The organism is Micromonospora sp. ALFpr18c (assembly GCF_008868155.1).
In the GTDB taxonomy this organism is placed as follows: domain Bacteria; phylum Actinomycetota; class Actinomycetes; order Mycobacteriales; family Micromonosporaceae; genus Micromonospora.
In genome coordinates this window covers 1-96,702 of record NZ_WBKR01000003.1, presented here as the reverse complement: position 1 = coordinate 96,702, position 96,702 = coordinate 1, and the positions used below count along the sequence as shown (strand labels likewise).

General features: G+C 72.1%; 96 protein-coding genes and 1 riboswitch. Of the genes, 79 read left to right on the top strand and 17 right to left on the bottom strand.

Annotation, left to right across the window (positions count from 1 at the left end; translation table 11 throughout):
- Window positions 1-154: 154 nt before the first annotated feature.
- The 6 genes from F8271_RS01725 (at window position 155) to mltG (ending at window position 6,201) form a co-directional block, all read left to right on the top strand.
- Window positions 155-832 carry a hypothetical protein gene (locus tag F8271_RS01725; RefSeq protein WP_151487822.1) on the top strand — a complete coding sequence of 226 codons (678 nt, stop codon included), beginning with the start codon at window positions 155-157 and terminating at the stop codon, window positions 830-832.
- 151 nt (window positions 833-983) lie between these two features.
- Window positions 984-1,448, top strand: coding sequence for a DUF948 domain-containing protein (locus F8271_RS01720; protein WP_192580099.1), 465 nt, complete (start codon window positions 984-986; stop codon window positions 1,446-1,448).
- A 30-nt stretch (window positions 1,449-1,478) separates the two neighbouring features.
- Entirely contained in the window at window positions 1,479-1,784 is a 306-nt protein-coding gene (locus F8271_RS01715) for a hypothetical protein (protein WP_151487808.1), read from the top strand.
- Window positions 1,781-4,459: an alanine--tRNA ligase gene (alaS, locus tag F8271_RS01710; RefSeq protein WP_151487807.1), complete on the top strand. Its 2,679-nt coding sequence runs from the start codon at window positions 1,781-1,783 to the stop codon at window positions 4,457-4,459. The genes F8271_RS01715 and alaS overlap by 4 nt, the downstream gene beginning before the upstream one ends.
- Window positions 4,460-4,531: 72 nt before the next feature.
- Window positions 4,532-4,993 carry a Holliday junction resolvase RuvX gene (gene ruvX / locus F8271_RS01705; protein WP_151487806.1) on the top strand — a complete coding sequence of 154 codons (462 nt, stop codon included), beginning with the start codon at window positions 4,532-4,534 and terminating at the stop codon, window positions 4,991-4,993.
- Window positions 4,990-6,201 (top strand): endolytic transglycosylase MltG, encoded by a 1,212-nt coding sequence (mltG, locus tag F8271_RS01700; RefSeq protein ID WP_151487805.1) that lies wholly within the window; start codon window positions 4,990-4,992, stop codon window positions 6,199-6,201. Before ruvX ends, mltG begins: the two co-directional genes overlap by 4 nt.
- 88 nt (window positions 6,202-6,289) lie before the next feature.
- On the opposite strand, the gene F8271_RS01695 is transcribed toward mltG, so the two are convergent.
- Window positions 6,290-6,847: a peptidoglycan-binding protein gene (locus F8271_RS01695; protein ID WP_151487804.1), complete on the bottom strand. Its 558-nt coding sequence runs from the start codon at window positions 6,845-6,847 to the stop codon at window positions 6,290-6,292.
- 135 nt (window positions 6,848-6,982) lie between these two features.
- On the opposite strand from F8271_RS01695, the gene F8271_RS01690 reads away from it, so the two are divergent.
- The 15 genes from F8271_RS01690 (at window position 6,983) to F8271_RS01620 (ending at window position 24,635) form a co-directional block, all read left to right on the top strand.
- Complete coding sequence (locus F8271_RS01690) at window positions 6,983-7,807, top strand: shikimate dehydrogenase (RefSeq protein WP_151487820.1); 825 nt, start codon at window positions 6,983-6,985, stop codon at window positions 7,805-7,807.
- A gap of 101 nt (window positions 7,808-7,908) precedes the next feature.
- Window positions 7,909-9,609 carry a glycosyl hydrolase gene (locus F8271_RS01685; protein WP_151487803.1) on the top strand — a complete coding sequence of 567 codons (1,701 nt, stop codon included), beginning with the start codon at window positions 7,909-7,911 and terminating at the stop codon, window positions 9,607-9,609.
- Between the two features lie 373 nt (window positions 9,610-9,982).
- Entirely contained in the window at window positions 9,983-10,813 is an 831-nt protein-coding gene (locus F8271_RS01680; RefSeq protein WP_151487802.1) for a phosphatase PAP2 family protein, read from the top strand.
- A gap of 241 nt (window positions 10,814-11,054) precedes the next feature.
- Window positions 11,055-12,983 (top strand): hypothetical protein, encoded by a 1,929-nt coding sequence (locus F8271_RS01675; protein ID WP_225854099.1) that lies wholly within the window; start codon window positions 11,055-11,057, stop codon window positions 12,981-12,983.
- Window positions 12,984-13,131: 148 nt separating this feature from the next.
- Window positions 13,132-14,742, top strand: coding sequence for a CpsD/CapB family tyrosine-protein kinase (locus F8271_RS01670; protein ID WP_151487801.1), 1,611 nt, complete (start codon window positions 13,132-13,134; stop codon window positions 14,740-14,742).
- A gap of 3 nt (window positions 14,743-14,745) precedes the next feature.
- Window positions 14,746-16,104 carry an O-antigen ligase family protein gene (locus F8271_RS01665; RefSeq protein ID WP_370461841.1) on the top strand — a complete coding sequence of 453 codons (1,359 nt, stop codon included), beginning with the start codon at window positions 14,746-14,748 and terminating at the stop codon, window positions 16,102-16,104.
- The gene (locus F8271_RS01660) at window positions 16,101-17,699 is read left to right on the top strand and encodes a lipopolysaccharide biosynthesis protein (RefSeq protein ID WP_225854094.1); all 1,599 of its coding nucleotides are present in this window, start codon (window positions 16,101-16,103) and stop codon (window positions 17,697-17,699) included. The genes F8271_RS01665 and F8271_RS01660 overlap by 4 nt, the downstream gene beginning before the upstream one ends.
- Before the next feature lie 7 nt (window positions 17,700-17,706).
- Window positions 17,707-18,609 (top strand): sulfotransferase domain-containing protein, encoded by a 903-nt coding sequence (locus tag F8271_RS01655; RefSeq protein ID WP_151487800.1) that lies wholly within the window; start codon window positions 17,707-17,709, stop codon window positions 18,607-18,609.
- Complete coding sequence (locus F8271_RS01650) at window positions 18,606-19,868, top strand: hypothetical protein (protein WP_151487799.1); 1,263 nt, start codon at window positions 18,606-18,608, stop codon at window positions 19,866-19,868. Before F8271_RS01655 ends, F8271_RS01650 begins: the two co-directional genes overlap by 4 nt.
- 222 nt (window positions 19,869-20,090) lie before the next feature.
- Window positions 20,091-20,570, top strand: a complete 480-nt coding sequence (locus tag F8271_RS01645) for a UDP-N-acetylglucosamine--LPS N-acetylglucosamine transferase (protein ID WP_151487798.1) — start codon at window positions 20,091-20,093, stop codon at window positions 20,568-20,570.
- Entirely contained in the window at window positions 20,567-21,217 is a 651-nt protein-coding gene (locus F8271_RS01640) for a glycosyltransferase (RefSeq protein WP_225854093.1), read from the top strand. Before F8271_RS01645 ends, F8271_RS01640 begins: the two co-directional genes overlap by 4 nt.
- Entirely contained in the window at window positions 21,214-22,134 is a 921-nt protein-coding gene (locus tag F8271_RS01635; RefSeq protein ID WP_151487797.1) for a glycosyltransferase family 2 protein, read from the top strand. Before F8271_RS01640 ends, F8271_RS01635 begins: the two co-directional genes overlap by 4 nt.
- A gap of 62 nt (window positions 22,135-22,196) precedes the next feature.
- A complete protein-coding gene (locus F8271_RS01630; protein WP_151487796.1) occupies window positions 22,197-22,853 on the top strand; it encodes a class I SAM-dependent methyltransferase in 657 nt (218 codons plus the stop codon).
- 100 nt (window positions 22,854-22,953) lie between these two features.
- Window positions 22,954-24,132: a chorismate synthase gene (gene aroC / locus F8271_RS01625; protein ID WP_151487795.1), complete on the top strand. Its 1,179-nt coding sequence runs from the start codon at window positions 22,954-22,956 to the stop codon at window positions 24,130-24,132.
- Complete coding sequence (locus tag F8271_RS01620; protein ID WP_151487794.1) at window positions 24,132-24,635, top strand: shikimate kinase; 504 nt, start codon at window positions 24,132-24,134, stop codon at window positions 24,633-24,635. The genes aroC and F8271_RS01620 overlap by 1 nt, the downstream gene beginning before the upstream one ends.
- Window positions 24,636-24,739: 104 nt before the next feature.
- Here the strand turns inward: F8271_RS01620 and F8271_RS01615 are convergent, their stop codons facing one another.
- Window positions 24,740-25,468: an alpha/beta fold hydrolase gene (locus tag F8271_RS01615; protein WP_151487793.1), complete on the bottom strand. Its 729-nt coding sequence runs from the start codon at window positions 25,466-25,468 to the stop codon at window positions 24,740-24,742.
- Window positions 25,469-25,547: 79 nt separating this feature from the next.
- Between F8271_RS01615 and F8271_RS01610 the strand changes: the two genes are divergently transcribed.
- The 5 genes from F8271_RS01610 (at window position 25,548) to nusB (ending at window position 29,136) form a co-directional block, all read left to right on the top strand.
- Window positions 25,548-26,546: a YafY family protein gene (locus tag F8271_RS01610; RefSeq protein ID WP_151487792.1), complete on the top strand. Its 999-nt coding sequence runs from the start codon at window positions 25,548-25,550 to the stop codon at window positions 26,544-26,546.
- 10 nt (window positions 26,547-26,556) lie between these two features.
- Window positions 26,557-27,636, top strand: a complete 1,080-nt coding sequence (aroB, locus tag F8271_RS01605; protein ID WP_151487791.1) for a 3-dehydroquinate synthase — start codon at window positions 26,557-26,559, stop codon at window positions 27,634-27,636.
- Window positions 27,633-28,058 carry a type II 3-dehydroquinate dehydratase gene (gene aroQ, locus F8271_RS01600; RefSeq protein WP_151487790.1) on the top strand — a complete coding sequence of 142 codons (426 nt, stop codon included), beginning with the start codon at window positions 27,633-27,635 and terminating at the stop codon, window positions 28,056-28,058. The genes aroB and aroQ overlap by 4 nt, the downstream gene beginning before the upstream one ends.
- 86 nt (window positions 28,059-28,144) lie before the next feature.
- On the top strand, window positions 28,145-28,702 hold the full coding sequence (gene efp, locus F8271_RS01595; RefSeq protein ID WP_007458344.1) for an elongation factor P: 558 nt from the start codon (window positions 28,145-28,147) through the stop codon (window positions 28,700-28,702).
- Window positions 28,703-28,725: 23 nt separating this feature from the next.
- Entirely contained in the window at window positions 28,726-29,136 is a 411-nt protein-coding gene (nusB, locus tag F8271_RS01590; protein WP_184188983.1) for a transcription antitermination factor NusB, read from the top strand.
- A gap of 69 nt (window positions 29,137-29,205) precedes the next feature.
- Here the strand turns inward: nusB and F8271_RS01585 are convergent, their stop codons facing one another.
- A complete protein-coding gene (locus tag F8271_RS01585; RefSeq protein ID WP_007458348.1) occupies window positions 29,206-29,694 on the bottom strand; it encodes a transcriptional regulator in 489 nt (162 codons plus the stop codon).
- A 287-nt stretch (window positions 29,695-29,981) separates the two neighbouring features.
- On the opposite strand from F8271_RS01585, the gene pyrR reads away from it, so the two are divergent.
- The 19 genes from pyrR (at window position 29,982) to F8271_RS01490 (ending at window position 52,358) form a co-directional block, all read left to right on the top strand.
- Window positions 29,982-30,563 (top strand): bifunctional pyr operon transcriptional regulator/uracil phosphoribosyltransferase PyrR, encoded by a 582-nt coding sequence (gene pyrR / locus F8271_RS01580; RefSeq protein ID WP_151487789.1) that lies wholly within the window; start codon window positions 29,982-29,984, stop codon window positions 30,561-30,563.
- 61 nt (window positions 30,564-30,624) lie between these two features.
- Window positions 30,625-31,551 carry an aspartate carbamoyltransferase catalytic subunit gene (locus F8271_RS01575; RefSeq protein ID WP_151487788.1) on the top strand — a complete coding sequence of 309 codons (927 nt, stop codon included), beginning with the start codon at window positions 30,625-30,627 and terminating at the stop codon, window positions 31,549-31,551.
- Window positions 31,548-32,825: a dihydroorotase gene (locus tag F8271_RS01570; RefSeq protein ID WP_151487787.1), complete on the top strand. Its 1,278-nt coding sequence runs from the start codon at window positions 31,548-31,550 to the stop codon at window positions 32,823-32,825. The genes F8271_RS01575 and F8271_RS01570 overlap by 4 nt, the downstream gene beginning before the upstream one ends.
- Window positions 32,825-33,964, top strand: coding sequence for a glutamine-hydrolyzing carbamoyl-phosphate synthase small subunit (gene carA, locus F8271_RS01565; RefSeq protein ID WP_151487786.1), 1,140 nt, complete (start codon window positions 32,825-32,827; stop codon window positions 33,962-33,964). Before F8271_RS01570 ends, carA begins: the two co-directional genes overlap by 1 nt.
- Entirely contained in the window at window positions 33,964-37,311 is a 3,348-nt protein-coding gene (gene carB / locus F8271_RS01560; RefSeq protein WP_151487785.1) for a carbamoyl-phosphate synthase large subunit, read from the top strand. The genes carA and carB overlap by 1 nt, the downstream gene beginning before the upstream one ends.
- Window positions 37,308-38,354: a quinone-dependent dihydroorotate dehydrogenase gene (locus F8271_RS01555; RefSeq protein ID WP_192580098.1), complete on the top strand. Its 1,047-nt coding sequence runs from the start codon at window positions 37,308-37,310 to the stop codon at window positions 38,352-38,354. Before carB ends, F8271_RS01555 begins: the two co-directional genes overlap by 4 nt.
- A 229-nt stretch (window positions 38,355-38,583) precedes the next feature.
- The gene (locus F8271_RS01550) at window positions 38,584-39,858 is read left to right on the top strand and encodes an adenosylmethionine--8-amino-7-oxononanoate transaminase (protein WP_151487784.1); all 1,275 of its coding nucleotides are present in this window, start codon (window positions 38,584-38,586) and stop codon (window positions 39,856-39,858) included.
- Between the two features lie 71 nt (window positions 39,859-39,929).
- The gene (gene pyrF / locus F8271_RS01545; protein ID WP_151487783.1) at window positions 39,930-40,766 is read left to right on the top strand and encodes an orotidine-5'-phosphate decarboxylase; all 837 of its coding nucleotides are present in this window, start codon (window positions 39,930-39,932) and stop codon (window positions 40,764-40,766) included.
- A gap of 178 nt (window positions 40,767-40,944) precedes the next feature.
- Window positions 40,945-41,262, top strand: a complete 318-nt coding sequence (gene mihF / locus F8271_RS01540) for an integration host factor, actinobacterial type (protein WP_007458370.1) — start codon at window positions 40,945-40,947, stop codon at window positions 41,260-41,262.
- Between the two features lie 25 nt (window positions 41,263-41,287).
- The gene (locus F8271_RS01535) at window positions 41,288-41,821 is read left to right on the top strand and encodes a guanylate kinase (protein ID WP_151487782.1); all 534 of its coding nucleotides are present in this window, start codon (window positions 41,288-41,290) and stop codon (window positions 41,819-41,821) included.
- Window positions 41,822-41,885: 64 nt separating this feature from the next.
- The gene (gene rpoZ, locus F8271_RS01530) at window positions 41,886-42,149 is read left to right on the top strand and encodes a DNA-directed RNA polymerase subunit omega (RefSeq protein WP_007075826.1); all 264 of its coding nucleotides are present in this window, start codon (window positions 41,886-41,888) and stop codon (window positions 42,147-42,149) included.
- Window positions 42,150-42,163: 14 nt separating this feature from the next.
- Window positions 42,164-43,372, top strand: coding sequence for a bifunctional phosphopantothenoylcysteine decarboxylase/phosphopantothenate--cysteine ligase CoaBC (gene coaBC, locus F8271_RS01525; protein WP_151487781.1), 1,209 nt, complete (start codon window positions 42,164-42,166; stop codon window positions 43,370-43,372).
- Window positions 43,373-43,459: 87 nt separating this feature from the next.
- Complete coding sequence (metK, locus tag F8271_RS01520; protein ID WP_151487780.1) at window positions 43,460-44,653, top strand: methionine adenosyltransferase; 1,194 nt, start codon at window positions 43,460-43,462, stop codon at window positions 44,651-44,653.
- 59 nt (window positions 44,654-44,712) lie between these two features.
- Window positions 44,713-46,731 carry a primosomal protein N' gene (locus F8271_RS01515; protein ID WP_151487779.1) on the top strand — a complete coding sequence of 673 codons (2,019 nt, stop codon included), beginning with the start codon at window positions 44,713-44,715 and terminating at the stop codon, window positions 46,729-46,731.
- Window positions 46,732-46,988: 257 nt separating this feature from the next.
- Window positions 46,989-47,972, top strand: a complete 984-nt coding sequence (locus F8271_RS01510) for an AAA family ATPase (RefSeq protein ID WP_151487778.1) — start codon at window positions 46,989-46,991, stop codon at window positions 47,970-47,972.
- A 146-nt stretch (window positions 47,973-48,118) separates the two neighbouring features.
- Window positions 48,119-49,387: a cytochrome P450 gene (locus F8271_RS01505; protein ID WP_151487777.1), complete on the top strand. Its 1,269-nt coding sequence runs from the start codon at window positions 48,119-48,121 to the stop codon at window positions 49,385-49,387.
- A 45-nt stretch (window positions 49,388-49,432) separates the two neighbouring features.
- Complete coding sequence (def, locus tag F8271_RS01500) at window positions 49,433-49,993, top strand: peptide deformylase (protein WP_151487776.1); 561 nt, start codon at window positions 49,433-49,435, stop codon at window positions 49,991-49,993.
- Between the two features lie 5 nt (window positions 49,994-49,998).
- Complete coding sequence (fmt, locus tag F8271_RS01495; RefSeq protein WP_151487775.1) at window positions 49,999-50,925, top strand: methionyl-tRNA formyltransferase; 927 nt, start codon at window positions 49,999-50,001, stop codon at window positions 50,923-50,925.
- Window positions 50,880-52,358 (top strand): RsmB/NOP family class I SAM-dependent RNA methyltransferase, encoded by a 1,479-nt coding sequence (locus tag F8271_RS01490; protein WP_225854097.1) that lies wholly within the window; start codon window positions 50,880-50,882, stop codon window positions 52,356-52,358. The genes fmt and F8271_RS01490 overlap by 46 nt, the downstream gene beginning before the upstream one ends.
- Window positions 52,359-52,442: 84 nt before the next feature.
- Here the strand turns inward: F8271_RS01490 and F8271_RS01485 are convergent, their stop codons facing one another.
- Complete coding sequence (locus F8271_RS01485) at window positions 52,443-53,333, bottom strand: septum formation family protein (protein WP_151487773.1); 891 nt, start codon at window positions 53,331-53,333, stop codon at window positions 52,443-52,445.
- Window positions 53,334-53,417: 84 nt separating this feature from the next.
- The gene (locus F8271_RS01480) at window positions 53,418-54,308 is read right to left on the bottom strand and encodes a septum formation family protein (protein WP_151487772.1); all 891 of its coding nucleotides are present in this window, start codon (window positions 54,306-54,308) and stop codon (window positions 53,418-53,420) included.
- A 253-nt stretch (window positions 54,309-54,561) separates the two neighbouring features.
- On the opposite strand from F8271_RS01480, the gene rpe reads away from it, so the two are divergent.
- The 7 genes from rpe to ribH all read left to right on the top strand — a co-directional run bounded on the left by rpe (window position 54,562) and on the right by ribH (window position 60,811).
- Window positions 54,562-55,242, top strand: a complete 681-nt coding sequence (gene rpe / locus F8271_RS01475) for a ribulose-phosphate 3-epimerase (protein WP_151487771.1) — start codon at window positions 54,562-54,564, stop codon at window positions 55,240-55,242.
- A 1-nt stretch (window position 55,243) separates the two neighbouring features.
- Entirely contained in the window at window positions 55,244-56,200 is a 957-nt protein-coding gene (locus F8271_RS01470; protein WP_151487770.1) for a response regulator, read from the top strand.
- Between the two features lie 80 nt (window positions 56,201-56,280).
- Window positions 56,281-56,451, top strand: a riboswitch (FMN riboswitch).
- A gap of 160 nt (window positions 56,452-56,611) precedes the next feature.
- On the top strand, window positions 56,612-57,673 hold the full coding sequence (gene ribD / locus F8271_RS01465) for a bifunctional diaminohydroxyphosphoribosylaminopyrimidine deaminase/5-amino-6-(5-phosphoribosylamino)uracil reductase RibD (RefSeq protein ID WP_151487769.1): 1,062 nt from the start codon (window positions 56,612-56,614) through the stop codon (window positions 57,671-57,673).
- Window position 57,674: 1 nt separating this feature from the next.
- Window positions 57,675-58,292, top strand: coding sequence for a riboflavin synthase (locus tag F8271_RS01460; protein ID WP_151487768.1), 618 nt, complete (start codon window positions 57,675-57,677; stop codon window positions 58,290-58,292).
- On the top strand, window positions 58,292-58,981 hold the full coding sequence (pnuC, locus tag F8271_RS01455; protein WP_151487767.1) for a nicotinamide riboside transporter PnuC: 690 nt from the start codon (window positions 58,292-58,294) through the stop codon (window positions 58,979-58,981). The genes F8271_RS01460 and pnuC overlap by 1 nt, the downstream gene beginning before the upstream one ends.
- Before the next feature lie 61 nt (window positions 58,982-59,042).
- On the top strand, window positions 59,043-60,308 hold the full coding sequence (locus F8271_RS01450) for a bifunctional 3,4-dihydroxy-2-butanone-4-phosphate synthase/GTP cyclohydrolase II (RefSeq protein ID WP_151487766.1): 1,266 nt from the start codon (window positions 59,043-59,045) through the stop codon (window positions 60,306-60,308).
- Window positions 60,309-60,310: 2 nt separating this feature from the next.
- Window positions 60,311-60,811, top strand: a complete 501-nt coding sequence (gene ribH, locus F8271_RS01445) for a 6,7-dimethyl-8-ribityllumazine synthase (protein WP_151487814.1) — start codon at window positions 60,311-60,313, stop codon at window positions 60,809-60,811.
- Window positions 60,812-60,900: 89 nt separating this feature from the next.
- Here the strand turns inward: ribH and F8271_RS01440 are convergent, their stop codons facing one another.
- The 3 genes from F8271_RS01440 to F8271_RS01430 are packed head-to-tail and all read right to left on the bottom strand — an operon-like array spanning window position 60,901 to window position 63,352.
- Entirely contained in the window at window positions 60,901-61,644 is a 744-nt protein-coding gene (locus tag F8271_RS01440; RefSeq protein WP_151487765.1) for an amino acid ABC transporter ATP-binding protein, read from the bottom strand.
- Between the two features lie 2 nt (window positions 61,645-61,646).
- Window positions 61,647-62,492, bottom strand: a complete 846-nt coding sequence (locus F8271_RS01435; protein ID WP_151487764.1) for an amino acid ABC transporter permease — start codon at window positions 62,490-62,492, stop codon at window positions 61,647-61,649.
- A complete protein-coding gene (locus tag F8271_RS01430) occupies window positions 62,489-63,352 on the bottom strand; it encodes a transporter substrate-binding domain-containing protein (RefSeq protein ID WP_151487763.1) in 864 nt (287 codons plus the stop codon). The genes F8271_RS01435 and F8271_RS01430 overlap by 4 nt, the downstream gene beginning before the upstream one ends.
- Window positions 63,353-63,486: 134 nt before the next feature.
- Here F8271_RS01430 and F8271_RS01425 point away from each other — a divergent pair, with 134 nt between their 5' ends.
- The 9 genes from F8271_RS01425 (at window position 63,487) to pheT (ending at window position 71,991) form a co-directional block, all read left to right on the top strand.
- Window positions 63,487-63,750 carry a phosphoribosyl-ATP diphosphatase gene (locus tag F8271_RS01425; protein ID WP_030335709.1) on the top strand — a complete coding sequence of 88 codons (264 nt, stop codon included), beginning with the start codon at window positions 63,487-63,489 and terminating at the stop codon, window positions 63,748-63,750.
- A gap of 45 nt (window positions 63,751-63,795) precedes the next feature.
- Window positions 63,796-64,641, top strand: a complete 846-nt coding sequence (gene hisG, locus F8271_RS01420; protein WP_151487762.1) for an ATP phosphoribosyltransferase — start codon at window positions 63,796-63,798, stop codon at window positions 64,639-64,641.
- 191 nt (window positions 64,642-64,832) lie between these two features.
- Entirely contained in the window at window positions 64,833-65,306 is a 474-nt protein-coding gene (locus tag F8271_RS01415) for a PH domain-containing protein (protein ID WP_192580097.1), read from the top strand.
- A gap of 608 nt (window positions 65,307-65,914) precedes the next feature.
- On the top strand, window positions 65,915-66,562 hold the full coding sequence (gene infC / locus F8271_RS01405) for a translation initiation factor IF-3 (RefSeq protein ID WP_151487760.1): 648 nt from the start codon (window positions 65,915-65,917) through the stop codon (window positions 66,560-66,562).
- A 20-nt stretch (window positions 66,563-66,582) separates the two neighbouring features.
- Entirely contained in the window at window positions 66,583-66,777 is a 195-nt protein-coding gene (gene rpmI, locus F8271_RS01400) for a 50S ribosomal protein L35 (protein WP_110566082.1), read from the top strand.
- Between the two features lie 32 nt (window positions 66,778-66,809).
- Window positions 66,810-67,202 carry a 50S ribosomal protein L20 gene (gene rplT, locus F8271_RS01395; protein WP_030335718.1) on the top strand — a complete coding sequence of 131 codons (393 nt, stop codon included), beginning with the start codon at window positions 66,810-66,812 and terminating at the stop codon, window positions 67,200-67,202.
- Window positions 67,203-67,285: 83 nt separating this feature from the next.
- Window positions 67,286-68,083: an RNA methyltransferase gene (locus tag F8271_RS01390; RefSeq protein ID WP_151487759.1), complete on the top strand. Its 798-nt coding sequence runs from the start codon at window positions 67,286-67,288 to the stop codon at window positions 68,081-68,083.
- 219 nt (window positions 68,084-68,302) lie between these two features.
- Window positions 68,303-69,370: a phenylalanine--tRNA ligase subunit alpha gene (pheS, locus tag F8271_RS01385; protein ID WP_151487758.1), complete on the top strand. Its 1,068-nt coding sequence runs from the start codon at window positions 68,303-68,305 to the stop codon at window positions 69,368-69,370.
- Between the two features lie 41 nt (window positions 69,371-69,411).
- Window positions 69,412-71,991 carry a phenylalanine--tRNA ligase subunit beta gene (gene pheT / locus F8271_RS01380; protein WP_151487757.1) on the top strand — a complete coding sequence of 860 codons (2,580 nt, stop codon included), beginning with the start codon at window positions 69,412-69,414 and terminating at the stop codon, window positions 71,989-71,991.
- 347 nt (window positions 71,992-72,338) lie between these two features.
- Here the strand turns inward: pheT and F8271_RS01375 are convergent, their stop codons facing one another.
- From F8271_RS01375 to F8271_RS01360, 4 genes are all read right to left on the bottom strand, one after another.
- On the bottom strand, window positions 72,339-72,845 hold the full coding sequence (locus tag F8271_RS01375) for a DUF523 domain-containing protein (protein ID WP_151487756.1): 507 nt from the start codon (window positions 72,843-72,845) through the stop codon (window positions 72,339-72,341).
- Window positions 72,839-73,510: an HAD family hydrolase gene (locus F8271_RS01370; protein WP_151487755.1), complete on the bottom strand. Its 672-nt coding sequence runs from the start codon at window positions 73,508-73,510 to the stop codon at window positions 72,839-72,841. The genes F8271_RS01375 and F8271_RS01370 overlap by 7 nt, the downstream gene beginning before the upstream one ends.
- A gap of 100 nt (window positions 73,511-73,610) precedes the next feature.
- The gene (locus F8271_RS01365; RefSeq protein WP_151487754.1) at window positions 73,611-74,321 is read right to left on the bottom strand and encodes a 5-formyltetrahydrofolate cyclo-ligase; all 711 of its coding nucleotides are present in this window, start codon (window positions 74,319-74,321) and stop codon (window positions 73,611-73,613) included.
- 10 nt (window positions 74,322-74,331) lie between these two features.
- On the bottom strand, window positions 74,332-75,528 hold the full coding sequence (locus F8271_RS01360) for a helix-turn-helix transcriptional regulator (protein WP_225854092.1): 1,197 nt from the start codon (window positions 75,526-75,528) through the stop codon (window positions 74,332-74,334).
- Between the two features lie 338 nt (window positions 75,529-75,866).
- Here F8271_RS01360 and F8271_RS01355 point away from each other — a divergent pair, with 338 nt between their 5' ends.
- From F8271_RS01355 to argH, 9 genes are all read left to right on the top strand, one after another.
- Complete coding sequence (locus F8271_RS01355) at window positions 75,867-76,148, top strand: hypothetical protein (protein ID WP_151487811.1); 282 nt, start codon at window positions 75,867-75,869, stop codon at window positions 76,146-76,148.
- 124 nt (window positions 76,149-76,272) lie between these two features.
- Window positions 76,273-77,274, top strand: coding sequence for an N-acetyl-gamma-glutamyl-phosphate reductase (argC, locus tag F8271_RS01350; RefSeq protein WP_151487753.1), 1,002 nt, complete (start codon window positions 76,273-76,275; stop codon window positions 77,272-77,274).
- Window positions 77,271-78,443: a bifunctional glutamate N-acetyltransferase/amino-acid acetyltransferase ArgJ gene (gene argJ / locus F8271_RS01345; protein WP_151487752.1), complete on the top strand. Its 1,173-nt coding sequence runs from the start codon at window positions 77,271-77,273 to the stop codon at window positions 78,441-78,443. Before argC ends, argJ begins: the two co-directional genes overlap by 4 nt.
- The gene (gene argB / locus F8271_RS01340) at window positions 78,440-79,327 is read left to right on the top strand and encodes an acetylglutamate kinase (RefSeq protein ID WP_151487751.1); all 888 of its coding nucleotides are present in this window, start codon (window positions 78,440-78,442) and stop codon (window positions 79,325-79,327) included. The genes argJ and argB overlap by 4 nt, the downstream gene beginning before the upstream one ends.
- Window positions 79,324-80,649, top strand: a complete 1,326-nt coding sequence (locus F8271_RS01335; RefSeq protein ID WP_225854091.1) for an acetylornithine transaminase — start codon at window positions 79,324-79,326, stop codon at window positions 80,647-80,649. Before argB ends, F8271_RS01335 begins: the two co-directional genes overlap by 4 nt.
- A complete protein-coding gene (argF, locus tag F8271_RS01330; RefSeq protein ID WP_151487750.1) occupies window positions 80,646-81,581 on the top strand; it encodes an ornithine carbamoyltransferase in 936 nt (311 codons plus the stop codon). Before F8271_RS01335 ends, argF begins: the two co-directional genes overlap by 4 nt.
- Window positions 81,578-82,093 carry an arginine repressor gene (locus F8271_RS01325; RefSeq protein ID WP_151487749.1) on the top strand — a complete coding sequence of 172 codons (516 nt, stop codon included), beginning with the start codon at window positions 81,578-81,580 and terminating at the stop codon, window positions 82,091-82,093. The genes argF and F8271_RS01325 overlap by 4 nt, the downstream gene beginning before the upstream one ends.
- The gene (locus F8271_RS01320; RefSeq protein ID WP_151487748.1) at window positions 82,090-83,301 is read left to right on the top strand and encodes an argininosuccinate synthase; all 1,212 of its coding nucleotides are present in this window, start codon (window positions 82,090-82,092) and stop codon (window positions 83,299-83,301) included. Before F8271_RS01325 ends, F8271_RS01320 begins: the two co-directional genes overlap by 4 nt.
- Before the next feature lie 76 nt (window positions 83,302-83,377).
- A complete protein-coding gene (gene argH, locus F8271_RS01315; RefSeq protein WP_151487747.1) occupies window positions 83,378-84,841 on the top strand; it encodes an argininosuccinate lyase in 1,464 nt (487 codons plus the stop codon).
- A gap of 43 nt (window positions 84,842-84,884) precedes the next feature.
- On the opposite strand, the gene F8271_RS01310 is transcribed toward argH, so the two are convergent.
- The 3 genes from F8271_RS01310 to F8271_RS01300 all read right to left on the bottom strand — a co-directional run bounded on the left by F8271_RS01310 (window position 84,885) and on the right by F8271_RS01300 (window position 86,438).
- Window positions 84,885-85,238 (bottom strand): MmcQ/YjbR family DNA-binding protein, encoded by a 354-nt coding sequence (locus F8271_RS01310; RefSeq protein ID WP_151487746.1) that lies wholly within the window; start codon window positions 85,236-85,238, stop codon window positions 84,885-84,887.
- A 232-nt stretch (window positions 85,239-85,470) separates the two neighbouring features.
- Complete coding sequence (locus F8271_RS01305) at window positions 85,471-85,896, bottom strand: DNA-binding protein (protein ID WP_151487745.1); 426 nt, start codon at window positions 85,894-85,896, stop codon at window positions 85,471-85,473.
- A gap of 86 nt (window positions 85,897-85,982) precedes the next feature.
- Window positions 85,983-86,438, bottom strand: coding sequence for a hypothetical protein (locus F8271_RS01300; RefSeq protein WP_151487744.1), 456 nt, complete (start codon window positions 86,436-86,438; stop codon window positions 85,983-85,985).
- Window positions 86,439-86,613: 175 nt separating this feature from the next.
- Between F8271_RS01300 and F8271_RS01295 the strand changes: the two genes are divergently transcribed.
- The 5 genes from F8271_RS01295 (at window position 86,614) to F8271_RS01275 (ending at window position 90,642) form a co-directional block, all read left to right on the top strand.
- Complete coding sequence (locus tag F8271_RS01295; protein ID WP_151487743.1) at window positions 86,614-87,255, top strand: DNA-3-methyladenine glycosylase; 642 nt, start codon at window positions 86,614-86,616, stop codon at window positions 87,253-87,255.
- Between the two features lie 88 nt (window positions 87,256-87,343).
- Window positions 87,344-88,429, top strand: coding sequence for an exo-alpha-sialidase (locus F8271_RS01290; RefSeq protein WP_151487742.1), 1,086 nt, complete (start codon window positions 87,344-87,346; stop codon window positions 88,427-88,429).
- Window position 88,430: 1 nt separating this feature from the next.
- Complete coding sequence (locus F8271_RS01285; RefSeq protein WP_151487741.1) at window positions 88,431-88,706, top strand: MoaD/ThiS family protein; 276 nt, start codon at window positions 88,431-88,433, stop codon at window positions 88,704-88,706.
- Window positions 88,707-88,867: 161 nt separating this feature from the next.
- Window positions 88,868-90,010: an LLM class flavin-dependent oxidoreductase gene (locus F8271_RS01280; protein ID WP_151487740.1), complete on the top strand. Its 1,143-nt coding sequence runs from the start codon at window positions 88,868-88,870 to the stop codon at window positions 90,008-90,010.
- A complete protein-coding gene (locus F8271_RS01275) occupies window positions 90,007-90,642 on the top strand; it encodes an FMN reductase (protein WP_151487739.1) in 636 nt (211 codons plus the stop codon). Before F8271_RS01280 ends, F8271_RS01275 begins: the two co-directional genes overlap by 4 nt.
- On the opposite strand, the gene F8271_RS01270 is transcribed toward F8271_RS01275, so the two are convergent.
- Complete coding sequence (locus F8271_RS01270) at window positions 90,635-91,513, bottom strand: universal stress protein (protein ID WP_192580095.1); 879 nt, start codon at window positions 91,511-91,513, stop codon at window positions 90,635-90,637. The two genes, F8271_RS01275 and F8271_RS01270, sit on opposite strands and share 8 nt — an antisense overlap.
- 193 nt (window positions 91,514-91,706) lie before the next feature.
- Here F8271_RS01270 and F8271_RS01265 point away from each other — a divergent pair, with 193 nt between their 5' ends.
- From F8271_RS01265 to F8271_RS01255, 3 genes are all read left to right on the top strand, one after another.
- Window positions 91,707-92,207, top strand: a complete 501-nt coding sequence (locus F8271_RS01265) for a GNAT family N-acetyltransferase (protein ID WP_151487737.1) — start codon at window positions 91,707-91,709, stop codon at window positions 92,205-92,207.
- Between the two features lie 9 nt (window positions 92,208-92,216).
- Entirely contained in the window at window positions 92,217-92,858 is a 642-nt protein-coding gene (locus tag F8271_RS01260; protein ID WP_151487736.1) for a YgjV family protein, read from the top strand.
- A 127-nt stretch (window positions 92,859-92,985) separates the two neighbouring features.
- Complete coding sequence (locus F8271_RS01255; RefSeq protein WP_151487735.1) at window positions 92,986-94,311, top strand: hemolysin family protein; 1,326 nt, start codon at window positions 92,986-92,988, stop codon at window positions 94,309-94,311.
- 18 nt (window positions 94,312-94,329) lie between these two features.
- Here F8271_RS01255 and F8271_RS01250 read toward each other — a convergent pair whose 3' ends face one another.
- Window positions 94,330-94,713, bottom strand: coding sequence for a PaaI family thioesterase (locus F8271_RS01250; protein ID WP_192580100.1), 384 nt, complete (start codon window positions 94,711-94,713; stop codon window positions 94,330-94,332).
- 106 nt (window positions 94,714-94,819) lie between these two features.
- Between F8271_RS01250 and tyrS the strand changes: the two genes are divergently transcribed.
- Entirely contained in the window at window positions 94,820-96,112 is a 1,293-nt protein-coding gene (gene tyrS, locus F8271_RS01245; RefSeq protein WP_151487809.1) for a tyrosine--tRNA ligase, read from the top strand.
- Window positions 96,113-96,702: the final 590 nt, after the last annotated feature.

Sequence of the window (96,702 nt, the reverse complement as noted above, 5' to 3'; positions counted from 1 at the left end):
GGCCGGAGTCGCGCCCGTCCCACCGCCCGGCCGCCCCGGAGAGCCGGTCGGCGTGGCCCGGGCCGCCGCCGCGGTGCCCGCCCCGACCGGGCCGGTGGACCGCCCGGGACCCGAGCCGGCCGCCGGACCCGCACTGCGGCAGGCCGCCGAGGACATCCGCGACGACGACGGCCCCGCCACCGGTGCCCGGTCCGAGCAGCGTCGGCAGTCGCGCGAGCGACGGCGGTTGCGGGCGGTGGCGCTGGCGCTGGTCAGCATCGTGCTGCTCGGTGCGGTACCGCTCTTCTTCGGCATTCGCACGCTGAGCCGCGACCCGGTCTTCGACAACCTGGACCAGCTCAACGTGCCGGCCTGGGCTGCCGCGAAGACCGACGACGACGTCAGCGGCAGCCGCTGGTGCCTGCTCGACTGCCGGCTTCGCGAGCGCACCGTCACCTCGGAGAAGTCGCCGGCGGAGACCACGAAGGTGTACGAGGACGCGCTGCGCCAGGACGGTTGGCAGCCGTGGAAGGTGGCCCGCTGCCCGGAGCAGGAGACGAAGGGCAGTTACACGTGCTGGCGCCGTGACGAGCTGACCCTCGACCTGTGGGTGCGCGAGCCGACCTGCGTCCCGCCGCCGGTCGACGGAGAACCGGCGATCGTGCCGTCTCCCGAAGCGTCGGCCGCTGCGGCGGAGTGCGCCGGCTCGTTGGTGTCGGTGAAGGTGCGCAACGCGATCGACGACGAACGGACCAGGCCCCAGCCGACCACCGATCCGTCACTGACCGGAGAGGATCCGTTCCCGACAGTCAGTGGTGACCCGCTGGGCGACCTGACACCCTCACCGTCCTGAGCCGGTTTCCATCACGGACGGTAGGGTCTGGGGCTGGCGGGCACGCCCGCTGCCGCTGGCCGGCGACGGCCGGCGTGTCTGTTGTGGGTAGCACCGTTGTGCGTTCCGGGGACGTCGGGTCCTGCGGGAACTCTGCTTGAGGAGGACAGGCGTGGGCGACATTTTGGCGATCGCGGCGCTGATCGCGGCGAGCGCGTTCGCGGTGTTGGTGCTCATCCTGACGCTGCCCATCCTGCGGCTGCGGCACACGGTGGACGCCACCACGCGGATGATCAACGACCTCAACGATCGGACCGCGCCGCTGCTCGGCGACGTGAACACCACGGTGAAGAACGTCAACGTCGCGCTGGAGCAGGTGCAGACCTCGCTCGACGGTGTGAACCTCCAGCTGGCGAAGGTCGACACGATGACCAGCCACGCGCAGAACGTCACCGCGAACGTCGCGAACCTGGCCACCGTGGTCTCCGCCGCCGCCGCGAACCCGCTGGTGAAGGTGGCCGCGTTCGGCTACGGCGTGCGGAAGGCCGCCGCGGGTCGCCGGCACGCCGAGACCGAGCGCGAGGTGCGCGACACGATCAAGCAGCAGCGGCGGGCCGCCCGGCGCGGCAACCGCTGACCGGCCGGCGCACCAGGAAGGTAACGAGACATGAGGCGGTTGTTCTGGCTGGGCATCGGGCTGGCCGTCGGCGTGGTGGTGGTCCGCAAGGCCACCCGGACCGCGCAGGCGTACACCCCGGCCGGCGTCGCCAGCACGTTGTCGGAATCCGCTAGCGGGCTGGTCGAGTCGCTGCGTAGCTTCGTGGAGGACGTTCGCATCGGGATGGCCGAGCGCGAGCAGGAGATCCACCAGGCGTTCGCGCAGGGCGAGGCGTTCGACGACCAGTTCGCCGAGCTGCGGGAGTCCCCGCGGATCGACGATCGAGACATCTTTCCGGAGGAACACCAGCGATGAAGACGGCGGAGATCAAGCGGCGGTACCTCGCCCACTTCGAGGCGAATGGGCACACCGTGGTGCCGTCCGCTCCGCTGCCCGCCATCAGCGACCCGAACCTGCTGTTCGTCAACGCCGGTATGGTGCAGTTCGTCCCCTATTTCCTGGGTCAGCAGGCCCCGGCGTACCGGCGGGCGGTCAGCGTGCAGAAGTGCATCCGCACGCCGGACATCGACGAGGTCGGCAAGACCAGCCGGCATGGCACGTTCTTCCAGATGAACGGCAACTTCTCCTTCGGTGACTACTTCAAGGACGGCGCGATCCCCCTCGCGTGGGACCTGGTCACCAAGTCGCAGGCCGACGGCGGGTTCGGTCTGGACCCGGAGCGCATCTGGCCGACGGTCTACCTCGACGACGACGAGGCGTACGAGATCTGGCGGTCGGTCGGCGTGCCGGCGGACCGCATCGTCCGTCGGGGCAAGGCCGACAACTTCTGGTCGATGGGCATCCCCGGGCCGTGCGGCCCGTGCTCCGAGCTGTTCTACGACCGGGGCCCGGAGTACGGCCGCGAGGGCGGCCCGGCGGTCGACGAGGACCGCTACATGGAGTTCTGGAACCTCGTCTTCATGCAGTTCGAGCGGGGCCCGGGCACGACCAAGGACGACTACCCGATCCTGGGTGACCTGCCGGCGAAGAACATCGACACCGGCATGGGCCTGGAGCGGATGGCCTCGATCCTGCAGGGCGTCGACAACCTCTACGAGATCGACGAGGTCCGGCCGATCCTGGACCGCGCGGCCGAGCTGACCGGCAAGCGCTACGGCGCGCACTCCGGCCACGTGGCCAGCGAGTCGCACCCGGACGACGTGCGGCTGCGCGTGATCGCGGACCACGTGCGGACCGCGCTGATGCTGATCGGCGACGGTGTGACCCCGAGCAACGAGGGTCGCGGCTACGTGCTGCGCCGGATCATGCGCCGGGCGATCCGGTCGGTCCGGCTGCTCGGCTGGCAGGATCGGGCGCTGCCCGAGCTGCTGCCGGTGGCCCGGGACTGCATGGCGCCGTCGTACCCGGAGCTGGCGACCGACTTCGACCGCATCTCGCAGTACGCGTACGCGGAGGAGGAGGCGTTCCTGTCCACCCTGCGTGCCGGCACCACGATCCTGGACACGGCGATCGCCGAGACCCGCACCGCGGGTGGCACGGCGCTGTCCGGCGCGAAGGCGTTCCAGTTGCACGACACGTACGGCTTCCCGATCGACCTGACCCTGGAGATCGCCGCGGAGCAGGGGCTCAAGGTCGACGACGAGGGCTTCCGCCGGCTGATGGCCGACCAGCGGACCCGGGCGAAGGCGGACGCGCAGGCGCGTAAGACCGGGCACACCGACGTGTCGGCGTACCGGTCGGTGCTCGACTCGGGTGGTCCGGTGACGTTCACCGGGTACGGCGAGGTGGCGCGCGAGTCGACGGTGCGGGCGCTGCTCGGCGCGGATGGCCCCCGCCAGGCGGCGACCGAGGGCGAGACGATCGAGCTGGTGCTCGACACGACCCCGTTCTACGCCGAGGGCGGTGGGCAGCAGCCCGACCAGGGCATGATCACCGTTGGTGGCGGTCAGGTCGAGGTGCTCGACGTGCAGCAGCCGGTGCCCGGCCTGATCGTGCACCGGGCCCGGGTGATCCGCGGCGAGGTGCGCGCGGGCGAGGCCGGCTACGCGGAGATCGACACCACTCGCCGGCGGGCGATCTCGCGGTCGCACACGGCCACCCACCTGGTGCACCAGACCATGCGCAACTTCCTCGGTGAGTCGGCCACCCAGGCGGGTTCGCTGAATGCGCCCGGCCGGCTGCGGTTCGACTTCAACACCCCGACCGGGGTGTCGCCGAGCGTCCTGCGCGACGTGGAGCAGCAGGTCAACGAGGTGCTCCTGGCTGACCTGGAGGTGCACGCCTTCATCACCTCGCTGGAGGAGGCGCGGCGGATCGGGGCGATGGCGCTGTTCGGCGAGAAGTACGGCGACGAGGTGCGGGTCGTCGAGGTGGGTGACTACGCGCGGGAGCTGTGCGGTGGTACGCACGTGGCCCGCTCGGCCCAGCTCGGCCTCGTGAAGATCCTCTCGGAGTCGTCGATCGGCTCCGGTGTGCGGCGGGTCGAGGCGCTGGTCGGCATGGACGCCTTCAGCTTCCTGGCCCGTGAGCACCTGCTGGTGTCCCGGTTGGCCGAGCTGTACCGGGTGCCCAGCGAGCAGGTCGCCGACCGGGTGGAGCAGACGGTCACCCAGCTGCGCGACGCGGAGAAGGAACTGGAGAAGCTGCGCGCCCAGTTGGTGCTGGGTGGGGCGTCGGCGCTCGCGGCGCAGGCCAAGGACGTTGGCGGGGTGGCGTACGTGGGCACCGAGGCGCCGGAGGGCGCGGCCGGCAACGATGTGCGGACCCTCGCCCAGGAGATCCGCGGCAAGATCGATCCGGCGCGGCCGGCGGTGGTCGCGGTGGCGGCGCGGGCGAACGGCAAGGCGTCGCTGGTGGTGGCGGTCAACCAGGCTGCCCGGGGTCGGGGCCTGGCCGCCTCGGACCTGGTGAAGGCGGCGTTCTCCGGGCGTGGCGGTGGCAGTCCCGACCTTGCCCAGGGTGGCGGTCTGCCCGCGGCCGAGGCGCCCAGGTTGCTGCTCACCGTAGAGAAGGCGATCACCGAGGCGTGATGGATGATCACTGTCAGCCAGGGCGGGCCGTTTGGTCCGCCCTGGCTCGTCGGGCCTTGGTGGTGACCGTCGGTGGCTGAACTGACGCGGGGTGTGCGCATCGGCGTGGATGTCGGTCAGGTGCGGGTGGGTGTCTCCCGTTCGGATCCGGACGGGATCCTGGCTACCCCGCTGGTCACGCTTGCCCGCGATCTCTCGGCGGCACCGGACGCGGTGCCGAGTGACGTCGCCGAGGTGGCCGCTCTGGTGGCCGAGCATGAGGCGGTCGAGGTTGTCGTCGGTCTTCCGGTCAATCTCGCGGGCAAGCACGGTCCGGCGGCTGTCCATGTGAAGGCGTACGCTGACCGACTGGTCGATGTGATAGCGCCCGTCCCGGTAACGCTCACTGACGAGAGGATGTCGACCGTGGTCGCTTCTCGTAGGCTTGCCGAGCGTGGCGTCCGAGGTAAACGTCAACGTGCGGTTGTCGACCAGGCGGCCGCGGTGGAGATCCTGCAGAGCTGGCTGGACGCGCAGCGGAGGCGGACGCAATGATCGACGATCTGGACCTGGGGTTCGACGAGCCGGAGCGAGGTGAGAAGGGCAGGCACCGGCGAGGATTCGTCCGCAAGCGCAAGCGCAACGGCAAGGGCGGGTCCGGCGGCGGCCGGGGTAAGACCTTCCTGGCGTTGCTGCTGGCCCTGTTCCTGCTGGGCGGCATCGGCGGCGGGGCCTTCTACGGCTTCGACCGGATCCAGAACTACTTCGTCACGCCTGACTACGACGGTGCCGGCTCCGGCGAGATCACCGTCGAGATCAAGAACGGCGCGCTGCTGGCCGACATGGCCGACGCGCTGGTCGCCGCCGATGTGGTGAAGAGCCGGAAGGCGTTCATCGAGGCCGCCGAGGCCAACTCGCGCAGCAAGAACATCCAGCCGGGCACCTACAAGCTGCGCAGGCAGATGAGCGGCGCGAGCGCCGTCACCGCGATGCTCGACCTGAAGAACAAGATCGTCAACGGGCTGACCATCCCCGAGGGGCGCACCAGCAAGAACGTCTACAAGCTGCTCTCCGACAAGACCAAGATCCCGGTCAAGGAGTTCGAGACCGCGGCGAAGGACCCCGAGGCGCTCGGCGTGCCGGACTGGTGGTTCACCCGCGAGGACGGCAAGAAGGTCGCCAAGTCCGTCGAGGGGTTCCTCTACCCGGACACGTACGAGATCCCGCCGAAGGCCACCGCGGAGAGCATCCTCAAGCTGATGGTGGACAACTTCCTCTCGGTGACCGGTGAGATGAAGTTCGCCGACCGGGTGCAGAAGGAACGGGGCGGCGTCAGCCCGTACGAGGCGTTGATCGTGGCCTCGCTGGCCCAGGCCGAGGCCGGCAACAAGGACGACCTGGGCAAGGTCGCCCGGGTGGCCTACAACCGGGTGTACGGCGAGTTCAACTGCAACTGCCTGGAGATGGACGTCACGGTCAACTACTACCTGGAGTCGATCGGCAAGCCGACCAAGTCGTCGAAGCAGATGACGGCGTCCGAGTTGGACGACCCGAAGAACCCGTACAACCGAAAGCTCAAGGGTCTGGTGCCCACCCCGATCAACAACCCCGGTAAGCCGGCCCTGGAAGGGGCGATGAACCCACCGGTGGGCAAGTGGCTCTATTTCGTGGCGATCGACAAGCAGGGCCACTCCGCGTTCGCCGATAATTACGAACAGCACCAGCGTAACGAGGCCAAGGCCCGGGAGGCCGGCATTATCTGACGCATCGCGGGCCACCAAAAGGGCTCCCTTCCCGGCCGGGAAGGGAGCCCTTTTCGGCAGCCCCGAAACACCATTTACGGTGTCATTGTCAGTGGCTTGTGCCGGTCCATGTGCCGGTGCGGGGATTCAGGAAAGTCCAGACCCCGTTGCTGTTCTGTCTGCGCAACGCGAACGTGCGGTTGTAGCCGTAGTAGAAGTACCCGGTCTGGGTGCTCGTGTCGTAGCCGGTGTTGCGGTTGACCGCACCGTACGCCTTGCCCCAGGTCTGCGGCCCGACCGAACCGTCGATGCCGATGTTCATCACGTCCTGCCAGGTCCTGGTCTTCGCGGCGGTGTTGGAGCCGAACTCCCCGTCGATGAAGCTGGTGCCGACGGTGCCGCTCAGGTCGTCCGCCCAGATGATGGACTGCCAGAGCCGCACGATGTTGCCGCCCCGCACGCAGGAACTGGACGTGCACAGCTGGTGGTTGTCGGACCAGCTGCCGGCCGCGCTGTCCGCTCGTGCGGGCGCGGCGACCATCAGCGAAATACTGAAGGCTGCGGCAATCGCGATGAGGGCGCGGAGAATGCGTTTGTTCAAGGTTTCCCCTTTTTCGATCGGCCGTACCGTCGCAGGAATGCTTTCACTCACGTCGATGGCCGTCAAGCGATCGACGATCGCCGCAGCCCCGGTTTCGGTGGTGCGGTGGCGGGCGTGCTGGGTAGGGTCGACCCGACACGTGCGGGAGGGTGGGACACATGATGCGGACCAGGGCGGAGCACTCGGACGCGCCCGGCGGTGATCGTGTCGACCCGTAGGGCCGCGGTGTTGGGCAAGCCCATCGCGCACTCGCTCTCCCCGGTGATCCACACCGCCGGCTACGCCGCCGCCGGGTTGACCGGCTGGTCGTACACCCGGATCGAGTGCGCGGCGGCGGAGCTACCGGATCTCGTCGCCGGCCTGGGCCCGGAGTGGGCAGGCCTGTCGGTGACCATGCCGGGCAAGGAGGCGGCGCTCGCGGTCGCCGACGCCGCGTCGCCGGTCGCCGCCGCCGTCGGCGCGGCCAACACGTTGGTACGTCGTCCGGACGGCTCCTGGTATGCGGACAACACCGACGTCGCCGGCATGGTGCACGTGCTCACCGAGGCCGGGGTGGTGTCCGGTGCCGCCCTGACGGTGCTCGGCGCGGGCGGCACGGCACGCGCCGCGCTGGCCGCCGCCGCGCAGCTGGCCTGCTCCTCGGTGACGGTGGTGGCCCGTCGGCCGGAGGCGGTCGACGAGCTGCGGCCGGTGGCGGCCACGGTGGGTGTGGCGCTGACCTCGGCCGACTGGGCCGACGCGCACCGGTGCCTCGCCGCTGCGGACGTGGTCGTCTCCACCGTGCCGAAGGGGGTCGCCGATCCGCTGGCCGGCACGGCGACCTGGCGGACGGGGGCGGTGTTCTTCGACGCGCTCTACGATCCGTGGCCGACGCCGCTGGCCGAGTCCGCTCTCGCCGCGGGCCTGCGGGTGGTGTCCGGACTGGACCTGTTGTTGGCCCAGGCGGTCGGTCAGTTCGAGCAGTTCACCGGCGTGCGCGCCCCCGTCGAGGCCATGCGAGCCGCCCTGGACCAGCGGCTTTCTTAGCTGACAGTTAAGACGCGCTTACGGGAAACTGTCGTCCGTACGACATGCCCTGGTCGTGGATACGCTGCTCAGCGTTACGGCAGCAGACACAGGGAGTTTCCTTGACCAGGCACGGACTGCACCGCATCACCCGGTTCCGCTCCGGACCCCGGCGCAAGGCGATCGCCATCGGCGTGGTCGGCGGCTCGGTGGTGGCCGGCATCGTCGCCACGATGATGCCCCTGTTGGCCAGCGACGACCTGTCGATCCGGGCGGTGGCGGACACCACCGCCACGGTGGTGTCGCAGGACGGTGACAACGCCGCCAAGGCGACCCTGGCGACCTGCCCGACGCGCTGCGACGGCAACCCGCGTGGCGGCCGCGAGGCGGTCATCGAGTTCACGGTGACCACGGTGCCGGCCGCGGCGGTGAACGTCCGGGCGACGCTGCGGGTGCACACGTGGCAGCAGTTCGCCGCGACGGTGTCGGCGCACGCCTCGCCGCTGAGTGCCCGCGAGACGCGCCCGGCTCCGGTGCCGGCCGGCGCCGCGCTGGACACGGTGACCGGTGTGTCCAAGGGCGTCAACGAGTGGGACGTGTCCACCCTGGTCACCGGCAACGGCACGTGGACGGTGTCGCTGGCCCAAGCCGGTCTGGACACCCGGATCTACTGGGCGTCGGCGGAGAACCGCAACCCGGACCTGCGGCCCAGCCTGGTGATCAGCTACGACATCGCCGCCCGGCCGCCGTCGACGCCGAGCACCCGGCCGACGCCGTCGCCGAGCGCGCCGCCGACCACCGCCGCTCCGAAGCCGTCACCGACGCTCACGCCGACCCGTACGGCGAGCCCGACGGGGACCTCCACCATCCCGCCCGGCAAGTGCGGCTCGGTGTCGGACAAGCTGGTGCCCTCCTGCGGTGCCTGGTGGGGCATGTACTCGCCCGCCGGGGCGGGCGGCGGCTGGGACTACGGCACGGCGATCACCGACGTGGAGGCGCAGGTCGGGCGGAAGTTCGACATCGTGCACCGCTACCACGACTTCTCCAACGCCGGCAACAACGGGGCCTTCCCCGACGCGTACGAGTCGCAGCAGATGCGCGAGGGCCGGTTGATGTTCTTCGCCTGGGAGTCCCGCAACTTCTCCGCCGGTACGACCCTGACGTGGGCCGACGTCTACAGCGGCCGGCAGGACGCCACGATCGACGCGGTCGCCGGCCGGATCCGCGCCGCCGGGGTTCCGGTGTTCATGGGCTTCGACCACGAGCCGGAGGACGAGCCGGCCAAGGGCAGCGACGCCGACTTCGTCCGGGCCTGGCGGTACGTGTACGAGCGGTTCGCCAAGGCCGGCGCGACCAACGCGGTCTGGGTCTGGACGATGATGGGCTGGTCCGGCCACCACGCCCGCTACCCGGGCCTCTACCCCGGTGACCGCTACGTCGACTGGGTGGCCTACGACCCGTACAACTTCCACGTCTGTAACGGCAGCACGGTGTGGAAGAGTCCGAGCACGACCGTGGGTGACTTCTACCGCTGGTTGGACGCGAGCGGTATCGGCGCCGGCAAGCCGAGGATGCTCGCCGAGTTCGGCACCAACTTCAACGCCGCCGACCCGGGTGCCAAGCAGCGCTGGTTCCAGGAGTTCCCGGCGGCGCTGAAGGCGCATCCGAAGATCAAGGCCGCCATCTATTTCAATTCGCCGGGCATGACCAGTCGCAGTGCGACCTGTGACATGACGATGAACCACGACGCGTCGGCGGTGGCCGGCTTCGCGCAGGCCGGCCGGGATCCGCATCTGCGGCAACCCACCGGCGTGAGCCGTTGAGAAACCGTGCCGGTGTGCGGACGACGGCCTGCGCCGATGTCGTGAATGCGACGTACGGGCAATAGCGGCGCTCGGCCATTGGCCCGGCGGTGGCGAATGTCGTCATGACGACACTCCCGTGGTGGGCAGCCTGCGACAGGCGCGACGACGACTATCGCAGGTTGCCCGGATTCCCTTAGCGTGTCCTGCATCGATTGCCACGTGCGGAGCCGGCGTGGTTGATCCTGTCCAGGAAACTGTCCGCTGGGCTCCTTGCGGGGCCGCCGCGGCGACCCGGTGAGGGGGACCGAATGATCTCGGCGGACACCACGTGGCGGTACGCCATGGACGTGGCAGGGCCAGCCGTCAGTCGAGCGAGCGGCGGTGCCCGACGGTGGTCCTGATCTACGCGCTGGGGGCGATGTCGGTACTGGTGCCGGCGATCCTGGTCCCCGTGGTCGCCACTCGATGGGCGCCGGCCGTACGGGTGAGCGGAGCGGCTGAGCGGCTGCGCGTCGCGGTGGCCGGGCTCACCGACGCGGTCGGCCGCTACGGTGCCGCTCTTGTCGTGCTGCTCGCCGGGTGCGCGGCGGTGGTGGCGGTCTGCTGGCCGCTCGGCGAGGCGCTGTCGCGCCTGGAGCCGTCCGTCGATCACCCGGTCTTCGACTACGTCCACGCCCGCCGTGTCGACGTGTGGGCCGATGTCAACTCGTTCGTCACCGCACTGGGGGACCGGTACCCGTTGAAGTGGGTCACCGTGGTCGCGGCGGTCGCGTTCGCCATCGCCTGGCGACGCCGTCGGTGGTGGATCCCGTTGGTCGCGATGCCGTTGCAGTTCGTCGTCGAGCAGTACACCCAACAGATTCTGGCGCTGACCGTGGACCGGGGTCACCCGCCCACCGACGTCGGCACCTATCCCTCGGGTGGATGCGCCCGGGTCATGCTCACCTTCGGCACCATCGCGGTGTTGGCGGGGCTGACCTGGAACATCCCGCGACGCGGTCGAATTGCGCTCGCTACCGTGGTGGCCCTGTTGATCTCGGTGGAGGGTTACACCCGGATCTATGCGGAAAAGCACTGGCTCACGGACGTGATCGGTGGCTGGATTTTCGCCACCCTGTTGTTCGGTGTGATGGCGCTCGCGGTGCTTGTGGCCGAGGGCCGGGTGCGTCCACCCGCCCGGTCCGAACCCGCGGTCCCCGTTGAAGCCGGTGTCGCCACCTGAACCGTCTGCGCGAATGCTGCGGGACTTCGGTGTGCCACCGGCGAGTCCGACATCCGACACGGAAATGCGCACGGGAATGCTCGGCGTCGTCAGGTGGCCCCGGCGACGGCCCAATCGGCGGATATCGCGGATCGCGACAGACGAGGCACGCTACCGGGGTTGTCGTCCAATTTGGAGGCGTAGCGTGCCCAAAGTTTCGCTCTCTTGGCGATCTGCCGGATTCCGGTTCCGTGCGGCCGCAATCGGTCTGGTGACCGTCGCCGCGGTGTTGAACGTTCCATCCGTCACCTCGGCCGCCGTGGTGCCGGTGCCCGAGACGGCGACCCTGGTGTCGACCAATCCCGCCGACAACACCCCGCACGGCCGCGACGGCGAGAGCCGTGCCTTCGCGCAGGTCGGCTCGCAGGTGTACGTCGGGGGCAGCTTCACCCAGATCAGGCAGAACGCCAGCGCCCCGTGGATCACCCAGAGCTACCTGTTCGCGTACGACCGGGTCAGCGGAACGATCTCGACGACGTTCCTGCCGGTGCTCGACGGCCCGGTCAACTCCCTGATCGCCGGCCCGAACGGCACGCTGATCGTCGGCGGCGGGTTCAAGAACGTCAACGGCGTCGCCCGGTTGGACCTCGTGGCGCTGGACCCCACGACCGGGGCGACCGTCGGCGGTTGGGTGGGCCGCTCCGACGGCGGCATGGTCCGGGACATGGTGCTGCGCGGCAACTGGCTCTACGTGGCCGGCGCCTTCAACTGGTTGAACGGCACCGCGCACTCGGGGCTGGGCCGGCTCAACGCGACCACCGGCGCGATCGACCCGACCTTCACCATCAACGCCACCGTCGGGCGGCACGGCACCGGCTCGTACGGTTGGACCATCGATGTCACCCCGGACGGGCAGACCATGGTCGCCGGGGGTAACTTCACCCTGGTCAACGGCCTGTCCCGCAACCAGATGGCGATGATCGACCTCTCGGGCACGCCGACGGTGCTGGACTGGAGCACCGAGAAGTTCGCCCCGCCGTGCGCGGCGCCGACGACCTTCGTCCACTACGTGCAGGACCTGAAGTTCAGCGCGGACGGCAGCTGGTTCGTCGTCGGCACCAACGGCGGCGCCGGTTGGCCGGCCGCGTACTGCGACGTGCTGATCCGGTTCGAGACCGCGCACCGGGGCAGCGGCCAACTCGGCACCTGGGTCGACTACACCGGCAACGACACCATCACCTCGGTGGAGGTGGCCGACAACGTCATCTACCTGGGTGGGCACTTCCGCTGGTTGAACAACCCGAACGCCAGCGACGCGGCCGGCGCCGGGGCGATCGACCGGCTCGGCATCGCCGCCGTCACCCCGGCGACGGGCCTCCCGGTCGCCTGGAACCCCGGTCGCCGCGGCAGTGCGTCCATGCCAGCGGGCACCAGCAACTGGGGCTCGCAGGTGCCGGTGCTCTGGCGGGGCAGCGACGGGCTCTACTTCGGGCACAACTCCGACGGCATGCGCAGTGAGTACCACGGACGCCTCGGCATGTTCCCGCTCGCCGGTGGTCGCACCTTCGCCCCGAAGAACCCACCGACCGCGAGTACCGGCAACCTGTACCTCGGCACGGGCGAGGGTGAGGTGGCCAAGGTGGCGTTCACGGGCACGAGCGTCGGTGTCCCGACCACGGTCAGCCAGCCCAACTACACCGGCGCCGGGGCGACCTGGCGGGTGAGCGACCGCATCTACTGGGCGCACACGGTGGCCGGCACGCCCACCGGCAGCCGCCTCGACGTGTCGATGTTCAACGGCGGTGCCATCGGCGTCCCATGGGAGTCGTCGGGGTTCAACGACTGGTTCAACGCCGCGGGCATGACGGGCGCGTTCTACCTCAACGGCCGGCTCTACTACACCCGCAGCGGCGCCAACGCGCTCTACTACCGCTATTTCGAGATCGACGGTAACTATCTGGGCGCCACCGAGTTCACCCTTCCGACGGCGACCGTCACCTGGTCGGCGGTGCGGGGGATGGCCTGGGTGGACGGCCGGATCGTGTACGGCGGGACCGACGGCACGTTGCGCGCCGTGCCGTTCGACCCGACGGCCGACCTGGCCGTCGATGGTGCGGCCAGCACGGTGATCGCGCCGGCGAGCGAGGCGTTGACCTGGTCCACGCCGCGGATTTTCTTCTCCGTGCAGTGACGAGTGACGGGTTCGTCACGGAGAATCGCTAGATCGGGTCGGGCCGGCGGCGGACCACGTCGCCGGCCCGAGGCGTCACAGGAGATGCCCGGCGCCTGCCACAGGTGTGTTCCGCCAGGGGCACAGCACAACAGACGGTGGATCTTTGATGGCTGATGTACCTCCCGGTTCCTGGTCCAGCGACCCGTCCGGTGCCGGGGGGCCACCGGCCCGGACAGTCACCCTCACGGACCTGCTCCGTGTCCCGCTGCACCGGACCAGGCTGGTGGGGACGGTCGCCGCTCTGGGTCTGCTCGCCGCACTCGGGTACGTCCTGCTCATGCCGGGCGAGGTCACCGCGAACGCGGTGGTGGCGGTGCGCCCGGTCGTCACCGACGCGTTCACCCCCAGCGGTGCCGCCGCCGACCGCGCGGTGAACATGAACGTGGAGAGCGGCATCGCCACCGGCACCGAGGTCGTGCAGCGGCTCACGGCCGAGGGTGAAGACCAGCGCGATGTGCGGGACGCCCTTGAGGTGGAGGTCCCCACCGGCGGGCAGATCCTCCGCTTCTCCTACACCGGACGCTCGGCCGACGAGGCGGTCCGCAACGTGAACCTCGCCGCGCAGACCTACCTCGACGTGCGCCGCGCGATGTACGAGAAGCAGCGCGCGGAGATGCTGAAGCGCTACGACGAGAGCATTGCCGAGGTGGACAAGCAGCGCGAGGCGTTGCAGCGGCGGATCGCCGGCGTCCGCAACGGCCCGCTGGACGCCGCCATCGCCGAACTCGCCGGCACCAACAACCAGCTGACCCAGCTGAAGTCCTCCCGCACCGAGATCGCGGCGGTCGACGTCAACCCGGGGTGGATCACGCAGAACGCCGAACGCGTCCTGGTCGCCTCCGACCGGCACGCGCTGCTCTACGTGGTGGCCGGGCTGCTGGGCGGCGCGCTGCTCGGCGTCGTGCTGGCGTACGCCTGGGAGTCCGCCGACCGGCGGGTCCGGTCGGTCCACGACGGACGGGACGTCACCGGGCTGCCGCTCCTCGGCACCCTGCGCGGCCGGCTGTTCCGGACCCGCGGCAGGGCGGTGGACGCCGACATCCGGTACGTGGCGATGGCGATCGCCGAGCGACTCCAGGAGCCGGCCCGGGTGGCGTTGCTGACCACCCGCGAGAACCAGAGCGCCGTCACCGCCGGTCTGGCGGTCGCACTCGCCGCGACCGGCCGGGACGTCTACGTGGCCGACGACAGCGGTCGGCTCCACAACCTGCGCGCCACCGTCCTGGCTGATCGGGAGAGGCTGCCGGCGATGGTCAACCCGGTCCGTCCGCTCGTCCCGAAGCCCCGGGCCGCCGATCCGTTCATCGGCGCCGAGCTCACCGACCAGATCCCTGCCCGTCGCCCGTCTCCGTACCCGGCCGGCCGGCATCCGTCGACCGACCCGGACGCCACTCTGACCCTGCCCCGAACGAACCTCAACTCGACCACGAGCGCCACGGGCACGGCCCACGACGGCACCGAGGAGGTGCCCGTGGGTGCCGGTGGAGTGCGGTTCGGCACGTGGCGGCAACGCGCCGACAGCGGAATCGTGCTCTTCAACGCGCCGCCCTCCGAGGCCGACGAGCGTGGTGTCGCGGCGGCTCGCCAGGGCACCGCCGTGGTGGTCGTCGAACAGGACCGGACCCGCCAGGGCGATCTGCGCCGGCTCGCCGAGCGGCTGCGCGCGGCGGGCGTCACTCCGCTGGGTTTCGTGCTGACCCGCAGCGGACGGCGGTGACGGGTGTCCGTCACCACCGCCCTGGCCAGCAGCGAGCCGGACGGGATCGGTCCGCCGGTCGTCGCCGCACCGCGGCCGTCGGCGCCGCCCCGGCTGCCCCGCCTCCCGTTGCTGATGATGTTCGGTCTGGTCCCGCTGTGGTGGTTGGCCGGCGCGTTCTATCTGTTCTGGCCCCTGTTCGGCGCGACGCTGTTGGCGTTGCTGATCGTCCGAGGACGGGTGCCGCTGCCACCGGCCACCGGCACCTGGTTGCTGTTCCTGGCCCTGGTGGTACTCAGCGCCACCCAACTACCCGCGCCGGCTTCGCTGCTGCCCTTCGGCCTGCGGGTGGGGTATTACCTCACCGCACTCGTGGTGGCCGTGTACGTGTACGTCTACGCCCGGGAGCGAGGCGACGTGGCGGCGGCGCTCGTGCCGATCTGCCTGTTCTGGTTCGGTCTGGTGGCACTGGGCTGGTTGGGTGTGCTGGCACCGCGCTTCGCGCTGACCACGCCGGTGGAGGTGCTGCTGCCCGGCGGCATGTCGAGCCATCCGTACATGCAGGACCTGGTGCACATCAGCGCGACCGAGTACAGCAAGGTGGCGCTCGACCCGATCTACCGGCCGGCGGCGCCGTTCCCGTACACCAACAACTACGGCGGCGCGTACGCGATGACACTGCCCTGCATCGTGGCGTTCACCATGTTGCGCCGCCGCGGGATCCTCCGTTGGGCACTGCTCGTGTCGCTGCCGCTGTCCCTGGTGCCGGCCTTCCTCACCCTGAACCGCACCATGTTCGCGAGCCTCGGCGTGGGCCTGGCCGTGCTCGGCGTGCGCGCCGCGGTGCGCGGGAACGTCCGGGTGGGCGCGTCCGTCGTCGGAGTGTTGCTCATCGGCGGGCTCACCACCCTGCTGATCCCGGTGGCCGAGTTGATCAACAATCGGGTCGAGTCGACCGACACGAACACCGACCGTTACTCCCTCTACGCGGAGGTGATCCGCCGCATCGGGGACTCACCGTGGCTCGGTTACGGCGCGCCCGTCACCGTGGACACGGTCACGGCGGAGGTCCCGGTCGGCACCCAGGGGCAGCTCTGGACGGTGCTGTTCAGCCACGGCATACCGGCATTACTCTGCTTCCTCGCCTGGTTCGTGATCATCACGCTGAAGAGCGCCCGCGCCCGCTCGGCGCCCGGGCAGTGGCTGGCGGTGGTCCCGGTGATCTGTCTGGTGCAGATCCCGTTCTACGGCATGGCCGATCCCACCATCACGATCGCCTACTTCGGGGCCGCCGCCGCGATGGCGATCGCCGAGCGGGAAGCGGACCCCCGGCGCGCTCGTCCGGTGCACACCGGTCGCCGCCGCAAGGCTGTCGCGGGATGACCGCCGGCACCAGTTCGGCCATCGGCTCCGGCCGTGACGAGTCGTCCGCCGACGGCTCGGTCGAGGCCCGGCGCAGCGCCCGTACCGGCCTCGCGGGTCTGGCCGGCGCCGCGACCAACGGCCTCTTCGGCTTTCTGCTGGCGGTGGTCATCACGCGCGGCTACGGCACGGTTGGCGCGGGCGCGTTCTTCGCCGCGATCGGCGTGGTCACCGTGACCGCCGCCGTCTGCACCCTCGGAGCGGAGACCGGGCTCATCTGGACGCTTCCGCGGCGTCGTGTCGGCGCGGGGGGCGACGCCGCCCGGGTGCTGCCGGTGGCTCTTCTACTGCCGCTGGTGGCCGCGATCGTCGTCGGCCTGACCGGCGTGATCGCCGCGGACGCGCTCGCACCCCGCCTGCTGGACGGGCCGGGCGCCGGCGGTACGGCCCTCATCGCGGCCAGCTTCGCCGCGGTGCCGCTGGTGGTGGCGATGACGCTCCTGCTCGCCGTGCTGCGCTGCGTCCGTCCGATCCGGGCCTACGTCGGCGTACAGTCCGTCCTGGTGCCGGTCGCCCGGCCGTTGTTGGTCGGCGCGGCGGCCGTTGCCGGCGGTAGCGTGCTGGTCGGCCTGACCGGCTGGATGATTCCGGCGGCGCTGGCCATCGTGGTCTGCCTGCTGCTGGTGGCGGGCCCGCTCGGCATCGGTCGGGGCGCGGCGCTGCGGCCCGAGCGGGCCGACTGGTCGGCGTTCTGGCGTTTCGCGCTGCCCCGGGCCGCGTCCGCCGCGATCGACGCGAGCGCCGTGTGGGTGGGTGTGCTGCTCACCTCGGTGCTCGCCGGGCAGTCGGACGCCGGCGTGTTCGGCGCGGTCGGCCGCTACATCCTGGCCGGGCAACTGGCCATGCAGGGTCTGCGGGTGGCGGTGTCGCCCCAGCTCTCCCGGCTGCTCGGCTCCGGTGAGCGGGCCGCCGCGGCTGTGGTGCACCGGCAGATGACCACCTGGGCGCTGGTGTTGTCGTGGCCGGTCTACCTCCTGCTCGCGGTGTTCGGGCTGGCGTTCCTGCAACTCTTCGGGCCCGGGTTCACCGCGGGTGCCACCGCGATCACCGTGCTCGCCCTGGCCATGCTGATCAACACCGGTGTGGGCAACGTCCAGACCCTCCTGCTGATGAGCGGTCGTAGCGGCCTGCACCTGGTCGCGACGGTGGCCGGGCTGGCGGTCACCGTCTCCCTCGGACTGTGGCTGATCCCGCAGCACGGGGTGACCGGCACCGCGCTGGCCTGGGCCACCGGCATCGCCACCGAGAACCTGACCTCCTTCGTCTGCGCCCGGCTGGTGATCGGCCAGCCGCTGGTCGACGCGACGCTGGCACGGGCGGCGGCCGCGGTCACCGTCGGGGTGGGGCTCGCGGCGCTGGCCGGCGTACTGACCGGCGGTCGAGGGGTCGCCGGCCTGGTGGTGGCACTGATTGTGCTGGTCAGCGGCTGCGTCGGCTTGTTGACGGTGCCGGTCATCCGAGGGCGCATCCGGGTGACCATGGTGCAGTTCCGTCGCAGTCAGACGGCGGTGCCGATCGCCGCGCGGACCGCCACGACGTCGAGGAAGGAAAGGTGAGGGCACTGTGTCGTCCATCCGGGACCGGGTGAAGCAGCTCGTGCCGACCCAGGTGACCAACCGGTTGCGGGATTCCCTGGTCGACTACGCGGTGCGGACCAGCGACCGCCGAGCGTTACCGGACTTCCTCATCATCGGCACCAAGCGCGGCGGCACCACCTCGCTGTGGAACTACCTCATCCAGCACCCGTTGGTGCCCCGACTCTTTCCGGCCTGGAACACCAAGTCGGCGCACTACTTCGAGGAGCACTGGGGGCGCGGCGAGGCGTGGTACCGCTCGCACTTCCCGACCGAGCGCCAGCGGGAGGCCCTCACCAAGCGGCACGGCGGGCCGGTCCGGGTCGGTGAGGCCGCGCCGCTGTACATGTTCCATCCGCTCGCCGCGCAGCGGGTCGCCGGGTTGATGCCGACGGTGAAGCTGATCGTGCTGCTGCGCGACCCGGTGGAGCGCGCCTACTCGCACTGGAAGGAACGCCGCACCCACGGCATCGAGCCGCTGGACTTCGCCGACGCGCTGGCCGCCGAGCCGGAGCGTACGGCGGGGGAGCGGGAGCGGCTGATCGCCGAGCCGGAATACTTCAGCGAGCCGTACGACTGGTACACGTATCGGGCCCGCGGGCGCTACCTGGAGCACCTGGAGCCGTGGCTGGAGCGTTTCGACCGGGGCCAGATCCTCTTCCTGCCCAGCGAGGGCCTCTACCGTGACGCCCGCGCCACCTACCGGCGCACCCTGGACTTCCTCGGGCTGCCGGCGTACGACCTGCCGGACTTCAAGGTCTACAACGACCGGCGTTCGGCACCGCTGGAGCCGGCCGTCCGCGCCGAGCTGACCGAGTACTACCGGCCGTACAACGACGCGCTGCGTGAGCGGCTCGGGCTGGAACTCGACTGGCCGGACCGCGCGGCGTGACGGCGCAGGTCGACGCGCCGGCGGATCCCCGGTCGCGGTCGGACGGGCTCGGCTGGGTCAGCCGTGCCGTCTTCCCGGACCGTCGGGTCGTGTTGGCCGTGGGCGGCAGCACACCGCTCGGACACCGTACGGTGGCCCGCTACGCCGTCGTGCCGTCGCTGGCACGCGCACGTTTCCTGGTGCCGCTGGGCGCGCCCCGCGCCGGGGCGGCGACGCTGCTGGCGTACAACGCGCTGCGACCGCCGAGGGTGCGGGCGGTGCGGGCCGCGGTCGGCGGACTGGCCCGCCTCGGCGCGGTGGGCCTGGCCCCGTTCCCGACACTGACCGTCTCGGTGCCCGTCGGGGTGCCCGTGGCCGAGCTGCTGCTGACCGAGCGACTCGCGGCCGCCCTCGGCGGCACCCCGCTGCTGGCTGCCTTCGGTGTCCGGCCGCCGGATCCCAACCACAAGCCCACCCTGCAACTGTTCGACGGCGACGGACGCCCGCGCGGGTACGCGAAGATCGGCTGGAACGACGCCACCCGTGCGCTGGTCACCGCGGAGGCGGCGGCGCTGCGGGCGCTGCCGGCCGTCGTCGGTGCGGCCGACCACCCGGTGCCACCGGGGCTGCTGGCCGAGCTGGCCTGGGCCGACCAGGTGGTCGCCGTGATCGAGCCGCTGCCGTCGGCGGTACGCGGGGTGCCGGTCGACGATCCGCCCCGGGTCGCCGCGCTGCTCGCCGTCGCCCGCCGCGGTGGGCCGGGCGCGCCGCCGCGACCGCTGGCCGGCTCCGCCTTCCTGGCGCGGATGACCGCGCAGGCCCGGCGGGCCGCCGCCGCCGGGGCGGCCGGCACCCGGGCCGTCGCCGCGGTCGAGGTGCTGACCCGGCTGCACGGTGCCACCGACGTGGAGTTCGGCCACTGGCACGGTGACTGGGTGCCGTGGAACCTCGGCGAGTACGGCGGTCGGCTGTTCGCCTGGGACTGGGAGCACAGTGGCCCGGACGTGCCGGTCGGCTTCGACCTGGCGCACGACGCGTTCCAGCGGGCTCTGGTACTGCGCGGCGAACCTGCGGCGGTGGCCGCCGGTGCCGTCGATGCCCACCTTGACCGGCACGGTGACCGGCTTGGCCTGGGCCCGGCCCAGCGCCGGTTGGTGGCCGACGGCTACCTGGTGGAGATGTGGCTGCGCACCTGGCGGCTGGCAGACGCGGGCGCGGGCTGGAACACCGCGCTGCATCCCGCGCTGTTGGAGGTCATCGAAAAACGACATTGCGGTTGATCCGGGGAAATGACCGGGAGCGGCACTGGGGGCGGTGCCGCAGAGTGATGAAGAAAACGCAGGTCGTGATGAGCGTCGATGGAGCTCGGGCGGCCGGCGGGTCCGAACCACCTCGCGCGTGGGCAGGCGATCAACCGGTCGCGCGATACAACGGCCGGGAAACGTGTGATCTGCTCATGCGTGGCGTGGACCGAAATTCCAAGCGGACTTGTGGGGAGTCGCGTGGACAGGAAGATCGAGGCCGACGATCCGCCGGTGCTGCTGCTGGTCGGATCCAGCGGCGGGCACCTGGCCCAACTACTGGCCCTACGGCCCTGGTACGAGAGTCGACGGCGCTGCTGGGTCACGTTCGACACGCCGGAGGCGGTGTCGCTGCTCGCCGGTGAGGATCTGGTGCCGGCACACCATCCGACCACCCGTAACGTGCCGAACCTGCTGCGCAACGCGGTGCTCGCCTGGCGGGTGCTGCGTGAGCGGCGGGTCGAGGCGGTGGTCACCACGGGCGCCGGGGTGGCGGTGCCGTTCGTGGTGCTGGCCCGGCTGCGGCGGATCCCGACCGTCTACATCGAGGTGTACGACCGGATCGACACTCCGACGCTGACCGCCCGGCTGTGCCGTCCGTTCCTGTCCGCGATGCTCGTGCAGTGGGACGAACAGCGGCGGCAGTACCCGGAGGCCACGGTCGTCGGGACGCTGTTGTGACCGGGGAGGCGACCACCGACACCGAACGCTCCCGGATACCTCGACGACGTGACGTCGCGCCGACCAGCCAGGTGCGGGTGCTGGTGGCGGTCGGCACCGACAAACATCCCTTCGACCGGCTCGTCGACTGGCTGGCGCAGTGGCACGCGGAGACCGCCGCCATGGTGGAGTTGACCCTCCAACACGGACACACCCGGGCGCCGGCGGTGCCCGGCGCGGTCCCCTTCCTCGGCCACGCCGCCTTGCAGGAGGCGATGTCCGACGCCGACCTGGTGGTCTGTCACGGCGGCCCGGCGACCATCCTGGAGGCCCGACGGCATGGCCACCTGCCGGTCGTCGTGCCTCGCGACCCGGCGTGCGGCGAGCACGTGGACGACCATCAGCAGCGCTTCGCCCGCCGGCTCGGCGTGGCCGGCGTGGTGGCGCTCTGCGAGACCCGGGCGGCGCTGTACGACGCGCTGGACGCCGGCCTGAAAGACCCTTCCCGGTACGCGGTGGCGGCCGATCCGGAGGCGGATCGGGCGCAGCGGGCGGCGGTGGCGAGGGTCGGTGCGATCGTCGAGGACCTGGTGGCCCGAGCGGCGCGGCGCCCGCCGCGGTGGCGGTCCTGGGCCCGTCGCCGTCGTGCTGCGGGGGAGCCCCGATGACCCGGCAGCCGAGCGTCAGCGTCGTGGTGCCCACCCGGGACCGCCCGGAGCTGCTGCGCGCGGCCGTGCGCGCGATCCTCGCGCAGGATTACCCCGGCCCGATCGAGGTGGTGGTGGTCCACGACCAGTCGACGCCCGACGAGTCTCTCGCCGAGTCGACCGACCCGGACCGCACGGTCCGGGTCATCCGTAACGCGCGCACGCCGGGGCTCGCCGGTGCCCGCAACAGCGGCACCCTGGCCGCCGGCGGCGAGCTGATCGCCTTCTGCGACGACGACGACGAGTGGCTGCCCGGCAAACTGGTCCCCCAGGTGGCCGCGCTCGCCGCCGACGAGAAGGCCGAGTTCGTCTGCTGCGGCATCCGGGTCAGTTACGACGGCACCACCGTCGACCGGGTGCTGGACCGGGACCGGATCACCCTCGACGACCTGCTGCGGGACCGGATGACCGAGCTGCATCCGTCCACGTTCCTGATCCGTGCCACCGCTCTGCGCGACGGCTTCGGGCTGGTCGACGAGGAGATCCCCGGCAGCTACGCCGAGGACTACGAGTTCCTGCTGCGGGCCGCGCGCAGCGCCCCGCTGCTCAACCTGCGTACCCCGTCGGTGCTGGTGCGGTGGCACAAGCGGTCGTACTTCGCGCAACGGTGGGACACCATCTCCGAGGCGTTGCAGTGGCTGTTGGAGCGCTACCCGGAGTTCGCCGGTCAGCCGGCCGGCGAGGCCCGGGTGACCGGGCAGATCGCGTTCGCGCGGGCCGCCTCCGGTGACCGGCGGGGTGCGCTGCGCTGGGCACGGCGGACGCTGCGGCGCAACCCCCGCGAGCCGCGTGCCTACCTCGCCCTCGCCGTGGCCGGACGGGTGGTCCGGGCCGACGCGGTGCTGCGCACCCTGCACAAACGCGGCCGGGGCATCTGACCAGGTCCGGACGACACCCCGCGCCCTCAACGAGGCATCAGCAGACCAAAGGACAACCATTCATGGGACTTCACTCGCTCAGGTTCCGTCTCGTCGACTCGCCGACCTCGCTCGGCGCGAAACGGCGTGCGCGGCGCGCGGCCTGGCTGTCGGACGCCTTCCCGGACCTGGCCGACATGACCGTTCTCGACCTGGGCGGTCGGGTGGAGAGCTGGGCGCGCGTCCCCGTCCGGCCCGCCCACGTGCACGTGGTCAACTTGGAGCCGCTGCCCACGGACCTACCCGAGTGGGCCGAGGCCGACCACGCCGATGCCTGCGAGCTGCCCAAGAGCATCCTGAGCCGCAGGTACGACCTCGTCTTCAGCAACAGCGTCCTCGAACACGTCGGTGGGCACGAGCGCCGCCAGCGGATGGCCGACGCGGTCCGTGAGCTGGGGCGTGCGTACTGGGTGCAGACGCCGTACCGGTACTTCCCGATCGAACCGCACTGGGTGGCGCCCGGGATGCAGTTCCTGCCGGTGTCGGCGCGGGTGGTGATGGCGCGTAAGTGGCCGCTCGCCTACAACCCCGGCAAGTCGTACGAGGCGGCGATGAGGCAGGTGCTCACCACCGAACTGATCGGCCGCGCCGAGCTTCGGTACCTGTTCCCGGACGCCACCATCCGCAATGAGCGTCTGGCGGGTCTGACCAAGTCGATCATCGCGATCCGGAACCGCTGAGCGACCCGGGCGGAGCGACCTGTCGTGTTTTTGCGTCCGTAGGGCGGGACGTGCCGGGCGGCGCGGTGGGACGGCCACCCGCCGTGACAGACTGACCGCTGTGTTGCGCTGGTTGACTGCAGGTGAATCGCACGGTCCCGCCCTCGTCGCGCTCCTGGAGGGGGTGCCGGCCGGTATCGAGGTGACCACCACCGAGATCGCCGACGACCTGGCCCGCCGCCGACTCGGCTACGGCCGTGGCGCCCGGATGTCGTTCGAACGGGACGAGGTCGAGGTGCTGGGCGGCCTGCGGCACGGCGTCACCCTGGGCAGTCCGGTCGCGATCCGGGTGGGCAACTCCGAGTGGCCGAAGTGGCAGACGGTGATGGCCGCCGACCCCGTCGACCCCGACGAGCTGGCCCGGCAGGCCCGCAACGCCCCGCTGACCCGCCCCCGGCCGGGCCACGCCGATCTGGCCGGCATGCAGAAGTACGGCCACACCGACGCCCGGCCGATCCTGGAACGCGCCAGCGCCCGCGAGACCGCCGCCCGGGTCGCCGTCGGCGCGGTCGCCAAGGCGCTGATCCGGCAGGCCCTCGGCATCGAGATCGTCTCGCACGTCGTCGAGCTGGGTCCGGTGGCCGCGAAGCCCGGGCTGCGCCCGACCCCGTCCGACGCCGCCCGCATCGACGCCGACCCGCTGCGCTGCCTCGACCCGGAGGCCAGCGCCCTGATGGTCGCCGAGGTCGACGCCGCGAAGAAGGCCGCCGACACGCTCGGCGGCGTGGTCGAGGTGCTGGCGTACGGGGTGCCGCCGGGTCTGGGCAGCCACGTGCAGTGGGACCGCAAGCTCGACGCCCGACTGGCCGCCGCGCTGATGTCCATCCAGGCGATCAAGGGTGTGGAGATCGGTGACGGGTGGCAGCAGGCCCGCTCCCGGGGCTCCGAGGCGCACGACGAGATCATTCCGTCGGCGACCGGCGTCCGGCGGGTCACCGACCGGGCCGGTGGCCTCGAAGGTGGCATCACCACCGGCGAGCCGCTGCGGGTCCGCGCCGCGATGAAGCCGATCTCGTCGCTGAACCGGGCCCTCTCCACCGTGGACGTCACCACCGGCGAGCCGGCCAGCGCGATCAACCAACGCTCGGACGTCTGCGCGGTGCCCGCCGCGGCGGTCGTCGCCGAGGCCATGGTGGCGCTGGTGCTCGCCGAGGCGGCCACCGAGAAGTTCGGTGGGGACTCGATCGCCGAGATCCGCCGCAACCTCGCCGGCTACGTCGACGCCCTGGTCATCCGCTGATGGCACCGGTCGTCGTGCTGGTCGGCGCGCCGGGCTGCGGCAAGACCACCGTCGGGCAGGCGCTCGCGTCCACCCTCGGTGTGGAGTTCCGCGACACCGACGCCGACATCGAGCGGATGGCCGGCAAGCCCATCCCGGAGATCTTCATCGACGAGGGTGAGGCGCACTTCCGTACCCTGGAACGGGCCGCCGTGGCCGCGGCGCTCGCCGCCGGCACCGGTGTGCTCGCCCTCGGCGGCGGTGCCGTGCTGGCCGAGGAGACCCGCGCCGCCCTGGTGGGACACCGGGTGGTGCACCTGTCGGTCGAGTTGCCCGACGCCGTGAAGCGGGTCGGGCTCGGCGCCGGCCGGCCGCTGCTGGCGATCAACCCGCGGGCCACCCTCAAGCATCTGCTGGACCAGCGCCGGCCGCTCTACGCCGAGGTGGCCACCGAGACGGTGACCACCGACGGCCGGCCTCCGGCGGCGATCGTCGCCGAGATCGCCGCGCTGTTGCCCCGCTGACGCCGCCCGCCACGCCGATCGTGCACGTGCTGCCCCCGGCGTAAGGGGGCATTCACCGCATCGCGGCAACCGGAAGTGCACGGTCGGCGCAGTCGGGGTGTTCCTCAGCCGCGGGCGATCAGGTCGAGGACATCGGTCAGAGCCTTCGGCTCGCTGAGCATCGGCCAGTGCCCGGTGGGCAGCTCGTGCAGTTGGCCGTCGGCCAGGCCGGTGAAGAACGGATGCTCCTCCCTGATCATCTGCCGCACCACACTGAGCGGGAAGGTGCTGGCCACCAGGGCGGTCGGCACCGGGCGGCCGCCGGTGCGTCGGACCGGATCGGTCGCCGCCGCCCGCGGGTGCGGGGTGGTCCGGGCGCGCAGCACGGCGAGCGTCGCCTCGTCCAACCCGGCCAGGTTGGTCGGGTCGGCGGCCGGATCCCAGGGCGGCGGTGGCAGCAGGTGCCCGGACCCGATCGCCGCGCGTTGCCGCTGCTGCTCCTGCGGCGGCACCGTGTCGAACTGCGCCGTGCCGTCCGGCAGCGGCCCACTCTCCACGTAGACCACACGGGCGATCCTCTCCGCGATCCGGTCGGCCGCCTGGGAGACCGGCATGCCGCCGCCGGAGTGCCCGACCAGCAGCACGTCGCGCAGGTCCTCGACCTCGATCAGCCGGACGATGTCAGTGGTGTGCGTGTTCAGGCCCACGGCCGGTGTCGCGAGGTGGTCGCGCTCGGCCACCCCGGTCAGCGTCATCGGGTGGACGTCGTGCCCCTGCGCGCGCAGCAACGCGGTCACGTCCCGCCACGCCCAGGCACCCAACCAGAAGCCCGGCACGAGTACGAACGTCGCCATCTGTCGCTCCTTCTCTCGGCTACCGACAGACCGTACGATCGAATCCGGACAGGAACCGCCCGGTTTCAAGGAGTGCCCCGTGTCACATCCCGCCGGTCGGGTGCTGGCCCTGCTCGAACTGCTCCAGACCCGGCACCGGGCCACCGCCACCGACCTCGCCCACCGGCTCGGTGTGGACGAGCGGACCGTACGCCGGTACGCGGCCACCCTCGTCGAGCTGGGCATCCCGGTCACCGCCGACCGCGGTCGGCACGGTGGCTACCGCCTGCACCCCGGCTTCAAGCTGCCGCCGCTGATGCTCACCGACGACGAGGCGGTCGCCGTGCTGCTCGGCCTGGTCGTGGCCGAACGCGTCGGCCTGGCCACCGAGCAACCAGCCACGGCGACCGCGCTCGCGAAGATCCGCCGGGTGCTGCCGGCTGCGCTCGCCGACCGGCTGACCGCCGTGCAGGAGCACCTCGGCTTCACCCTGCGGCGACCCGAGGCGGAACCGCGCCCCGCGTCGGGCACCCTGCTCGCCCTGGCCGCGGCCGCCCGGCATCGGCAGCGGGTGGCACTGGACTACCGCTCCTGGCGGGGCGAGCGGTCACGGCGCGACCTCGACCCGTACGGGCTGGTCTTCCACGGCGGTCGCTGGTACGTCACCGGGCACGACCACCGGCGCGACGAGATCCGCACGTTCCGGCTGGACCGCATCGGTGCCGTGACCCCCGGCGCGGCGACGTTCACGGTGCCGGACGGCTTCGACCCGGTGGCCCGGGTGACGCGGTCGCTGGCCGGCGTGCCGTACGCCCACGAGGTCGAGGTGGTGCTGGAGACCGACCTGGTTACCGCCCGTCGGCGGATCCCGGCCAGTGTGGCCGAGTTGACCGCCACCACCGACGGGGTGCTGGTGCGGGCACGGGCGCAGAGCCTGCCCGGTATGGCCGCGCTGCTCGCCGGTCTGGGCTGCCCGTTCACCGTGCGACACCCGGACGCGCTGCGCGCCGAGGTGGCCGAACACGCCCGCCGGTTGGCGGAGTGGGCGGCCCGGCCAGCAGGTGGGCAGCCACCCGCACCACGGCGTCCGCTCGACTAGGCTGCCGGCGATGGACGAGGTGACCCGGATCCCGGTCGGCGGCGAACGGCCGTACGACGTGCTGGTCGGACGCGACCTGTTGGACGCGCTGCCCGGCCTGCTGCCCGGCGCGACCCGGGCGGCGGTGCTGCACGCCCCTCCGCTCAAGGCTCTCGCCGACGCGCTCGGCGAACGCCTGCGCGCGGTCGGCGTCGAGCCGCTGCCGATCGAGGTGCCCGACGCCGAGGCGGGCAAGCAGATCGACGTGGCCGCCGCCTGCTGGGATCAGCTCGGCGCGGCCGGCTTCACCCGTACCGACGCGGTGGTCGGCGTGGGCGGCGGCGCGGTGACCGACCTGGCCGGCTACGTCGCGGCCTGCTGGCTGCGCGGCGTGCGGTGGGTGCCGGTGGCCACCTCGCTGCTGGGCATGGTGGACGCCGCGGTGGGCGGCAAGACCGGCATCAACACGGCTGCCGGCAAGAACCTGGTGGGCGCGTTCCACCCGCCGGTCGGTGTGCTGGCCGACCTGGCCACGCTGGACAGCCTGCCCGCGGTCGACCTGGCGGCCGGGTTGGCCGAGGTGGTCAAGTGCGGCTTCATCGCCGACCCGACGATCCTGGATCTCGTCGAGGCCGACCCGGCGGCCGCCACCGACCCGCGCGGGCCGGTCGCCCGGGAGCTGATCGAGCGGGCGATCCGGGTCAAGGCCGATGTGGTCGCCGGTGACCTGCGCGAGTCGGGCGTGCGCGAGGTCCTCAACTACGGTCACACCCTGGCGCACGCGATCGAGCAGGTCGAGGGCTACCGCTGGCGGCACGGCCACGCCGTCTCCGTCGGTCTGGTGTACGCCGCGGCGCTGGCCCGGCTCGCCGGCCGGCTGGACGCGCCGACCGCCGACCGGCACCGTCGCACCCTGTCCGCGCTCGGCCTGCCGGTGAGCTACCCGGCCGACGCCTGGGAGCGGCTGCTGGCCGTGATGCGGGTGGACAAGAAGGCTCGGGGCAGCCGGCTGCGGTTCGTGGTGCTGGACGGGCTGGCCCATCCGGCGATGCTGGAGGGCCCGGACGACGCGTTGCTCGAGGCCGCCTACCGCGAGGTGGCCGACCGGTGAAGGTCTACGTTCTCAACGGGCCGAACCTGGGCCGCCTCGGCACCCGGGAGCCGGCGGTGTACGGCTCGACCAGCTACGCCGATCTCGTGACGCTCTGCGAGGCCACCGGCCGGGAGTTGGGGCTGGACGTGACGGTCCGGCAGACCGACGCCGAGCACGAACTGCTCGGCTGGCTGCACGCCGCCGCCGACGAGGAGGCCGCCGTGGTGCTCAACCCGGCCGCCTGGTCGCACTATTCGTACGCGGTGCGCGACGCCTGCGCCATGCTGCGGGGGCCGCTGGTGGAGGTGCACCTCTCCAACATCCACGCCCGCGAGGAGTTCCGGCACCACTCGGTGGTCTCCGCGGTGGCGACCGGGGTGATCTGCGGTCTCGGCATTGACGGTTATCGTCTCGCCCTGCACCACCTGGCCGCCCGCTGAGGGGTCGCCCCGAGCGGGGACGGGTCGATTCGACGCAGCTAGTAGACTCGTAGGGTCTGTCCGCCAATTGATGATCAAGGCAGGAAATGGCCTCCACCAACGACCTCAAAAACGGCCTGGTACTCAACCTGGACGGCGAGCTCTGGGCCGTCGTCGAGTTCCAGCACGTCAAGCCCGGTAAGGGTGGTGCGTTCGTGCGCACCACGCTGAAGAACGTGCTGTCCGGGAAGGTGGTCGACAAGACCTTCAACGCGGGCACCAAGGTCGAGACCGCGACCGTGGACAAGCGCACGATGCAGTACCTGTACGCCGACGGCGAGGACTTCGTCTTCATGGATCTGGAGACCTTCGACCAGATCACCGTGCCCGGTGGCACCGTCGGCGAGGCCGCCAACTACCTGCTGCCCGAGGCGGAGGCGACCGTCGCCCAGCACGAGGGTGTGCCGCTCTACATCGAGCTGCCCACCAGCGTCGTGCTGGAGGTCACCTACACCGAGCCGGGCCTGCAGGGCGACCGCTCGACCGGCGGCACCAAGCCGGCGACCGTGGAGACCGGCGCCACCGTGCCGGTTCCGCTGTTCATCACCACCGGCGAGAAGATCAAGGTCGACACCCGCGACGGCCGTTACCTCGGCCGCGCCTGATGGCCGAGGGTTCCAAGCAGCAGATGCCGGCGCGCCGCAAGGCGCGTAAGCGGGCGCTGGATGTCCTCTACGAGGCCGATCTGCGGGACAAGCCTCCGGTGGAGGTGCTGGCCGGCTACGTGCAGCGGATCGAGCAGCCCCGACCGGAGCACCTCGGCTACGCCGTGGGCCTGGTCGAGGGGGTCGCCGAGCACCTCAACCGGATCGACGAGCTGATCGCCAGCTACGCCGAGGGGTGGACCCTGGAGCGGATGCCGGTCGTCGACCGCAACCTGGCCCGGATCGCCGTCTACGAGTTGCTCTACGTCGACGAGATCGACGACGCGGTGGCGATCAGCGAGGCCGTTGAGCTGGCCCGGCAGATGTCGACCGACGACTCGCCGCGCTTCCTCAACGGGGTGCTCGGCCGGATCGCCGAGTACGCCACCCGCTGAGGTCTCGCACCCGCACCACGGAAAGGGCCCGTGCCGGACGGCACGGGCCCTTTCGGGTGAAGCGACAGCTCAGGAGGCGAAGAACGCCCGGGGGTCGGCCACCAGCACACCGTGCTCGGTGAGCCGCTCGATCAGACCCGACGGCGAGGCGTCGTAGACGATCGCGAGCGCCCGCAGGTCGTCGGCACGGATGGAGAGCACCCGCCCGTTGTAGTCACCGCGCTGCTGCTGGATCGCGCGGGCGTAGCGGGCGACGTAGGCCAGGTCCTCGGAGGCCTCGTCGTAGAGCCGCTCCAGGTCCAGGACGATCTTGCTGGTGGGCTCGTGCCGGACACCACTGCCGTCGGGCAGCAGCTCCGAGACGGGGACACGATAGAACTCGGCCAGCTCGGCCAGACGGGACACCGTCACGGCCCGGTCGCCACGCTCGTACGAGCCGACCACCACGGCCTTCCACCGCCCGTTCGACTTCTCCTCCACACCCTGCAGGGAGAGACCCTGCTGTTGGCGGATGGAGCGCAGGCGGGCGCCCAGAGACTTGGCGTATTCAGAGGGCATTCGGACACTCCCAGTGCTGCTCGGGGTTCTCCCGTCGATCGCTACGGAGCGTGACGGTACGGGGATTGCGACACCTGGTCAAGTGGTCGTGACCTTACCGTTGGGGAGTACCGGGGGAGTTATCCCCATTTCGTCGGCCTGATCCGGTGGTCAGCGGCCGCCGTCCATCGGCCCGGTGACCACTGGTAACGTGGCGTGAAGCCCCGGTCAGGTCGCTGCGCGGTCCGGCCGGAGGTGCCCGACATCCTTTAACGACCCGTCCCGTGAGGCGGGGAAGGAGGTCCGCCGTGGCATACCCACCGGCTGCCCGCTCGTCACCACCGCGACAACCCTCGGTGAAGGTGATCCTCGCCAGCGCCGACGTGCAACGCGTGGTCGACCGCATCGCCCACCAGATCCTGGAGAAGACCCAGGGTGCCGCCGACACGGTGCTGCTGGGCATCCCCACCCGGGGCGCCCCCCTCGCGCGGCGGCTCGCCTCCCGGATCAGCACCTTCGAGGACATCGCCGTACCGGTCGGTGTGCTCGACATCACGCTCTACCGCGACGACCTCCGCCGGCACGCCACCCGCGCGATCGGCCCGACCCAGGTGCCCACCGGCGGCATCGACGGCAAGCGGGTCATCCTCGTCGACGACGTGCTCTTCTCCGGCCGCACCGTGCGGGCCGCGCTCGACGCGCTCAACGACGTGGGCCGCCCGGCGTCCGTGCAACTCGCCGTCCTGGTCGACCGGGGGCACCGGGAGTTGCCGATCCGCGCCGACTACGTCGGCAAGAACATCCCGACCTCGCTCGCGGAGAGCGTGAAGGTGACGCTCGCGGAGACCGACGGCGCCGACGAGGTCAAGCTGTACGGGGGGACACGGTGAGCGCGAGGAGTGCAGCGAAGCGGAGCCCCGCAGTCGCGAACGAAAGGCAGGCGCTGCTTCCATGATCAAGCATCTGCTCTCCGGCGGGGACCTGGACGCCGACGCCGCCACCGAGATCCTGGACACCGCCGCCGAGATGGCCACGGTCGCCGGCCGCGAGATCAAGAAACTGCCCGCGCTGCGCGGCCGGACGGTGGTGAACCTCTTCTACGAGGACTCCACCCGCACCCGGATCTCCTTCGAGGCGGCGGCCAAGCGCCTCAGCGCCGATGTGATCAACTTTTCCGCGAAGGGGTCCAGCGTCACCAAGGGCGAGAGCCTGAAGGACACCGCGCTGACCCTGCAGGCCATGGGCGCCGACGCGGTGGTCGTCCGGCACCCCGCCTCCGGCGCGCCGCACCGCCTGGCCAACTGGGTCGACGGGTCGGTGGTCAACGCCGGCGACGGCACCCACGAGCACCCCACCCAGGCGCTGCTCGACGCGTACACCATGCGGTCCCGGCTGGGCCGGCTCGCCGGCCTGTCGGTCGCGGTGGTCGGGGACGTGCTGCACTCCCGGGTGGCCCGCTCCAACGTGCTGCTGCTGTCCACCCTCGGCGCCAAGGTCACCCTGGTCGGCCCGCCCACCCTCATCCCGGTCGACATCGCCGCGGCGCTCGCCCCCGGCACGGACGTCTCCTACGACCTCGACTCGGCGCTGCCGAACGTGGACGTGGTGATGATGCTGCGGGTGCAGCGGGAGCGGATGAACGACTCCTACTTTCCCTCCGCGCGCGAGTACGCCCGCCGTTACGGGCTGGACGGCCCGCGGATGCGCCGCCTGCCCGAGCACGCCATCGTCATGCACCCCGGCCCGATGAACCGGGGGATGGAGATCACCCCCGAGGTGGCCGACTCACCCCGATCCACCATCGTCGAACAGGTCACCAACGGTGTCTCCGTGCGGATGGCTGTTCTTTACCTGCTGCTCGGAGGGAACAACCGGTGACCGCGTACCTGATCACCAACGTGAGCGTCGTCGGCGCCGCGCCGACCGACCTGCTGATCCGCGACGGCGTCGTCGCCGAGGTCGGCCCCGGCCTGACCGCGCCGGACGCCACCGCCATCGACGGCACCGGCCTGGTCGCCCTGCCCGGTCTCGTCGACCTGCACACCCACCTGCGCGAGCCCGGTCGGGAGGACGCCGAGACCGTCGAGTCCGGCTCGCGCGCGGCGGCGTTGGGCGGCTACACCGCGGTCTGCGCGATGGCGAACACCTCGCCGGTCGCGGACACCGCCGGCGTGGTCGAGCAGGTCTGGCGACTCGGCCGCGAGGCCGCCCTGGTGGACGTGCAGCCGATCGGCGCGGTCACCGTCGGGCTGGCCGGCGAGCGGCTGGCCGAACTGGGCGCGATGGCCGACTCGACGGCCCGGGTGCGGATCTTCTCCGACGACGGGCACTGCGTCGCCGACCCGAAGCTGATGCGCCGCGCCCTGGAGTACGTCAAGGCGTTCGACGGGATCATCGCCCAGCACGCCGAGGAGCCGCGCCTCACCGAGGGTGCCCAGATGCACGAGGGCGAGGTCTCCACCCGCCTCGGGCTGATCGGCTGGCCGGCGGTCGCCGAGGAGGCGATCATCGCCCGGGACGTGCTGCTCGCCGAGCACGTGGGCAGCCGCCTGCACGTCTGCCACGTCTCCACCGCCGGCAGCGTCGAGGTGCTGCGCCAGGCGAAGGCCCGCGGGGTACGCGTCACCGCCGAGGTCACCCCGCACCACCTGCTGCTCACCGACGAGCGGGCGGAGACCTACGACCCGGTCTTCAAGGTCAACCCGCCGTTGCGGACGGCCGCGGACATCGCCGCGCTGCGTGCCGCGCTCGCCGACGGGGTGCTCGACGCGATCGCCACCGACCACGCCCCGCACGCCGTGGAGGACAAGGAGTGCGAGTGGGCGTACGCCCGGCCGGGCATGCTCGGCCTGGAGACGGCCCTCTCCATCGCGCTCGACGTGCTCGGCCCCGAGTGGGACCTGATCGCCGAGCGGATGTCACGGACTCCCGCCCGGATCGCCGGGTTGACCGGGCACGGCATCGACCCGGCGCCCGGTGTGCCGGCCAACCTGACCCTGATCGACCCGGCCGCCCGCCGCACCATCGAGCCGGCGGAGCTGGCCAGCCGCAGTCGCAACACCCCGTATGCCCGCATGACGCTGCCAGGTCGCATCGTGGCGACCTTCCTGCGCGGCGAGCCGACGGTTCTGGACGGAAAGGCTGTCAAGTAATGGTCAAGCGCAGGCCCGCGATTCTCGTCCTCGAGGACGGGCGCACCTTCCCCGGTGAGGCGTACGGAAGTGTCGGGGAGACCTTCGGCGAGGCGGTGTTCAACACCGGCATGACCGGTTACCAGGAGACGCTGACCGACCCGTCCTACCACCGGCAGGTGGTGGTGCAGACCGCGCCGCACATCGGCAACACCGGCGTCAACGGCGAGGACGACGAGTCCGGCCGGATCTGGGTGGCCGGCTATGTCGTGCGCGACCCGGCCCGGATCGGCTCGAACTGGCGGGCCACCGGCGGTCTCGAGGACCGCCTCGCCACCGAGGGTGTGGTGGGCATCAGCGGGGTGGACACCCGGGCACTGACCCGGCACCTGCGGGAGCGGGGCGCCATGCGGGTCGGTATCTCCAGCGTGGACAACGATCCGCAGAGCCTGCTGGCCCGGGTCCGGCAGGCGCCGCAGATGGTCGGCGCGGACCTGTCCGCCGAGGTGACCACTTCCCGGCCGTACGTCGTCGAGGCCCTCGGCGAGCACCGGTTCACCGTGGCGGCGCTCGACCTGGGCATCAAGCGCAACGTGCCGCGCCGGCTGGCCGCGCGCGGGGTGACCACCCACGTGCTGCCCGCCGGGTCGAGCATCGACCAGATGCTCGCCACCGGGGCCGACGCGATCTTCCTGTCGCCCGGTCCGGGTGACCCGGCCACCGCCGACGCGCCGGTGGCGTTGGCGCGGGAGGCGCTGCGGCGGGAGGTGCCGCTGTTCGGCATCTGCTTCGGCAGCCAGATCCTCGGCCGGGCGCTCGGCTTCGGCACGTACAAGCTGGGCTACGGCCACCGGGGCATCAACCAGCCGGTGCTCGACCGGGTCACCGGCAAGGTCGAGGTGACCAGCCACAACCACGGCTTCGCCGTTCAGGTGCCGGGTGCGGGCGACGGCGCGGTGGTGCCCGACCAGGTGATCGAGACCGAGTTCGGCGGCGTTCAGGTGTCGCACGTCTGCCTCAATGACAACGTGGTCGAGGGGCTGCGGGCGAAGGACGTGCCCGCCTTCACCGTCCAGTACCACCCGGAGGCAGCGGCCGGCCCGCACGACGCGGACTACCTGTTCGACCGCTTCGCGGAACTGATCGAAGGCGGAAAGTAATGCCCAAGCGCACTGATCTCAAGCACATCCTGGTGATCGGCTCCGGGCCGATCGTCATCGGGCAGGCCTGCGAGTTCGACTACTCCGGCACCCAGGCGTGCCGGGTGCTGCGCAGCGAGGGGATCCGGGTCAGCCTGGTCAACTCCAACCCGGCGACGATCATGACCGACCCGGAGTTCGCCGACGCCACGTACGTCGAGCCGATCACCCCGGAGTTCGTCGAGCTGGTCATCGCCAAGGAGCGTCCGGACGCGATCCTGCCGACCCTCGGCGGGCAGACCGCGCTGAACACGGCGGTCGCCCTGCACGAGGCCGGCGTCCTGGAGAAGTACGGCGTCGAGTTGATCGGCGCGAACATCGACGCGATCAACCGCGGCGAGGACCGACAGCTGTTCAAGGAGATCGTGGCGAAGGCCGGCGTCCGGCTGGGCGTCGAGGACCCGACCGGCCTGGTGCCGCGCTCCCGGGTCTGCCACACCATGGACGAGGTCGAGGCCACCGTCGCCGAGCTGGGCCTGCCGGTGGTGATCCGGCCGTCGTTCACCATGGGCGGCCTGGGCTCCGGCATGGCGCACACCCCGGAGGACCTGGCCCGCATCGCCGGCGACGGCCTGTCCGCCAGCCCGGTGCACGAGGTGCTCATCGAGGAGAGCGTGCTCGGCTGGAAGGAGTACGAGCTCGAGCTGATGCGCGACCGGCACGACAACGTCGTGGTGGTCTGCTCGATCGAGAACATCGACCCGATGGGCGTGCACACCGGCGACAGCGTCACCGTGGCCCCGGCCATGACGCTCACCGACCGGGAGTATCAGCGCCTGCGGGACCTGGGCATCGCGGTGCTGCGCGAGGTCGGCGTGGACACCGGGGGCTGCAACATCCAGTTCGCGGTCAACCCGGTCGACGGCCGGATCGTCGTGATCGAGATGAACCCCCGGGTGTCGCGCTCCTCGGCGCTGGCCTCCAAGGCGACCGGCTTCCCGATCGCGAAGATCGCCGCGAAGCTGGCCATCGGCTACACCCTCGACGAGATCCCCAACGACATCACGTTGAAGACCCCGGCGGCGTTCGAGCCGACCCTGGACTACGTGGTGGTGAAGATCCCGCGCTTCGCGTTCGAGAAGTTCCCCGGCGCGGACCCGGAGCTGACCACCACGATGAAGTCGGTGGGCGAGGCGATGAGCCTCGGGCGCAACTTCACCGAGGCGCTGAACAAGGCGATGCGGTCGATGGAAACCAAGGAGGCCGGCTTCTGGACGCAGCCGGACCCGCAGGGCGTCACCCTGGCCGACACCCTCGCCGCGCTGCGGATCCCGCATGACGGCCGGCTCTACACCGTCGAGCGGGCCCTGCGACTCGGCGCGTCGATCGCCGAGGTCGCCGAGGCGTCCGGTGGGATCGACCCCTGGTTCCTCGACCAGATCGTCGCGCTGATCGAGTTGCGCGCGGAGATCGTGGCCGCCCCGGTGCTCGACGCCGAGCTGCTGCGCGTGGCCAAGCGGGCCGGTCTGTCCGACCGGCAGCTCGCCGCGCTGCGTCCGGAACTGGCCGCCGAGGACGGGGTACGCACCCTGCGACACCGCCTCGACGTGCGCCCGGTCTACAAGACGGTGGACACCTGCGCGGCCGAGTTCGAGGCGACCACGCCGTACCACTACTCGTCGTACGACCTGGAGACCGAGGTCGTGCCGTCGGACCGGCCGAAGGTGTTGATCCTGGGCTCCGGGCCGAACCGGATCGGGCAGGGCATCGAGTTCGACTACTCGTGCGTGCACGCGGTGCAGGCGCTGCGGGCGGCCGGCTACGAGACCGTCATGGTCAACTGCAACCCGGAGACCGTCTCCACCGACTACGACACCGCCGACCGGCTCTACTTCGAGCCGCTGACCTTCGAGGACGTGCTGGAGGTCTGGCACGCGGAGGAGTCGTCCGGCCGGGCGGCCGGCGGGCCGGGCGTGGTCGGGGTGGTCGTGCAGCTCGGCGGGCAGACCCCGCTGGGGTTGGCGCAGCGGCTCAAGAACGCCGGCGTGCCGATCGTCGGCACCTCCCCGGAGTCGATCTACCTCGCCGAGGAGCGGGGCGCGTTCGGCGCGGTGCTGGTCCGGGCCGGACTGCGCGCTCCGGCGCACGGCATGGCCACCTCCTACGACGAGGCCAAGACGATCGCCGACGAGATCGGCTACCCGGTGCTGGTCCGGCCGTCGTACGTGCTGGGCGGGCGGGGCATGGAGATCGTCTACGACGACCCGACGCTGCGTGACTACATCGGCCGGGCGACCGACATCTCGCCGGATCACCCGGTGCTGGTGGACCGCTTCCTGGACGATGCCATCGAGATCGACGTGGACGCGCTCTGCGACGCCGACGGCGAGGTCTACATCGGCGGCGTGATGGAGCACATCGAGGAGGCCGGCATCCACTCCGGCGACTCGTCCTGCGCGCTGCCGCCGATCACCCTGGCGGGCTCGCACCTGGCCGAGGTCCGCCGCTACACCGAGGCCATCGCCCGTGGCGTCGGCGTCCGGGGTCTGCTCAACGTGCAGTACGCCCTCAAGGACGACGTGCTCTACGTCCTGGAGGCCAACCCGCGGGCGTCGCGGACGGTGCCGTTCGTCTCCAAGGCCACGGCGGTGCCGCTGGCCAAGGCGGCGGCCCGGATCGCGCTCGGCGCGAGCATCGCCCAGTTGCGCGCCGAGGGCCTGCTGCCCGCGACCGGGGACGGGGGCACGATGCCCGCCGACGCGCCGATCGCGGTCAAGGAGGCGGTGCTGCCGTTCAAGCGCTTCCGGACCCGCGCCGGCAAGGGGATCGACTCGCTGCTCGGCCCGGAGATGAAGTCGACGGGCGAGGTGATGGGCATCGACACCAACTTCGGGCACGCCTTCGCCAAGAGCCAGTCGGCCGCGTACGGGTCGCTGCCGACCACCGGGAAGATCTTCGTCTCGGTGGCCAACCGGGACAAGCGCGGCATGATCTTCCCGATCAAGCGGTTGGCCGATCTGGGCTTCGAGATCGTGGCGACCGCCGGCACCGCCGAGGTGCTGCGCCGGCACGGCATCGCCTGCGAGCAGATCCGCAAGCACTACCAGGCCGGTGAGGGGGACGACGCGGTGTCGCTGATCCTCGGCGGCGACGTGGCGCTGGTGATCAACACGCCGCAGGGCTCGGGGGCCAGCGCCCGCTCCGACGGCTACGAGATCCGCAGCGCGGCCGTCACCGCGGACATCCCCTGCATCACCACGGTCCCCGGCGCCGCCGCGGCGGTGATGGGCATCGAGGCGCGCATTCGCGGCGACATGCAGGTCCGCCCCCTGCAGGACCTGCACGCCACCCTGCGGGCGGCCCAGTGACCCTGTTCGAGCGGGCGGTTCGGCCCTGGTTGTTCCGGCTCGGCGGTGGGGACGCCGAGGCCGCGCACGAGTGGACGCTGCGGCGGTTGTCCGGGCTGTCCCGCAGTCCGGTGGCGCTCGCCGCCCTGCGGGCCCGCTACGCGGTGCGGGCACCGCGCACGGTGTTCGGCGTGCGGTTCCCCAATCCGGTCGGGCTGGCCGCCGGCATGGACAAGGACGGCGCGGCGCTGCCGGCCTGGCCGGCGCTCGGGTTCGGCTTCGTCGAGGTCGGCACGGTCACCGCGCACGCCCAGCCGGGCAATCCCCGGCCCCGGCTGTTCCGGCTGCCGGCCAGCGAGGCGGTGGTCAACCGGATGGGCTTCAACAACGCCGGGGCCGCCGCGCTGGCCGCCCGGCTGGCGGCGCTGCCGCGCCCGCTCGGGGTGCCGCTGGGCATCTCGCTGGGCAAGTCCAAGGTGACCCCGCTCGACGAGGCGGTCGAGGACTACCTCGCCTCGTACCGGGCGTTGCGCGCGCACGGCGACTACTTCGCGGTGAACGTCTCCTCGCCGAACACCCCGGGTCTGCGGTCCCTGCAGGACCGCACGCACCTGGACGCGCTGCTCGGCGCGCTGGTGGGGGAGAAGCCGGTACTGGTCAAGATCGCACCGGACCTGACCGAGGCGGCGATCGCCGAGCTGCTGGAGGTCTGCCTGGCGCGGGGTGCGGCCGGGGTGATCGCCACCAACACGACGCTGTCCCGCGAGGGGCTCGCCGTCGGTGACGCCGAGCGCGGCGCGCAGGCCGGTGGTCTGTCCGGCCGGCCGTTGACCGGGCGTGCCCGCGACGTGGTCGCCTTCGTGCACCGCGAGACCGGCGGCCGGCTGCCGATCATCGGGGTCGGCGGGGTGCTGGACCCGGACGACGCGGCGCGGATGTTCGACGCCGGCGCCGCCCTGGTGCAGCTCTACACCGGATTCATCTACCGGGGTCCGGCTCTGGTCCGCGCAGCCGCCCGCACGACGGCCACAGCCCTGGCACCGGAACCGGTCGCCGGCCGGTGATCGGCCCCGGCCCGGTGCTGGTCCAGCCCTGCGCCGGGCCGGCTCTGCGCCGGGGTGCCCACCCGCTCCGCTGTCCGTTTGCTCTGCTTCAACCCACGCAACGGCCGGCGTCCGGTATCCGGACACCAGGCGTTGCCTCCGTTGAAGCAGAGCAAAGGCGGAGAAGGAGGGGCCCGACCGGCCGCCTGACCACCGCCGCGCGGCCCGTTCGTGCCTGGAAGGAGGACGTGTGACACCCGAGGAGATCCTGGCCGCGGACCGGGCGCACGTCTGGCATCCGTACGCGGCGCTGCCGCCGGCGACCCAGCCGTACGTGGTGCGCGGCGCCGAGGGGGTACGGCTGACCCTGGCCGACGGGCGGGAGCTGGTGGACGGGATGTCGTCCTGGTGGGCGGCGATCCACGGCTACCGGCACCCGGTGCTGGACGCGGCGGTGACCGACCAGCTCGGCCGGATGAGTCACGTGATGTTCGGCGGGCTCACTCACGAGCCCGCCGTCCAGCTGGCCCGCACGCTGGTCGAGCTGACCCCGGACGGCCTGGAGCACGTCTTCCTGGCTGACTCCGGCTCGGTCAGCGTCGAGGTGGCGGTGAAGATGTGCCTGCAGTACCAACGCGCCGTCGGCCGGCCGCAGCGGCGCCGCCTGGCGACCTGGCGGGGCGGCTACCACGGCGACACGTTCCACCCGATGAGCGTCTGCGACCCGGAGGGCGGGATGCACCACCTGTGGGGTGACGTGCTGCCGCGGCAGGTCTTCGCACCGGTCCCGCCGGGCGGCTTCACCGATCCGCCCGACGAGGCGTACGTGGCGGCGCTGGTGGACGCGGTCGAGCGGCACGCCGACGAGCTGGCCGCGGTGATCGTGGAGCCGGTCGTGCAGGGCGCCGGCGGGATGCGCTTTCACCATCCGGCATACCTGCGGGTCCTGCGCGAGGTGACCCGGGCGCACGGAATCCTGCTGATCTTCGACGAGATCGCCACCGGCTTCGGTCGAACCGGGCGCATGTTCGCCGCCGAGCACGCCGGGGTCAGCCCGGACGTGCTGTGCGTGGGCAAGGCCCTCACCGGCGGCTACCTGACCCTGGCGGCGACACTGTGCACCCCGGAGGTCGCCCGGGGCATCTCCGCGGCCGGCGTGCTCGCGCACGGGCCCACGTTCATGGGCAACCCCCTGGCCTGCGCGGTGGCCAACGCCTCCATCGGGCTGCTGCGGGCCGGGGACTGGGCGGGGCAGGTCGCCAGGATCGCCGCCGGCCTGCGCGCCGGTCTGGAGCCCCTGCGCGGCGCGCCCGGCGTCGCCGACGTGCGGGTGCTCGGCGCGATCGGCGTCGTCCAGCTCGATCACGAGGTCGACATCGGCGCGGCCACCGCGGCGGCGGCCGGGCAGGGGGTGTGGCTGCGGCCGTTCCGCGACCTGATCTACACGATGCCGCCGTACGTCACCGACGACGCCGACCTGGCCCGGATCGCGTCCGGCGTGGCGGCGGCGGTGGTGGCCGGCTGAGCCGGCCGCCGGCAACGGGTACCCCGGAGGGCGGGTCCGCCACCCGGGACGAGGAGAGAGGGAGTACGCCGATGGAGAGCTTCGGAACCCGGCTGCACCGGGCGGTCACCGAGCGGGGGCCGCTCTGCGTGGGCATCGACCCGCATCCCGGTCTGCTGGCTCGGTGGGGTCTCGACGACGACGTCGCGGGTCTTGACCGGTTCACCCAAACCGTCGTGGAAGCGCTCGGTGACCGGGTTGCGGTGGTGAAGCCTCAGTCGGCCTTTTTCGAGCGTTTCGGATCCCGCGGTGTGGCGATTCTTGAGTCAACTATCCGACAGTTACGCGATGCCGGTTCGCTCGTTCTGCTCGACGTCAAGCGCGGAGACATCGGCTCGACGGTGCGCGCGTACGCCTGCGCGTACCTTGATCCATCCAGCCCGTTGTATGTCGACGCGGTCACCGCGAGCCCTTACCTGGGAGTAGGTTCGCTGGCCCCGATGTTCGAGCTGGCCGCCGAGCACGGCGGCGGGGTCTTCGTGCTGGCCCTCACCTCCAACCCCGAGGGTGCCGCCGTGCAACGCGCCCGCACGGCCGACGGCCGCACCGTCGCGCAGACCGTGATCGACGAGATTTCCCAGCTCAACAAGGGTGCGACCCCCCTCGGCAGCTTCGGGTTGGTGGTCGGCGCGACCATCGGCGACACCGGTCACGACCTCTCCGGCGTGGGGGGTCCGCTGCTCGCGCCGGGGCTCGGCGCGCAGGGTGCCGGCGCGGCCGATCTGCGTACCGTCTTCGGTTCGAGCCTCGCCACGGTGCTCCCGTCGTACTCCCGGGAAGTGCTCTCCGCGGGCCCCGACGTCGCCGCGCTGCGGGCCGCCGCGGACCGGGTGCTGGGCGAGTGCCGGGCCGTTCTGGCTGCCCGTTGACTGACTGACGGCTCGGTCACTGTGCGGTGATCGTCGCGCGCCCACGTTGCCGAAAGCTCCGTTGACCGCTAGTTTTCCCCGCGCTGGGAACCACGGACCCCTTGGTTCACAGCGACACCACGTTTCACAGATGCGGCGGTGCGCCCCGCCCGCCGCGATAGGGACCTGAGGAGAACTGGTGCCGCTCCCGTCACTGACCCCCGAACAGCGCGCTGCCGCGCTCGAGAAGGCCGCGGAGATCCGCAAGGCCCGTGCCGAGCTGAAGGAGCAGCTCAAGCAGGGCAAGACCACCCTTGGCGCCGTCCTCGAGCGCGCCGAGAGCGACGACGTCGTGGGTAAGCTCAAGGTTTCGGCCGTCCTGCAGGCGATGCCGGGCATTGGCAAGATCCGGGCTACCCAGATCATGGAGAAGCTCAAGATCGCTGACAGCCGTCGCCTGCGTGGCCTCGGCGAGCAGCAGCGCAAGGCACTGCTTGGAGAGTTCGCCGCCAACTGAACCTGGCAGCGTGTAGAAACAAGCAGTGAGCACGGATGACGAGGCGCGCCCGGCGGCTCGGCTCACTGTCCTGGCTGGACCTTCGGGTTCCGGCAGGGAGAGTGTCGTCGAGCTCGTCCGGGCGCGTTCTCCGTTCGTGTGGATCCCGGTACCGGCCACCACCCGGCCGCGCCGGGAGCAGGAGGTCGACGGTGTCGACCGGGTCTTCCTCGCGCCGGCCGAGTTCGACCGGCGGGTGGCCGCGGGCGAGCTGCTGGAGTGGTCCAGGGCCGGCCCACACCACCGGGGTACGCCGTACCCGCCGCTGCGCGCCCGGCTCGACGCCGGGCAGCCGGTGCTGCTCCCGCTCGACCTGCGCGGCGCCCCGCTGGTCCGGGCGCGCCTGCCCGACGCCCGGCTGGTGCTGCTGAGCCCGCCCGGGAAGCGTCCCGACCCGGCCGTCGCGGCGAGCTTCGACCACGCCCTGACCCACGACCACACCGAGCGGGTCGTCGGCGAGCTGGTAGGCTTACTCGGTTCTTCTTATCCGGATCCGACCTGGTCGCGTGTGCGCGGCTGACGGTCGGCCGCCGTTGAGACTCAGCACCGCGTTCGCGCGGCTCGAAAGACGCAGAGGTTAATTCGTGGGATCCATCGCCAACCCCGAAGGCATCACCAACCCGCCGATCGACGAGCTCCTCGAGAAGACGACGTCGAAGTACGCGCTGGTCATCTTCGCCGCCAAGCGCGCGCGCCAGGTCAACGCCTACTACAGCCAGCTCGGTGAGGGCCTGCTGGAGTACGTCGGCCCGCTCGTCGAGACCACCCCCCAGGAGAAGCCCCTCTCCATCGCCATGCGCGAGATCAACGCGGGCCTGCTCACCGCCGAGCCGACCGACCAGCCGTAAGACCGCACCCGTCGATGTCCGCCTCGATCGTCCTCGGGGTCGGCGGCGGCATCGCCGCCTACAAGGCGTGTGAGCTGCTGCGGCTCTTCACCGAGTCGGGTCACCGGGTCCGCGTCGTACCGACCGCGTCGGCGCTCCGCTTCGTCGGAGCGCCGACCTGGGCGGCACTGTCCGGCCAGCCGGTCGCCGACGACGTCTGGTCCGACGTGCACGAGGTGCCGCACGTGCGCCTCGGCCAGCAGGCCGACCTGGTGGTGGTCGCGCCGACGACCACCGACCTGCTCGCCAAGGCCGCGCACGGGCTCGCCGACGACCTGCTGACCAACACGCTGCTGACCGCCCGCTGCCCGGTGGTGCTGGCTCCGGCCATGCACACCGAGATGTGGGAGCACCCGGCCACGGTGGCCAACGTCGCCACGCTGCGCTCCCGGGGGGTCCGGGTCATCGAGCCGGCCGTCGGGCGACTCACCGGCGCCGACAGCGGCAAGGGCCGGCTGCCCGACCCGGCGGAGATCTTCGCCGTCGCCCGTCGGGTCCTCGCCCGGGGTGACTCCGCCCCCGCCGACCTGGCCGGCCGGCGGGTGGTGGTCACCGCGGGCGGCACCCGCGAGCCCTTGGACCCGGTCCGCTTCCTCGGCAACCGGTCGTCGGGCAAGCAGGGCTACGCGTTCGCCCGCGCGGCGGTGGCCCGGGGCGCCCAGGTGACCCTGATCGCGGCCAACGTCTCCCTCGCCGCCCCCGCCGGGGTCGACCTGGTCCGTGTCGGCTCCACCGCCGAACTGCGCGACGCGACCGTCAAGGCCGCCGACGAGGCCGACGCGGTGGTGATGGCGGCGGCTCCGGCCGATTTCCGGCCGGCGACGTACGCGCCTGGCAAAATCAAGAAGTCGGACGACGGCGTCGCTCCCACCATCGAGCTGGTCACGAACCCGGACATCGCGGCGGAGCTCGGCCAGCGCAAACGACCGGAGCAGGTGCTGGTGGTGTTCGCCGCCGAGACCGGCGACGCCGAGGCCAACGGCCGGGCGAAACTCGCCCGGAAGCGGGCCGACCTGATCGTCGTCAACGAGGTCGGTCCGGATCTGGTCTTCGGCGCCGACACCAACACGGTGACGGTCATCGGCGCGGACGGCTCGGTCAGCCGACTGCCGGAGCAGGCCAAGGAGGACGTGGCCGACACCGTGTGGGATCTCGTCGTGGCGCGGCTGGCCGACCGCTCCTGACGAGTGGAACAAAGCACGACTGAACTCCACGCCCGCCGCAGTGGTGATTAGACTCCCGCGGAACGACATCACACGCTTAGGAGTGCCGTGACACGCCGCCTCTTCACGTCCGAATCGGTCACGGAAGGCCACCCGGACAAGATCGCCGACCAGATCAGCGATGGCATCCTCGACGCGCTGCTCGCCGAGGATCCGCACAGCCGGGTGGCGGTCGAGACCATGATCACCACCGGCCAGGTGCACATCGCCGGTGAGGTGACCACCAAGGCGTACGCCGACATCCCGACGATCGTCCGGCGGACCATCCTCGACATCGGCTACGACTCGTCGAAGAAGGGCTTCGACGGCGCCTCCTGCGGGGTCAGCGTCTCCATCGGCGCGCAGTCCGAGGACATCGCGCAGGGCGTGGACAACGCGTTCGAGCTGCGTACCGGCGCGTCGGAGAGCGCGCTGGACGCGCAGGGCGCCGGCGACCAGGGCATGATGTTCGGCTTCGCCTGCTCGGAGACGCCCGAGCTGATGCCGCTGCCGATCGCCCTGGCGCACCGTCTGGCCCGCCGGCTCGCCGCGGTCCGCAAGGACGGCACGATCCCGTACCTGCGGCCGGACGGCAAGACCCAGGTCACCATCGAGTACGAGGGGCTGCGCCCGGTCCGGCTGAACACGGTGGTCGTGTCCAGCCAGCACGCCGCGGACATCTCCCTGGACTCGCTGCTCACCCCGGACGTGCGCGACCACGTCATCGCCCCCGAGCTGGAGAGCCTCGGCCTGGACACCGACGGCTACCGGCTGTTGGTCAACCCGACCGGCCGGTTCGAGATCGGTGGCCCGATGGGTGACGCCGGGCTGACCGGCCGCAAGATCATCGTGGACACCTACGGCGGGTACGCCCGGCACGGCGGTGGCGCGTTCTCCGGCAAGGACCCGTCCAAGGTGGACCGGTCGGCCGCGTACGCGATGCGGTGGGTGGCCAAGAACGTGGTCGCCGCCGGCCTGGCCGAGCGGTGCGAGGCGCAGGTCGCCTACGCCATCGGCAAGGCGCACCCGGTGAGCCTGTTCATCGAGACGTTCGGCACCGAGACGGTGCCGGTCTCCTCGATCGAGAAGGCCGTCGCCGAGGTGTTCGACCTGCGCCCGGCCGCGATCATCCGGGACCTCAACCTGCTCCGCCCGATCTACCAGCAGACCGCCGCGTACGGCCACTTCGGCCGGGAGCTGCCGGACCTGACCTGGGAGAGCACCGACCGGGCCGCCGACCTCAAGTCGGCCGCGGGAGCCTGACCGCCACCAGGCGCAGCGACCGGCGACCCGCGGACGGGTCGCCGTTCGCGCGCGTCTGCGTGGACGTGCCACTGGCGCACCTGGACCGCCCGTTCGACTACCTGGTGCCGGCCGAGCTGGACGACGTGGCGGTGCCCGGCACCCGGGTGAAGGTGCGCTTCGCGGGGCAGCTCGTCGACGGGTGGCTGCTGTCCCGCGCCGACGACTCCGGGCACACCGGCCGCCTCGCTTACCTGGAGAAGGTGGTCTCCCCGGAGCCGGTGCTGGCGCCGGAGATCGCCCGGCTGGCCCGCGCGGTGGCCGACCGGTACGCGGGCAGCCTCGCCGACGTGCTCCGGCTCGCGGTGCCACCCCGGCACGCCCGGGTGGAGAAGGAGTCCCGCGACGACCAGCCCGCCCCCGGGGCCACCGCCGACGGCGCGGAGCGCGCCGACGCCGGGCCGCCGGTCACCGGGGCGGACGGTACGACCGCGCCCGTGGTAAGCGGTACGACCGTGCCCGGTGCGGACGGCCCGGCCGCGTCCGTGGTGGACCCGCGCGGGTGGCGGGACTACCCGACCGGCCCGGTCCTGCTGCGGGCGCTCACCGACGGCCGGGCGCCCCGCGCGGTCTGGTCGGCGTTGCCCGGCGAGGACTGGGCGGCCCGCTACGCCGACGCGGTCGCCGCGACGGTGGCCGGGGGACGCGGGGCCGTGGTGGTGGTGGCCGACGCCCGCGACCTCGACCGCCTCGACGCCGCGCTCACCGCCGTGCTCGGCTCGGGGCGGCACGTCAGCCTCTCCGCCGCGCTCGGGCCGGCCCGGCGCTACCGGGCCTTCCTCACCGCGCGGCGTGGGCAGGTACCGGTGGTGATCGGCACCCGGGCGGCGATGTTCGCCCCGGTGGACCGGCTCGGCCTGGTCGCCGTCTGGGATGACGGCGACGACCTGCACTCCGAGCCCCGGGCGCCCTATCCGCACGCCCGCGACGTGCTGCTCACCCGCGCCCAGCTCGCCGAGGCCGGCGCGCTGGTCGGCGGGTACGCCCGCACCGCCGAGGCGCAGCTGCTGCTGGAGACCGGCTGGGCCCGGGAGGTCGTCGCCGACCGGGCGACGGTGCGGGCCCGCGTTGCGGCCATCGCACCCACCGGCGACGATCCCCAGCTGGCGCGTGACCCGGGTGCGGCCACCGCCCGGCTGCCCAGCCTGGCCTGGACGGCCGCCCGGGACGCCATCCGGGCGGACCTGCCGGTGCTCGTTCAGGTGCCCCGGCGCGGCTACCTGCCGTCGATCTCCTGCGCCGACTGCCGCACCCCGGCGCGGTGCGCGCACTGCGCCGGCCCGCTCGCGCTGCCCTCGTCCGGTGGCACCCCGGCGTGCCGCTGGTGCGCCCGGGTGGCCGCCGCGTACGCCTGCCCGCAGTGCGATGGTCGGCGGCTGCGGGCCGCGGTGACCGGCGCCCGGCGTACCGCCGAGGAGCTGGGCCGGGCGTTCCCCGGCGTGCCCGTGCGCACCTCGGGGCGGGAGGAGGTGCTCACCGACGTGCCCGGCGGGGCGGCCCTGGTGGTGGCCACCCCGGGTGCCGAGCCGGTCGCCGAGGGCGGCTACGGCGCGGTGCTGCTGCTCGACTCGTGGGCCCTGCTGACCCGGGCCGACCTGCGTGCCGGCGAGGAGGCGCTGCGGCGCTGGCTGGCCGCCGCGGCGCTGGCCCGGCCGGCCCCGGCCGGCCGGGTGGTGGTCGTCGCCGACGGCGCGCTCGCCCCGGTGCAGGCGCTGCTGCGCTGGGACGCGGCCTGGTTCGCCGGCCGCGAGCTGGCCGAGCGCCGGGAGTTGGGCTTCCCTCCGGCGGTGCGGATGGCCAGCGTCACCGGCCCGGCCGAGGCGGTGGCCGACCTGCTCGCCGCCGCCCGGCTGCCCGCCGACGCCGAGGTGCTCGGGCCCGTGCCCGCCGACGAGGGGCGGGAGCGGATGCTGGTCCGGGTGCCCCGGGCGCGGGCCGCCGCGCTCGCCGAGGCGCTGCACTCGGCCGCCGGGGCGCGCGCCGCCCGCAAGGCCGCCGATCCGGTTCGTCTCCAGGTCGATCCGCTGAGCCTGTTCTGACCGGTTCGGCCGATGCCGGCGGCCCCCCCGACCTGGTCCGCGGTGGTGGCCCCCGCACACCGCGTCCGGCAAAGCGCTGGCGCCCGGGTGGTAGCATCGCCCGTCATGCCCGGGCGTACGACGGTTCCTGGTTGCGGTGCGGCGTCGGACACACCGAGCCGGAGCCGCCGCAGGACGGCGCGACGGTGGCGGGAACGCGTCGGTCGGACGCGAATGTCGATGATGTCAAACAGCCGGTTATCAGGGGTGGACCAGTCGTGACCGTTCGACAATCGATCGTCTTCAACGGCGACCTCGGCAGCGGCAAGAGCACCGTGTCGGTCGAGATCGCCAACCGGCTCGGCATGCGCCGGGTCAGCGTGGGTGATCTCTATCGGGAGATGGCCCAGCAGCGGCAGATGACCGCCCTGCAGCTCAACCTGCACGCCGAGCTGGACCAGGCCGTCGACGGCTACGTCGACCAGCTCCAGCGCGACATCGCCGCGTCCGGCGAGCGCCTCGTCATGGACTCCCGGCTGGCGTGGCACTTCTTCACCGACGCGCTCAAGGTGCACATGATCACCGAGCCGGGTGAGGCGGCCCGCCGGGTGCTGGCCCGCCCCTCCGGGCCGGCGGAGAGCTACGCCTCGCTGGAGGAGGCCAAGGCCAAGCTCCGCGAGCGCAGCGAGAGCGAGCGCAGCCGGTTCATCGTCCGCTACGGGGTGGACAAGGCGCGGCTGCGCAACTACGACCTGATCTGCGACACCACCCGGGCCTCGGCCGCCGAGGTGGTCGAGCACATCATCGCCGCGCACGAGGGGACGCTCGGCGCCGAGGTGCTGCGCGACGGCCCGCCGCTGCTGCTGCTGGACCCGGCCCGGGTCTACCCGACCGAGGACATCGCCACCCTGCGCGGACTGTGGGACACCGAGTTCGTCGGTGACGTGGCCGAGGCCGGTGACGAGGCCCTCGAACCGTTGAAGATCGGGTTCACCGGCGAGTACTTCTTCGTCGTGGACGGCCACCGCCGGCTCAGCGCAGCCCTGCAGAACGGCTTCTCCCTCGTCCCCGCCCAGCTCGTCGCGGAGGTCGACGAGCCGGTGGTGGGCGGCATGAGCGCCATCGACTACTTCGCCGCGCAGGTGCGCCCCGGCCTGGTCTACGACTGGGAGGCGGCTCACAAGATCCAGCTGCCGTTGCCGGAGCCCGCGCTGCTCGGTGGCGACGCGGTCCTGGCCGGGGATCCGGGCGTCAACGCCTGACCCCCTGGGCGGTCCCAGCCCTCGTCGTCGCGGCCTGTGGCCTGAGGGCTGAGGCCTGAGGCCTGAGGGCGGTGGCCTGCGGGCTGCCGGATGACGCCGGCACCGGGATGATGGAGCCTCCGACGCATCGACGGGGGAGGCCGGCCATGGATGCTGCCGAGGCGCTCACACTGCTCATGTCGCCGCAGGGGCGTGTCGACCCGTACCCGACGTACGAGCGGTTGCGCGCCCACGGGCCGGTGGTGCAGGCGCTGCCCGGCCTGTACGTGGTGACCGGCTATCCGGAGGCCGACGAGTTGCTGCGCGACCCCCGGCTCGGGGTGCTCGACGACACGCTGCGGGACCAGGTCTGGCCGAACTGGCGGCAGAGCCCGGCGGTGTCGTCGATCGCCCGGTCGATGCTGCGCACCAACCCGCCCGACCACAGCCGGATGCGTCGGCTCGCCGCCGGGGCGTTCAGCCCGCGCCGGATCGCCGGCATGCGGGACGTGGTGCTGGCCCAGGCCGAGGAACTGCTCGACGCGATGGTCGACCGGGCCGAGGACGGCGCGCCGGTCGACGTGCTGGCCGACTTCGCGTACCCGCTGCCGGTGGGGGTGATCTGCGCGCTGCTCGGCGTGCCCGCGGCCGACCGGCCGTTGTTCCGCCGCTGGGCCGGTGACCTGACCGGCGTGCTGGAGCCGGAGATCACCACCGAGGAGTTGGCGGTCGCCGACGCGGGTGCCGCCGAGCTGCGCGACTACTTCGTCGAGTTGATCGTCGCCCGGCGCCGGGCACCGGCCGACGACCTGACCACGGCGCTGGTCCAGGTGCACGACGCCGACGGTGAGCGGCTCACCGGCGACGAGCTGCTGGCCAACCTGGTGGTGCTGCTGGTGGCCGGCTTCGAGACCACCACCAACCTGCTCGGCAACGGGCTCGTCGTGCTGCTGCGTCACCCGGCGGCCGCCGACGCGCTGCGCGCCGACCCCGCGCTCGCCCCGGCGTACGTCGAGGAGCTGCTGCGCTACGACTCCCCGGTGCAGCTGACCACCCGCACCAGCACGGCGCCGGTGCGCTGCGGTGGGCTCGACCTGCCGGCGGGCAGCACGGCGCTGCTGCTGCTCGGCGCGGCCAACCGGGATCCGCGCCGCTTTCCCGACCCGCGCTGCTTCGACCCGACCCGCGAGCAGGCGCACCCGCTGTCCTTCGGCGCCGGCCCGCACTACTGCCTCGGCGCCGGCCTGGCCCGGCTGGAGGCGCAACTGGCGTTCCCGCTGCTGCTGCGCCGGCTGCCCGAGCTGGCCCTGGCCGGGACGCCCCGGCACCGGACCCGGCTGACCCTGCGCGGCTACGACAGCCTGCCGGTGACGCTGGGCACACCGGCGGTGGTCGATCGCGGTACGCCGGCCGGCGTCCGGCCGGGCACTCCGTAGACTGGTACGGCACCGCTCGTCCCACCCATGAAGGAGCCGTCCCGCGTGACCGTCCAGCCCATCCGTCTTTTTGGGGATCCGGTGCTGCGCACGCCGGCTGATCCGGTGGTCGATTTCGACGTCGAGCTGCGGAGGCTCATCGCCGACCTGACCGACACGATGCGTGAGCAGAACGGCGCCGGCCTGGCCGCCCCGCAGCTCGGTGTGGGCCTGCGGGTGTTCACCTTCGACGTCGACGACGTGCTCGGGCACCTGGTCAACCCGGTGCTCGAATTTCCCGACGAGGAGGAGCAGGACGGCCCGGAGGGCTGCCTGTCGATCCCCGGGCTCTACTTCGACACCAAGCGGCGGCAGAACGTCGTCGCCAAGGGCTTCAACGGCTACGGTGACCCGTTGCAGATCGTCGGCACCGGTCTGATGGCCCGCTGCGTGCAGCACGAGACCGACCACCTCGACGGTGTGCTCTTCCTGGACCGGCTCGACGCCGCCGGTCGCAAGGAGGCGATGAAGGCGATCCGCCAGGCCGAGTGGTACGACGCGGCCGCCCCGCCGGTGGTCAAGGTCAACCCGCACGGCGCGGGCAACCCCTTCGGTCTGGGCCGGTGACCCGGATGCGCGTGATCTTCGCCGGTACGCCGGCCGTCGCCGTCCCCGCCCTGTCCGCCGTCGCCGCCTCGCGGCACGAGCTGGTCGCCGTGGTGACCCGGCCCGACGCGCCCGCCGGGCGGGGGCGTGGCCTGTCCCGCTCCCCGGTCGCCGAGTGGGCCGACGAGCATGGCGTCGAGGTGCTCACGCCGGCCCGCCCCCGGGACCCGGAGTTTCTCGACCGGCTGCGCGAGCTGGCACCGGACTGCGTGCCGGTGGTCGCGTACGGCGCGCTGGTGCCGCCGGCGGCACTGGAGATCCCCCGACACGGCTGGATCAACCTGCACTTCTCGCTGCTGCCGGCCTGGCGGGGCGCCGCGCCCGTGCAGCACGCCGTGCTGCACGGCGACGAGCTGACCGGCGCCAGCGTGTTCCAGCTGGAGCAGGGCCTGGACACCGGCCCGGTCTACGGCACCCTGACCGACGAGATCCGTCCCGCCGACACGTCCGGCGACCTGCTGGAGCGGCTCGCCGACTCCGGTGCGGGTCTGCTGGTGGCGGTGCTGGACGCGATCGAGGACGGCACCGCCCGTGCCGAGCCGCAGCCGGCCGACGGTGTGTCGCTGGCACCGAAGCTGACCGTGGACGACGCCCGGGTCCGCTGGGCTGACCCGGGGTTCGCGGTGGACCGCCGGATCCGGGCCTGCACCCCGGCCCCCGGCGCCTGGACCACGTTCCGCGGTGAGCGGGTGAAACTCGGCCCGGTCGTGCCGGTGCCCGACGGGCCGGAGCTGAAGCCGGGGGAGTTGCTGGTGGAGAAGTCCCGCGTGCTGGCCGGTACGGCCACCGTGCCGGTGCGTCTCGGCGAGGTGCGGGCCGCGGGCAAGCGGGCCATGTCGGCGACCGACTGGGCGCGTGGCGTCCGCGTCGGCGCCGGCGAGGACCTCGCGTGAGCGCCCCGGAGGGGACGCGCCCGCCGCGCTCCGGCCCGCCCGCCGGTCGCGGCGCGGACCGCCGGCCGGTACGACCGCCGCTGGACCGGCCGCGCCGCGCGGCGTACGAGGCGGTGGCCGCCGTGCACCGCGACGACGCGTTCGCCAACCTGGTGCTGCCGATCATCCTGCGCGAGGAGGGCCTGTTCGGCCGGGACGCGGCGTTCGCCACCGAGCTGACCTACGGCACCCTGCGTCACCTGGGCACGTTGGACGCGATCCTCACCGACGCGGCCGGCCGGGACGTGGCCCGGATCGACCCGCCGGTGCGTGACGCGCTGCGGCTCGGGGCGTACCAGCTCCTGCACACCCGTGTGCCGGCGCACGCCGCGGTCTCGTCGACGGTGGACCTGGTCCGCTCGGTCGCGCCGGGTGCGACCGGGTTCGCCAACGCGGTGCTGCGGGAGGTGTCGACCCTCGACTCCGACGGCTGGGTGGCGAAGCTCGCCCCGCCGATGGAGACCGACCCGGTCGGGCACCTGGCGGTCGCGTACAGCCACCCGCAGTGGATCGTGCGGGCCTTCTCCGAGGCGCTCGACGGTGATCTGGGCGAGACGGCCCGCCTTCTGATCGAGGACAACGAGCGTCCGCCGGTGCACCTGTGCGCCCGGCCCGGCCTGATCGACCCGGTCGAGCTGGCCGACCAGGTCGGCGGTGCGCCGGGCGCGTTCTCGCCGTACGCCGTCTATCTGCCCGGTGGCTCGCCGGGCGATGTGCCGGCGGTGGTCGACGGCCGCGCCCACGTCCAGGACGAGGGCTCCCAACTGGTGGCCGCCGCCCTGGCCGACGCGCCGCTCGACGGCCCGGACGGGCGCTGGCTGGACCTGTGCGCCGGCCCCGGCGGCAAGGCCGGGCTGCTCGGCGCGCTGGCCGCGCAGCGTGGTGCCCGGGTGACCGCGGTGGAGGTGGCCGAGCACCGCGCCCGGCTGGTGTCCCAGGCGACCCGGGGGCTGCCGGTGGCCGTGCTGGCCACCGACGGCCGTGAGGTCGGCGCGGACCCGAAGCTGCCCGAGGGGCACTTCGACCGGGTCCTGGTGGACGCCCCGTGCACCGGGCTCGGGTCGCTGCGCCGCCGGCCGGAGTCACGGTGGCGTCGCCAGCCATCCGACCTGCCGCCGCTGACCCGGCTGCAACGCGAGCTGCTCGGCGCGGCGCTGCGGGCGGTGCGCCCGGGTGGTCTGGTCGCCTACGTCACCTGCTCGCCGCACACCGTCGAGACGCACGTGACGGTGACCGAGGCGGCTCGCCGCAGCGGTGTGTCGGTGGACTTCGTCGACGCCCGACCGTTGCTGCCGGCCGGTATGCCCGGCCTGGGCGACGGCCCGACCGTGCAGCTCTGGCCGCACCGGCACGGCACCGACGCGATGTTCCTCGCCGTCCTGCGCAAGGGCTGACCGCCGTCCTGCGCGGAGAGCTGACGCACGGGCCGACACGGCACCGCACCCGGCCGACCCGGCCGGGTGCGGTCGTGCGGCCGGTCAGGTGACCGGGAGGCCCTTCGTGCCCGCGTTGCGCAGCGAACGGGTCAGGTCCCGGTCGCTGATCCACAGGAAGCACTGCACACCGCGGTTGCCGTTCTTCCACTCCTGCTCGTACGGCTGGTAGTAGATCGTTCCGGCGCGGAAGTCGAGCTGCGCGTTGTCCGGCACCTTGGCGAACGTCGCGGTCATCGTCTGGCAGGCCCGGTGGGTCCGCTTGGTGGTGCGGGTGAACTCGGCGTAGCTGATGTCCGGGGCCTGCCAGATCCCGACGAACTCGGCGTGGTGCTTGGCGGTGCACGGCACCGTGACCATCTCGTCGATGTCGTCCTTGACGAGCTTCGGGTTGAAGCAGCGGTACGCCAACGGCGCCGCCCCGATCAACGCCCCCCGGAGGCTGCCGGTGCGCAGGTCGACGGCGGTGTCGTCGATGCTGGCGACCTCAGTGACGTCGCAGCGGTACCAGCGGGCCCCGCCGGTCCAGGCCTGCGGCGAGGGCAGCACGACGGTCAGGCCGAGCCGACCGGAGCGCCAGTCGGCGCCGACGGCCTTGTTGACCTCCTTGTCGCAGCTCGCCTGCGCGGCCCGCATGCCCTCCGAGCCGGGCGGCGGGGGCGTGCCGCGCTCCGCTCCCGGCCCGGTGAGGGTGCCGACGAACATGGTTTCCACCCGGTGCGACTCGGCACACGCCATCGGGTTGTAGCCGGTCAGGAAACCGACCTGCTGGGAGGAGTGGTGGCAGACGTCGGCGGCGGGCACGAACTGCTGCGCCGCGACGGGCGCCGGCCAGTCGTCGGTGAGGTCACGGTCGACTCCGGCCGGTGCGCCACACCCGGCGAGCGCCAGGGCCACCGCCGCGCCCCCGGCCACCGCCGTCAACCACCGTCGCATCGTCGACCTCCCGCCGCTGGTGGCCTCCGGCCGACCCTCGGCTGGTCGGTAGCGCCACGGCGCAGCAGCATACGGCACCGATACTCAGATCGCGGGTAGTCCCTCGGGGCCCGCACCGCGCATCGAGCGGGTGAGTTTGCGGTCGTCGCTCCACAGGAAACACCGCACACCACGGTCGCCCTCCTCCCATTCCCGTTGCGACGGTGGGTAGTAGATGGACCCGGCCCGGTACGGCAGGTCGGCGTTGTTCGGCACGGCGGCGTACCCGGCGATCAGCGCCATGCAGCGTCGGTGCGCCTGCTCGGCGGAGCGGGTGAACTCCACCCAGCTCATGTCCCGTTCCACGTAGACGCCGACGAACTCGGCGCGGTGCGGCTCGGTGCAGAGCACCGGCGCCATGTAGTTGAGGTTGTCGCCGATCAGCTTGGGATCGAAGCAGCGGTGGGTGAGGGGGGCGTCGCCGATCAGTGCCCCGCGCAGGCTGCCGCTGCGGTTCACCGGCCGGGTGTTGTCGATGCTGTCGGTCTCGCTCAGGTCGCAACGGAACCAGCGGGCGCCGCCGGCCCAGGCGGGCGCCGAGGGCAGCGCGAGCGACAGGGTGAGCCGGGCCGTGTGCCAGTCGCCGCCGAGCATCTCCCGGGCCCGCTGGTCACACTCGCCGCGGGCGGCGCGCAGCGCCGGTGAGCCCGGCCCGGGTCGCGCCCCGGCCTTCGCGGCGGGGCCGGTGAACGCGCCGACGTGGATCGACTCGGCCAGGTGGCTGCGCGCGCAGTCCACCGTCTCGTACGTGCTGGCCTGCACGATCGAGGTGATGCGGGGCAGGCAGGTGTCGGTGGCGGGGGTGAACGGCTTCGGGGCGCCCAGTTCGGGCCAGTCGTCGGTCAGATCGCCGTCCGCGCCTCGCGCCGGACCGCAGCCGGCCAGCAGCACCGTCGTGACGCAGGCCAGCGCCAGCACTGGAAGCCACCGTCGCATCGTCCGCCCTCCCGGGAGCTGACGGCCGGTCACCGCCCCCGCGGCGAAACCCCGGCGGGCGTGCAGCCTAAGGCACCATCCCCGTTGGAGTGTCGTCGCGTTTCCGTCGATCGGCCAGTCGCTGATGTCTCTTCGTCCGGATTCACCGGACCGGGTCGACCAATTCTGCACCACTGGTCACTGCCGCATCACAGCGCGTCGGAGATGGTGCCGCGATGCGGGCGGCGGGTGGCCGCGTTCGTACACTGGCCCCGTGACCGTACCGCCGCCGATCGTCGCGCCGAGCATCCTGGCCGCCGATTTCGCCCATCTCGCCGAAGAGGTCCGTGCCGTCGAGGACGCCGCGGACTGGCTGCACGTGGATGTGATGGACAACCATTTCGTGCCGAACCTGACCATCGGGCTGCCCGTGGTGCAGAGCCTGCGGGCGGTCACCGAGATGCCCTTCGACGTGCACCTGATGATCGAGGATCCGCGTCGGTGGGCCCCCGGTTACGCCGACGCCGGGGCGTACAACGTGACGTTTCACGCCGAGGCGTGCGACGACCCGGTGGCGTTGGCCAAGGACCTGCGTTCGGCCGGCGCGAAGGCCGGGCTGGCCATCGACCGGGACACTCCGATCGAGCCGTACCTGGACCTGCTGCCCAGCTTCGACACCCTCCTGATCATGACGATCAAGGCGGGCTTCGGCGGCCAGCGGTTCATCCCGCAGTTGCTGGACAAGGTGCGTGCCGCCCGCCGGCACGTCGACGCCGGGCACCTGGAGCTGCGCATCGAGGTGGACGGCGGGATCGCCGCCGACACCATCGAGCAGGCGGCGTCCGCCGGCGCCGACGCGTTCGTGGCCGGCACCGCCGTCTACGGCGCCGCCGACCCGGCCCAGGCCGTGCGGCACCTGCGGGCACTGGCGGAACGCGCGACCGCCGGGGCCTGAGATGGATCCGGACGGCGACCGCAAGGACATCATCCTCGTCGTCGACGACGACGACGACATCGCTCGTTTCGTCGAGTTCAACCTGCGGCTGCACGGCTTCGACGTCATCCATGCCAGCGACGGCCAGGAGGCCCTGGAGGTCATCGAACGGCAGCGGCCCGACCTGGCCGTGGTCGACCTGATGATGCCCCGGATCGACGGGCTGGAGCTGACCCGGCGGCTGCGCGCCGACCCGATGACCTCCGCCCTGCCGGTGATCATGCTGACCGCGAAGGGCATGACCGTGGACAAGGTGCACGGGCTCAGCGCCGGTGCCGACGACTACCTGGTCAAGCCGTTCGACACCGCCGAGCTGGTGGCCCGGGTCTCGTCGACCCTGCGCCGCAACAAGGAGTTCCGGGAGGTCTCCCCCCTGACCGGGCTGCCCGGCAACAGCCGGATCCGTCGGGAGATCAGCGACCGGGTCCGGCAGGGTGTGGACTACGCGGTCGGCTACATCGACATCGACCGGTTCAAGAGCGTCAACGACCGGTACGGCTTCGTGCGCGGCGACGACTTCATCTCCGCGCTGGCCCGCAGCCTGCATCGGGCCGTGGTGGCGGTGGGTCTGCCGCCGGCCTTCCTCGGCCATGTCGGCGGCGACGACTTCGTCATCGTCTGCGCTCCCGACCAGGTCCGTCCGTTGACCTCCCGGGCCGTCGTCGACTTCGAGAAGTCGGCCGACACCCTCTACGACCCGACCGACCGGGAGCGGGGCTTCGTGGAGCTGAAGGACCGGCGCGGCGCCATCCGCCGGGCCGCCCTGGTCACCCTCTCCATCGGGGTCTCCCTCTCCGACGCCGGCAAGCGGTTCACCGACCCTCTGGAAGCGATCGCGGTGGCCTCGGAGATGAAGACGGTGGCCAAGAGTCAGCCCGGGTCGTACGTGGCGGTGGACCGGCGGCGCGGCGTCACCTGAGGCGTGATTCCCGCTGTGAAGTAGCTCGCCTAGAAGGTGTCGGAGCCGGAGAAGCGTGTAAGACTTCCGGTGTACCCACCACGCGCTGGCGGGACTCGGTGAAATTCCGAACCGGCGGTGATCCACGGTCCGACCGTGGTCAGCCCGCGACCCGGACGGCTCTGTCGTCCGGTGGACCTGGTGAAAATCCGGGGCCGACGGTTGGGGGCGGTTCGTCCGCGCCCAGACAGTCCGGATGGGAGACAGCGCGCGGGACGGACGGGTCCGAGCCGGCCGCTGGCGTCAGCGTGCCGTGCCGACCCCCCGGGGCGGCCCTGCCGTACCCGGAATCCGCCACCGCCTGCCCGCGGCCCATGCCGCCTCCCTGACCGCCCGCGCGCGGACCGGCGAGTGAGAGGGCAGGGAAGCGCGATGGCCAGCGTCTCCGTCGATGAGGCGATGCGGCGTGCGATCGAGCTGGCCGCACGTGGGCTGGGCACGACCAGTCCCAACCCGGTGGTCGGCTGCGTGCTGCTCGACGAGGACGGCCAGGTCGTCGGGGAGGGTTTCCACGCCTACGCCGGCGGGCCGCACGCCGAGATCGTCGCGTTGGCCCAGGCCGGGCAACGCGCCAAGGGCGGCACCGCGGTCGTCACTCTGGAACCCTGCAACCACACCGGTCGCACCGGCCCCTGCAGCACCGCGCTCGTGCAGGCCGGCGTCGCCCGGGTGGTCATCGCCGTGCCCGACCCCAACCCGGTCGCTTCCGGCGGTGCCGCCACGTTGCGCTCCGCCGGGGTCCGGGTCGATCTGGGGGTACGCGGCGACGAGGCGCAGGCCGGCAACATCGCCTGGCTGACCTCGATGCGCCGGGGCTGGCCGTACGTCATCTGGAAGTACGCCGCGACGCTGGACGGCCGGTCCGCCGCGGCGGACGGCACCAGCATGTGGATCACCTCGGAGGCGGCCCGGATCGACGTGCACGCGCTGCGCGGCACGGTCGACGCGGTCATCGCCGGGGTGGGTACCGTGCTCGCCGACGATCCCCGGCTGACCGCCCGCAACCTGCGCGACGGAAGCCTGGCCATCCGGCAGCCGCTGCGGGTGGTGGTGGACAGCTCGGGGCGTACCCCGGTCGACGCCCGGGTCCGCGACGGCGCCGCACGGACGTGGATCGCGACCGCCGCCGAGGTCGGCGCCGACCCGGACGGCCAGGTCGACCTGCCGGCGCTGCTCGCGGCGCTGCACCAGCGCGGGGTCCGCGCGGTGCTGCTGGAGGGCGGCCCCCGACTGGCCGGCGCGTTCCTCGCCGCCGGCCTGGTCGACAAGATCGTCGGGTACGTCGCGCCCCGGCTGCTCGGCGCCGGCCCGACCGCTCTGGTCGACGCGAAAGTGACGACCATCGCTGAGGCGATCGATCTGGAGTTCGTCGACGTTACGCAGGTCGGTCCGGATCTCCGGATCACCGCTTTGCCCCGAAAAAGGGAGGGCTGACATGTTCACCGGCATTGTCGAGGAGTTGGGCGAGGTCGTCCGGGTGACTCCCACGGCGGGCGATTCGGCGCTGGTCGCCGTCCGCGGTCCGCTGGTCACCTCCGACGCCCGCCACGGCGACTCCATCGCGGTCAACGGCGTCTGCCTGACCGTCGTGGAGGCGACCGACGGCGTCTTCACCGCCGACGTGATGGGCGAGACGCTGCGCCGCTCCGCGCTGGGCGCGCTGCGCCCCGGCGACCCGGTCAACCTGGAGCGGGCCGCCGCACTGGGCAGCCGACTCGGCGGGCACCTCGTGCAGGGCCACGTGGACGGCGTCGGTGCGGTGATCTCCCGCGAGCCGGCCGAGCAGTGGGAGACCGTCCGGTTCCGGCTGCCGGCCGCCCTGTCCCGGTACGTGGTGGAGAAGGGCTCGATCACCATCGACGGCGTCTCGTTGACCGTGGCCGAGGTGGGCGCGGACGAGTTCGCCGTCGGGCTGATCCCCACCACGCTCAAGCTGACCACGCTCGGCGCGAAGGGCGTCGGCGACCCGGTCAACCTGGAGGTCGACGTGGTGGCGAAGTACGTGGAGCGGCTGCTCGGCACCCGGCTCACCGAGGCCGGGGAGGTGGCTTGATGGGCGCCCTCGGTTGGCTGCTGGACGCCCAGGTGCAGATCGCCGGCTCGCCGGTGCTGGTCCGGGAGATCGTCGGCAACGTGTTCGGGCTGGTCTCCGCGCTGCTCGGGCTGCGCCGGGTGGTCTGGGCCTGGCCGGTCGGCATGATCGGCAATGCGCTGCTGCTCACCGTCTTCCTGGGCGGGGTGTTCGCCACCCCGCAGGCACACGACCTGTACGGGCAGGCCGGCCGGCAGGTGTTCTTCTTCGCGGTCAGCGTCTACGGCTGGTGGCGCTGGCGGCGCAACCGCCGGGCCGACGCCGGGCACGCCGCGGTGCAGCCGCGGTGGGCCACCGGCCGGGAACGGCTGGCGATGCTGCTGGCCGCCGCCGTCGGCACCGCCGCGGCGTACCCGGTGCTCGCCGCGCTGGGGTCCTGGGGGCCGCTGCCGGACGCCTGGATCCTCACCGGCAGCCTGCTGGCCACCTACGGCATGGCCCGTGGCTGGGTGGAGTTCTGGCTGGTCTGGATCGCGGTGGACGCGGTCGGTGTGCCGCTGCTGCTGCGCGGCGGGTTCTACCCGTCGGCCGTCATGTACCTCATCTACGGCGCCCTCTGCGCCGGGGGCTTCGCCGCCTGGTGGCGCACCTCGCGCGCCGCCCGGCCGGCCGCCGCCCGTACGCCCATCTACACGGAGGCCGTGGCATGAGCGAGCGAATCATCGATGTCGTGGTGGGTCATGCCGCCACGCAGCGAAGCGGAGTGGCGGCATGACCAGCTTCGGAGATATCGAGCAGGCGATCGCCGAGATCGCGGCCGGTCGGCCGGTCGTCGTGGTCGACGACGCCGACCGCGAGAACGAGGGCGACCTGATCTTCGCGGCCGAGCTGGCCACGCCGGAGCAGATGGCGTTCATGGTGCGCTACACCTCCGGGTACGTCTGCGTGGCCCTGACCGAGAGCGAGGCCGACCGGCTCGACCTGCCGCCGATGCACCACACCAACCAGGACCGGCGCGGCACCGCGTACACGGTGACCGTGGACGCCCGGGAGGGGATCAGCACCGGCATCTCGGCGGCCGACCGCGCCCACACCAGTCGGCTGCTCGCCGGCGCCGCGACCGACCCGACCGACCTGGCCCGCCCCGGGCACGTGGTGCCGCTGCGCGCCCGCGAGGGCGGCGTGCTGCGCCGACCGGGGCACACCGAGGCGGCGATCGACCTGACCCGGCTGGCCGGGCTGCGCCCGGCGGGCGTGCTCTGCGAACTGATCAACGACGACGGCACCATGATGCGGCTGCCGGACCTGGAGAAGTTCTCCGCCGAGCACGGCCTCACGCTGATCACCATCGCCGACCTGATCGCCTACCGGCGGCGCACCGAGAAGCAGGTCGAGCTGGTCGCCGACGCCCGGATGCCCACCCGGCACGGTGTGTTCCGGGCACTCGGCTACCGCGCCGAGCACGATCCGGCCGAGCACGTCGCGATGGTGCTCGGCGACCTCGGCGACGGCCAGGACGTCCTGGTCCGGGTGCACTCCGAGTGCCTCACCGGGGACGTGTTCGGCTCGCTGCGCTGCGACTGCGGGCCGCAGCTGGACGCCGCGCTGGCCCGGGTCGCACGCGAGGGTCGGGGCGTGGTGCTCTACGTCCGCGGACACGAGGGACGCGGCATCGGCCTGCTGCACAAGCTGCAGGCGTACCAGTTGCAGGACCAGGGCCGCGACACCGTGGACGCCAACCTCGACCTGGGCCTGCCCGCCGACGCCCGCGACTACGGCACCGGCGCGCAGATCCTCTACGACCTGGGCGTGCGCTCGATGCGACTGCTGACCAACAACCCGGCCAAGCGCGCCGGGTTGGAGGGCTACGGGCTGACCATCAGCGGCCGGGAGGGACTGCCGGCCGGGGCGCACCCGGAGAACCTGCGCTACCTGCGTACCAAGCGGGACCGGATGGGTCACCTGCTGGACGAGTTGGACGAGGTGACCGAGGCGCCGATGGGGCGTCCCGTCGCCAACGACGAGATCGGAGCATGACGATGGCGGGTTTCGGTGAGCCGGGAGTCGACGCGGTGGACGCCGCAGGGCTGACCGTCGGGGTGGTCGCCGCCCGCTGGCACGGTGACCTGACCGACCACATGCTGGAGCGCGCGGTGGCCGCCGCCGAGGCGTGCGGCGCCCGGTCCGTGGTCGCCCGGGTCGCCGGCTCGGTCGAGCTGCCCGTGGTCGCCCAGGCCCTGGCGCGCCGCTGCGACGTCGTGGTCGCGCTCGGCGTGGTGGTCCGTGGCGCCACCGCGCACTTCGACTACGTCTGCCGTTCGGTCACCGACGGGCTGACCCGGGTCGCCCTGGACGAGGGCAAGCCGGTCGCCCACGGTGTGCTCACCGTGGAGACCATCGAGCAGGCCCGGGACCGGGCCGGACTCCCCGGGTCGGCGGAGGACAAGGGCTGGGCGGCCACCGTCGCCGCGCTCGACGCCGCGCTGGCCGTGCGGACCGTGGCGGCCGGTAACGCCCAGCGGGTCGGCTTCGGCGGCTGACGCCTCGGCCGTCTGGGCCGTCTCGGTTGTCTCGGCCGGCTCTGCCGCTGGGCGTCTGGGTTGTCTCGGCCGTCTCTGAGGGCGGGCCTTCAGAGACGGCCGGCCTCGATGATCCGGCGCAGGAACTGCCGGGTACGGGGCTGCGTCGGCTCGCCGAGGACCTGCTCGGGTGGGCCGCTCTCGACGACCCGTCCCGCGTCGAGGAAACAGACCTCGTCGGCGACGTCCCGGGCGAAGCCCATCTCGTGGGTGGCCAGCACCATGGTCATCCCGTCGGCCTTCAGGTCCCGGATCATCGCCAGCACCTCACCGACGAGTTCCGGGTCCAGGGCGGAGGTCACCTCGTCGAGCAGCATCAGCCGGGGCGAGTTGGCCAGCGCCCGCACGATCGCCACCCGCTGCTGCTGCCCGCCGGAGAGCCGATCCGGGTAGGCGTCCGCCTTCGCGCCCAGCCCCACCCGGTCGAGCAGCTCCCGGGCCTGCGCCTCGGCCTCCGCGCGGGCCCGCCGGTGCACCCGTCGCGGCGCGAGGGTGATGTTCTCCAGCACGCTCAGGTGCGGAAACAGGTTGTACGCCTGGAACACCATGCCGATCCGTCGGCGTACCCGGTCGGGGTCCACCCGGGGATCGGAGATGTCCTCCCCGTCCAGCTCGATGGTGCCGTCGTCGAGCTCCTCCAGGAGGTTCACGCAGCGCAGCAGGGTGGACTTGCCCGACCCCGACGCACCGATCAACGCCACCACCTGGTGCTCGGCGACCGTCAGGTCGAGCCGGTCGAGCACGATGTTTCCGGCGAACTCCTTGCGCAGCCCCCGGCACCGCAGCAGAGCCATGCTCAGCCTCCCGACTGGCGACGGGCCGCGCGCAACGTCACCCAGTCGGTGACCGCGATCAGCGGGATCGCGAGCAGCACGAAGAGCACCCCCGCCACCACGTACGGCGTGTAGTTGAACGACTGGGCGGTGGCGATCTGGGCGGCGCGGACCGCGTCGATCGGCCCGGCCAGCGAGACCAGGCCGACATCCTTCTGCAGGGCCACCACGTCGTTGAGCAACGGTGGCGCCACCCGGCGGACGGCCTGCGGCAGGACCACGTGCCGCATCGTCTGCCGGTACGTGAGACCCAGCGACCGGGCCGCGGCGAGCTGGCTGGGGTGCACCGACTCGATGCCGGCCCGGAACACCTCGGCGAGATAGCCGCCGTAGGTGAGCACCAGCGCGAGCCCGCCGAGCACCAGCACCGGCGGCGTGCCCTGTAGCCGCAGCCCCGGCACGCCGAGGGTGAGCAGGTAGAGCACGATGATCAACGGCAGGCCGCGGAAGGTGTACGTGTAGCTGGCGGCCAGCGCCCGCACCGGGAAGAAGATCGGGCCGCGTAGCGTCCGCAGCACGGCGATCACCAACCCGAGCAGCAGCGCGCCGGCCGCGCAGCACACCAGCAGCCGGACGTTGAGCCAGAGCCCGCTCAGCACCGCCGGCAGCGCGTCGACGGCGATCTCCGGGTCCAGGAAGGACCGCCGGACCCGATCCCAGCCCGGCGCGCCGGTCACCGCGACGACCAGCAGCGTGCCGAGCGCCGCCGTGGAGGACGCCGCCACCAGCACGCTGTACACGGTCTGCCGCCGCCGGTACGCCGAGCGCCGCAGCTGCGCCGGCGACGGGGTGTGCTCGAGCAGGGTCACCGCAGCTCGGCCGCCCCCGCCACCTGCGCGAGCCACTTCTGCTCCAGCTCGGTCAGCGTGCCGGCCTCGCTGAGCTGACCGACGGCGGTGCTCACGCAGCGGGTCAGCGGGGAGTTCTTGTCCAGTAGCAGCCCAAAAGCCTCGGGCACACCGACCTGCGGCACCTGCCCGACGATCGTCGCATCGGTGATCTCCGCGCCGGTGATGTAGAACGCCGTCGGCAGGTCCACCACCAGACCGTCGAGCTGCCCGTTCTGCAACGCCTTCTTGGCGTCGTCGTTGCTGTTGTAGACCTGCGGCTTCGCGGCCGGCTTGATCACGTCGGTGATCGCCTGATAGCTGGTGGTGCCCACCTGGGCGCCGAGCCGGGCGTCCCGCAGGTCGGCCAACGACGTCTTACCGGCGATCTTCGACGACTTCAACGCGATGACGGTCTGCCGCACCAGGTAGTACGGCGCGGAGAAGTCCACCGCCTGCTTGCGCTCCTCGGTGATGGAGAACTGGTTGATGTCGAAGTCGAAGCTCTTCGGCCCGGGTGCGATCGCGGAGTCGAACTTGACCCGGGTCCAGGTCACGTCGGCACGGGCGTAGCCGAGCTTCTCGGCCACCGCGTACGCGACGGCGGCCTCGAAGCCTTCGCCGTTGTCCGGTTTGTCCTGCCGGAACCACGGCTCGTAGGCGGGCTGGTCGGTGGCGATGGTGAGCTTGCCCGGCGTACGGGTGGGCAGGCTGTCCCTGGTGCAGGACGGCGACGCGGTGACGGTGGGGGTCGGTGTCTCGTCCTGTGGCGCGCACCCGGCGGTGGCGGCGACGACCGCACCGGCGAGGGTGAGCGCGAGGAGACGTGAGCTGCTGGCCATGGCGGACAGCGTAGAGGCATCGACCGGTCCGCTTGGAGCTTGTCCCACCATGTCGATAGGGAATTGTCCGCTTGCTGGGTTCGCGTGGACCCGGACTCCGGGTGCCGGCCCGGCGGCTGGAAGAATCGCTCCCCGTGAAGACGTTCGAGGAGTTGTTCGCCGAGCTGCAGGCCAAGGCCGCCGCCGGCACCCCGGGCTCGGGCACCGTCGCCGCACTGGACAAGGGCGTGCACTTCATCGGCAAGAAGGTCGTCGAGGAGGCGGCCGAGTCGTGGATGGCCGCCGAGCACGAGGGCCCGGAGCGGACCGCCGAGGAGATCTCCCAGCTGCTCTACCAGGTCCAGGTGCTGATGCTCGCCAGCGGTCTCGAGCTGAAGGACGTCTACCGACATCTGTGAGTGCGCCCCGTCGTTGATCAGACCCGATCGAAGGAGCACTCCGTCATGCTGCGTGTCGCCATCCCCAACAAGGGCACCCTGGCCGAGCCGGCCGCCCAGATGCTGCGCGAGGCGGGCTACCGCCAGCGCACCGACCCCAAGGACCTCGTCTGCCGCGACGAGGGCAACGACGTCGAATTCTTCTACCTGCGCCCCAAGGACATCGCCACCTACGTCGGCTCCGGTGACCTCGACCTCGGCATCACCGGCCGGGACCTGCTGATCGACTCGGCCGCACCCGCCGAGGAGGTCGTCGACCTCGCCTTCGGCCGGGCCACCTTCCGCTTCGCCGCCCGCCCCGACGACATCGCCTCCGTGCAGGACCTGGGCGGGCACCGGATCGCCACCGCGTACCCCGGCCTGGTCGAGCGGCACCTCGGCGACCTGGGCGTCAAGGCCGACGTGATCCGCCTCGACGGCGCGGTGGAGAACGCCGTCCGCCTGGGCGTCGCCGACGTGGTCGCCGACGTGGTGGAGACCGGCGCCACCCTGCGCCAGGCCGGCCTGGTGGTCTTCGGAGAGCCGCTGCTGCGCTCCTCGGCGGTGCTGGTCCGCCGCGCCGGCGCCCCGGCGCACCAGCAGGCCGAGCAGTTGCTGCGTCGCCTGCACGGGGTGCTGGTGGCCCGCCGCTACGTGATGCTCGCCTACGACGTGCCGGCCGGCCTCCTGGACCGGGCCAGCGGGCTCACCCCGGGCATCGAGTCGCCCACCGTGTCGCCGCTGCACCGCGAGGGCTGGGTGGCGGTGCAGGCGATGGTGCTCCGCGACGACGTGCACCGGATCATGGACGAGCTGTACGAGTTGGGCGCCCGCGCCATCCTGGTCACCAACATCCACGCCTGCCGGCTCTGACCGCCCCTGCTTGATCGACTCGGTGCCGGCACCCGCAAGATCGCGCTCGAACATGGAAGTAGTGGCCTCCCCGCGCCACCGAGGCCACTCGAACCAGGATCGAGCACGATCTTGCGGGTCCGGCGCTGGGCTGAGTGACGGCTCGGCGGGTGGTGCGGTCGGTGGACGGGTGCGGATGGCAGACTGGTGGGGTGAGTGAAACCGAGCTGGTCCGCCTGAAGCCCCGCCGGATCCGGGTGGTCTGCTGGTCGGCCGCGGTCGCACTGGTGGTCGTGTTCGGCCTGGTCGCCACCTCGCTGAGTGGGCCGACCGGCGATGGCTACGGCAGCTTCCAGCGCGGCGACCAGATCGCCATGATCGGCCTGGGCATCTTCGGCGCGCTGGGCTTCCTGCTGTTCACCCGGCCACGGGTGGAGGCGGACGCACGTGGCATCCGCGTACGGAACGTCATCAGCTCGTACGAGCTGCCCTGGGAGGTCGTCCGGGGGGTCCGCTTCGACCGGGGCGCGCCGTGGGCCAGCCTGGAGCTGCACGACGACGACCTGCTGCCGATGGTCGCCCTGCAGGCCGCCGACAAGGAGTTGGCTGTCGACGGGGTCCGCGCGCTGCGCCGACTGCACGAAGCCCACCTGGCCCGCCTCGCCGAACGCGCCGCCGGCCGCTGACCCGCGCCGCCGGCCGCTCGCCGGTGCTGCCGTCCGCTGGCCGGTCGCTGACCCGCGCCGCCGGCCAAGATCGCGCCGCCGTCCAAGATCAGCACAACTTCCAGGAAACTGCTGCCTCACCGCGACCGGAGGCACGAGTTTCCTGCAAAGTGCGCGGATCTTGGCGCCCGCGCCCGCGCCGCGCCCGCGCCCGCGCCGCGCCCGCACCCGCGCCGCACCCGCACCCGCGCCCGCACCCGCACCAGCGCCGCACCCGCGGCGTGGGCGCTGGGACCTCGCGACCCTGGGTCGTGTCCGGTTTGGGGGTGACCGGGGCCGGGGTGTAGTGTTATCGAGTCGACCAGGCTGTCTCCGCGTGCGAGCAGACAGCCACGAAAGCGGAGCGCCTGCTCCCACCCGAGTCGCCGCCACGGTGGCCGGGTCCGGTCCCCGGTTCCGGGTGCGTCCCGGTGCCGGATGCGCGATCCTGTGATCGTGCCGACCGGTCGAGCGGGCCCTGGCATGCGCCGGGGCCTTCTGCTTTCCGGGTTGGTTCCCATCCGGGAGCCGCAGGGGTCGGCAACTGAGCAGAAACGACTCGAGGAGGCCCCATCAGCGTCGAACCACGCGTGAACGATCAGATCCGGGCACGTGAGGTCCGACTGGTCGGCCCCGAGGGTGAGCAGGTGGGCATCGTCCCACTGGAGCGCGCCCTTCAGCTGGCCGCGGACGTCGATCTGGACCTGGTCGAGGTTGCGCCGATGGCGCGCCCGCCGGTGTGCAAGCTCATGGACTTCGGCAAGTTCAAGTACGAGAGCGCACTGAAGGCGCGCGAAGCGCGGCGTAATCAGCAGCAGACCGTCATCAAGGAAATGAAGCTTCGGCCGAAGATCGACCCGCACGACTACGAGACCAAGAAGGGTCACGTGGTGCGGTTCCTCAAGGCGGGCGACAAGGTCAAGGTGACGATCATGTTCCGCGGTCGCGAGCAGAGCCGCCCGGAGCTGGGTTACCGGCTCCTGCGTCGGCTCGAGTCCGAGATCACGGACCTGGGATACGTCGAGGCCGCTCCGAAGCAGGACGGTCGAAACATGATCATGGTTCTCGCTCCGCATCGGGCCGTCAAGGCCTCCGCGGTCGCCGCTACGGCGTCCCGCGGTGCACCTCGGGACCGGGGGGCGGACGAGTCCGCGCCGGTTACCGATGAGACCGCGGCGGCCGGCGAGACCGCAGCAGCCGTTGACGGTGGCACCGCCGCCGACACCAGCGGCGAGTAACAGGGGAGAAGACGTTCCACATGCCGAAGATGAAGAGCCACACGGGTATGGGCAAGCGGGTCAAGGTGACCGGCCGCGGCAAGATCGTGGCCGAGCAGGCCGGCAAGCGCCACCTGCTGGAGGGTAAGTCCTCCACCCGTACCCGGCGGTTGACCGGCACGGTCGAGGTGGCCAAGGCCGACGTCAAGCGCATCAAGAAGCTGCTCGGCCGCTGACGCGCGCCACCTTTACCTACTAAGGAGTTGAGATGGCACGCGTCAAGCGGGCTGTGAACGCCCAGAAGAAGCGTCGTACCCTGCTGGAGACCGCGAGCGGTTACCGCGGTCAGCGCTCCCGGCTGTACCGCAAGGCCAAGGAGCAGGTGCTGCACTCGATGCAGTACGCCTACCGGGACCGTCGCGACCGCAAGGGCGACTTCCGGCAGCTGTGGATCCAGCGGATCAACGCGGGCGCCCGGGCGAACGGGATGACCTACAACCGCCTGATCCAGGGCCTGCGTCTGGCCGGCATCGAGGTCGACCGCAAGATCCTGGCCGACCTGGCTGTCAACGACGCCGCCGCGTTCGCGGCGATCGTCGAGCTGGCCCGGGCCGCGGTCGCGGCCGAGGGCACCGGCGGCGCGGCGGCTCAGGCCGCCTGATCCCCACGCACCAGAGCGAGGCGTCTCCCGTGTCGGCACCGCCGTCCGGGGGGCGCCTCGATCGTGCCGGAGGAGCGCACACCATGGCTTTCACTGCGCGTACCCCCAGGGTTGTCGCCGCTCGGCGGTTGCAGCGCCGCCGGGACCGCGACGCCACCGGCCGGTTCCTGGCCGAGGGACCGCAGGCGGTCCGCGAGGCCCTCGCGCGGCCCGGCGTGGTCACCGAGCTTTTCGGTACGCCCACCGCGCTGGACCGGCACCCGGAGCTGGCCGCCGTGGCGGCCCACGCCGACGTGCCGGTCTCCGAGGTGACCGACGACGGCCTCGCCGCGCTCGCCGAGACTGTCGCCCCGCAGGGGCTGATCGCCGTCTGCCGGCACCTCGACGTGCCGTTGGAGCAGGCCCTCGCGGGTGCGCCCCGGTTGGTGGCGGTGCTCGCCGAGATCCGTGATCCGGGCAACGCCGGCACGGTGCTGCGGACCGCCGACGCCGCCGGGGCGGGTGCGGTGGTCTTCGCCGGTGACGCCGTCGACCCGTACAACGGCAAGTGTGTGCGGGCCTCCGCCGGCAGCCTCTTCCACGTCGACGTGGTCCGCGCGCCGGACCCGGTCGCGGTGGTCGACGCGCTGCGCGCCGCCGGGTTGTCGATCTTCGCCACCACCGGGTACGGCGACAGCGACCTGGACGACCTGACCGACTACGGCCGGCTCGCCGGGCCCACCGCCTGGCTGTTCGGCTCCGAGGCGCACGGGCTGCCCGAGGAGCTGATCGCGGCCGCCGACGCGCGGGTGCGGGTGCCGCTGTACGGGCGGGCGGAGAGCCTCAACCTGGCTGCGGCCGCCGCGGTCTGCCTGTACGCTTCAGCGAGAGCACAGCGCTGATGGTGTCCACGCCCGGCGCGACAGACCGCAGGGGAGAGCGTCCGTCGATGAGCGCGCCACGGCGTTCGTTTAGCCAGCCCGCCGGTGTCGGCGGGCGGCGGGCCTGACCTGCTCCCTGCGAAACTCCTACCGGCGGGCTGCGGCGCAGCCGCGCGTCCGTAGACTCGCTTAGCCGCCTCGGTGAGGGCTGGCGCCGCCGTGAGGGAGTGCCCGTACGCCATGAGCTACCGTAACGATCCGTACGACCCGAAGCAGGTCGCCCTGCTCGACCCCGCCGCCCTGGACGAGGCCGTCGCGGACGCCACGAAGGCGTTCACCGCGGCGACCGACCCGGACGCCCTGACCGCGCTGCGCTCGGTGCACCTGGGGGACCGGTCACCGGTCTCCCTCGCGCGCCGGGAGATCGGCGCGTTGCCGCCGGCCGCGAAGTCCGACGCCGGTAAGCGGGTCAACGAGGCCCGCCGGGCGATCGAAACCGCGTACGCCGACCGCGCCGAGGTGGTGGAGCGTGAGCAGGCCGAGCGCATGCTCGTCGAGGAGCGGGTGGACGTCACCCTGCCGTACGCCCGGCGTCCGCGGGGCGCCCGGCATCCGCTGAGCACCCTGATGGAGTCGATCAGCGACCTGTTCGTCGGGATGGGCTACGAGGTGGCCGAGGGGCCCGAGGTCGACCTGGAGTGGGTCAACTTCGACGCGTTGAACATCCCCGCCGACCACCCGGCGCGCGGCCTGATGGACACGTTCCACATCGCACCGGAGGGTTCCGGCCTGGTGCTGCGGACGCACACCTCGACGGTGCAGACCCGCACCATGCTCAGCCGCAAGCCGCCGATCTACGTGATCGTGCCCGGCCGTGTCTACCGCACCGACGAGATCGACGCCACGCACAGCCCGGTGTTCCACCAGGCCGAGGGCCTCGTGGTGGACAAGGGCATCACGATGGCGCACCTGCGGGGCACGCTGGACCACTTCGCGCGGGCGATGTTCGGCCCGGAGGCGAAGACCCGGTGGCGGCCGCACTACTTCCCGTTCACCGAGCCGTCGGCGGAGTTCGACGTGTGGTTCCCGGAGCACCGCGACGGGCCGCAGTGGGTCGAGTGGGGCGGCTGCGGGATGGTCAACCCTCGGGTGCTGCGCGCCTGCGGCGTCGACCCGGAGGTCTACTCCGGATTCGCCTTCGGCATGGGCATCGACCGGACCCTGATGGTCCGGCACGGGGTCAGCGACATCCGCCATCTCTTCGAGGGCGACGTGCGGTTCAGCCGCGCGCTCGGGACCGGGGCGTAGGCGATGCGGGTACGAGACACGGGAACGGTGGTCTGAAAGTCATGCGAGTTTCTGTCAGTTGGCTGCGGGAGTACGTCGACCTCCCTGCCGACCTGCCCACCGGTGACGTGGAGCAGGCGCTTGTCGACCTCGGCATCGAGGTCGAGTCCGTGGTGGACCTGCGCGAGAGCGTCACCGGCCGGCTCGTCGTCGGTGAGGTGCGCGAGATCGAGGAGCTCACCGGTTTCAAGAAGCCGATCCGGTTCTGCCGGGTGGACGTGGGTGACGCCAACGGCACCGGCGAGCCGCAGGAGATCGTCTGCGGGGCGCGTAACTTCGCCGTCGGCGACCGGGTGGTGGTGATCCTGCCCGGCGGTGTGCTGCCCGGCGGGTTCGCCATCGGCGCCCGCAAGACGTACGGGCACCACTCGGCCGGCATGATCTGCTCGGCGAAGGAGTTGGGCCTGGGCGACGACCACTCCGGCATCATCGTGCTTCCGCCGGATGTGGCGGCCAAGCCGGGCGACGACGCGCGGCCGGTCGTGGGCCTCGACGACGTGGTGTTCGAGCTCGAGATCACCCCGGACCGGGGGTACGCGCTGAGCCTGCGCGGCCTGGCCCGGGAGTTGTCGCACGCGTTCGACGTGCCGCTGCGCGACCCGGCCCTGGCGCCCGCCCCGGCCGGCACGCAGACCCCGGCGTACCCGGTGGAGGTCCGCGACACGGTCGGCTGCGACCGATTTGCCGCCCGGCTGGTCCGCGGCATCGACCCGAACGCGCCGACGCCGTCGTGGATGGCCCAGCGGCTCGTCACCGCCGGCATCCGCAGCATCTCGCTGCCGGTGGACATCACCAACTACGTGATGCTGGAGCTGGGCCAGCCCATGCACGCCTTCGACGCCGATCGGATCGTCGGGCCGCTGGTGGTCCGCCGCGCCGAGGCGGGGGAGAAGCTCACCACCCTGGACGGCGTCAACCGGGTGCTCACCGCCGACGACATGGTCATCTGCGACGCTGGGCTGGACAACGCCCTCGCGGGCGAGGGCGCCGGCGTCCCGATCTCCCTCGCGGCGGTGATGGGCGGCGAGACCAGCGAGGTCGTCGCCGGCACCACCACCGTGCTGTTCGAGGCGGCGCACTGGGATCCGGCGATGGTCGGGCGGACCGCGCGTCGGCACAAGCTGTTCAGCGAGGCTGCGAAGCGCTGGGAGCGGGGCGTCGACCCGGCCGTGGCGCTGGTCGCGCTGGAGCGGGCCGTCAGGCTGCTCACCGAGCACGGCGGCGGCACGCCGAGCGCCGAGATCCTGGACATCGACCACGTCCGTCCGCGTACCCCGATCACCCTGCCGGCGGACCTGCCCACCCGGCGGGTCGGCGTCGAGTACCCGCCGGCGCGGGTCGTCGCCCTGCTGGAGCGGGTCGGCTGCACGGTCGCGCAGGGCGCGGACCGGCTGTCCGAGGACGCGGGCGCGGTCGGCGTGGCCAGCGGCGCCGGGACGGCGCTCAGCGTCACCCCGCCGACCTGGCGACCCGACCTGACCGACCCGGCCGACCTGGTCGAGGAGGTGGTCCGCCTCGACGGGTACGACCGGGTGCCGTCGGTGCTGCCGACCGCGCCCCCCGGCCGTGGTCTGACGCCGCGGCAGCGTCGCCGCCGGGCGGTCGCGACGGCGCTGGCCGAGCGGGGGTACGTCGAGGTGCTCGCGCACCCGTTCGTGTCGCCGGAGCTGGCCGACCTGCTCGGCCTGCCCGCCGACGACCCGCGCCGCCCCGCGGTGCGGCTGGCCAACCCGCTGTCCGAAAAGGAGCCGCTGCTGCGCACGACGCTGCTCGGCCCGCTGCTCGGCATCCTGAAGCGCAACCTCGGCCGAGGTCACCGCGACCTCGCCCTCTACGAGATCGGCGCGGTCTTCCACCCGCGCGTCGGTGCCGGCAGCCCGCCCGCGATGGGCGTGGACCGGCGACCCACCGACGCGGAGTTCGCCGCCGCCGACGCGGTGGTGCCGGCGCAGCCCGTGCACGTCGCGGTGGTCCTCTCCGGCGACCTCGATCCGGCCGGCTGGTGGGGCGCGGGACGACCGGCCGGCTGGGCGGACGCGATCGAGGCGGCCCGCGACGTGCTGGCCGCCGCCGGGATCCCCGACGAGCGGGTCGAGTTGCGCGCGGCCGAGTACGCGCCGTGGCACCCGGGCCGCTGTGCCGAGCTGCGGGTCGACGACACGGTCGTCGGGCACGCCGGTGAGCTGCACCCGACGGTGGTGGCGGCGCTGGAGCTGCCCCGCCGCACCTGCGCGATGGAACTGAACCTCGACGCGCTGCCGCCGACCCCGGTGACGCCCGCGCCGACGGTCTCCGGCTTCCCGCCGGCGCTTATCGACGTGGCCCTGGTGGTGGACGACTCGGTGCCGGCCGAGCAGGTGGGCCGCGCGCTGGAGGCGGGCGCCGGTGAGCTGCTGGAGGACGTGCGGCTGTTCGACGTGTACTCCGGCGAGCAGCTCGGCGAAGGGCGGCGGTCGCTGGCGTACAAGCTCACGTTCCGGGCCCCGGACCGGACGCTCACCGTCGAGGAGGCGGTGGCCGCACGGGACGCGGCGGTCGCCGTCGCGGCCGAGCGCTTCGGCGCGACCCTGCGCGGCGCCTGACGGAGCGGCCCCGGACCCGCGATCTCTCAATCTGCGGGTTCGGGGCTCGGTCCCTGGTGGCGCACCAACGAGCAAGGCCCTGACCTGGTAGAAATCTGCCGGTCAGGGCCTTTTTCGCGTACGTCGGTGGCCGGTGGTGGCTCGGGCGCTCGGGAGCCGTTGGACATCCTTCTCCGTTTGGCCGACCCCACGGTTTTACTGGCGGCAAACTGCTGATGGCGCGATCAGCGCATGGTCGGTCAGTCAACCTCCGTAGGCCCCGATGGCGACGGCGGCGGATGAGCCGACGCGCGCATCTGGCCGATGTGAGTGCGTTAGGTGATAGCGCACGCCGCGACGAGCGGGCGTCAGCCGTTGCCGTGCTGCCGTTCCTGCTCCGCCAGAGCAGCCGCTGCCCTGTCCAGGTCGTAGTGAGGAAATACAGGGATGCCCCGGCGGCGCAACGCCTCGGCCGCGACGCCACGCCCAGCGACGGTGACGCCGGTGAAGGTTCCGTCGTGAACGTAGGTGCTACCGCAGGTAGGGCTGCCCTCGACCAGGATGGCGAGCCCGACGCCGGCTTGCAGTGCCTTGTCGACCGCCCGCTGCGCCGCCGCCTGGAACAGTTCGGTGACGTCACGGCCCGATGCTTCGTGTACGTGGGCGTGGCCGTCGAGGACGTCGGCCGCGCTGCCGCCGACGATCTCGGCTGGCGGGCGCGGCACCGGGAATCCGACGGCCAGTTCTGGACACAGCGACACGAGGCGCCCTTCAGAAGCCCAGCGCTGCCAGATCGGAGAGGCGACCGGCACGCCGGTCTCGTTGAACCGGATCGGTGCGCCGCCGAGGCAGCCGCTGACCAGGATTTTCAGCATGGCATCACCTGGGGCAGCAGCGCCGTCAGCGTCGCCGCGGTGTAGGTTGCCGTGACCCCTGGCGGCAGGCCGTCTCCAGCACGGTCGAGGAATGCCGTGTCGATACCCAGAGCGGCGGCTCCGGCGACATCGGACGATGCGGAGTTACCGATGTGGATCACGTCGCCGGCGCCCAGGCCGAGGCGGGCCAGCGCGAGCTGGAACGGTTCGGGGCGGGGCTTGTATGCGCGGGCTTCTTCGCTGGTCACCGCGGCGGCGACGGCGACGCCGTGGCACCGCAGCACCGCCGTCAGGTCGTCCTGGTCGACGTCGGACACCAGGCACACCGGCACCTTCACAGCATCGAGGAACGGCCGGCTGTCGTCGTACAACGGTGGATGACGCCAGGATTGCAGATGCTTCCGGCAGATTGGCTCAACATCCACGGATGCCCCGAAGTTCGCTACAGCCTCGGCGAGGCTGCCGAGCGTCAGGTCTGCGAGCGTACGAAAATCGGCCCCATACGCCATTTCGGCGCTGGCCTCCAGCCGTCGGGACCACTCTGCCGCGATAGCAGACGGATCGACTGCGATCAAATCTGCTACCTGCACGCAGACGTCATCGACCGAGCCTTCATCATCGTGTACGAGCGTGCCGTACAGGTCCAGCAAGATCGCCTGATACACAGTGAGACGCTACCCGACTGGATTTGACCCCGTCGGTCGTCAGGCACCCCTCGTGCCGAAGCCGCCATCACAGACCGGCACAGCCGGCACTCTGCCGTCTTCAGGCGCGCAGTATGGGAATGCTGTCGAGCTGATCTTGGCGAAGGTTTGATCTGATGATGCCGGACGGCCGTCCCCGGTCGGGTCTGCAGGCGACTACCTCGTTCGGCGTGATCGCGAAGTCGACCCTGAAGTCATGGTCGGCGTCGGGCAGATCCTCATCGAGAAGTTGGGTCTGGTGGATCGTGGTGGAGATGGCGGTGTTGGTGGTGACGAGGCCGGCATCGGTGAGGAGAGCGATCTCCAGGTCGGAGTAGCCGGCGCCCTTGCCGACCCGCACGCCGCTGTGGCGGCTGACAGCGACGCTGCCGCAGACGATGAAGTCCACCGGACGCATCTCGTCGGGTCCCACGGTGGGAGCGACCTGCAGTGCACCGCTACTCGTAGCTGCGGTCTCGATTGGTGCGGTGAGGCTGGCAGGGTCGAGTAGATAGAAGGGCTTGGGGGTAGCGAGTTTCGGGACCGCCATGTAGAGCAGCTTGCCTTCCTGCAGGGCTCGTACCCGGACGGGAAGTTGTGCCCGGTCCGGGTTGCACTTGATCACTCGGGCCTTCTTCCATACGTCCAGTTCCGCGAGGCGGGCTGCGGCTTCTTCCTTGCCGACGAAGTCAGGGATGTGACCGTGCACGCCGGGTGGGACGGCACCTCGACGTTCGAGGAGGTCCCATACGTGTTGCCGAACGGCGTGTTTGGCGCGGTCGATGTCGGTCACGTTGATGCTCCTATGGACTCATGAGTGCGAGGAGTCGGTCGTTCACGTCCTGAACCGAGGGCTCGTTACGCCAGGGGCGTAGCTGTCGGGCGGCGGCGAAGGCGAGGTTGAGTCCGCCTCCGGCACGGGTCCGCTCGATGACGTCGATGGCCTGATGCAGGTAGGACGTTGCGGCGTCGGCGTCGCGTTGGAGGATGCTGGCGAGGGCGAGATTGCCGAGGATGACGGCCGTGGACTTGCGGCGTGCGGCGATCAGTTGTCGGGCGTTCTCGAGCGCTGGCACTGCTTGGTCTGGCTTGTTGAGGGAGAGCCAGCAGGAGCCCGCGAGCCTCGTGTAGTGGCTGGGGCAGAAGATGTCCATGGCTGGGTCTCGGGCGTCGATGGCGGCGAAGTGAGCTTCAGCGGTACCGAGAGCGTCGGAGCAGTCCAGGGCCTGGCCGAGCATTGCGTGTGCCTCAGCCCGATGCAGTTCGGCGAGGCCGGCGATGACGTGACTGTCGGTGTGGCTGACGGCGGCGGCGCGGGTGGTCAGGACAACGCCGGCCTTGGGCTGCTTCGTGCCGTAGAGGGCGAGGTAGCTCTTGCGGAGCAACGCGTTGGCCTCGGTGACGGGATCTCGCGTTTCCTGGGATGCGCTGATCGCTTGGTCGAAGTAGTCAGCGCTGGCGACATGGTCGCGCCGCTGCGAGGCGTCCCAGACGAGTTGACCCATCAACGTCGAGGACTCGGCGACTGCTGCCGCCAGTTCGCGCTGAACCGGCCCGTTGCTGGCGTGATGGCGAAGGAAGACTGCCTGACCGTGTAGTTGCCCGGCCTCGGCGAGCAGGAGCGTCGAGGGCGTCTGGTCGTAGCGCTCGTCGAGGCGCTGCACGCGCTCCCGCAGGTACGCCACAGCTAGCAGGTCGACGCGGCCGGGGTTGCGCAGAACGTAGCCGAGACGCTCGTCGGGCGGTGACGGTGCCTGGCCGACATCGGCCAGGAGGTCGGCCAGTGCCTCGATCGACAGCTTGAGGGCCGCGGCGAGACGCGGCCGGTGCCAGGGCTGGGGGTCAGTCTCGGCCCGTTCCCACCGCACGATGGTGGAGCGGTCCACGCCGAGGGCTTCGGCGAGGCGTTCCTGGCTCAGACCGATCGTCTTGCGGCGCTGGGCGAGCCGGTGCCGACGCCTATCCGCCACGTAACGCCTCCCTTCGCCGCCATCCGTCACGGTCCATTCATCCAGCTCACACCGTGTGACGCAATGGGGATGCGTCAGTTCTGCGCCGTTGCCGCGCTGGGCACCAGCGATCGCCGGGGCTTGTGTAGACGCATGGCCGGAACGGGTGAGAGCAGAAGCCGCTGTGCAAGGCGTGGCTACTACGTGAGCTCCCGCCCGTTCCGCTGCCACTCCAAGCACGACCTATTGAGCGGGGGGAAGAAGTGAGTGCCCAGGAGCGAGACCGGCTTGACTCCACCGGAGCGTCTTCTGCCGCTCGGACCCAGGAAGAGCCGACGCGCCTTACCCAAGCCCAACGCCTCGACTCCGGGCCCAGAGAGCACACGCCGCTGCGCCCGATCTGGCTCTGCCGTGCCTGTGGCCAACCCTGGCCCTGCGGCCGGGCGAAGCTCGCCCTCGTCACCGAGTACGACGGCAACCCGGTCAGCCTGTTTCTCTGTCTGGCCAGTCTGCTCCATGACGCCATCGATGACCTGCATAAGCTCAACCCCACCACCACCGGTTGCGCCAGTGACATGTTCGATCGGTTCCTTGGCTGGCCCGCCCGACACACCCGCTCCTACCGGATGACTGAGATCGGCTCTTCCCGTCCCGAGGAGCCGGAAGCGTGATCGCCGGGTTTGGGGACGCATCGCGATGCGGTCGATCTGTTCATTACCATGCACGATGCTGCATGAACTTGCACTAGTGAGTCGTCCTTGTTAATCTCCTCTGCATAGTCATGCGGAGGTGAGTATGGGGATCCGAGTCGCGGTTGCCGGTGCGAGCGGCTACGCCGGGGGCGAGCTGCTGCGCCTGGTCGCCGGGCACCCGGAGTTCGAGCTGGTGGCCGCCACCGCCCACAGCCAGGCCGGGCACCGCGTCGACGTGGTCCATCCGCAGCTCACCGGGCTCGACCTGGTGCTCGGTGCGACCGACCCGTCCACCCTCGCCGACGCCGACCTGGTCTTCCTGGCGCTGCCGCACGGCGAGTCGGCGGCCCTCGCCGCCCACCTGGCGCCCGAGGTGCGCATCGTCGACCTGGGCGCCGACCACCGGCTCGCCGACCCGTACGCCTGGGCGCAGTACTACGGCGGCACCCACGCCGGGCAGTGGACCTACGGCCTGCCCGAGCTGCCCGGCCAGCGGGAGTTGATCGCCAGCTCGACCCGGGTGGCGAACACCGGCTGCTACGCCGCGGCGATCACTCTGGCGCTCGCGCCGCTGATCGCGGACGGCGCGGCCGACCCCGCCGACGTGGTGGTGGTCGCCGCCTCCGGCACCTCCGGCGCCGGCCGATCGGCCAAGGCGCACCTGCTGGCCAGCGAGGTGATGGGCGACCTGTCGCCGTACCGGGTCGGCACCCACCAGCACGTGCCGGAGATCAAGCAGGCGTCCGGGGCGACCGGCCTGTCGTTCACCCCGGTCCTCGCGCCGATGCCGCGCGGCATCCTGGCCACGGTCACCGCGCGGCCGGCGCGCGGCGTCGACCCGCAGGAGGTGCTGGCGCAGGCGTACGCCGACGAGTCGTTCGTGCACGTGCTGCCAGAGAGCCGCTGGCCGCACACGGCCGCCACGCTGGGTTCCAACTCGTGCCACCTGCGGGCGACTGTCGACGTCGACTCGGGTCGGCTGATCGTGCTCAGCGCGTTGGACAACCTGGGCAAGGGCGCGGCCGGTCAGGCCGTCCAGAACGCCAATCTCATGTTCGGCCTGCCGGAGACGACGGGCCTGTCGATCTGGGGGGTTACCCCATGAGTGTCACCACCCCTCGGGGGTTCCGGGCGGCCGGGGTGGCCGCCGGGTTGAAGGCCAGCGGTGGCGCGGACGTCGCGCTGGTGGTCAACGACGGCCCGGACGCCGGTGTCGCCGGTGTCTTCACCACCAACCGGGTCAAGGCCGCGCCGGTGCTCTGGACGCAGCAGGTCGTGCAGGGCGGTGTGGTCCGGGCGGTGGTGCTCAACTCCGGTGGCGCCAACGCGTGCACCGGCCCGGCCGGATTCCAGGACACGCACGCCACCGCCGAGCACACGGCCGCCGCGTTGACCTCGGGCAGCCCGCGGCTGATCCTCGGCGCCGGTGAGGTGGCGGTCTGCTCCACCGGCCTGATCGGTGAGCGGCTGCCGATGCCGAAGCTGCTGCCCGGCGTCCGGTCGGCGATCCGGGGGCTCTCCCGGGACGGCGGTCAGGCGGCCGCCGAGGCCATCATGACCACCGACACCCGGCCGAAGACCACGGTGGCCCGGGGCAGCGGCTGGACGGTCGGCGGGATGGCCAAGGGCGCCGGGATGCTCGCCCCGGGGATGGCCACCATGCTCTGCGTGCTCACCACCGACGCGGTGGCCGGGCCGGCGGCGTTGGACGAGGCGCTGCGCGCGGCGACCCGGGTGAGTTTCGACCGGGTCGACTCCGACGGCTGCATGTCGACCAATGACACGGTGCTGCTGCTGTCCAGCGGCGCGAGCGGCATCGAGCCGACCCCGGCCGAGCTGGCCGCCGCGGTCACCATGGCCTGCCACGATCTGGCCCAGCAGTTGGTCGCCGACGCCGAGGGCGCCACGAAGCAGATCGCCATCGACGTGGTCGGCGCCGCCGACGAGGACGACGCGGTCGAGGTGGGCCGGGCGGTCGCCCGCAACAACCTGGTCAAGACCGCGCTGTTCGGCAACGACCCGAACTGGGGTCGGATCCTCGCGGCGGTCGGCACTACGGCCGCCGTGTTCGAGCCGGACGGGGTGGACGTGGCGGTCAACGGGGTGTGGGTGTGCCGGGGCGGCGCCGCCGCCGAGGACCGGTCGAAGGTCGACCTCGCCGGGCGGGACGTGACCATCCGGATCGATCTGCACGCCGGCGGCTCGGCCGCGACGATCTGGACCAACGACCTGTCTCACGCGTACGTGCACGAGAACTCGGCGTATTCGACATGAGCCTCAGCACCGATCTCAGCCGTGCCCAGGTCAAGGCCGAGACACTGATCGAGGCGTTGCCGTGGCTGGCGCGTTTCTCCGGCTCCACCGTGGTGGTCAAGTACGGCGGCAACGCCATGACCGACCCGGAGTTGCAGCGGGCGTTCGCCGCCGACATGGTCTTTCTGCGCTACGCCGGTCTCAAGCCCGTGGTGGTGCACGGCGGTGGCCCGCAGATCTCGGCCATGCTGGGCCGGCTCGGCATTGCCAGCGAGTTCCGGGGCGGTCTGCGGGTGACCACCGCCGAGGCGATGGACGTGGTCCGGATGGTGCTGGTCGGGCAGGTGGGCCGGGAACTGGTCGGGTTGATCAACTCGCACGGCCCGTTCGCCGTCGGTCTCTCCGGCGAGGACGCCCGGCTGTTCACCGCGGTGCGCCGCCCGGCGTACGTGGACGGGCAACCCGTGGACGTCGGCCAGGTCGGCGACGTCGAGTCGGTCGACGTGTCGGCGGTGACCGACCTGATCGACGCCGGCCGGATTCCGGTGATCTCCACGGTCGCGCCGGACGCCGACGGTGTCCTGCACAACCTCAACGCGGACACCGCCGCGGCGGCGCTGGCCATCGCGTTGGAGGCGCGCAAGCTCGTCGTGCTCACCGACGTGGCCGGCCTGTACGCCGACTGGCCGGACACGACCAGCCTGGTCTCCGAGATCACCGCGGACGACCTGGCCAAGCTGTTGCCCAGCCTCGAGTCGGGGATGGTGCCCAAGATGGAGGCCTGCCTGCGGGCGGTGCGTGGGGGAGTGCCCGCCGCACATGTCGTCGACGGTCGGGTGGCGCACTCCACGTTGCTCGAGGTGTTCACCTCGGAAGGGTTCGGAACGATGGTGATCGGGTCATGAGCGCCCTCGTGCAGCGCTGGGGTCAGACCATGATGGACAACTACGGCACGCCGCCGCTGGCCCTGGTGTCCGGCTCCGGTGCCGTCGTGGTCGACGACGCCGGCCGGGAGTACCTGGACCTGGTGGGCGGCATCGCGGTGAACGCCCTCGGGCACGCCCACCCGGCTGTGGTGGCCGCCGTGTCGAAGCAGGTCGCCACCCTCGGGCACGTCTCCAACCTCTACGTGGCCGAACCGCCGGTCGCCCTGGCCGAGCTGCTGCTGGCCCTCGCCGGCCGGCCCGGCCGGGTCTTCTTCGCCAATTCCGGCGCGGAGGCGAACGAGGCGGCGTTCAAGCTGTCCCGGCGCACCGGGCGCAGCCACGTGGTCGCCACCGTGGGCGGCTTCCACGGCCGCACCATGGGCGCTCTCGCGCTGACCGGCCAGCCGGCCAAGGCCGACCCGTTCCGGCCGCTGCCGGGTGAGGTGACCCACGTCGCGTACGGTGACGTCGCCGCGCTGGAGGCGGCGGTGACCGACGCGACCGCCATGGTGATCCTGGAGCCGATCCAGGGTGAGAACGGTGTGGTGGTCCCACCGGCGGGCTATCTGGCCGCGGCACGGCGGATCACCGCCCGGCACGGCGCGCTGCTGGTGCTCGACGAGGTGCAGACCGGCATCGGCCGTACCGGGCACTGGTTCGCGCACCAGGCCGAGGGTGTGGAGCCGGACGTGGTCACGCTGGCCAAGGGGCTCGGCGGCGGGCTGCCCATCGGTGCCACGCTGGCCTTCGGCCGGGCCGCCGACCTGCTCACTCCCGGCTCGCACGGCACCACCTTCGGCGGTAACCCGGTGAGCTGCGCGGCGGCGCTCGCCGTGGTGGCGACCATCGCCAACGAGGGGCTGCTGGATCACGTCAAGCGGGTCGGCGAGCGGCTGCGTCGCGGGATCGAGGCGCTCCGCCATCCGCTGATCGGTGGCGTACGCGGTGCCGGGCTGCTGCTCGGCGTGACGCTCACCGCGCCGGTGGCGACGGTCCTCGCCGAGGCACTGCGGGAGGCCGGCTTCCTGGTCAACCCGGTGCAGCCGGGTGTGCTGCGGCTCGCCCCGCCGCTGATCCTCAGCGTGGACCAGGCGGACGCCTTCCTCGCCGCTCTCCCCGCCGCCCTGGCCGCGGCAGCCCCGGCCGCCGCCGGAACCGACGCGGATCGTGGCGGGAAAGCGCCCCTTCGAGGGCCGGACCCTTCCACGATCTCGACGCCGACGCCGACGCCGACGCCGACGCCGACGCCGACGCCGACGCCGACCACCACGACCACGACCACGACGGGGACGACCGCATGATCCGGCACTTCCTGCGCGACGACGACCTCTCGCCCGCCGAACAGTCCACGGTGCTCGACCTGGCGGAGCGGATGAAGGCCGACCGGTTCGGTCACCAGCCCCTCGCGGGCCCCCGCTCGGTCGCGGTGCTCTTCGACAAGCAGAGCCTGCGGACCCGGATCTCCTTCGACGCCGGGATCGCCGAGCTGGGCGGGCACCCGCTGGTCGTGGACACCCAGGTCACCCACTTCGGCCGCGGTGAGACGCTCGCGGACGCCGGGCGGGTGCTGTCCCGCTACGTCGCGGCCATCGTGTTGCGGACCCACGGCGACGACCGGATCGCCGAGGTGGCGGGCGGCGCCAGCGTGCCGGTGATCAACGCGCTCACCGACGGTTTCCACCCCTGCCAACTGCTGGCCGACCTGCTCACCATCCGGGAGCGGTTCGGCGGTACGGCCGGGCGCACCCTCACCTACGTGGGCGACGGCGCGAACAACATGGCGCAGTCGTACCTACTGGCCGGCGCGACGGCCGGGATGCACGTGCGGATCGCCGGGCCGGCCGGTTTCGCACCGGACGCGGCCGTGGTGGACCGGGCGGCCCGGATCGCCGCCGACACCGGCGGGTCGGTACGGGTGCTCACCGACCCGGCGCAGGCGGTCCGCGACGCCGACGTGCTGGCCACCGACACGTGGACGTCGATGGGCCAGGAGGCCGACGGTCTGGACCGGGTCACGCCGTTCCTGCCGTACCAGGTGAACAAGGAACTGCTCGGTCAGGCCGCACCGGACGCGATCGTGCTGCACTGCCTGCCCGCGCACCGCGGCGAGGAGATCACCGACGAGGTGCTCGACGGCCCGCAGAGCGCGGTCTTCGACCAGGCGGAGAACCGGCTGCACGCCCAGAAGGCGTTGCTGACGTTCCTGCTGGCCGCCACCGGGACGCCACGATGACCGCCCCGCTGACCCGCGCCGCCCGGCACGCCCGGATCGTGGAGCTGATCCGGGACCGGGCCGTGCGGTCGCAGACCGAACTGGCCGACCTGCTCGCCGCCGACGGCGTCGGCGTCACCCAGGCCACCCTCTCCCGGGATCTGGAGGAGCTGGGCGCGGTCAAGGTGCGCGGCGGCGACGGCCCAGCCGTCTACCTGATCCCCGAGGACGGCCACCGGCCGCTGCGCGACGCCGAGGCCGCACCGGCCCGGCTGGTACGGCTGCTGCGTGAACTGCTCAACGGGGTCGACTCCAGCGGCAACATCGCCGTGCTGCGTACCCCGCCGGGCGCAGCCCAGTACCTGGCCAGCGCGTTGGACCGGGCGGGCCTGCCCGAGATCGTCGGCACCATCGCCGGCGACGACACCATCCTGGTGGTGGCCCGCGAGTCCGTCGGCGGCGCCGCACTCGGAGACAAGCTCGCCGGCTGGGCCCGCCGGGAAGACACCGTTGAAGGGAACACCACACCATGACCGAGCGGGTCGTTCTGGCGTACTCCGGAGGGTTGGACACCTCCGTCGCCATCCCCTACCTGGCCGAGCAGACCGGCGCCGAGGTGATCGCGGTGGCCGTCGACGTCGGGCAGGGCGGCGAGGACCTCGACGCCATCCGACAGCGCGCCCTGGACTGCGGCGCCGCCGAGTCCGAGGTGGTCGACGCCCGCGACGAGTTCGCCGCCGACTACTGCCTGCCGGCGGTCCGGGCCAACGCCCTCTACATGGACCGCTACCCGCTGGTGTCGGCGCTGTCCCGGCCGCTGATCGTCAAGCACCTGGTGGCGGCGGCGCGTCAGCACGGCGGCACGATCGTCTCGCACGGCTGCACCGGCAAGGGCAACGACCAGGTCCGCTTCGAGGTGGGCCTGAACGCGCTCGCCCCCGACCTGAAGATCATCGCGCCGGCCCGGGACTTCGCGTGGACGCGGGACAAGGCGATCGCCTTCGCCGAGGAGAAGGGGCTGCCGATCGACGTGTCGGCGAAGTCGCCGTACTCCATCGACCAGAACCTGTGGGGTCGTGCCGTGGAGACGGGCTTCCTGGAGGACATCTGGAACGCCCCGATCGAGGACCTCTACTCGTACACCGTCGACCCGGCGCAGGACCGCGACGCCGACGAGGTCGTGATCACCTTCGACGCCGGCGTGCCGGTGGCGATCGACGGTGAGACGGTCACCCCGTACCAGGCGATCCTGGAGCTGAACCGGCGCGCGGGCGCGCAGGGCGTCGGCCGGCTCGACATGGTCGAGGACCGCCTCGTCGGAATCAAGAGCCGCGAGGTGTACGAGGCGCCCGGTGCGATCGCGCTGATCACCGCCCACCAGGAGCTGGAGGCGGTGACCGTGGAACGGGACCTGGCCCGGTTCAAGAGGGGCGTGGACCAGCGCTGGGGTGAGCTGGTGTACGACGGCCTGTGGTTCTCCCCGTTGAAGGACTCGCTGGACGCGTTCATCGACGACGCGCAGCGGTACGTGAGCGGTGAGGTGCGGCTGACCCTGCACGGCGGCCGCGTCACCGTCACCGGTCGGCGCTCCGAGGCGAGCCTGTACGACTTCGGGCTGGCCACCTACGACACCGGCGATACGTTCGACCAGTCCCTGGCCAAGGGCTTCGTGCAACTGTGGGGCCTGCCGAGTCGGATGGCCGCCGCGCGGGACGCCCGGCTGGGCGGTGGCGGACAGTGACACGCGCGAGCGCGAGGAGTGAGCGAGCGCAGCGAGTGAGCCCCGCAGTCGCGAGCGAAAGGCGAGCAGAGCAATGATGGGCGGCGTGGACGACAAGAGCCTCACCGAGAACAGCGCCGGCACCAACCGGACGAGCCTGTGGGGTGGCCGGTTCGCCGGCGGCCCCGCCGAGGCGCTCGCCCGACTGTCGGTGAGCGTCCAGTTCGACTGGCGCCTGGCCCCGTACGACATCGCCGGTTCCCGGGCGCACGCCCGGGTCCTCGCCGGCGCCGGCCTGCTCGACCCCGAAGAGCTGGGCCGGATCCTGGCCGCGCTCGACGACCTGGAGGCGGCCTGCGCCTCCGGGGCGTTCCGCCCGACCATCGACGACGAGGACGTGCACACCGCGTTGGAGCGAGGGCTGCTGGAGCGGCTCGGCAGCCTCGGCGGCAAGCTGCGCGCCGGCCGGTCCCGCAACGACCAGGTCGCCACCGACCTGCGGCTCTACCTGCGCGACCACGCGCGGGGTGTGGCCAGCCGGCTCGTGGAACTGGCCGAGGCGCTGGTCGAGCAGGCCGAGCGGCACATCGACACCGCCGCGCCCGGCATGACGCACCTGCAGCACGCCCAGCCGGTCACTTTCGGGCACTGGCTGCTCGCCCACGTGCAGCCACTGCTGCGTGACCTGGAACGGCTGCGCGACTGGGACCACCGGGCCGCGGTCAGCCCACTCGGCGCGGGTGCTCTCGCCGGTTCCGGGCTTCCACTGGACCCGGTGGCCGTCGCCAAGGAGCTGGGTTTCCGGACGTCGTTCGCCAACTCGATGGACGCAGTCGCCGACCGGGACTTCGTGGCGGAGTTCCTCTTCACCACCGCCCTGATCGGGGTGCACCTGTCCCGTCTCGGCGAGGAGGTGGTGCTTTGGACGTCGCACGAGTTCGGCTGGGTGGAGCTGGACGACGCGTTCGCCACCGGGTCGTCGATCATGCCGCAGAAGAAGAACGCGGACATCGCCGAGCTGGCCCGGGGCAAGTCCGGCCGGCTCGTCGGCGGCCTGATGACCGTGCTGACCATGCTCAAGGGCCTGCCGATGACCTACGACCGGGACATGCAGGAGGACAAGGAGCCCGCGTTCGACGCGGTCGACACCCTGGAGCTGCTGCTGCCGGCCCTGGCGGGGATGATCTCCACGATGACGGTCCGGGTGGACCGGCTCGTCGCCGCCGCGCCGGTCGGTTTCTCCCTCGCCACCGAGGTCGCCGACTGGCTGGTCCGGCGCAACGTGCCGTTCCGCGACGCGCACGAGATCACCGGTCGGCTGGTGGCGCTGTGCGCGGCTCGGGAATGCGAGCTGGAGGACGTCTCCGACGCCGACCTGGCCGCGGTCAGCGAGCACCTCGACCCGTCGGTGCGCGACGTGCTCTCGGTCCGCTCGGCTCTCGCGGCCCGGACCACCCCCGGCTCGACCGGCCCCGGCCCGGTCGCCGACCAGCTCGCCGCCGCCGCGGACCGGCTGGCCGGCTGGCGGGAGTGGGCAACCGAGCGGGTCGTACCCCGCTGATCTCACCGTGGCGCCGGCGCGGACCGCCGGCGCCACGGCCGGTTCAGGCCGCCGGACGCTCCCGCCTGGGTAGCTTCGCCACCACCATGTCGTACGACCCGTCGACCGCCTCGGTCAGCTCGTCGGCGTCGATCCCACCGTCCAGGCGCAGCGTGTTCCACCCGGACCGGCCGATGTAGGCCATCACCCGGGCGTCGTCGGGGTGGCGGTGCAGCCACTCGTCGGCGATCTCGCGGGTCGGGCCGCACTTGATGCCGACGGTGGGTCTGCCGTCGCCGTTGCCGAGGAACGCGAAGATCCGGCTGCCCACCTTCACCACCTCGTCGCCCTCCCATGGCCGGTCCAGCCACGCTCCCGGCTTGGCCAGGCAGTACGCCAGCATCTCCGCGCGTTCCATGCGTCGCCTCCTCGTCGTGCGCACAGTCTGCCCGCCCGAGCGCCGTCGCAGGCGCGGCGTGCCGATCCGGGTGCCGGCTCGCACTCTCAGCCCGCCTCGCCTCGCCCCGCCTCGTCCCGCCCGCCGGCCCGCCGGGCAAGATCGTGCTCGATCCAGGATCCAGTGGCGTCCGCCGAGGGTGAGGCCACTACTTCCCTGTTTGAGCACGATCTTGCACCGGCGAGCGCGGTCGTCAGTCAGCCTGCTCGGCGGAGCGGGCGGCGACCCGTTCGTAGCGCTGTCGGGCTGCCTGGGCGCTGCCCAGCCCCAGCCCGTACGCGATGGACTGCCAGGTCAGCCCCCGGTCCCGAGCCAGCGTCAACAGGCCCGCCTCCAGCGCGTCCAGCTCGGAGCGCACGTGCGGCAGCAGGGTCAGCGCGGCGGTGAGGTCGGCGCCGTCGACCGGCTCCTCCCCGGTCTCCCGCTCGGCTCCGCCGGCAGCCAGGGCGGTGACCAGGGCCACCGCCTCCCACGGGTCCAGCACGTACGGGTGGGCCCAGCGCCCGCGCCGCGCGTCGGAGCCGGCGTGCCGCTCGCTGATCCGTTGCAGCGCCTCGTGGGTGCGGTGCGCGCGGGCCCGGGCCGGGTCCGGCGGGTTGAACAGGTCCTCCGTCGTCATGGTCCGAGCAAAGCGCATCAACGGATACTTGTCAACACTTCGTTGAAGCGTGGCGGCACGGGCGTGCCGTGCCGCCACGCCACGATTCAGAGCGCCAGCTGGAAGCTGTGCTCGTCGGTGAGGGAGTTGCACAGCGCGTCGCAGGAGTTGCCGGTCACGACGCCGAACGCCACGCCGGGAGCGAACGGGAGCTCGGTCGCGGTCACCGCGATCCGCACCTTCTGGGTGGTCGCGTCGCAGGGCACCTTCCGGGTGGTCGTGCCGGTCCGCACCGACTCCCCGATCGCCTGGGCGACCTTCACCGTCAGGTCGACCTGCGTCGGCTGCGAACAGGTCAGGCTGACCGGAACGAAGACCGCCGCACCGTTGGCGTCGATCTTGCCAGTGCCCCCGAGTGCGACAGCGGTCAGCGGGGCGCCGTCGGTCAGGGCAGCCGCCCGCAGCGGGGCGTTGGCGCTCGCGGACGGGGCGAAGGCGAGCGTGGCACCGGCAGCGATCAGGCCGATGGTGACCAGGGGCCGACGGATGCTTCGTACGGTCATGATGGCTCCTCTTCGAATGTGCCGCCGCGCCGTGCGACGACACCGGATACACCCCTGGACCACCGGACGCGTTTCGCCGCGTGGATGTCCAACTGGTGAACGCTGGAGGCACCACGGGTGGCCGGTGCGATCCGTCAGCGGAATGGCCGGGTGCAGGGCTGGGTACCGTTCGGACATGGAGCTCGCGCCGAACGACCGCGGCGCCGACGCCGGCCTGGCGGCGTTGGCTGACCTGCTCGCCGGCCCACTGCTGCCGGCCGCGCGGGGCCTGCTGGGCTGCCGGCTGCACGCCGGCGGGGTCACTGTCCGGATCACCGAGGTCGAGGCGTACGCGGGCACGGCTGGCGATCCGGCCTCGCACGCCCACCGGGGCCGCACCCCGCGCAACGCCGTGATGTTCGGCCCCGCCGGGCACGCCTACGTCTACTTCACCTACGGCATGCACTGGTGCATGAACGTGGTCACCGGGGCCGAGGGAGAGGCCGCCGCCGTGTTGCTGCGCGCCGGTGAGGTCGTCGACGGGCTGGCCACCGCACGGGAGCGCCGACCGGCCATCCGGCGGGACGTGGATCTGGCCCGGGGGCCGGCCCGGCTTTGCGCCACGCTCGGCATCGACCGCGCGGCGTACGGCGGGTACCTGCTCGGCGACGGCCCGGTCCGGTTGCGCCCGCCGGCCCGGCCGGTGCCGCCGGAGGCGGTGGTGGCGGGTCCTCGGGTCGGCGTGACCGGCGCGCACGACCTGCCCTGGCGGTTCTGGCTCGACGGCGATCCGACGGTCAGCGCGTACCGCCGGCACGTCCCCCGCGTCCGGCGCTGATCGCGGCGCCCGGCGTGTGCGCGGCGACGTCTGTCGGGGGGAGTGGCCATAATCACCGCACCTGCTCACCGACGGTTCGGAGGACGTCATGGCGACGCTGCTCGCGATCGGTACGGCCAAGGGGTTGTTTCTCGCCACCACCGCCGACGACCGGCGCAGCTGGGAGATCACCGGCCCGCACTTCCCGATGACCGGTGTCTACGCGGTCGCGGTCGACACCCGGCGTGCCACGCCGCGACTGCTCGTGGGGATGACCAGTTCCCACTTCGGGCCCAGCGTCGCCACCAGTGACGACCTCGGCGCCTCGTGGGACGAGCCCGACCAGGCGCCGGTCGCGTTTCCGGCCGACACCGGGGCGAGCCTCGGGCGGGTCTGGCAGTTGACGCCGGCCGGCCCGGACGAGCCGGACGTCGTCTGGGCCGGCACCGAGCCCTCGGCGCTGTTCCGTTCCACCGACGGTGGCCGGAGCTTCGAACTGGTCCGCTCGCTCTGGGACCACCCGCACCGCCCGCGGTGGGAGGCCGGGTTCGGCGGCCAGGCCGTGCACACCGTGCTGCCCCACCCGCACGACCCGGCACGCGTGCTGGTCGCGATGTCCACCGGTGGCGTCTACCGCTCGGAGGACGCGGGGGCGAGTTGGGCACCGGGCAACACCGGCATCCGCGCCTACTTCCTGCCCGACGAGTGGCCGGAGTTCGGCCAGTGCGTGCACAAGGTCGCCCGCGACTCCGGCAACCCGGACCGGCTGTACGCGCAGAACCACCACGGCGTCTACCGCTCCGACGACGACGGCCGCACCTGGTCCTCGATCGCCGACGGACTGCCCAGCGACTTCGGGTTCCCGATGGTCGCCCACCCCTCGCGGGCCGGCATGGTGTGGGCGTTTCCGCTGGTGGCCGACGGCGAGAGGTTCCCCGCCGACCACCGCTGCCGGGTGTTCCGCTCCGCCGACGCCGGCGGCAAGTGGGAGTCGCTGTCGGTGGGGCTGCCCGAGGGTCCGTTCTACCCGGCGGTGCTGCGCGACGCGATGTGCGCCGACGACTCCACCCCGGGCGGGGTCTACTTCGGCACCCGCTCCGGCGAGGTCTACGCGAGCCGCGACGAGGGCGACTCCTGGTCGCTGGTGGCCGCGCACCTGCCCGACGTGCTCTGCGTCCGCGCCGCGGCGGTCTGACGTGGTCACCGTGCTGCTGCCCGGCCCGCTGCGGGGCGACGCCGGTGGTGCCAGCCGGCTGAGCGTCTCCGCCGTCGGCACGCTGCGGGCGGTCCTCGACGAGCTGGCCGTCGCGCATCCGCGGCTGGCCCGGCGGCTCCGCGACGAGCGCGGCGAGCTTCGTCGCTACGTCAACGTCTACGTCGACGGTGAGGACTGCCGGCACTCGGGCGGGCTGGCGACGCCGGTCGGTGTGGGCGCCGAGGTGCAGGTCCTGCCGTCGGTGGCGGGCGGCTGAGCCGACCGCGGAGGCCCGATAACCCGCCGGACGTCCGGTTATCGGGCGTGACCGGTGCCACTCCGAGATACGCCGCCCACGGAATAGTTGCGTCGTCAAATAAGTTGTGAGCTGCGTCCGGGTACCAGGGCGGCACCCGGTTGACACGCGAGGAGCTGGTCATGCAGTTCGGAGTCTTCACCGTCGGCGACGTCACGGTCGACCCGACCACCGGTCGGGAGCCGACCGAGCATGAGCGGATCAAGGCGATGGTCACCATCGCGTTGAAGGCCGAGGAGGTCGGCCTGGACGTCTTCGCCGCGGGCGAGCACCACAACCCACCGTTCGTGCCGTCGTCGCCGACCACCATGCTCGGCCACATCGCGGCACGCACCGAGCGGCTGCTGCTGTCCACCTCGACCACGCTGATCACCACCAACGACCCGGTGAAGATCGCCGAGGACTACGCGATGCTCCAGCACCTGTCCGACGGCCGGGTGGACCTCATGATGGGCCGCGGCAACACCGGCCCGGTGTACCCGTGGTTCGGCAAGGACATCCGCGCCGGCATCCCCCTCGCGATCGAGAACTACGACCTGCTGCACCGGCTGTGGCGCGAGGACGTGGTCGACTGGAAGGGCAAGTACCGCACCCCGCTGCAGTCGTTCACCTCGACGCCGCGCCCGCTCGACGGGGTGCCCCCGTTCGTCTGGCACGGCTCCATCCGCAGCCCGGAGATCGCCGAGCAGGCCGCCTACTACGGTGACGGCTTCTTCGCCAACCACATCTTCTGGCCCAAGGAGCACACCCAGCGGATGGTCGGCCTCTACCGCGAGCGGTACGCGCACTACGGCCACGGCACCGCCGACCAGGCCATCGTCGGCCTCGGTGGGCAGGTGTTCATGCGGCGCAACTCGCAGGACGCGATCCGGGAGTTCCGGCCGTACTTCGACAACGCCCCGGTCTACGGCCACGGGCCGTCGATGGAGGAGTTCACCCGGGAGACGCCGCTGACCGTGGGCAGCCCGCAGCAGGTCATCGACCGCACGCTCGGCTTCCGCGAGTACGTCGGTGACTACCAGCGCCAGCTGTTCCTGATCGACCACGCGGGGCTGCCCCTGAAGACCGTGCTGGAGCAGCTCGACCTGCTCGGCGAGGAGGTCGTGCCGGTGCTGCGCAAGGAGTTCGAGTCGCTGCGCCCCGCGCACGTGCCGCAGGCGCCCACCCACGCCTCGCTGGTCGCCGCCGCCGGCGGTGCCAAGGACAGCACCGTGCACGCCGTGGACGACGTGACGGGCAGGGCACCGGAGGGGGCGACCCGATGACCCGCCGCACCCTGGCCGTGGTCTCGGCGGGGCTGAGTCAGCCCTCGTCGACCCGGCTGCTCGCCGACCAGCTCGCCGGGGCGACCCGCGACGAGCTGGCCCGGCGGGGCCACGAGGTGGAGCTGCACGTCGTCGACCTGCGGGAGTACGCCCACGACGTGGTGAACAACATGCTCACCGGGTTCCCGCCGACCGCGCTGAAGGAGGCCATCGACGCGGTGACCGGGGCGGACGGCATCATCGCCGTCACGCCGATCTTCAGCGCGTCGTACAACGGGCTGTTCAAGTCCTTCTTCGACGTGCTGGACTCGGGGTCGCTGGTCGACCGGCCGGTGCTGATCGGGGCCACCGGCGGCACCGCCCGGCACTCCCTGGCCCTGGAGCACGCCGCCCGCCCGATGTTCAGCTACCTGCGGGCGGTGGTGGTCCCCACCGCGGTCTTCGCCGCACCCGAGGACTGGTCGGACGGCACCGCCGACGGCGCGTTGCGGGGTCGGATCCGGCGCGCCGCCGGGGAGCTGGCCGACCAGGTCGAGCGTCGACCGCCGGCCAGCGGTCCCGCCGACCCGTTCGCCCTCACCACCGACTTCCTGCAGATGCTCGGCCGCGGCGGCGACACCCCGGTCAGCTGACCGGGTGGGCGACCAGCACCGGGCAGTGTGCGTGGTGGATGACGGCCTGACTGACCGAGCCGAGCAGCAGCCCGGCGAATCCGGCCCGGCCCCGGGTGCCGACGACCAGCAGCGACGCCGTACCGCTGGCCTCGATGAGCGCCTGGGCCGGGCCGACCGCACGAACCGGATGTTCCCGTACCACCAGGCCGGCATGCTCGGCCCGGACGGCGGCGGACGCGTCGGCGAGCAACCGCACCGCCTCGGCCTGGTACGCGGCCTGCGACTCCTCGATCTCCTCCGGCACCGGCCGGTCGGTGTCCGGTGGGCCGACGTGCACCAGCACCAGCGGCACGGCGCGTAGCGCGGCCTCGTGCGCGCCCTGCTCCGCGGCGAGCCGGGACGACTCGGACCCGTCCACACCGACCAGCACGGGTGCGTCCACGCCGATGGGCTGCTCGTCCGGGCGGACCACCAGCACGGGGCAGTGCGCGTGCGCGGCGACCTGCGCGCCCACCGAGCCGAGCAGCAACCCGGCGAACCCGCCCAGCCCACGGCTGCCCACGACGACGAGGTCGGCCCGGCGGGACTCTTCGACCAAGGTGGCGCCGGGGCCGCCGGCGACCTGGCGTACCTCGACGGTGAGGCCGGGCCAGCGGTCGCTGAGGTCGGCCGCGGCGCGTTCCAACATCTTCTGCGCCTCCTCGGAGGGCGCCGGCACCCCGAGGTCGTACGGGTTGAGCGGCACGCCGTAGCCGAGCGGGTGCAGGTAGCCGTGCACCAGCAGCAACGGGCGCGACCGGAGCAGGGCGGCGTGGGCCGCGTGTTCGGCGGCGACGAGGCTGGACGGCGATCCGTCGACACCCACCACGACAGGTCGGTTCATCGGCACTCCCTGGGTCGGTCAGGTCATTGTCGGCGCAGCCGCCGTACAAGGCCGGCATTTGCCGGTACGCGCCGCGGTGCGCCGCACGGACCTCTCCATCTGTTCGTACCGATGTGTCGGGTGCTGTCGGCAGGGCCGGACGCCACGGTCGGCGGGCCGGAGGTCCCGCGTTGTCACAGCCGGGACGTACCCTCACGCGATGACTTCCGACGTGCTGCTCCGCCCGGTGCGCGAGGACGACCTCGTGGAGTTCTTCCTGCATCAGCAGGACCCGGAGGCCAACCGGATGGCCGCCTTCGTCGCCAAGGACCCGTCCGACCACCGCGAGTTCGCCCGGCACTGGGCGCGGGTGCTCACCAACCCGGCGAACCTGGTCCGCACCATCGAGGTCGACGGCGAGGTGGTCGGCTACGTCAGCTCCTTCCCGGTCGACGAGCAGACCGAGGTCAGCTACTGGATCGACCCGGCCCGCTGGGGCCGCGGTCACGCCACCGCGGCCCTGACCGCCCTGCTGCGCGAGCTGCCCCGGCCCGTGCACGCCCGCGCCGCCAAGGACAACGCCGCCTCCCTCGCGGTGCTGCGCAAGTGCGGGTTCGTCGTGGTCGGCGAGGATTCGGGGTACGCCAACGGCCGCGGCGCCGACGTGGAGGAGTGGCTGCTGGAGCTGCCCGCCGACGCCCCTGACCTGGGCGGGCACTAGTCTCGCGGGGTGAACTGGTTGGATCTCGTCGGCTGGGCCGGCTCCGCGGTGCTGGTCTGGTCGCTGCTGCAGTCGCGCGTCCTGCGGCTGCGCGCGATCAACCTCGTCGGCTGCGTCGTCCTGATCGGCTACAACGCCGCGCTCGCGGTCTGGCCCATGGTCGGGCTCAACATCGTGCTCGCGGTGATCAACATCTGGTATCTGCGCGGCATGCTCGCCACCCGGCACGACGAGAAGACCTACCAGGTGGTCGAGGTCGGCGTCGATGACCAGTTCCTGGCGCACACCCTGCGGGTGCACGCTCCGGACATCAGCCGCTTCAACCCCGACTTCCGATGGGCGTCGGACACCGCCGACCGATCCGCCTTCCTGGTGGTCACGGCCGACGAGGTCGTCGGGGTGGTGCTCTCGCACGCCGAGCCGCGCGGGGTCGCCCAGATCGACCTGGACTACGTCACCCCGAAGTTCCGCGACTTCACCCCCGGCGAGTTCGTCTACCGGCGCAGCCGCCTCTTCACCGAACGCGGCTTCCACCGGGTCGTCAGCCCACCCGGCATGGTCGCCCCCTACTACCACCGGCTCGGGTTCCGCCCCGAGGGCGGCTCGTACGTCCTCGACCTGCCCGCGCCGGCGACCACCGATCCGGCGTAGCGTCACCCCGGCAGGATTCGGTCGACGCCGTACGGGGCACAGAAGCGCGTACGCCGGGCGGGCCAGCCGACCGGCGGGCGCCGCGCGTACCGGCCGGCGCCACCACCGCAGAGGGAGCGAACCGGGCGTGCAGAGCTACGGGAGCCAACTGGCCCTGGTCGGAATCCTGGTCGTCATCAACGCGCTCTTCGCAGGCAGTGAGATGGCGTTGGTGTCGCTGCGGGACAGCCAGATCCAACGGTTGGAACGCACCAGCCGGGCCGGACGGGTGCTGGCCCGGCTCGCCAAGGACCCGAACCGCTTCCTCGCCACCATCCAGATCGGCATCACCCTGGCCGGCTTCCTGGCCTCCGCCGCGGCGGCGGTCTCCCTGGCCAAACCTCTCGTGCCGCTGCTCGGGGTGTTCGGGAACGCCGCCGAGACGGTGGCCATCGTGGTGGTCACCCTCGCGTTGACCTTCGTCACCCTGGTCTTCGGCGAACTGGCCCCGAAGCGGATCGCCATGCAGTCCGCCGAGCGGTGGGCGCTGCTGGTGGCCCGCCCGCTCGACCTGCTCGCCAGCCTCACCCGCCCGGCCGTCTGGGCGCTCGGCGCCACCAGTGACCTGGTCGTCCGCCTGGTCGGGCTGAACCCCAAGCACCAGCCGGAGGAGATCGGCCCGGACGAGCTGCGCGACATCGTCGCCGGCAACCACGGCTTCACCAAGGAGCAGCGCACCATCATCGCCGGCGCCGTGGAGATCGCCGACCGGCGGTTGCGGGCTGTGCTCGTACCCCGGTTGCAGGTCTTCACGCTCGACAGCGGGACCACCGCGGAGGCCGCGCGGCTCGTGCTGGCCGCCACCGGGCACTCCCGGGCGCCGGTGGTGCGCCACGGCGGCCTGGACGACACCGCCGGTGTGATCCACCTGCGTGACCTGGTGGGCGTGCCCGACGACCGGCCGGTCGACGAGATCGCCCGCCCGCCGATGCTGCTGCCTGACTCCCTGCCGGTGGTGGACGCGCTGCGCCAGTTCAAGGCCGAGCGCCAGCACATCGCGCTGGTCGTGGACGAACGCGGCGCCGTCGACGGCATCGTGACGCTGGAGGACATCCTGGAGGAGATCGTCGGGGAGATCTACGACGAGACCGACCGGGACGTGAGCTCGGTGCGTCGCGAGCCGGACGGCGCGATGGTGCTGCCCGGCACCTTCCCGGTGCACGACCTGCCGGACATCGGCGTCGAGCTGCCCTCGCGCCCGGCCGGCGACTACACCACCGTCGCCGGGCTGGTGCTGGCCCGCCTCGGGCACATCCCCACCGTCGCCGGGGAGGACGTGACCCTGGACGGCTGGGAGCTGATGGTCACCGGCATCGACCACCGGGCCATCACGGAGGTACGGCTGAGCCGGGTGCCCGACGAGGCGGAGGCCGAGCCCGACGTCGAGCCGGTGCTGGACGACGCCCGCAGCTGACCCTCGGGTGTCGCCCGCTCAGTCGCGGGAGAGGTTCTGCAGACGCACCTGTCCGCGGGCGACCAGCCGCTCGTCGGCGTCGGTGATCTCCACCTGCCAGAGCTGCTGGCTGCGCCCCCGGTGCACCGGAGTGCCAACCGCGCTCAGCTCGCCGTCGCGGACGGCCCGCAGGAAGTCGGTCTGGTTCGACACCCCGACGACCGTTCCCCGGTCGGCCAGCCAGAGCGAACCACCCACGCTGGCCGCGGTCTCCACCACCGAGCAGTACACCCCGCCGTGCTGGATGCCGAACGGCTGGTGCAGCTCCGGGCGGACCCGCCACGTGATGACCACCCGGTCGGCGGTCGCCTCCTCGAACGTCAGGCCGAGCAGGGCGACGAACCCACCCGTCAGATCCGGCATCTCCACGGCGAAACCCTCCTCGATCAACGGGGCGCAAGCCTAACCGGGGCGGGTTGCGCCAAACCCGGTACGGGTCGGCACCGGCGATGGGGGAGAATCGGTGACCGTGACCGACAGCAGCCCCCCGCCGCCCGGGCGGGACTCCCTGACCGACGACCTGCTCTGGCGTGGCCTGATCCAGGACTCGACCGGCCTCGACGAGCTGCGCGAGCTGCTCGACGGTGGGAGCGCCGCCACCTATTACGTGGGTTTCGACCCGACCGCGCCGAGCCTGCACGTCGGCAACCTCATGCAGGTCCTCATGGCCCGCCGGCTGCAACTCGCCGGCCACCGCCCGTTGCTGCTGGTCGGCGGGGCGACCGGGCAGATCGGTGACCCGAAGGAGAGCGCCGAACGGACGCTCAACCCGCCCGACGTGATCGCCGGCTGGGTCAGCCGCATCCGTGATCAGCTCGCGCCCTTCGTGTCGTACACCGGTGAGAACGCGGCCCAGCTGGTCAACAACCTCGAGTGGACCGGCGAGATGTCGATCATCGAGTTCCTCCGCGACGTGGGCAAGCACTTCCCGGTCAACAAGATGCTGGCCCGGGAGGTGGTGCGGGCCCGGCTGGAGACGGGCATCAGCTACACCGAGTTCAGCTACCAGCTGTTGCAGGCCAACGACTTCTTCGAGCTGCACCGTCGGCACGGCTGTCAGCTCCAGTTCGGTGGCTCCGACCAGTGGGGCAACATCACCGCCGGCGTCGACTACGTCCGCCGGCGAGGCGCGGGGCCGGTGCAGGCGTTCACCACGCCTCTGGTCACCAAGGCCGACGGTACGAAGTTCGGCAAGAGCGAGGGCGGCGCCGTCTGGCTCGACCCCACGATGACCAGCCCGTACGCGTTCTACCAGTTCTGGCTCAACGTGGACGACCGGGAGGTCGACCGCTACCTGCGGTACTTCAGCTTCCGTAGCCGCGACGAGCTGGAGGAGCTGGCGAAGGCCACCGCCGAGCGGCCGGCCGCCCGGCTGGCCCAGCGGGCGCTCGCCGAGGAGCTCACCACGTTGGTGCACGGCCCCGAGGAGGCCCGGCAGGCGGTCGCCGCCAGCCAGGCGTTGTTCGGCCGGGGTTCGCTCGACGAGCTGGCCCCGGAGACGCTGCGCGCCGCCCTGACCGAGGCGGGCCTGGTCCGCCTCACCGGCGAGCTGCCCGACGTGGCCGGGCTCCTGCGGGACTCCGGGCTCGCGAGCGGCCTCAAGGAGGCGCGTCGGGTGATCGCCGAAGGCGGCGCGTACGTCAACAACGACCGGGTGACCGAGGTCGACGCGACGGTGTCCCCGGCCGATCTGCTGCACGGGCGATACCTGGTGCTGCGCCGGGGCAAGCGCTCGTTTGCGGGCGTTGAGCTGGGTGAATAGCGAACCGTCGACAATGTGACGGGGGACGCGTCCGGCGGATTTGACGATCACTCCGCCGGACGCGTAACTTTCTCTCTGCCAGCGCGGAACGGACGAAACAGGCGAAAGCCGAAAGCGGCCGGAGCGCGGCGAAGGCCTCGGGGTCGGGCGGCTTGCCCACCGGATCCCGGACCGGGAGGTGCCACCAGAAACACCGCGAGGCGGATTTGGTGCGGCGAAACCGACCGGGTATGGTTGGCAGTCGGCAGGGCACCGGGCGAGCTCGCGGGAAACCGCGGCGGCCGGCCTGCCAAATCCGTGACGAGAGCGGCGTGAGCCGGTCGAGACATGGCGCCCGCATTACCGGATGAAGCACGACGAACCGCGAAACACCGGTTTGACACGGCGGAAACGAGCGGGTAACGTAGTAAAAGTGCCTGGCGCTGGAAAGTGCCGGGACGCAGAGCGGAAAAGCCCCGAAACGGGGTTCCACGGAATGTGGGGCTTCTGATCGGTGTGTGGTTGTTCTTTGAGAACTCAACAGGGTGCTTGTAAAGCCAGTGCCAATTATGATTTATACCCCGGACTGGTCAGGCTTCGGTTTGGCTGGT

Coding starts and splice junctions, on each gene's coding strand:
- F8271_RS01290 (WP_151487742.1), top strand. CDS start 87,344: ATGGCGACGCTGCTCGCGATCGGTACGGCCAAGGGGTTGTTTCTCGCC.
- F8271_RS01310 (WP_151487746.1), bottom strand. CDS start 85,238: ATGGAACGCGCGGAGATGCTGGCGTACTGCCTGGCCAAGCCGGGAGCG.
- F8271_RS01430 (WP_151487763.1), bottom strand. CDS start 63,352: ATGGCCAGCAGCTCACGTCTCCTCGCGCTCACCCTCGCCGGTGCGGTC.
- F8271_RS01485 (WP_151487773.1), bottom strand. CDS start 53,333: ATGCGACGGTGGTTGACGGCGGTGGCCGGGGGCGCGGCGGTGGCCCTG.
- F8271_RS01450 (WP_151487766.1), top strand. CDS start 59,043: ATGACCAGCTTCGGAGATATCGAGCAGGCGATCGCCGAGATCGCGGCC.
- F8271_RS01480 (WP_151487772.1), bottom strand. CDS start 54,308: ATGCGACGGTGGCTTCCAGTGCTGGCGCTGGCCTGCGTCACGACGGTG.
- carA (WP_151487786.1), top strand. CDS start 32,825: ATGGTCAAGCGCAGGCCCGCGATTCTCGTCCTCGAGGACGGGCGCACC.
- F8271_RS01265 (WP_151487737.1), top strand. CDS start 91,707: ATGACTTCCGACGTGCTGCTCCGCCCGGTGCGCGAGGACGACCTCGTG.
- argH (WP_151487747.1), top strand. CDS start 83,378: ATGGGCGGCGTGGACGACAAGAGCCTCACCGAGAACAGCGCCGGCACC.
- F8271_RS01635 (WP_151487797.1), top strand. CDS start 21,214: ATGACCCGGCAGCCGAGCGTCAGCGTCGTGGTGCCCACCCGGGACCGC.
- F8271_RS01440 (WP_151487765.1), bottom strand. CDS start 61,644: ATGGCTCTGCTGCGGTGCCGGGGGCTGCGCAAGGAGTTCGCCGGAAAC.
- F8271_RS01575 (WP_151487788.1), top strand. CDS start 30,625: ATGATCAAGCATCTGCTCTCCGGCGGGGACCTGGACGCCGACGCCGCC.
- F8271_RS01470 (WP_151487770.1), top strand. CDS start 55,244: ATGGATCCGGACGGCGACCGCAAGGACATCATCCTCGTCGTCGACGAC.
- argB (WP_151487751.1), top strand. CDS start 78,440: ATGAGCCTCAGCACCGATCTCAGCCGTGCCCAGGTCAAGGCCGAGACA.
- F8271_RS01305 (WP_151487745.1), bottom strand. CDS start 85,896: ATGACGACGGAGGACCTGTTCAACCCGCCGGACCCGGCCCGGGCCCGC.
- ribH (WP_151487814.1), top strand. CDS start 60,311: ATGGCGGGTTTCGGTGAGCCGGGAGTCGACGCGGTGGACGCCGCAGGG.
- F8271_RS01715 (WP_151487808.1), top strand. CDS start 1,479: ATGAGGCGGTTGTTCTGGCTGGGCATCGGGCTGGCCGTCGGCGTGGTG.
- F8271_RS01390 (WP_151487759.1), top strand. CDS start 67,286: ATGGCTTTCACTGCGCGTACCCCCAGGGTTGTCGCCGCTCGGCGGTTG.
- alaS (WP_151487807.1), top strand. CDS start 1,781: ATGAAGACGGCGGAGATCAAGCGGCGGTACCTCGCCCACTTCGAGGCG.
- F8271_RS01630 (WP_151487796.1), top strand. CDS start 22,197: ATGGGACTTCACTCGCTCAGGTTCCGTCTCGTCGACTCGCCGACCTCG.
- F8271_RS01325 (WP_151487749.1), top strand. CDS start 81,578: ATGACCGCCCCGCTGACCCGCGCCGCCCGGCACGCCCGGATCGTGGAG.
- pyrF (WP_151487783.1), top strand. CDS start 39,930: ATGGAGAGCTTCGGAACCCGGCTGCACCGGGCGGTCACCGAGCGGGGG.
- hisG (WP_151487762.1), top strand. CDS start 63,796: ATGCTGCGTGTCGCCATCCCCAACAAGGGCACCCTGGCCGAGCCGGCC.
- aroB (WP_151487791.1), top strand. CDS start 26,557: ATGGACGAGGTGACCCGGATCCCGGTCGGCGGCGAACGGCCGTACGAC.
- nusB (WP_184188983.1), top strand. CDS start 28,726: ATGCCGGCGCGCCGCAAGGCGCGTAAGCGGGCGCTGGATGTCCTCTAC.
- pheT (WP_151487757.1), top strand. CDS start 69,412: ATGCGAGTTTCTGTCAGTTGGCTGCGGGAGTACGTCGACCTCCCTGCC.
- F8271_RS01275 (WP_151487739.1), top strand. CDS start 90,007: ATGACCCGCCGCACCCTGGCCGTGGTCTCGGCGGGGCTGAGTCAGCCC.
- F8271_RS01320 (WP_151487748.1), top strand. CDS start 82,090: ATGACCGAGCGGGTCGTTCTGGCGTACTCCGGAGGGTTGGACACCTCC.
- pheS (WP_151487758.1), top strand. CDS start 68,303: ATGAGCTACCGTAACGATCCGTACGACCCGAAGCAGGTCGCCCTGCTC.
- fmt (WP_151487775.1), top strand. CDS start 49,999: ATGCGCGTGATCTTCGCCGGTACGCCGGCCGTCGCCGTCCCCGCCCTG.
- F8271_RS01295 (WP_151487743.1), top strand. CDS start 86,614: ATGGAGCTCGCGCCGAACGACCGCGGCGCCGACGCCGGCCTGGCGGCG.
- pnuC (WP_151487767.1), top strand. CDS start 58,292: ATGGGCGCCCTCGGTTGGCTGCTGGACGCCCAGGTGCAGATCGCCGGC.
- F8271_RS01660 (WP_225854094.1), top strand. CDS start 16,101: ATGACCGCCGGCACCAGTTCGGCCATCGGCTCCGGCCGTGACGAGTCG.
- carB (WP_151487785.1), top strand. CDS start 33,964: ATGCCCAAGCGCACTGATCTCAAGCACATCCTGGTGATCGGCTCCGGG.
- F8271_RS01615 (WP_151487793.1), bottom strand. CDS start 25,468: ATGGCGACGTTCGTACTCGTGCCGGGCTTCTGGTTGGGTGCCTGGGCG.
- F8271_RS01505 (WP_151487777.1), top strand. CDS start 48,119: ATGGATGCTGCCGAGGCGCTCACACTGCTCATGTCGCCGCAGGGGCGT.
- rpmI (WP_110566082.1), top strand. CDS start 66,583: ATGCCGAAGATGAAGAGCCACACGGGTATGGGCAAGCGGGTCAAGGTG.
- F8271_RS01335 (WP_225854091.1), top strand. CDS start 79,324: ATGAGCGCCCTCGTGCAGCGCTGGGGTCAGACCATGATGGACAACTAC.
- argC (WP_151487753.1), top strand. CDS start 76,273: ATGGGGATCCGAGTCGCGGTTGCCGGTGCGAGCGGCTACGCCGGGGGC.
- mltG (WP_151487805.1), top strand. CDS start 4,990: ATGATCGACGATCTGGACCTGGGGTTCGACGAGCCGGAGCGAGGTGAG.
- coaBC (WP_151487781.1), top strand. CDS start 42,164: ATGTCCGCCTCGATCGTCCTCGGGGTCGGCGGCGGCATCGCCGCCTAC.
- F8271_RS01280 (WP_151487740.1), top strand. CDS start 88,868: ATGCAGTTCGGAGTCTTCACCGTCGGCGACGTCACGGTCGACCCGACC.
- ribD (WP_151487769.1), top strand. CDS start 56,612: ATGGCCAGCGTCTCCGTCGATGAGGCGATGCGGCGTGCGATCGAGCTG.
- F8271_RS01250 (WP_192580100.1), bottom strand. CDS start 94,713: ATGCCGGATCTGACGGGTGGGTTCGTCGCCCTGCTCGGCCTGACGTTC.
- F8271_RS01300 (WP_151487744.1), bottom strand. CDS start 86,438: ATGACCGTACGAAGCATCCGTCGGCCCCTGGTCACCATCGGCCTGATC.
- rplT (WP_030335718.1), top strand. CDS start 66,810: ATGGCACGCGTCAAGCGGGCTGTGAACGCCCAGAAGAAGCGTCGTACC.
- F8271_RS01585 (WP_007458348.1), bottom strand. CDS start 29,694: ATGCCCTCTGAATACGCCAAGTCTCTGGGCGCCCGCCTGCGCTCCATC.
- efp (WP_007458344.1), top strand. CDS start 28,145: ATGGCCTCCACCAACGACCTCAAAAACGGCCTGGTACTCAACCTGGAC.
- F8271_RS01620 (WP_151487794.1), top strand. CDS start 24,132: ATGGCACCGGTCGTCGTGCTGGTCGGCGCGCCGGGCTGCGGCAAGACC.
- F8271_RS01460 (WP_151487768.1), top strand. CDS start 57,675: ATGTTCACCGGCATTGTCGAGGAGTTGGGCGAGGTCGTCCGGGTGACT.
- F8271_RS01375 (WP_151487756.1), bottom strand. CDS start 72,845: ATGCTGAAAATCCTGGTCAGCGGCTGCCTCGGCGGCGCACCGATCCGG.
- argJ (WP_151487752.1), top strand. CDS start 77,271: ATGAGTGTCACCACCCCTCGGGGGTTCCGGGCGGCCGGGGTGGCCGCC.
- F8271_RS01670 (WP_151487801.1), top strand. CDS start 13,132: ATGGCTGATGTACCTCCCGGTTCCTGGTCCAGCGACCCGTCCGGTGCC.
- argF (WP_151487750.1), top strand. CDS start 80,646: ATGATCCGGCACTTCCTGCGCGACGACGACCTCTCGCCCGCCGAACAG.